The sequence below is a fragment of the Subtercola lobariae genome (assembly GCF_014640255.1).
GTDB classification, from domain to species: domain Bacteria; phylum Actinomycetota; class Actinomycetes; order Actinomycetales; family Microbacteriaceae; genus Subtercola; species Subtercola lobariae.
The window spans coordinates 114,416-226,973 of record NZ_BMGP01000007.1 but is presented as its reverse complement, the minus strand read 5'-3'; the positions used below and the strand labels follow the sequence as shown (position 1 = coordinate 226,973).

Here is a 112,558-nt window from a genome sequence, read left to right as displayed (position 1 = left end):
GAAGAGCGAGATACACACCGGTGACGTACCCGGCATCGTTGCCACCGCCGTCGTCGTAGTACTCCTGTGAGGCGTAGTACGTCATCTCGACTTCGTCGGTCGTCGTGAGGCCGCGCTGCATCCGGTCGAGCCAGAACAGGCGCCCCTGCGGGTCGCTCTGCCGGTGCAGTACCGACTCGTAGGCGGCGTCGATTCGAATCAGTCGGTACTCGTCGCTGTTGGCGAAGCCGGTGGAGATCGAGCTGCGCGGCCATCCTGCCTTTAGTTTGCCTGCCCAGAAGGCGATCTCGCTGGCCCCGGGAGTGCGCCCCAGAAAATCCTTGTAGAGCGACGTGATGTACGAGTTTATCGCCGCGGGCACGCCGGGTTGCGTCGATGCCGTTGACGCCAGCGCGAGATTCTCGGTCGTCACCGCTCCCTCTGAAATCGAGAACGTCTGGGTCGACATCCTCTGGAAAGCGTCATCCGGGTACGACAGTGAGATGCGATAGTCACCCGGGTAGGTTGCGGGTGTTCGGTAGGTGAGACCGGCACCGTCTCGCTGCACATAACCCGGAGAACTGCTCACCCACGTGCCGGCCGACGCGTTGTACCCCTCAATGGAGATCACAAACTTGCTCGGGTCGAGCTGCGACAGGTCACAGGATGCACAGCTCACGCTGCCCTGCACCGATCCCCCTTGCACCAAGGTCATGTCGGCGCCAGATCGCACCTGGCCGGTAGCCACTGTGTACGGTATGCCCCTGGGGGCACCGGATGCCATGCCGAGAAATCCCTCGAGGTAGGTTGTCGGCTCAGCAGCTCCGCTGTAGAACTCGACCTGGTAGGCCCCCGTGGCGTCGAGATTCTTGAAATCGTACGTTCCGGTCTCGTCGGTGTTCGGCACGGTGATCTTGGTGCTGGGCTGACCGTCCCCGAGAGTGACGCAGCGGTGCTGGTCGTAGGCCCAGACCTCGACACCGGATACCGGCGACCCCTGAAGATTCCTGACGGTACCGCTCAGTTCACCACCGACGGGCAACGCGATATCCCACCCGGCGATGTCTGCACTCGCACTGGTGTAGTCCTGGCTGTCGACAGTGCAGCTCGATGACGCGAATGGGGCAGACAGGTACGGTGCATAGTTGCCCGGACCCACGTTGTCGACCTCGAGCAGGAAGTACGAGCCTTTGGCAACCTGCACAGAGTAGTCACCTGCGGCATCGACAGTTCCGACGACAACACTCGGAGCGTTGAACCCTCTGATGAGGGAGATGTCGACCGTGCCGGCGCCCGCGGACGCGGTGCCCAGCGACACGTGACCGCTGATCGTGATGGTGTCTGGCGCGGCAAACGCCGGTGTCGAGACCAGCACGGAACCGAGAACAACAGCCGAGGCCGCAGCGACGGCCAGGGCGCGCTTCATTGCGAACATGGATTCCCCTCTTGCTGAGACGAACGAAGGCCCACCCGAGGGTGAGCCTTCGTTCGATCTGGTGGAGCTGAGGGGATTCGAACCCCTGACCCCCTGCATGCCATGCAGGTGCGCTACCAACTGCGCCACAGCCCCGTAAGCGGGTATTGAGTTGTGTTGAGTGAATCCTTTCGGCTCCAAACAACTTGCCTAGACTACTACACGCCGAGCCCATCCGAGAAACCGAAGAAGCGGCGGGAGCGGCGCGCGGTGCTCAGACCGAAACGGTGAGCGGAACGACCGGGCAGTCTTTCCAGAGCCGCTCGAGCGAGTAGTACATTCGGTCTTCTTCGTGAAAGACGTGCACCACGAGGTCGCCGAAGTCGAGCAGCACCCAGCGCGCCTCAGCAAGGCCTTCGCGGCGCAGCAGAGGGGCACCAGCGGCGCTGAGCTTCTCGATGATCTCTTCAGCGATAGCACGCACGTTGGGCTCGTTACGGCCCGACGCGAGCAAGAAGACGTCGGTCAGCGGCAGCGGACCTGACACGTCGAGAGCCACGAGGTTCTCGGCCTGCTTGGAGTCGGCCGCAGCGGCGGCGAGGTGGGTGAGTTCGAGCGAACGCGGTGTTGCAGTCAAAAAGTGGTTACCAGACGTGGGTTAGAAGATTCGAAAAACGAAGGCAGCGAGCAGGAGGCCGACGACCCCGACTGCGAGCACGCCAGCCGTCACCGCGAGAATGACGGGCGCGTTGGCACCACGACGTTTCGGCGGGGCGACCAGCCCTGAACTCGGGCCGTGCGTACTGATTGCCCGGGTGGCACTGACGGGAGCGACGTCTGAACCGACTTCGCTCTCTGGGTCGAGAAAAGCGTCGAGGTCGGCTGACTCCAGGCCGTCGGCCGGGGCCGCACCTGTGGAGCCGAGACTCATCGGCAGGTCGATCGAACCGGTGATGATGACCTCACCGGTTTCGTCGAGCGCCGTTCCCACATCACCATGGTTCGGCACCGAGGGCAGCACGAGAGCGCTGGTCGAGGCGACGCTGTTCGACGATCCGACGCCGCGCGAGGCGATGAGGTCGTCGAAGCTGGCCTGGGTGAGATCGACTTTCGTGATCTCGCGGTCGGGCTCTGCGGCGCGAGCCTGAAAGAGCGGCGCGAGAATCGGCGCGCTCGGCGTCTCGTCGATCGTCACGATCTGCACAGGCTCGGGAGCCGGAGTGTCGTCGATCTCAGCGAGTTCGTCTTCTTCTTCGGCCGAGAGCTCGGGGGCGACGGCCTCGTCGACCACCATCAGCTCTTCGACCATGGGCTGCGCGTCGGCGCCATCACCTTCGGGCACGAACGAATCAGGCGAGGTCTCGGCCGTCAGAGCGTCGTCGTCGGTCTCGACGAAGATCTCTTCTTCGACCACGATCTCGGCGATGATGGGGCCGGTCGCCCCAGCTGCTGGCGCGGCCTCGGGTTCTGCGGGCGCCTCAGCTGGCTCTGCTTCGGCTTGCGGCTCGGCGTTCTGTTCGGCGAGTGGATGATCGGCAGAAAGCGCTCGTCTCGCGCGCCTGCTCAGAATAGGGGTAGCAGCGGCCACGGCGGCGGGAGCGATGAGGGCGTCGAACGAATCGGGTTCACCAGGGGCTGCCGGAGCTACCTCTACGGAATCGGCTTCGGCATCCGCAGTCTCGGCGGCGGTCGTTTCGCCAGCGGTGGCGTCGGACTCTGTCGTTTCGGCGGAGCGAGCATCCGGAGCCGCCGTCTCGGCCGCGGGAACAGCAGGAGCATCTGCGGCAGGCGCGGCGAAGGGCGTACTCGGCAGCACCGCACGAGCGGCCTCGGCCTCGAATGCGGCGCGCTCGGCAGCGGCGCGTGCCTCTTCTTCGGCACGACGCTTGGCTTCGGCCTCTTCGGCCGCCTTAGCTTCTTCTTTTTGCTGCTTACGCGGCTTCTGACGCTCTAGGTCACGGAGCTGCCGCCTGGTCAGCGGCTGCTCGTCGTGAGGCACAGTCATTCAACACTCCGATATAGGTGATGCTTGGTGATGTACTGAACTACACCGTCGGGTACCAAGTACCACACTGGGAATCCCCGGCCTACCCGCCCGCGACAGTCGGTTGACGAGATCGCGAGAGCCGGAACTTCCAAATAGCTTACGTCTTGTCGCGGCAAAGCGGAAATGGCGAGGGTGTGGCCGGGCCTCGAGACGGCCACGAAATGGGCGAGCGACCAGAGTTCGGGTGAGTCTTTCCAGCCGAGAATCTGGGCGATGGCGTCGGCACCCGAGATGAAGAAGAGGTCGGCGTCGGGGTTGGCTGCCCGAATGTCGCGCAGGGTGTCGACGGTGTAGGTGGGGCCGCCGCGGTCGATGTCGACGCGGCTGACGGTAAAGCGTGGGTTCGACGCGGTGGCGATGACCGTCATGAGGTAGCGGTGCTCGGCCTCGGTGACGTCGGTCTTCTGCCAGGGCTGGCCGGTGGGAACGAACAGCACGGTGTCGAGCTCGAAGAACTGCGCCACTTCGCTCGCGGCCACGAGGTGCCCATGGTGAATGGGGTCGAACGTGCCGCCCATGATGCCGATGCGCGGGCGGCGAGGCTGCCCTTCGATCGGCGGCGAGACGGCGGTCACCGTGCGTACCGCTTAGTGGTCTGCGCCCGTTCGGTCGCCGTGCCCGTGCAAGTCGTGGCTCTGCGCGAACTCGGCCGACTTCTTGGGGTGGCGGTTCGCGACGTCACGGTAGCTCCACATGACGAGGCCCATGCTCATGAAGATCACGAACGCGATGAGGCCGAAGAAGAAAGCCGGAATCGGCAGCTGGTTGACGACGTCGTCGGCCAGTACTGGTGCACTCAACAAACCCAAGCTCGCCACCGTGATCATTGCTACTCTCCTACTTCGTGACGCGTGTTTTTTCGAATCTCAGCCGGCATAATCTCAAACCACCCGCTGGCGACAAGCCTACAGTCACCCGAAGAGCGCCGGTAACGGCAGCTGCAGCCGCTGCACCGTGGCGCCGCTTGCGCAGAGCGAAGCGCCCAGCACCGCGTCCGTCCCCAACGAGCTACGACGATGTAAGCGCGGCAGAAATCTTGGCACCGACGATCGATGCGAGAGTGCGCGAGAAGGTGAGCGTCATGTGGTTGCTGCCGAAATAAACGATCAACCCGCCAATGAGAACGTGGCACGTGGTGTCGTCGCAGAAGTCGTCGGTCAGATCTACGAAAGAAACGCCCGGAGTCTGAGCCGCGGCAATCGCGAGTGGATCTTGAGCAAGGTCGAGTGTCGCCGTCTCCCGCGGCAGCGAACAAGGGTCGTATTCGGTGAGATGCGCCGCGACACAGGTCGGAACGTCTTCCTTCTGCTGGTCGGCGTTAGGCAGATCTCGCATGGCGATGATGCGTTTGCCGGAGGCGAGCAGCGGCTGCCACGCCTGCTCGAAGTCCTGCGGCGTTATGGCCCGGCCGTTGAGCGCGGGCGGGGGCTCGAGGTAGCTGCGAGTGTAGTCAGTGAAGATGACGGCGCCGATGGCCGAGTTCTGCTTCACACTGTCGAGCACGGTCGTGCCCCAGTTCGCGCACGATACGACGCGTTCCGGCGTGTCATAACCGGGGTTCGCTACTCCGACCGCTCCCGTTCCGCTGCACCAAGACTTGAGGTAGGTGATGAAGTGGATGTGGTTGGCCTGACCGTACTCGTCTAGCGGGGTGAGGTACTGCCCTGCGTGCGAATCACCGATCAGTGCAACAGTCGACGTCGGCGTCTTGACGTCACCGATATCGCAGGTCATAACCGCATCCGACATAATCGTCTGCTTGCAATCGTCGACGGACTGCACGCCACGGCCGATGTCGGTTTCAGCATAGCTGGGGTTCGTGAGGGCGGAGACCGCATATGGCATCGGGCAGTTGTTCTGGGCAAGCGCGGCCGGCGCCCCCGTGCATTTCGGGTCATTCTGAATCGCTGAATTGGCGCTCGCCGAGGCCTGGCCGCTGGCGATCAGAGGTTGAGCGTAGGCGACGGATGCCCCGAGCGCCACGATCACCGTACCGCTGAGCGTGATGGCAAGCGACCGCCAGGCCAACTTCTTCGTCAAGAGTCCTCGCACCCGCAGCGGATCTTCGACGAAACGTTTGGTCAGGTACGCCAGAGCGATCGACACGAACAGAATTGCGACGCTCGTGCGCCACCCGTTCGGCCTGGTGAGTGCGATAGGAACTAGCACGATCAGCGGCCAGTGCCACAGGTAGAGCGAGTAAGAGATGCCGCCCATCCACTGAACCGGTCTCAGCCGTAGCAGTGCGCTGGGCGCCCAGACGACGTTCGGCGAGCCCGCCCAAATCACAAGCAGAGTCCCGAAGACGGGTGGCACGGCCCCGAGACCGGGAAACGGCGTAGCCGCCGAATACAGGGCGAGCGTGCCTGCAATGACGATGAGCCCGAGCCAGCTCGCGGCCGCCCGCACGAAGGGGCGCGCACCAGGCGAAGCATTCATGAACAGTGCGAGAATGCCCCCGGCGCCGAACTCCCAGGCACGTGCTGGAGTGACGAAATAGGCAGCGGCCGGGGTCGTCGCGACCGCATAGATCGAATAAGCCAGACTGGCCGAGGTCAGTACGACAAGGCCGCCGGCGATCCACGAACGTGGCGATGCCTTTCTCAAAGGGCCGGTAAAGGCGATCAGTGCGACGATGACGAGCGGCCACACAAGGTAGAACTGCTCCTCGACCGATAGTGACCAGAAGTGCTCTACGGGCGACGGGGCATTCGTAGCAGCAAGGTAGTCGACAGCATTGTGAGCGAGCAGCCAGTTCTGCACATAGAGAGCAGAGGCGGCGATCTCAGAGAAGAACTGCTGCCACTGCACGGTCGGCACGAAGGCGAGGATGGCGAGTCCGGTGACGGCGAGCACGAGAAGGCTGGCCGGAAGCAAGCGGCGAGCGCGCCTGGCCCAGAACGGAAGCAAGCGCACCTTGCCCGTGCGATCGACCTCACGCATCAGGTGGCCGATGATGAGAAACCCCGAAATTGCGAAGAAAACGTCGACCCCGACGAATCCTCCCGGAAGCCGAAGTGGCCAGAGATGATAGAGAACCACCGACAGAACGGCGATCGCCCGAAGTGCCTGAATCTCGGGTCGAACGACCGACGCTTGAGCTGTAAGCTCGCGAACCTGGCGTCGTGTAGTGGTGGTCACCGCGACAACCTTAACAGGTGCCTTTCGATTACACGAATCAACTCACTGGACTTCTGCCTGTACCGCCGCGCTGCGTGAGACGGCTCTCATCGAAATGGCAGGGGATCGGCAGATAGGCGCGCTCAGCCTCGAATCTGGCCCGAACCCCGAACGAGCCACTTAGTGCTCGTCAGCTCTGGCAGGCCCATCGGCCCGCGCGCGTGCAGCTTCTGGGTGGAGATGCCCACCTCGGCGCCGAACCCGAACTCGCCCCCGTCGGTGAACCGCGTCGACGCGTTCACCATCACGGCGGCCGAGTCGACCTCATTCAAGAACCGTTCGGCGTTGCTGAGGTCGTTCGTGATGATCGACTCGGTGTGGTGGGTCGAGTAGATGCGAATGTGCTCCATGGCCTCGTCGATGTCTGCAACAACCTTCACGGCGAGGTCGAGGCTCATGTATTCGGTCTGCCAGTCTTCTTCGGTAGCGGGCACGGCGTCGGCGAAGATGGCGCGCGTCTCGTCATCGGCGTGGATGCTCACGCCCGAGCTTCGCAGCTGAGCAAGCACGGGCGGCAGAAGTCTGGCCGCAGCATCCCGGTGCACCAGCAGCGTCTCGAGCGCGTTGCAGACGCTCGGGCGCTGCACCTTCGCGTTGTGCACGATGTCGACCGCCCACTGCTCGTTGGCACTCTCGTCGAGAAACACGTGCACCACCCCGGCACCGGTTTCGATGACCGGAACCTTCGATTCGGCGACCACGGTGTTGATGAGGTTCGCGCTGCCGCGCGGAATGAGCACGTCGACCAGGCCGCGAGCCTGCATCAGGTCGCGAGCGCCGTCACGCCCGAACTCATCGATGGTCTGCACGGAGTCTGCGGGCAGGCCTACCGAGGTCAGGGCATCCTGAATCAACGACACGAGCACGGCGTTGGTGTTCTCTGCCGCCGAACCGCCACGAAGAACCACGGCGTTGCCGCTCTTGAGGGCGAGCGCGGCGATGTCGACGGTGACGTTGGGGCGGGCTTCGTAGATGACGCCGACGACGCCGAACGGAACCCGAACCTGATCGATGCGCACACCGTTCGGCAGCACGCGGCCGCGCACGCTTTCGCCCACGGGGTCGACGAGGCCGATGATCTCGCGCACGGCCTCGGCCAGGGCGGTGAGACGCGCTGCGCTCAGAGCAAGGCGGTCTTGCAGGGCGGTCGAGAGCCCGTTCTCGCGGCCGTTGGCCAGGTCGAGTTCGTTCGCGGGCAGAATTCGATCGGCGCCGCCTGCGACAGCAGCGGCGATGGCCTCGAGGGCGGCGTTCTTCTGGTCGGCGTTGGCCGTGGCGAGGGTGAGCGACGCGGTGCGCGCGGCGACGAGCTTGTCGTTCAGGCTGCGGGCGGTTGCCGTGGGTGCGTCGAGGGTAGTTTGCGACATGCTCAAAGTTTAGACGCGCCTGTGCACACCGCGGCGGTTTCTTCCCAGAATATCAGGGCTGGGCGGGCTCGAAGAAGGTGCCGATGGGATGCCCGGCGAGCGCCTCGGCCACGAGAGTCGCGCTCGTGACGAGCACCGCCGTGCCCGCGTCTGCCGCCAGGCGTGCGGCCGACACCTTCGTGGCGGCTCCCCCGGTGCCGACGCCTGCGGCGCCGATGTCGCCGAACGTCACGTCAGCGAGTTGATCGCCGACCGTGACGTCGACGATCTTCACGGCACCCGGCTCATGCGGGGGTTTCGTGTAGAGCGCATCGACGTCAGACAGCAGCACCAAGAGATCGGCCTTCACGAGCACAGACACGAGGGCCGCGAGGCGGTCGTTGTCACCGAACCGGATCTCTTGGGTGGCGACGGTGTCGTTCTCGTTCACGATGGGCAGGATGCGGAGGCCGAGAAGGCGATCCATGGCGCGTTGGGCGTTGCTGCGATGGCTGGGGTTCTCGAGGTCGCCGGCGGTGAGCAAGACCTGGCCCGCGACGATACCGTAGCGGTCGAGGCTGTCTTGGTATCGATAGATGAGCACGTTCTGGCCGACGGCCGCCGCGGCCTGTTGGGTCGCCAGGTCGGTCGGGCGGGCATCCAGCTGCAAATAGGGCATACCGGTGGCGATGGCACCCGATGAGACGAGGATGACCTCGGCGCCGCGGGCGTGCGCGTCGGCGAGGGCCGTGACGAGCGGGGCGATCTGGCCGACGTTCTCGCCGCTGATCGACGAGGAGCCGACCTTCACGACGATGCGGCCGGCGGTGGCGATCTGCTCGCGCGTGGCGGTGTGCTCGCGGGTGCGGCTTGCGGTCACGCCAGAACTCCTTGCGCGCGGCGAACGGTGGCGGAGGCCGCGCGCGCGAGCACCTGCAGGTGGCGTGCGGTCACGCGGGGTCTCCCTCGTCAGCGGGGGCGGAGGCAGGTGCAGGAGCAGGCGCAGCTGCGCGCTCGGAGTCAGCGATGGCGCCGTCGGCCGCGTCGTAGTCAGGCTCGGTGAGACCGTCGGCCTCGTCCATCCACAGGCCGGCCTCTTTTTCGCGCACGAGTTCGGCGCGGGCGGCGGCCTTTGCGTCCATCAGCTCGACGTAACGCTGGCGGCGGGTCTGGTTGGTGCGGCGCTCGTTCGGGTTCAGGCGCGGGTCGGTGCCGCGCGGCGCGGTGACCAGCTCGGCCGTCGAGGTGAGCGTGGGCTCCCAGTCGAAGATGATGCCGTTGGCGGCACCGATGACCACGGTCGACCCGGCCACCGCGCCCGAGCGAAACAGTTCGTCTTCGACGCCGAGCTTCGCGAGCCGGTCGGCCAGAAAGCCGATGGCCTCTTCGTTGGTGAAATCGGTCTGGGCAACCCAGCGCTCGGGCTTCGAGCCGAGAACCCGGTAGATGTTGCCGAACGAGCCGCCCTCGACCTTGACCCGAAAATCGGTCTCGTCGACAGCCTTGGGCCGAATGACGATGCGCGGGGCCGCGGCGACCTCGGCCGCTTCGGCGCGGGCCTTCTCCACGATTTCGGCCAGCGCGAACGACAGCCCCTGCAGACCCTCGTGGCTCGCCGTAGAGATCTCGAACACGTGATAGCCGCGAGCCTCGAGATCGGGTCGCACGAAGTCGGCCAGCTCGCGGGCCTCAGGAACATCGATCTTGTTCAGTGCGATGAGCTGAGGCCGGTCGAGCAGCGGAATCTGCCCCTCGGGCACTGGGTAAGCGGCCAGCTCACCGAGAATGATGTCGAGATCGCTGAGCGGGTCGCGACCGGGCTCGAGCGTTGCGCAGTCGAGCACGTGCAGCAGAGCACTGCAGCGCTCGACGTGCCGCAAGAATTCGAGACCGAGGCCCTTGCCCTCGCTGGCGCCTTCGATGAGGCCGGGCACATCGGCGATGGTGTATCGGGTTTCGCCGGCCTGCACAACGCCGAGGTTCGGGTGCAGCGTGGTGAACGGATAGTCGGCGATCTTCGGCTTGGCAGCAGACATCGCAGCGACAAGGCTCGACTTTCCGGCAGACGGGTACCCGACGAGCGCAACGTCGGCCACGGTCTTCAGCTCGAGGTAGACATCGCCTTCCCAGCCGGGCGTACCGAGCAACGCGAACCCTGGCGCCTTGCGCTTACTCGAAGCGAGAGCAGCATTACCGAGGCCACCCTGGCCGCCGGCAGCGACGACGACCCGGATGCCCGGCTCGACCATATCGGCCAGGACGTTACCCTCGTCGTCTTTCACGACGGTACCGACGGGAACGTTCAGCTCGAGCTCTTCACTCGAGAACCCATTGCGAAAGTCGCCCATGCCCGGGCCGCCGTTTTCGCTCGTGCGGTGCGGGCGGCGGTGAAAGTCGAGAATCGTGGTGGTGCTGGCGTCGCTGACGAGCACGATGTCGCCACCATTGCCACCGTTGCCACCATCGGGGCCGGCGAGTGGCTTGAACTTCTCGCGTTTGATCGAGACACAGCCGTTGCCGCCGTTGCCTGCGTTCACATGGAGGGTCACCTGGTCAACAAACGTTGCCATTTGCGCTCCTTACGAGAGTTGTACTGATTAAACAAGCTGTGCTGAAACAAAAAAACGGGCAGGAGCAGACCGAAGCCCACTCCTGCCCGAGAAAACCTGCGGAGCGGGCTAGGCCGGCTCCACGAGTGTCGTGAGGCTACGCAGAAACGGCGACGGCCTCAGCAGCCACCGGCACCACGATGTTCTGTGCTTCAGCCTTGGCTGAAGCAACGATGTTAATCACTTTGCGGCCGCCCTTGTTGCCGAACTCGACCGAGCCCGCAGCGAGTGCGAACAGCGTGTCGTCGCCGCCACGGCCGACGTTCACGCCGGGGTGGAAGTGGGTGCCGCGCTGGCGAACGATGATCTCGCCGGCTGAGACAACCTGACCGCCGAAGCGCTTCACGCCGAGGCGCTGCGCGTTGGAGTCACGACCGTTGCGAGTAGAACTCGCGCCCTTTTTGTGTGCCATGAGTTTCTACCTCGCCTTACTTGATTGTGGTGACCTTGACACGAGTAAGCTCCTGGCGGTGGCCCTGGCGCTTCTTGTATCCGGTCTTGTTCTTGAACTTCTGAATGACGATCTTCGGGCCGCGGAGGTCTTCGAGAACCTCAGCCGTGACCGTGATCTTGGCAAGCTTGGCCGAGTCTGACGTGATGTTCTCACCGTCGACCAGCAACACCGCTGCCAGCTGGATGTTGCCGTCTTTGTCGGCCTTGATTCGGTCGAGGGTCACGATGGTGCCGACCTCTACCTTTTCTTGCCGACCACCGGCGCGCACAACTGCGTAAACCACTTCACGTACCTATTCTCTGAGGATTGCATATGCCCAGCGGGCGAATGCCACAATGCCCCTGTGAACCAGGAGCAAAAAACTTTGCTGATTGCGCGGGCGTAGCCAAGCGCGCACCAACGGTCTACTTTACTTCAGGCTGGGCCTCGGGTCAAACGCGCATCCGTCGTTTTACCGCCAACACGCCGTGCACAACTGTACCCTTCGTAGACTGAGTGGATGACCGTGCTGATCGATGTGCCGCGGTGGCCCGCGCACGGAACCCTGTGGTCGCACCTGATCAGCGACAGTTCGCTCGACGAGCTTCATGCCTTCGCGTGGGGAATGGGCATCCCGAAGCGCGGTTTCGACCTCGACCACTACGACGTGCCGCGTGAGCGCTACGACGAAATCGTCGCGGCCGGCGCTCACCCTGCAACGATGCGCGAGATCGTGCTGGCGCTGCGCACCAGCGGCCTGCGCGTACCCGCCCGCGACCGCGCCGGCCATAACCGCCGCCGCTGACGCCCGCGCCGCGCTACGCACTGCCGCACTGCCGCACTGCCGCGCCGCCGCGCCGCGAGAGAAGCCGTTTCAGACGAGAGAAGCCCCCGGAACGGGTGCTTTCGTCTGAAACGGCTTCTCTCGCGGGGCCGAAGGGCGCGGGATGGGGTCAGTCGGCCGAAGGCGGGGTTGGCGGGGTGACGGGGGCGCTCAGGGCGGCCGTAGAGACTCGGCGGCTGCGCGAACGGCCCTGACCGGGCTGCTTGGGCTCGGGAAGGTGCTCGAGCACCGAATCGAGCAGCTTGTCGGCGTCGACGCGCTTCTGGCGCGGGGCGACCTCTGGCGCGGCCGGCAGATCGAAAATGGGCAGCTCGACATGCGTCACCGGCTCAGACGGCTGCTTCGTGAAACCGGCGGCGCCTCTCGCGGAGGCGGTTTGCGCGCCGGAGCGCTCAGCGGCGGCAGGCTCAGCGGCGGTGCGCTGTGCACCGGCGGGCTCAACGGCCGGAGCCGAAACAACCTCGGGCTGGCCGGCGTGAGCTCCCGTTCTCGGCGCGATTTCTGGGCTCGCAGCGAGAAGGGAATCTGCGTCTGCTGCTGCGGCCTCGGCGTTCGCTGCCGCGCGCTGGCTGCGTGAACGGCGGGAGTTTCGGCGCGAACGCCCCGAGGGCGCACCCTGGTCTGTGCCTCGCTGACCTGCTGCCTGGTCAGAAACCGACTCGCCGAACTGCGACTGTGCGGCGCCATTCTGGTCGCTGTCAGAGGCGTCACGACCAGTTGCGGAGCCGTGTGCACCCTTGTCGCCCTGCGTCGACTGATCAGCCTCGAGGCCACGGGCTGCGTGCTCATCGGCCGAGATCGTCGGCGTGACGCTTGTCTCAGCATTGCTGCCCGAGGCCGCTTCGGCTACTTCTGCGCCCGGGGCGCCGTCTGAAGCCGCGCCAGCCGCCGAAGCACCAGCCGCTACAGGCGCAACGCCGGCCGAAGCCGGACGTTGCCCGTTCGCTGCGGCGATAGTACTGGCTGCGATCTGAGCGAGGGCGTTCTGCGCAGCCGGGGTGATGCTGTGCGTCACACCGTTGGTGTGCGATGCACCATTGGCGCCGGCCCCGTTCGAACCCGAACCGTTGCCGCCATTCGAACCGCCGTTACCGCCGTTCGAACCGCCGTTGCCGTTGCCGTTTCCGACCCCGTTACCGCCGTTGCCGCCCTTGCCGCGCGAGCGGCGATCGGGCTGCGGCGTCTGCTGCTGCGTGCGGTGCTTCGAGACGGGGTCGTGGTGGATGACCACCCCACGCCCGGCGCACACCTCACACGGCTCACTGAACGACTCGAGCAACCCGAGACCGAGCTTCTTACGCGTCATCTGCACGAGCCCGAGCGAGGTGACTTCGGCCACCTGGTGCTTGGTGCGGTCGCGGCTGAGGCACTCCACGAGTCGGCGCAGCACGAGGTCGCGGTTCGACTCGAGCACCATGTCGATGAAGTCGACCACGATGATTCCGCCGATGTCGCGCAGGCGCATCTGACGAACGACCTCGTCGGCCGCCTCGAGGTTGTTCTTGGTGACGGTCTCTTCGAGGTTTCCGCCGGAGCCCACGAACTTGCCCGTGTTGACGTCGACTACCGTCATGGCCTCGGTACGGTCGATGACGAGCGAACCTCCAGAAGGCAGCCAGACCTTACGGTCAAGCGCCTTCTCGATCTGTTCGCTGATGCGGTACTGGTCGAAGATGTCTTTGTCACCCTCGTAGATCTCGATGCGGTCGACGAGGTCGGGCGCGACCTGAGCGAGATAGGCCTCGATGGTCTGTTGTGCATCCGACCCGCTGATGACGAGCTTGTGGAAGTCTTCGTTGAACACGTCGCGAATGATCTTCACGAGCAGGTCTGGTTCGCCGTGCAAAAGGGCCGGCGATTGCAGTGCCTTGACATTGTCGCTGATGGCAGACCACTGGCTGATCAGGCGGTTCACGTCGAGGGTGAGCTGTTCTTCGGTGGCGCCTTCTGCCGCCGTGCGCACGATGACGCCCACGTTCTCGGGCAGAACCTCTTTGAGGATCTTCTTCAGGCGCGAACGCTCGGTGTCGGGCAGCTTGCGCGAGATACCGTTCATGTTGCCGTTCGGCACGTACACGAGGTAGCGGCCGGGCAGCGAAACCTGGCTGGTGAGCCGGGCACCCTTGTGACCGACGGGGTCTTTGGTGACCTGAACGAGCACGGTGTCGCCGGGCTTCAGCGCGAGCTCGATGCGGCGTGGCTGGTTACCGGTGTCGGCGGCCTCCCAATCGACTTCGCCGGAGTAGAGCACGGCGTTACGGCCTCGGCCGATGTCGACAAAAGCGGCCTCCATGCTCGGCAACACATTCTGCACGCGGCCGAGGTACACATTGCCGATGAGTGAAGCCTCGGCGGCCTTCGCCACGTAGTGTTCCACCAGCACGCCGTCTTCGAGCACGCCGATCTGAATTCGGTCGTGACTCGAGCGCACGATCATGGCACGGTCGACCGACTCGCGCCGGGCGAGAAACTCAGCCTCGGTGATGACCGGGCGACGGCGGCCGGCGTCACGGCCATCGCGGCGACGCTGCTTCTTCGCTTCGAGACGGGTCGAGCCTTTGACGCGCTGCGGCTCAGTGATGAGTTCGGGCGCCTGGGCCTGGCGCGGCGGGCGCACTTTGACCACGGTGTTCGGCGGCAGCTCGTCAGGCAGACGGCTCTCTTCGCCGCTGCGGCGACGAGTGCGGCGGCGCAGCGTGTCTGAGCCGCGGTTGCCCCGGCCGTCGCGATCGTCTCGGTCGCGATCGTCTTGGTCGTCTCCTCGATCGAAATCGTCGAAGTCGTCGCGGCCATCTCGGCCTCGGTCGCCGCCGGCACGGGGCGGCAGCGGCTGGATGTCGGGGGCCTGAAAGAGCAGCGACGTGGTCGTGCGAGGTGCCGGAGTCTGCGGCGCGGCCGGGGCCTGGTTGATCTCGGGCTCGAGCCACGGTTCGCGGGGTTCGGAGGCGTGTGCGCCTGCGCCCAAAGTGTCGGCAACGGCGGAGTCTGTCGCGGTTGTGGCGGTGTTCTCGTCGCCAGCCGGGTTCACGGCAGGGGTCTCGTCGTTGGGCGAGTTGGAATCTTCAAAATCTGACACGGGGGCCTTCACATCTGTTGGGGCCGATGTAGTGGCGACCGAGTGCGCAGCGTCAGCACGGGCTGCGGTGTCGACCGCGCCTGCCTGAGTCACGGCATCCGGTCGCCCGTCGGCGAATGGTGCGAGCACGGCGGCGGAGTTCGCTGCCGATTCGTTCGGTTGCGCAGGTGCGTGACGGGGCTGGCCCTCGGTCGAAGCACTCACGGCAGGGTCACTCATAGCAGCGGCCGCAGAAGCAACGCTCTCTGCCGCCTTTCGCGCCGCTTTGCGCCCGCCGAACAGTCGAGACCGTCGTTTTACCGGTGGCTCTTGCTCACTATTGAAACTGTCTTCCACCATTGCTGGTGCACTCCTCACCCCGACTTGCTAGCCGCGCCGCCGGCCGGGGAACTCTCTCGTGCGAACGCCCGCCTGAGCGGAATTCGCAAATCTTTCACGATCTCAACCGGCCCTGGCTCATGTTCTGGCACTGCCTGTGTTTTGGCACTGCCTGTGTTTCTGGCACTGGCTCTGGTCGACTATTCGTGTATTCACTCGCGCCCCCCGGAACGTGCTAACGACTCCGGTGAGACCCGAAAAGCTTTTTCTGCTGTCAGTCTGGGCGCGGCCCAGGCGACATACAGCCATTATCGCATGCATTCCCAGATGGGGGGTCGAACGACTGTGCGAGAATGCCACAGTGATGTCAGCCGCCCCAACCGAATCTGTGCCGATTCGACGCCCGACCGGCCTCGCGGTTTTTCTGATCGTGGCCGGCGTTCTCGGCTTCGTCGCGTCATTCGCCCTCACTCTTGAGAAAATCGAGACGCTCATCAACCCGGCCTACGTGCCGTCGTGCAACATCTCGGTGCTGGTGAGCTGCGGGCCGAACATGGCGAGCTGGCAGGGGTCGCTGTTCGGGTTTCCGAACCCCATCATCGGTGTGGCGTCGTTCGCGATGGTCGTCGTCGTCGGCGTGTCGATACTCGCAGGGGCGCGGTTCGCCCGGTGGTACTGGATGCTCTTCAACCTCGGCATCGTGCTGGCACTGATCTTCGTGATCTGGCTGATGGGCCAGAGCATTTTCGTGCTGGGCACGCTCTGCCCCTACTGCATGGTCGTCTGGGTGGTGGTGATCGCCCTCTTCTGGTACGTGACGGTGTTCAACCTGAAAGAGGGCAACATTCCGGTGCCAGCCGGCGTGCGAAGCATCGCCGCGCTCTTCTACCCGTGGCTGTGGCTGCTCGTTCTGGTGTCGTACCTCGTGGTTTTCGTGATCGCGCAGTTGCGCCTCGACGTCATCCAGTCGCTTATCAACAGCTGACAAAGTATTACTCACGTTTTGTTACGATGAAGCGTGGCTGCGAACGAAGATCTGTCGTCGCGACACGGCGCCGCGCTGGCACGGCTTGTGGGCGAATTCGATCACCTAGGTGTTCTGACCCGCGATGGCCTGGTCTTGGAGTTCGGTGCACCCGATGACGAGAGACTGTTCTGGGACTCGCGCCTGCTAAGTTGGGGTGACTTCAGTGCAGTTACCGTCGACGGATCGATTAGGTCGATGACTTTGGGGTGGACCGAGCACCCCGTCGATCCGAGACTCGTGGCACCGATTCCGCTGTGCGTCGTCGAAGAGCTAGAGACGTGGAACCAACTAGTCAAAGCGGCAGTGGACTCGGGTTTGCCTTTCGAGGTTGTGGGCTGGCCCGAGAAAAATGCATCCGACGACGCTGACGCGAGAACGGAGAATTCCCGCCGTATCCGTTTCGCCACAAGACTCAGTCTGGTGCTCACCGACGGCACGGTGGACCACTACTGGCGACGGGTCAGCTGAGCATCCAGTACCTCGGGCAGGGTGCGCAAAAGCACCTCAAACCGGGGTCGGAGGTGCTTTTGCGCAACCTACGCGGCGACTTGGCGGGTTGCGCGAGGGTTGGAGGTGCGGGGTGCGGGAGGCGGGGTGCGGAAGGCGCGGGCGGCGGGGTGGCGGGTTAGGCGAACCAGAGGGCGAGCTCGCGGGCGGCGGATTCGGGGGAATCGCTGCCGTGCACGAGGTTCTGCTGCACCTTGAGGCCCCAGTCGCGGCCGAGGTCGCCGCGGATGGTTCCGGGAGCTGCGGAGGTGGGGTTGGTGGTGCCGGCGAGCGAGCGGAAGCCTTCGATGACTCCGTTGCCTGCGACGCGAACCGCGAGAACCGGGCCGCTCTCCATGAACTCGATAAGCGGCAGGTAGAAGGGCTTGCCTTCGTGCTCTTCGTAGTGCGCGGCGAGCAGAGTGCGTTCGGGCTCGAAGAGTTTGATGTCGACGAGCTGGTAACCCTTGGCCTCGATGCGGCGCAAGATCTCGCCGATCAGGTTGCGAGCGACGCCGTCAGGCTTGACGAGAACGAGGGTTTCTTCGGTCTGTGCGGTCACAGTTCACTGCTTTCTAGAGAGAGTCGGGGGTTGAAGGAGGGTCTTGGGCATCGCGGGCGGCGGCCAGGGCACGGTTTTCGCGGTCGATACGCGAGCCGCGAATCATGCAGTACGCCCACATTCCGCCGAACGGAATGGCGACGATGAGCATTTGCGGCACGAAAATCGATGACGCGAGAATGATCGCCTGCAACACCCAGCCAATCACAAAACCCGACGGCCGTTTCAGCAACGGGATGATCGCCAGCAACAACACCGTCAGCAACCCGCCCCCGCCGAGCGCAACGAGCGGCGGCAGTTTGTGCAGGCCGAACACCACGAGCGTGGCCAAGAACATGACGATGAACTCGAAGCCGAGCACGATGGAGCCGAGGCTCTCTTGCACCGAGCGTTGCCGCCGAACGCGCACGCGCGGCGCCCGCCTTGAGCCGCTCGCGCGATTGGGGTCGTGCGACGCAGCGCCCGACGCGTCGGCGAAAGCCGGGTCGGCCGCGGCGCGCCCACCCCGCTCTGCCGCAGCAGCGCTCGCATCACCGCGACCGGGTTCGGGCCGGGGTGAGCCGTCGGGCAGCTGGTCGCTCACGGCTTCCAGCCCTCGTCGGCGGCGAGCGTGATGATCTCACCGACCAGAGTGATCGAGCCCGTCACGAGAACGGCGCCGCGCTCCGATTCGGCCGCCGAATCGCGGGCGAGTGCAGCGGCCTCGCGCGGGTCGAGCTCCACGACGACGCGGTCGGCGCCGGCGATGCCCACAACGACGCTCGCCAGCTCGTCGGCGTTGGTCGCGCGGTCTGACGACGACTGCGTGATGACGAACTCCGAAACCACAGGCTCGAGCGCGCGGATGATGCCCTCGGCGTCTTTATCCGCCAGAATGCTCACCACCGCAACGACCTTGTCGAACGAGAAGTACTCCTTGACTGCTGCGGCGAGCGCGAGTGCTCCCCCGGGGTTGTGTGCGGCATCCACCAGCACGGTCGGTTCGGTGCCGATGAGCTGCAGCCGGCCCGGCGAGGTGACCGTGGCGAAAGCCTCGACGAGAACGTCTTCGACGATGGCGTTCGCTCCCCCGCCGAGAAACGACTCGACGGCAGCAACAGCGACGGCCGCATTCTGCGCTTGGTGGTCGCCGTACAGCGGCAAGAAGATGTCTGTGTACGTGCCGGCGATGCCCTTAATCGACACCACCTGGCCGCCCACAGCGACGCTGGTCGAGAGCACCTGAAAGCCCTCGTCTTCGACCGTGAACGTCGATTCGGTGAGCTCGGCCGCACGCCGCAATTCGACGAGCGCCTCGGGCTGCTGCCGAGACGTGACTACCTGCGCCGCGGGCTTGATGATGCCCGACTTGGTGCGCGCGATCTCTGCGACAGTGTTGCCGAGGCGGGCCGTGTGGTCGAGCGAGATGGGAGTGAAGACGGCGACCTGGCCATCGGCGACGTTCGTCGAATCCCACTCGCCGCCCATGCCGACCTCGATCACGGCGACATCGATGGGAGCGTCGGCGAACGACGCGAAAGCCAGCACGGTAAGGGCCTCGAAGAACGTGAGGCGGGGTTCGCCGCTGTCGATCAGCTGAGCATCCACTAGCCCTAAGTAGGGCTGAATGTCGGCCCAGTTCGCGGCGAGCGCCTCGTTGCTGATCGGTTTGCCGTCGACCACGATGCGCTCGTTGAGCCGTTCGAGGTGCGGGCTGGTGAAGAGGCCCGTTCGTAAGCCGTAGGCCCGCAGAATGCTTTCGACGATGCGGCTGGTGCTCGTTTTGCCGTTCGTTCCGGTGATGTGGATAATCGGATACGCCCGATGCGGATCACCCAGCAACTCCACCGCCTGCCGCGTGGCCGACAGCCGAGGCTGGGGTGCGGCCTCGCCGAGGCGATCGAGCAGCTCGCGGTAGACCTGGTCGCCGGCCTCGACGAAGTCGTCGGGCAGATCATCTTCATCGCTGTCGTCGTCGCGCCCGGGGTCTCGGCCGTCGCGCACGGCCAGCTGGTCGTCGTAGGCGTCGGCCAGCTCGAACTCGCTGGGGTCGTCGTCTTCGCCGAAGATGTCGCTGTCGTCATCATCGTCGTCGTCGTCACCGTCGGCCGCGCCTCGCTCGCTGCGATCTGCTGTGCTCGTGTCGCGGTGCACGCCGTCGCCTTGGTCGTCACCGTAGCCGGCGTTGTTGCTCACCTCGTCGTACAGGGTGTGCAGCTCGTCGTCGGGGTTTCGAACGGGTCGCCCGCCATCGAGCTCGCGGTTCGGGTCGAGCTCGTCGTCGTCACCGGGCTTGCCGCCTCCGCCGCCGTTCGCGCCTGAATCAGACATTGGTCACTCCTTCTGGGCGGCTGACGGCAACGATGAACAGATCGGCGTTCGCGTAGCGGCCCTTCTCCACGCGAGCGTAGTGTTCGGGCTGGCTCGCCACCATGTTTCCGATCCACTCCGAGACAAGTACTTCACGGTACTTCTCGAGGTTTCTGAAGTCTTTCGGCGAGACGATGGTGAACCGCGTCGCAAGGGTCTCGGCGGCCACGGCCACCGTGCCGGCATCCACTGCGCTGCGCACCGCATCGGCATCGTCGTCGGAGAAGAAGACCAGGTCGAGGGTGATGCGGTCGCTCACGTCGAAGTCGGCCGACTTGCGGGTGTCTTGAACCGCTCGAATCACGTCTCGGGCGAGCCCTTCGGCCTCGAGGTCGGGCGTGGTCGTGGTGTCGAGCAGCGCGAAACCGCCGCCGGGCAGCAGAGCGAGCGCATGCTCGTCGCCCTCACCGCTCGCCTCGAGCACGAGGTCGTACTCGGCCGGCTCGAGCTCGATGCCGCCCGCCGTCACCACGCCGTCTGCCTCGAACCATTCACCGGAGCGCGCCGCCTTGATGACCTGCTGCACGCTCTTGCCGAGCCGAGGGCCGGCTGCACGTGCGTTCACGGTGAGCTTCGACGTGATGCCGAAGTCGACCGCGCTCGTGGGCCCCTGCTCCACGAACGTCACACTCTTCACGTTGAGTTCTTCGCGCAAGATGTACTCGAACCGTCCAAGCGCCTCGACGTTCTCGGTCACGATCGTCAGGTTCGAGAGCGGCAGCCGCACGCGTTTGCCACTCGACTTGCGAAGCGAGAGCGCGGTCGAGCTGATCGCGCGAATCTGGTCCATCGTGTGCACGAGCCCGGCATCGGCCGGAAAGGCGTTCTCGTTCGGCCAGTCTTCGAGGTGCACGCTGCGCCCGCCGGTCAGCCCCTGCCAGATGTGCTCGCCGATCAACGGGATGAGCGGGGCCGCCACCCGCGTCACAGTCTCGAGCACGGTGTAGAGGGTGTCGAAGGCCGCGGTGGAGTGCTCATCTCCTACTCCAGCCCAGAAACGGTCGCGCGAGCGCCGCACGTACCAATTCGTGAGCACGTCACCGAAGTCGCGCAACTTCGCGGCTGCGAGGGTGGAGTCGAGGGCATCCAAATCGGCCGTGACGTCACGGATGAGTTCGCGCGTCTTCGCCAGCAGGTACCGGTCGAGCACGTCGCCCGAGTCTGTGCGCCACTCGGCCTCATAGCCAGAAGGGTGCTTGTCGCTCGTCGCCGCGTTGGCGTAGAGCGTGAAGAAGTAGTAGGTGTTCCAGAGCGGCAGGATGAACTGCCGAACGGCCTCGCGAATGCCTTCCTCGGTGACGATGAGGTTACCGCCACGCAGCACGGGCGAGGCCATTAAGAACCAGCGCATCGCGTCTGAGCCGTCGCGATCGAGCACCTCGTTCACGTCAGGATAATTGCGCAGGCTCTTCGACATCTTCTGCCCGTCGCTGCCGAGCACGATGCCGTGACTGATCACGTTCGTGAAGGCCGGGCGATCGAAGAGCGCGGTCGAGAGCACGTGCAGCAGGTAGAACCAGCCGCGGGTCTGACCGATGTACTCCACGATGAAGTCGGCCGGGTTATGCGCCTCGAACCACTCGCGGTTTTCGGACGGATAGTGCACCTGCGCGAACGGCATCGACCCGGAGTCGAACCAGACGTCGAGCACGTCTTCGATTCGCCGCATGGTCGATTGGCCGGTGGGGTCGTCGGGGTTCGGGCGCGTCAGCTCGTCGATGTACGGGCGGTGCAGATCAGTGGGGCGCACGCCGAAGTCTTGCTCGAGCTGGTCGAGCGAGCCGTACACGTCGATGCGCGGGTACTCGGGATTGTCACTCTTCCAGACCGGAATGGGCGAACCCCAGTACCGGTTGCGCGAGATCGACCAGTCGCGGGCGTTGCCGATCCACTTGCCGAACTGCCCCTCCTTGACGTTCTCGGGCACCCACTCGATCTCTTGGTTCAGCTCCTCCATGCGGTCGCGAAACTCGGTGACGCGAACGAACCAGCTGCCGACCGCCTTATAGATGAGCGGGTTGCGGCAGCGCCAGCAGTGCGGGTACGAGTGCTCGTAGCTAGCCTGGCGAATGAGCCGGCCGTTGGCCTTCAGCAGTTGGGTGAGAGGCTTGTTTGCCTCGAAGACTTGCAGACCGGCGACTTCGGTGATGTTCGGCAAGAAGCGCGCGCCGTCGTCGACCGAGATGATGACGGGGATGCCGGCCAGGGCGCAGACCTTCTGGTCTTCTTCGCCGTAGGCCGGGGCCTGGTGCACGATTCCGGTGCCCTCGGTCGTTGAAACGTAGTCGGCTACCAGAATCTGCCAGGCGTTCTGCGTGCCGTACTCTTCGGTGTCGGCGTAGTAGTCCCAGAGGCGATCGTAGGTAATGCCCTCGAGCTCGTGGCCCTTCACCGTGCGCGAAACAGCGGCGCGGGCATCCTCTGCCGAGTCGTAGCCCAGCTCTTTGGCGTAGTTGCCCACAAGGTCTTCGGCGATGAGGTAGTCGGCACTCAAGACTTCTGCTGCAGGATGCTCGGCGGCACGCTCGCCCTGAACCTCGGCATCAGCCGTGCCATTCGGGCCCGACGGCACCACCGCGTAGGTGATGTTCGGCCCCACGGCTAGCGCGAGGTTCGTCGGCAGCGTCCACGGCGTGGTGGTCCAGGCGAGCGCGCGCACAGCGGTCAGGCCGAGCGCCTCGGCCTTCGTTCCCGTCAGCGGAAGCGTCACCGTCACGGTCTGGTCTTGCCGCATCTTGTAGACGTCGTCGTCCATACGCAGCTCGTGATTGCTCAGCGGGGTCTCGTCGTGCCAGCAATACGGCAGCACTCGAAAGCCCTCATAGGCGAGCCCCTTGTCATAGAGCTGCTTGAACGCCCAGATCACGCTCTCCATGTACGTGATGTCGAGCGTTTTGTAGTCATTCTCGAAGTCGACCCAGCGGGCCTGTCGGGTGACGTACTCCTGCCACTCGCCCGCGTATTGCATGACAGATGCCCGGGCGGCATCGTTGAACGTGCCGATGCCCATCTCTTCGATCTCGCGCTTCTCGGTGATGCCGAGCTGGCGCATCGCTTCGAGTTCGGCCGGCAAGCCGTGGGTGTCCCAGCCGAAGCGGCGGTCGACCTTCTTGCCACGCATGGTCTGAAAGCGCGGAAAAAGGTCTTTGGCGTACCCGGTCAGCAGGTGCCCGTAGTGCGGTAAGCCATTGGCGAAGGGCGGCCCGTCGTAGAAGACCCACTCGTCAGCTCCTTCGCGGTTCGCGATGGATGCCCGAAAGGTGTCATCCCGCTTCCAGAACGCGAGCACCTGCTCTTCGAGCTCGGGGAAGCGCGGAGACGAGACGATGCCGAAGGCGGCGCCTGAGCCGCTGCCGGTGCCCGTACTGTCGTTCCCGCTGCTACCAGCGCGCGCCGTTTCGGCGGCAGCCGCGCCATCGAGCGAAGGGTTCTGCTTGGGGTAACTCATTGTGCTCCTGGAAGGCCGAATCGCTGTTGCCTCTTCCACGAGGACGCCGGCGAGACGTTCACTCGTCTCGTTCAGCGCGGTACCACCCCGCTTATTCACCCAAGCCCACATCGGGCCGTGGCGAATCGCTTGTTCTTTGGCTGTGACGGGCCAGACCCGGCCGGTTCTACTGAGTTTCGCTGTGAGACGAAACCGTTCTTCCGGCGACTCCCCGGTGATAACCGGCTCATAGTCTTCTGGTAGCAATCTTACACTGCACCACACGCACCTGCGGCGGGTGATCGCGTCGTTCTCTCGACTTCTCGCCCGCTTGACCACCGCGACTCAATATCGTAATGTGATGACATCTCAGTATGAGTTTTCATCATTTATGTGGAGTCTATCGATGGATTGTTTGGCAAGTACCGGGCTGTCTGTCGCGGGCTGGCTCGTTCTCGGCACCAGCGCCATCGGGTTAGGTCTCGTTGCATGGCTGGTCGTTCGACTTCAGGTTCGGCGCGGGGCCGCCGGAGCAGGCCTCGTCTGCATTCTCGTCGCGGCGGCGCTGCTGGCCGGCAGCATTGCTCCGCAACCCGCTCGCGCTTCGGCGCAGGCTACGTGCAACGGGCAGAGTGGCTCTGCTCACGGCGGCGGCGGTTCCGGCGCGGCCGGCCAGGGCTCGCCGTTGGTCACCGGTTCGCAGACGGCCACCCCGACCCCGCTGCCGAGCGCAACGACACCTCCAACGCCCGTCAGCACTCCGACAGCTACGCCCACGCCGACCGACCCAATCGATTTGGCGCTCTCGTCGAAGGTCAGCGTCGCGATCGTACGAGACACCATTCCCACACCAATCAACTACCAACTGACAGTGTCGAACACCTCGTCGACAGATAGCACGGCTCCCATCGTCGTGAAGATCGCGAAGAACACGGCAGCCGATGCCGGTGGAATGCTCTATGTCGGGCCAGACTGGCTGATGGACACCACGACTGACCCTCTCAACTATCTTGCCACCTACAGCAAGCCGATTGCAGCGGGTACCATTTCGCCCGAATTGACCGTGCTGTACGTCGCGGTTACGACGGCCGGCAGCGATCTCGAACTCAGCGCTTCAATCGAACCCGGCTCGGGTGGCGACACGAACGCCACGAACAATTCGGTGACTTCGACGATCAAACAGATCTCCGCCTTCATCGACCTTGTTCCCCTCGCAAGCGTCACCCCCACCACCGTGAAGCACGGCACTCCCACGGTCGTGGCCTACACCGTGACCGTCGCGAACATTCAAACCCACGCCAGCGAGCCGGGTACGGTGGTCAGGGTACGTAAGCACGCTGAAGACGGCGGGGGTGGTATCTCGGTCACCGGAGTCGGTTGGAGCGTCGACTTCGACAGCGACCCCGACAACTACGTGCTGACCTACTCGCTCGCAGTTGCGGCCAGCGGCTCGTCGAACCCTGTCACGATCACCTACCCAGAGTGGACCACCGCGACCCTGTTCCCGGTCATTCTGTCGAGCACGATCGACAGCGACTCCGGTGGCGACAACAACCCAGGCAACAACACCCGGGTCATCAACCTGCTCACCTCGTGACTACAACGCGACGAGACTCTGCGAATCGGTGCATCACCGTGCACAGATGACCTCACTAGCGCAGGGCAGTCACCGAGCGCCCGTGCGGTCACCGCCAGAAGACGAGCGGCGATCAGTAGGGTTGACTCATGGTCGAACAGGCTCAGAAACCCGGGCGAGGGCGCCCCCGATCATCCTCACGCGAACTTCTCGAAGACGCCGCCTTCGAGCTCTTTCTCGAGAACACCTACGCCAAGACCACCATCGAGCAGATCACCCAGCGCGCGGGGGTCGGTCGCTCGACCTTCTTCAACTACTTTCAGGGCAAGAGCGACGTGTTCTGGGTCGACGTCGACGGCGCCGTGCAGCAGCTCAGCGACGCCCTTGCCGATCAGGCTCCGGATGCCCGGCCACTGCCCGCGATGGGCGCCGCCCTGGCATCGGTCACCCGCGAGTTCGGCCCCTCGCGGGTGCCCTGGATACTGACGCAGTACGCCCTCATCGGGTCGGCCCCTGAGGTGCAGGCCTCAGCACTCGCACGCTTCTCGCAGTGGGCGGGCATCCTCGCCACCTTCGCCGGAGTGCGTCTCGGGCTCGACCCCGCCTCGACGCTACCGCGCACCATCGCCTACTCACTGACGGGCGCCCTCGTTGCCGCAGCGCAGGAATGGGCCGCTGCGGGCACGGCCCGCGGCTCTCTCGAGCCCTACGTCACCGCCGCCACAGCGCCGCTGCTCACCGCCTTCGCGCCGCGCTCCGCGCTGCACCCCGCGGCGCCCTCGCTGTAACGCACTCCGTTTGACCCAAAAGCGCCCTCAGCGGCGCCAGAAGGCGCCTTTGCGTCAATCGGCGCGCCGGCGCGCCAGCGCCCCGCGCCCCGCGCCCCGCGTCCGCGCGCGGGCTAGGAGGCGGCGTGCGCCTCGAGAAACTCGTACACCTCGCGGTCGTCGACCCCGGGGAACGTGCCCGAAGGCAGGGGCGACAAAACTTGCGCGTGCAGGCGGGCGCTCGGCCAGGCGCTCGACGACCAGCGGTCGACGAGGTCGTTCGGCGGGCGCTTGCAGCACGACTCGTCGGGGCAGCGCGACAGCGCGCGCTTCTCGGTGTCGCGCCCGCGAAACCACTTCGCGTCGGCGAACGACGTGCCGAAGCTGATGGAGAACTCGCCCGCGGCGGTCGTGCCCGTCTGCGTGGCGCACCAGAACGTGCCGCTTGGGGTGTCGGTGTACTGGTAGAACTCCGTCGACCGGTTCGTTCGGGTTAAAGCGATGCGCGCGGCCCAGTTGCGGCAGACGAACTGACCCTCCACGGCTCCCGTCACGTCGTGCGGCAGCGGCAGCCCATCGTTCTCGTAGGCCTTTTGAATGGCCCCGTCGTCGGTGAGGCGCAAGAAATGCACGTCGATGCCCAAGTGCGAGGTGGCGAGGTTGGTCATCCGCAGCGCCGCCGCCTCGTGCGTAACACCGAACGCATCTCGAAAGTCTTCAACCGAGAGATCTCGGCGCGCCTTGGCGGCCGCCAGAAACTTCACCGACGCGGTCTGCGGCATGAGCGACGCGGCCGCGAAGTAGTTGATCTCGAGCCGCTGACGCAAGAACTCGGCGTAGTTGCTCGGCGGCTGGTGGCCGAGTACCCGGTGCGCCATCGCCTGCAGAGCCATCGAACGCAGGCCGTGCCCGCCGGGAATGGATGCCGGCGGCAAGTAGATGCGCCCGCTCGCCAGGTCGGTGACCGAGCGCGCAGAGTGCGGCAGATCGTTCACGTGAATGAGACTGAACCCGAGGTCTTCGGCGAGCAGGCTCACCGTGCGGTGACTGAGCGCGCCGCCCTGGTGGCCGACTCGGGCGAGGGTCTGCTCGACGACCTTCTCGAGGTCGGGCAGGTAGTTGTCGCGCTCGCGCATGTTCTCGCGCAGTTCGGTGTTGGCGCGGCGGGCCTCTTCGGGGGTGGCGATGGATTCCGTGGCGCGGCGGATGAGTTCGCGGTGCAGGCCGACAAGAGACTCCAGGGTCTCTTGGGGCAAATTGCGACTGGCCGGCACTTTGGGCAGACCGAGCGAGGCATAGAGGTCGCCGGTCTGAGCGCGTGCGAGTTCGATCTCTAGCGCGGTACGGGCATCCGGAGCCTCTTCACTGAGCAACTCAGCGAGCGGCACATTCAGCTCAGTCGACAGAGACTGCAGCAAAGAGAACTTCGGCTCGCGGCGGCCGTTCTCGATGAGCGAGAGCTGGCTGCCGACCACGCCCACCTTGTCGCCCAGCTGGTCGAGGGTGAGATCGGCGATCTTTCGAAAGTGCCGGATGCGACGGCCTAGGGTGATGAGATCGGTGGAGGTAGACACTGGCATCTTTGCTTCCTGTAAAAAAGGGTGATTCTTTCGCGCGAACAATCAAGAATGTACCGCAAATTGGCCGCACAGTAGAAGAAGACCACGAAAATACTTACGAAATCGACGCCAAGGAGCCACGATGAGCATCCTCGAGAGTTCACTGCCAGACCCAGCCAACGACCCCGCCGTCATCAAACCGGCCAGCCTGCGCCTCGTCGAAGCCGACGAGACCGCCGCGGCCTCAGGTGGCCCTGCGCTGCGCATCGATGCCGGCATCGCCGCCTGGGTCTCAGACGTGGCCCGCCTCACTCAGCCCGACGAGATCGTCTGGTGCGACGGCTCCCGTGCCGAGTGGGATCAGCTGACGAAGCTGATGATCTCGCAAGGCACCCTCATTCGCCTCAACCCTGAGTGGCGTCCGAACAGCTTCTTGGCCCGCAGTGACCCTGCCGATGTGGCACGTGTCGAAGATCGCACCTTCATCTGCTCGGCCGAAGAGGTCGACGCCGGCCAGACCAACAACTGGCGCGAGCCTGCCGAGATGAAAGCCGAAATGCTGTCACTCTTCGAAGGCAGCATGCGCGGCCGCACCATGTACGTGGTGCCGTTCTCCATGGGCCCCGTCGGCGGCGCGCTCTCGCAGGTCGGCGTTCAGCTGACTGACTCGCCCTACGTCGTCATCAGCATGGCGTTGATGACACGCATCGGCACCCCTGTGCTGAACCTCATCACCGATGACACCGAGTGGGTTCCCGCACTGCACAGCGTCGGTGCACCGCTGGTGGATGCCGCGGGCAACGTCACCGAAGACGTCGCCTGGCCGCACAACCCCACCAAATACATCTCGCACTTTCCCGACACCCGCGAGATCTGGTCGTTCGGTTCGGGTTACGGCGGAAACGCCCTGCTCGGCAAGAAGTGCTTCGCCCTGCGCATCGCGTCGGTCATGGCCCGCGATGAGGGCTGGATGGCCGAGCACATGCTGCTCATCAAGGTCACGTCACCCGAGCAGCACGTCTACCACCTCGCAGCGGCGTTCCCCTCGGCGTGCGGCAAGACCAACCTCGCGATGCTGAAGCCGACCATCCCGGGCTGGAAGGTCGAGACCATCGGCGACGACATCGCCTGGATGCGCCCCGGCCCCAACGGCAAGCTGCGTGCGATCAACCCCGAGCGCGGCTTCTTCGGCGTCGCCCCCGGCACCGGAATCGTCACCAACCAGACCGCAGTCGACACCATGTGGGGCAACACCATCTTCACGAACGTCGCCCTTCGCGACGACGGAGACGTCTGGTGGGAGGGGCTCACCCCGAACCCGCCGACGCACCTCATCGACTGGCAGGGCAACGACTGGACCCCCGACTCGAAGACTCCGGCCGCTCACCCGAACGCCCGGTTCACTGTCACCGCCGACCAGTGCCCGTCGATCGCCCCCGAGTGGGACGACCCGGCAGGCGTCGAGATCGACGCGATCTTGTTCGGCGGCCGCCGCCCCTCGACCGTTCCGCTCGTCGCTCAGGCGAAGAGCTGGTCGCACGGCGTTTTTGTGGGCGCCACCATGGCGTCGGAGACCACGGCTGCCGCAACCGGCGCCGTCGGCCAACTACGCCACGACCCGTTCGCCATGCTGCCGTTCGTCGGCTACAACATGGCCGACTACTTTCAGCACTGGCTCGACATGGGCGAGACGTTGGGCGCGGACGCTCCTCCCATCTTCCAGGTCAACTGGTTTCGTAAAAACGACGAGGGCAAGTTCATGTGGCCCGGATTCGCCGAGAACTCGCGTGTGGTCGAGTGGATCATCCGCCGCCTCGAAGGCGAAGTAGCCGCCCGGCAGACCCCCATCGGCGGTCTGCCCCTGGTACACGAGTTCAACATCGAACGCACCGATGTCACCGAAGACGACCTGCAGACCCTGCTCGGCGTCGACAAGCAGGCCTGGGTCGCTGAGGCCGACGAGACCGAACGCTACTTCGGTTCACTCGGCGACGACCGGATGCCCGCGGCCCTCTACAGCGAACTGAACAAGTTGCGCGCGGGGCTCGCCAAGCTCCCCAGCTAGCGCATCTCGCACAGAAGGCCGACACTCGCGGGCGAGGGTGTCGGCCTTCTCGCGTGCGCGGGCAGCGCTGCGGGGGCGATGAGCCTCGCGGGATAGAATGGGGCTACCAACACAATCAGGCACCTTTGACTCGGTGCCGCCTATATGCCTGGAGGCTTCACCATGACCGCTATCGTTCCCGACAAACCAGCGCTCGAAGGCCTCGAAGGCAAATGGGATGAGTTGTGGAGCGAGCGCGGCACGTACCGCTTCGACCGTGCGCTCGCGAACGGGGAGCTGGCGGGGCGCGCCGATGTGTACTCGATCGATACACCTCCGCCCACGGCATCCGGTTCTCTGCACATCGGGCACGTGTTCTCGTTCACGCACACCGACCTCATCGCCCGATTTCAGCGCATGCGGGGCAAGAAGGTGTTCTACCCGATGGGGTGGGATGACAACGGCCTGCCGACCGAGCGTCGCGTACAGAACTACTACGCCGTGCGTTGCGACCCGACGCTGCCTTACGACGACACGTTCGAGCCGCCGTTCGAGGGCGGCGACAACAAGAGCTCAAAGGCGGCCGACCAGAAGCCGATCTCGAGGCGCAACTTCATCGAGCTCTGCGAGCGCCTGACCGTCGAAGACGAGAAGCAGTTCGAGACGCTCTTTCACCGGCTGGGCCTGAGCGTCGACTGGGGCCAGACCTACCGCACCATCGCCGACTCGTCGATTCGAGCATCCCAGCTCGCCTTCGTGCGTAACGTGAACCGCGGCGAGGCCTACCAGGCGCAGGCGCCGACGCTGTGGGATGTCACGTTCCGCACCGCCGTGGCGCAAGCCGAGCTTGAAGACAAAGACCAGCCCGGCGCCTATCACCGCCTTGCTTTTCACCGCCACGGATTCGGCGCGAGCGACGACGCGACAGCAAGCGCCGACATCTTTATCGAGACCACCCGCCCCGAGTTGCTCGCCGCGTGCGTCGCACTGGTCGCGCATCCCGATGACGAGCGCTACCAGCCGCTCTTCGGCACGACCGTCACCACTCCCCTGTTCGGCGTCGAGGTGCCCGTTGTGGCGCACCACCTCGCGCAGGCCGATAAGGGATCGGGCATCGCGATGATCTGCACATTCGGCGACCTCACCGATGTGATCTGGTGGCGCGACCTCGACCTGCCGAACCGCGCCATCATCGGTTTCGACGGCCGCATCATCAGCGAGGCGCCCGACGTCATCACCACCGAGACCGGCATCAACGCCTACTCGGCGATCGCCGGTAAGACGGTGTTCTCGGCCAAGCAGGCGATCGTCGAACTGCTGCGCGATTCGGGTGAACTGATCGGTGACCCGAAACCGATCATCCACCCGGTCAAGTTCTTCGAAAAGGGCGACAAGCCGCTCGAGATCGTGTCGACGAGGCAGTGGTACATCCGTAATGGCGCGCGCGATGAAGTGCTGCGAGCGCGACTGCTCGAGATGGGCGCCGAACTCGACTGGCACCCGAGCTTCATGAAGGTGAGGTACGACAACTGGGTGAACGGCCTCACCGGCGACTGGCTCATTTCGCGCCAGCGCTTCTTCGGTGTACCGATTCCCGTGTGGTACCCGCTCGATGCCGACGGCAACCCGCGCTTCGACGAGCTGATCGTCGCGTCTGAGGCGTCACTGCCTGTCGACCCGTCGACCGATGCCGCGCCAGGGTTCGACGAGACCGAGCGCAACACGCCCGGCGGTTTCATCGGCGAGCTCGACGTGATGGACACCTGGGCGACCTCGTCGCTCACCCCGCAGCTCGCCGGCGGCTGGGAGCGCGACGACGAGCTCTGGCAGCTCGTCGCTCCCTACGACCTGCGCCCGCAGGGCCAAGACATCATTCGCACCTGGCTCTTCTCCACCTTGCTGCGCTCAGCCCTCGAAGACGGCCGCACGCCCTGGCAGAACACGGCGCTCTCGGGCTTCATCGTCGACCCCGACCGCAAAAAGATGTCGAAGTCGAAGGGCAACGTCGTCACGCCGTCAGACGTGCTCGAGACCCATGGCTCCGACGCCGTGCGGTACTGGGCGGCTTCGAGCCGGCTCGGCACAGACGCCGCCTTCGACCCGCAGAACCCCACCCAGATCAAGATCGGCCGGCGCCTGGCCATCAAGGTGCTGAACGCGGCGAAGTTCGTGTACTCGTTCACGCTGCCCGAAGCGCCGGCCGGCGGCGCCTTCGCCGTGACGCACCCGCTCGACCTCAGCATGCTGAGCAAACTCGAAGAGGTCATCACCACGGCAACGACCGCCCTCGAGGCCTACGACCATGCGCGAGCGCTCGAAGCCATCGAGAGCTTCTTCTGGACGTTCTGCGACGACTACCTCGAGCTCGTCAAAGAGCGCGCCTACAGCGCCTCGTCAGATGCGGCGGCCAAAGCCTCTGCGGTGATCGCACTGCAGGCCGCCATCGACGTGCTGTTGCGCCTGCTCGCCCCGTTCATTCCGTTCGCCACCGAAGAGGTGTGGTCGTGGAGCCACGGCGATAGCGAGTCCATTCACACCGCGGCCTGGCCCACGGGGGTCATCGACGGCAGTGGTGCGGCTTTTGCTCCGGATGCCCGGCCAGCCCTCCCGGCACACGAGACCCTGCTCGGGCTCGCCGGTCAGGCTCTCGTGGGCATCCGTCGCGCGAAGACAGACGCGAAGGTGTCTCAGAAGGCGCCCGTATCGTCTGCGACCATCGAAGGCCCGACAGCCGCTATCGCCGAGCTCGAGTTGGCGGCTGACGACCTGCGCGAGGTCGGCAAGATCGCCGCGTTGTATTTCGTTGAAGCAGACGAATTGGCCGTGCGTGAAATCGTGCTCGAAACGGGTAGTGTCGAGTGAAACTTCTGCAGAGACTGACGAAGTGACAACCGGCACCACCAGTACTACTCACGAAGCGGCGACACAAGAAAGGCACACAACGATGGCGTTGACAGTCAGGCCTATCACCGACCACGACTTTTTTCCGTGGTACGACCTTTACGTTGCCTACGGCAAGTTCTACGAAACCGAACTCGAGGGCGACCGAGCAGTGCTCGTGTGGAGCTGGCTCATCGACCCGAACCACGAGACTGAGGCACTCGTTGCCGAAGACGACGGCAAGCTCGTGGGCGTGGCGCACATTCGCGAATTCGCACGGCCCCTCGCCGGTGAGCGTGGGCTGTACCTCGATGATCTGTTCGTCGATCCGGATGCCCGTAACTCGGGTGTCGGCGCGGCGTTGATCACCGAGGTGAAGAACATTGCTGCCGAACGTCACCTCGGGGTCGTGCGCTGGATCACCGACGAGAACAACGAGACGGCACAGCACCTCTATAACAAGCTCGCGAACCGTACGGCATGGGTCACCTACGACCTCGTGGTGTAGCGTTTCTCTTTTCCCTTCACCCGAGTGACCCTGGAGTAGCAGAATGATTTCCGTCGGAACCCGCTGGTCAAGCGGCGACGAACCCCCCACCCGACTACCTCAGGTCGTCATCGACGCCGTTCTCGACGTCGAAGGCGAACTCGCCGAGCAGAACGTCGACACCTCGATGTGGTACTGGACTCTGACCTGGCTCGAAAACCGCCCCGTGGTCGAGTTCGACGACGGAACCCGCATCGACTACAACCCCGACCTCGACGAGGCCACCGTCTCCCAGTCAGACGACTTCACCGACGACTAACGCGGCTGCGGCGCAGCGCCCGGCGGCGCGCTAAAACAGCGGAAATTCGACACCTGCAGCCGCTATGCAGCGGAGCCCCGCACAAATTGCCGCTGTTTTCGCGATGGGCATCGTCGGCCGAGTCGGCTAGGTGCGGCGACGAGGCCACGGTGAGGCCGACCAGAGCATGATGAGGGCCCCGACGAGCAGGCCCCAGAAGGCGCTGCCGATGCCGATGATGGCGATGCCTGAGGCGGTGACGAGAAAGGTTGCTGCCGCCGGAATGCGGTGTGCGACCTCTTCGATGGCGTTCGAGAGGGCGCCCACGAGAGCCCCGAGCAGCGCCAAGCCGGCGACCGCAGTGATGAGGATGGGCGGAGACGCTGAGATGAGCGCGACCGCCACGCCCGCTCCGAGCCCGAACACGATGTACACGAAGCCCGACGTGAAGGTGGCGACCCAGCGCTTCGATTTGTCGGGGTGCGAATCGGGGCCGGCCATGATGGCGGCCGTGATGGCGGCGAGGTTCAGCGCGTGGGCACCGAAGAACGCCCCGACGACCGTCGCCGCTCCCGACGCCACGAGAACCGGCCGCGGGGGCACCGTGTAGCCGAACGTCGACATCACCACGAAGCCAGGCACGTTCTGGCCGGCCATGGTGACGATGAACAGCGGCAGGCCGAGGCTCACGATGACCAGCGGGTCGAACGTGGGCAGCACGAAGGTCAGCTCTGGCACGAGCGACGTCGAGGCCGCCGTCAGCCAGCCGGTACCCGCAGAGATGCCGATCGCTATCGCCGCGACCGCCATGGCCGCCGGCACGGCCCAGCGCGGAGCAATGCGAAACAAGATCAGCCAGACCAGAACGACGGGAATGGCCAGTGCCGGAATCTGCACGACGGCCAGCACCGGCGCCAAACAGATGGGAAAGAGGATGCCCGCCAACATCGCCGACGCAATGGACTTCGGTATGCGGGTGATCGACCGCCCCAACGCCGGCCAGAGACCGCACAGCACGATCAAGACGCCGCACACGATGAACGCCCCCGCCGCCGCCGAGAAGTTCTTCGTCGTCGCCGACGCCGCGATGAGCAGCGCGGCCCCGGGCGTCGACCACGCGAACGAGATGGGCATGCGGTAGACCCGGGCCAGCACAATGCAGAGCACGGCGACCCCGAAACACAGTGCCAGGAGCCCGGAGGAGGCCTGAGCATCCGTCGCCCCGACAGCGTGCAGGCCCGCGATGACTAGCGCGAACGAGCTGGCGAACCCCGTGATTCCGGCAACGATTCCCGCCGAAATGGGTTGCGCCAGAGATCCTCCGAAGGCGGGCTCAGGCCGCGACACGGCCGAAGCCGGGCGCTCGCGCGCGGCCGGATTCGGCCGCTGCGCCGGGCGGGAACCGGCGCAGCCAGAAAATCAACACAGCGTTACGCCGACTTCTCTACGCGTCGAGCGGAGACCGACTCGCGCGGAACGATGGTGGGCGCGGCGTTGCTCACCACGGCCTCGCGCGTGATAATGACCTTGGCTACCTCGTCTGTCGAGGGCACCTCGAACATGACCGGGCCGAGCACCTCTTCCATGATGGCTCGCAGGCCCCGAGCGCCCGTCTCGCGCAGCACGGCGAGGTCGGCGATGGCTTCGAGGGCGTCTTTTTCGAAGTCGAGCTCAACGCCGTCGAGTTCGAACATGCGCTGATACTGACGAACGAGCGCGTTACGCGGAACGGTCAGAATCTGCATGAGCGCGATCTGGTCGAGCGGCGTGACGGTGGTGACCACGGGCAGACGGCCGATGAACTCGGGAATCAGCCCGAACTTGTGCAGGTCTTCGGGCAGCACCTCGCTGAAGAGGTTGATGTCGTCGCGCTTGGAGTGCAGCGGGGCGTTGAAGCCGATGCCGCGCTTACCCGACCGCTCAGCGACGATCTCTTCGAGCCCGGCGAACGCGCCGGCCACGATGAAGAGAACGTTCGTGGTGTCGATCTGAATGAACTCTTGGTGCGGGTGCTTACGGCCGCCCTGCGGGGGTACGGATGCAACGGTGCCTTCGAGAATCTTCAGCAGCGCTTGTTGCACACCTTCGCCCGACACATCGCGGGTGATCGACGGGTTCTCGGCCTTGCGCGCGATCTTGTCGATCTCGTCGATGTAGATGATGCCGGTTTCGGCCTTCTTCACGTCGAAGTCGGCGGCCTGCAGCAGCTTCAGCAGAATGTTCTCGACGTCTTCGCCGACGTAACCGGCTTCGGTCAGCGCGGTGGCGTCAGCGACGGCGAACGGCACGTTCAGCTGCTTCGCGAGCGTCTGCGCGAGGTACGTTTTGCCGCAGCCCGTGGGGCCGATCAGCAGAATGTTGCTCTTGGCGATTTCGACCTCATTGGCGACGGCGTCGGCCGAGGTGAGCGTGTTGCGGGCGCGAACCCGCTTGTAGTGGTTGTACACCGCGACCGAGAGTGAGCGCTTCGCCTGCTCCTGGCCGATGACGTACTCTTCGAGAAACGCGAAGATCTCTTTGGGCTTCGGCAGTTCGAACTCGCTCGACACCTCTTCACCCGTCTCAGACAGGCGCTCTTCGATGATCTCGTTGCACAGTTCGACACACTCGTCGCAGATGTAGACCCCCGGGCCCGCGATGAGCTGCTGCACTTGCTTCTGGCTTTTACCGCAGAACGAACACTTGAGCAGGTCAGCGCTCTCCCCGATGCGTGCCATGTTCATCCTCCTCGTAAAAACCTGTGACGTCAGCCTAACCCGTGCCGCCGACACTCGCCGCCATTGGGCAAGGGATCGTCATATTCGGCCCTCAGTGTTCACCACGAGCGAAGAAGTTCGCCTTAAACAACGAAGTGGATGCCCGGGGGACGGACATCCACGGTTCGCTGTTTCGGGCTTATTTGACGAGTGCCGGCAGGTTCTTACGCGAGGTGAGAACCTGGTCGATGATGCCGTACTCCACGGCGTCGGCAGCGCTCAAGATGTTGTCGCGGTCGATGTCTTTGTTGACCTGCTCAGGCGTGCGGTTCGAGTGTGCCGAGAGCGTCTCTTCGAGCCAGGTGCGCATGCGCAGAATCTCGCGCGCCTGAATCTCGATGTCTGACGCCTGGCCGCCACCCTGGCCACCGCTGGAGGGCTGGTGGATGAGGATGCGCGCGTTGGGCAGAGCAAGACGCTTGCCCGGCGTGCCGGCCGCGAGAATCACGGCTGCGGCTGACGCCGCCTGGCCGAGGCACACGGTCTGGATGTTCGGCTTGACGTACTGCATCGTGTCGTAGATGGCCGTCATCGCGGTGAACGAGCCACCGGGTGAGTTGATGTACATCTCGATGTCGCGATCGGGGTCTTGGCTCTCGAGAACGAGCAGCTGGGCCATGACGTCGTCAGCCGAAGCGTCGTCGATCTGCACACCCAAGAAGATGATGCGGTCTTCGAAGAGCTTCGCATACGGATCTTGGCGCTTGTAACCGTAAGCCGTGCGCTCTTCGAACGTGGGCAGAATGTAGCGGTTGGAAGGCGTGGTGCCGTTGCCGTAAGGCGAGGCAATCGGCATTCCGCCGAAAGTGGGGGTTTCCATCTAATTGTCTCTGTTCTTTATGGTGTCGTCAGTGGCGACTAGTTGGCTTCGGAAGGAACGCTGTCAGCGACCTCAGTGCCGCCACCACCGGCGACGTCGGAGGAGTACTCCCGCACGTAGTCGACGAAACCGTACTCGAGCGCCTCTTGCGCGCTGAACCAGTTGTCGCGGTCACCGTCGATGATGACCTGCTCGGGGGTCTTGCCCGTTTGCTCGGCCGTGAGCTCGGCCATGCGCTTCTTCATGTCGAGAATGAGGTTGGCCTGGGTCTGAATGTCGGCAGAGGTTCCGCCGAATCCACCCGACGGCTGGTGCAGCAGAACGCGGGCGTTGGGCGTGATGTAACGCTTGCCCTTCGTGCCCGAGCTCAGCAGAAACTGGCCCATCGAGGCGGCCATGCCGATGCCCACGGTGACGATGTCGTTCGTCACGAACTTCATGGTGTCGTAAATGGCCATGCCCGCGGTGATCGAGCCGCCGGGAGAGTTGATGTAGAGGTAAATGTCGCGCTTGGGGTCTTCTGCTGCAAGAAGCAGAATCTTGGCGCAGATCTCGTTCGCCATATCGTCACGAACCTCTGAGCCGAGCCAGATGATCCGGTCTTTCAGAAGACGTTCGAAAACGCTGTTCGGCATCGCCATATCGGCCATGTGTGTCGCTCCAATTCACTTGCGGTAATTCGAATGTAGTGGAGCGCCAGAGCGCTTATCGCCCTGTTCGCTTGCGGCAGAGCGCAGCGTCGCCTGCGTTCGCGGCATGGGCGGCAGTTTCGTCGGAGCTAACGCGATATGCCAACGTAGTGCGCCCATGTGCGACGTGCTCCGACGAAAGTCCCGTCGGGTGAGCGGATGCCCGTGGGAGCCGTCCGGGCGCGAAAAAGGGCCCCACGGTCATCCGCGAGGCCCTCGTTCGTGGCGCGTGGCTAGTGGGAGTGGCCCTCGTGGTCGTGGCCCTCGTGCTCGTCGGCCGAGTCGACGACGTCGACGAAGGGGGCGTCTGCGTCGCGAGTCACGGTGGTGAACTCGGAGACGTCGACGGCCTTGCCGTTGGTGTCGGTGACGACGGCTTTGTCGAGAACGATGGCGAGCGCCTTGTTGCGGGCGACCTCGCCGACCATGGCGGGAATCTGGCCGTTCTGGTCGAGAACCTGAACGAACTCCTGCGGCTCCATGCCGTACTGGGCGGCGCTCTGGATGAGGTACTGGCTCAGTTCGTCTTGCGAAACCTTCACGCCCTCTTTCTCAGCGACGATGTCGAGGAGAATCTGGGTCTTGAACGTGTTGGTGCTCGACTCGGTGACCTCGGCGCGGTGCACGTCGTCTTCGAGGCGGCTCTCGTTCTCGAGGTGACGGTGCACCTCGTCTTCGATGAGCTTCGGGGGCACGGGAACGTCGACCAGCGCGAGGAGTGCATCGAGGGTCTTCTGCCGAGCATCCGACACCTGACCGAACTCTTTCTGCTTGCCGACCTGAACCTTGAGGTCTGCCTTCAGCTCGTCGATGGTGTCGAATTCGCTCGAGATCTGGGCGAAGTCGTCGTCAGCCTCGGGCAGCTCGCGCTCTTTCACCGAGTTGATGGTGACGGTGATGAGGGCGTCTTTGCCGGCAAAGTCGCCGCCGAGCAGGGGCGCCTCGAACGAGGTGGTCTCGCCCGCCGTCAGCGAGTCGATGACGCCATCGAGACCCTCGAGCAGCTCGCCAGAGCCGACCTCGTAGGAGATGCCGGTGGCGTTGTCGACCTCGGCGTCGTCGATGGTGGCGATGAGGTCGAGCTGAGCGAAGTCGCCCGTCTTGATGGGGCGTTCGACGGTGACGAGGGTGCCGAAGCGGGTGCGGAGGCGCTCGAGCTCTGCGTCAACCTCTTCGTCGGTGACGTCGATGGGGTCGACGGTGACGGGCAGGCCCACGTAGTCGGGCAGGTCGAGGTCGGGACGAACATCCACTTCGATAGCCAGCTCGAGGTCACCCGAGAAGTCTTTCTTGCTCGGCCACTCGACGATGTCGGCCTCGGGGCGGCCCAGGGGGCGCAGCTCTTGCTCTTCGATGGCGGCGCGGTAGAAGCTGTCGAGACCGTCGTTGACGGCGTGCTCGAGCACGGCCTCTTTACCGACGCGCTGATCGATCAGGGGCGGCGGAACCTTGCCCTTACGAAAACCGGGAATGTTCACCTGGTCGGCGATGTGCGTGTAGGCGTGATCAATGCTGGGCTTCAGCTCTTCGGGGGTAACCGAGATGGCGAGCTTCACGCGCGTGGGGCTGAGCTTTTCGACCGTGGTCTTCAAAACAATCTCCTGAAATGCTGTTGAATCTGGGTGTGTCTGAATCTGGGGTTGTGTGCGTCGAACGAAGCAGACTGACGACCGGATACGCCGGTCAGGCCTGCATGTCGGGGCGACAGGATTCGAACCTGCGACCTCTCGGTCCCAAACCGAGCGCTCTACCAAGCTGAGCTACGCCCCGGGAAATAAACCTCGGCAAGCCTAGCGCACAAGCATGGGGTGAACCTGCGCCGCCTGAAACCTGTACTACGATGTTCGGGTGCCTGTTAGGGCGCGCGGGGATGTAGCTCAATGGTAGAGCCTCAGTCTTCCAAACTGATCACGCGAGTTCGATTCTCGTCATCCCCTCTCCGCTGTTCGTCTTCTGCGTTCTCGCCGCAGAAGACGCCATTACCTTTTCGAGCTCGACCTCATGGCGGCCACCTTCCGATTGTGCGGCGGCCCTGATGGCGGCTGCTGTTTTGTCAGTTTGGGTTGACAAGGCGATGGCGTCAGTTCAGACTGACGGTATGGAAATGTGGAACCCGGAGCACTTGAGCACCGCTGACCCGGCGACAGGGCTGCGCGCGGTTGGCGCACTGCATCGGCTCGCCGAGCAGATCGAGGCGCTCTATGTCGATGAAGCACGGCGCGCGGGATGGTCGTGGGAGCAGATCGGCGACGCGCTCGGCGTCAGACGGCAATCGGTTCACGCCAAACACGGAAAGCGAGAAAGTGATGTTTGAGAAATTCGCCCACTCGGCACGCGTGGCGGTAGAGGATGCCCGTTTCGAGGCTGAGCGCCGAGGAGACCGCCGTATCGGAACCGACCACCTGCTCATCGCGCTACTCGAAGATGACGAGGTCGCGCAGATTGTGGGCGTCGATGCCCGCGAGGCGCATGAGACGGTCGATCTCCTCGACCGAAACGCCTTGGCGGCGATCGGCGTCGACCTCGGCGAGTTTCGTTCCACGTCGCGCACGTCGTTGAGCAGGCGCTCACCACTCATGACGTCGGGGGCGAAGACGGTCATCCAGCAGTCACTGGCGAATGCTGCAGCCGCGCACGCGCGCACGATCACCTCGCAACACATTCTGCTGGCGTTGCTCGACCGCCACGAGCCCGACCCCGCTGCGGCACTTCTTGCGGCGCTCCCCGTCGACCAATCGGCGCTTCGCGAGCGGCTGAGTGCGGCGACGTAGGAGCCATTGGACGAGAACGTCACACTGACAGCGGAGTGGTTTAGGATTAGATGAGCAGGACGCCGAAGGGCCTCCCGCACCCAGCCAGAATCCCGCGTCGCGTGCGCGGGTTCTGTGTTTAACGCCTCGGTGTCAGGCTCCTTCGCGCACACACGATGGTCAGTTCGGCGACCACACGTAGTAGAAGCGACACGCCAGCATTACATTGGCCCATATGTGGTCGACCGCCGCTTGCGAGCGCGGGTCGGTTTCGATCTGCGTCTCGTGTCGGTTCACGAAGTAGGTTGCAACGTCTGAAAGCTGCAAGAGCCGACTCGAATGCGAAGGGCCGAAGTAAATCGTGTCGGCGATTCGCTCACACTGCCTGCTCGTGTAACCGAAGACGCTGGACGCTTTGAAATTGCGGAGGTTTCTGCGACTGTCTGGCGCAGAATGATGTTCATCGGCGACGACGAGAGCCATCGACTCAGCATGATTGTCTTTTGCGAGAATCATTTCGATTGTCTCGAAAGTGTGGGCTGTGCACACATTGTGAGGCGCAAATGGATTTCGGTATCGTGCCTTCTGGGCATTCACGTCGATGCCGCGGAGAAGGTAGCGCGCGCCCGAGTTCACAAGAGTTTTGCTGAGAAGTTTGCACGCCTTCACTCGCCAACCCAAGGGCACGTTCTTCCAGGCTCCTTCGCCGTGAAACATCTCGTACCCGTGAAACTCCGTCGACGCGTCGAATCCCGGAACATCGGCCGAAATCATTTCGCCGATGTGATCGAGACTGGTCTCGATCGCGACGATGGCCTCATCATCTACGACGACGGTTCCCATGAAATAGAAGTCGTCGTTTCGAGCGGACTCGTCGAGGTACGCGATGAACATTCACAACTCCTTGCAGATCTGATGTGAGCATATGTCATATCATTGAACACGATGACCACAAGCAGGTTCTCGGCGGTTCGCGAGCGGCTGAGTGCGGCGGAAAAGAGGTAACGCTTACCTTCGTTAGCCGAGCCTTTGCTTGCTTGCGCGAGATTTCAGGGTGAGTAGCGTGGGGGTATTACTTCACGAAGGGAGACGTCATGTCTGACGTTGTCACCACCATCAAGAGTTCTTCGAACCCCGATGTGGCCGCAGCCGCAGCCCAGTTTTTGAGCCAAGTCGTCATCGATTCGCAGGCGCTCGTCATCAACGGCAAGCAGGCCCACTGGCACGTTCGCGGCGCGAACTTCATCGCCGTGCACGAGCTGTTCGATGAGGTCGTCGAGCGCGCAGAGGGATACTCCGACGACGCCGCCGAGCGAGTTGTCGCCCTTGGCCTGCCGATCGATGCCCGAATCGGCACTGTCGCGGCGAAGACCACGCTGCCCGAACTGCCCGCCGGTTTTCAGCCCGCCGACGTGATGATCGCGTCGCTCGTCGCATCGATCGATGCCGTGCTGGTCAGCGTGAACAAGGCCATCAAGGAGCTCGGCGAGATCGACGCGGCAAGCCAAGACGTCGTGATTCAGATCGCGCGCAGCCTGGAGAAAGACCGTTGGTTCTTGTTCGCGCACGTCGCTGCTGTGTGAGCTGACTCAAACGGTGCCGCACAGCGCCGAGCCGTACGGCTTGGCTCCGTGCTGGTGAATGGGGATTCCTTCGGGGATCCCCATTTTTTCATTAACTGCTTTGATGCGACCTCAGCATAAGTGATAAAGTCTCATCATGATTCCTATTCCGCAACCTCGATCGGGCGACCAAAGCGCGTCTCCCCCGCCGATGCCGCCCGGGCCGCCGACACCGCCAGCGCGCGGCGGCCGCCGCTTCGGGCTGATGGCGCTTCGGTTCTTGCCTCAGAGCCTTTCCGGCATACGGCTTGGCCGTGGTCTGAGCGGTTTTGTGGCCCTCGCGGCCATCAACCGCGGTGGCCCGAACGGATGAGACACATCACACCTCGCGCGATCAGAGGGCTAGGTGGGTGGCGCGACCGGCTAGGAAGGTTGCGGCGACCGGCATGGCTCGAAGGTCGTCGGCCGGGCTGGTGAGCGGATCGCGCTCGACGACCGCGAGGTCGGCGGCCATGCCGACGCCGATCGAGGCGAGTCGGTTCGTCGAAGCGGTAAGGGCGGCCTGCGCCGAAATGCGCTGCTCCGCATGCCAGGCGGGGCGGCCGTCGCGCGAACGCCCGACTGCCGCCGCCATGGTCTGCCACGGGTCGAGCGGGGCTACGGGTGCGTCAGATCCGAGCAAGAGTGCGGCTCCGGATGCACGGAGGCTCTCAAAGGCAAAGGCTCGGTCGGTGCGGCCGTTCCAATACCGATCGGCCACGTCACGATCATCCATCGCGTGCTCAGGTTGCACACTCGCCGTGACACCGAGTTCGGCGAACCGAGAAAAGTCGGAATCCGAGACGAGTTGGGCGTGTTCGATGCGTCCGCCAGAACCTAGTCGGGCGAAGACGTCGAGCGCGAGGGCGTTCGCGTGGTCGCCGATTGCGTGCACGGCGGGGGTCAGGCCCGAGGTGGATGCGCGTTCGAGTGCGATCAGCAGGGCATCCGGAGCCACCGTCAGAAGCCCGTGCGAGTGAGCCTGACCTTCGAGGCCCTCGTATTCGTCGAAGCAGTAGGCAGTGCGGGTGTTGAGCGAGCCGTCGGTGATGATCTTGAAGGGGCCCACGGTGAGCAGCCCTGCCGTGTCGGGTATCACCTCGCCGGTTCGGAGGCCCGCCTCGATGCTCGACTCGAGATGCTCGGAGTAGATTCCGAACGCGACCCGCAGCGAGTCGATGCCGCTGGCGATTCGGCGACGCCAATCGGTGAGGTTGTCGCGCATTTCGAGGTCGACGACTCCCACCACGCCGAGCCGCGCCGCTGCGCGCGCTGCGTCGGCGACCAAGGCATCGGCCTCGAGATCGGGTACGTCGTCGAGTCGGCGCAGCAGGGCGAAGCAGTCGTCTTCGCGCAGTCGGCCGGTGGGACGCCCGCGCAGACCATAGAACGCGAGCGCCGCCGAATTGAGCCAGCACCCGTGCAGGTCAGCGCTGCTCAGCACCACGGGGCGTTCGCCCGAAACCGTGTCGAGCAGGGTCGCCGTGAGTGCGTTGGTGTCGGGCCAGAGGCTGTCGCGCACTCCGTAGCCGATCAGCGGGGTGATCGCGGCAGGAGTAGCCGAGCTCGATGACGCCTGTAGCGGGTCGATCGACCCGACCCCGCCAGCCTGCGGTGCCCCGTCGAGGGCGTTCAGCGTCGACCGCAGTCGGGCGAGTAGATCGGTAGCCGAGGTAGCGAGACCGAGATCGATTCGGCGTCTGAGGAGCGACCACTGGGTGAAGTGCACGTGGTTGTCCCAGAGGCCCGGAATGACGAACCGACCGTCGAGGTCGATTGTCGCGGCTCCCGCAGGTGCGCGAACGAGGCCCGACGGCACGATTGCTCGAACGCGCGAGTCGGCGAGAAGCACGTCGCACTCGCCGTCGTGGCCCGGAATGCGCCCGCGACGGAGAAAAACGTCGTCAGTCACCTGTCGCGCCCATTCCGTCGCTGGCCGCAGCCACGTCGTGCTCAGCCGCATTCGCGGGGTCGGCCGCATTCGCGGGGTCGGCGGATTTCTCGGGCTCGGCCATCGGCGGGGTGGCCGCAGGGCGCGGGTGCACGCGGCGCATCTCCGCGGCGAGGTCGGGGTTGCGGTAGTTGTCACCCTCGGTGAGTTCGTGGATGATGCGCTCGACCGTTTCGGCCGGCCGGTTCTGGCTCAGCTTCGACTTCGCCTCGATGCGGGTCGCCGTGAGGCGAAAACCGACGGTGCCCGAGCTGATGCGCGCGGCGTAGGCGGCGTTCTGCAGCGTTCCGTTCATGCGGCGTGGTTCGGGCATCCGGTCTTCGAAATGGTCGACGAGGCCGGCGAGCACCTCGAGGTTTTCGGCGTCAGAGAGAATCTCGGGGGTTCCGTGCAGGTGCGCCACCACGAAATTCCAGGTGGGCACGGCCGGGTTCGCGTCGTACCAGCCCGGCGAGATGTACCCGTGGGGGCCCTGGATGATGGCCAGAACCTCGTGCTGCCCGAGTTCGTGCAGCCGTTCATCCGGTCGCCCCACGTGACTGAGAATGGCGACTTCACCCTCGGGCACGTTCTCGTCGAGCATGATCGGGTAGTGCGAGGCGACGAGGCCGTTCGAAGTCTGGCTGACGATAGTGGCGAAGCCATACTCGCGAACGAGTCGGCGGATCTCTTCGAGGTCGTCGAGCCTGAAGGCAGGGGTGTCTCTCACGAGGCGCTCGATTCGACGTGGCAGGCGGGAGCCCCAACGCACTGAGCGGCGCGCCGAAGACCACGCCTACGAGCCATGCGCTCACGCCTGGTCAACGGGGCACCAGTACAGCTTGCGGGCGGCCATCATTTCCATGAGGATGTTCGTTCCGCACACGCGGCACGGCAAACCCTCGCGTTTGTAAACCCAGTGACGGTCTTCGCGGTTCGCCAGTGCGAGTTCTTGGGCGGCGGGGTCGAGGCCGTCCATCGTGAGCATCTGCCCGGTACGAATGCCAAGGTCGAGCAGGTAGACCCAGTCGCGCCACAGCCCACGCGCTTGCTCTTCAGTGACCTGTTTTCCGGGAGTATGCGGGTTCAGCCGTGCGCGAAAGAGCATTTCGGCGCGGTAGACGTTGCCGATTCCGCTGACAACCGACTGATCCATAAGCAGCTGGCCGACGGCAGTGGGCTTCTTGCGCAGGCGCGTGACGAAGCGCTCTTCGGCTTCTGGGCTGTCGTCGGTGGCGGGGTCTGGGCCGAGGCGATCGACCACCTCGGCGAGTTGCTGCGGGTTGATGACCTCGCACATGGTGGGCCCGCGCAGGTCGGCGACGCTGTCGTCGGTCGCGAGCCGCACCCGCACCGCGCCGACGGGTTCGGGCGGAAAAGTCTCGAGGTCGACGTCTTTCGCCTGCTCGGTTTCAGACATGCGCACAGCGCGGCGTAACCGGGGTGCGCCGATGCTGCCGAGCGCCTCAGACTCGGCGGTGATGGGCGAGATGATGCCGAAAAAGTCCCAGGCGCCATAGATGCCGAGGTGGATGCGCAGCCAACGGTCGTGCTCGAAACGCAGAAACATCTGCTTGCCCACGGCGCGGGCCTCGAGCATCCGTGTGCCGTCGAGTTCTGCAGCCCCTGCGGCGAATCGGCCCTGCGGTGAGCTCACGGCGATGGGATGCCCGACGAAGTCGCGCTCGAACTGCAACGCAATTCGGTGTACTGAATGGCCTTCAGGCATGAGGTGCTTAGCCCGCGTCAGCCGCGGAGTCGCCCGTCGCCGATGCTCCCGCCGGAGCAGCCGGGTCAGGGTCGGCGCCCACGTAGATGCCGGCGATGGCGCCCGTGGCCTCGTATTCGGCGAGTTGGGCGATGCGGCGAACGTGACGTTCTTCGAGCGAGAACGGCTCGTTGATGAACGTGTCGATGAAGGCCACGGCCTCGTCGACGGTGTGCTGGCGGGCGCCGATGGCGATGAGGTTGGCGTCGTTGTGCTGGCGGGCGAGCAGTGCGGTCGACTCGCTCCACACAAGGGCGGCGCGTGCGCCTGTGACCTTGTTGGCGGCGATCTGCTCGCCGTTGCCTGACCCGCCGAATACGATGCCGAGCGCTTCGACGCCGGCCTGCTGGTCGCGCACCACGCCGAGGGCGGCGTTGATGCAGAACGAGGGATAGTCGTCGATCGGGTCATACGAACTGGGCCCGTGGTCGATGACCTCGTGGCCGGCCGCCGTGAGGTGTTCGAACAGATGGCGGCTGAAGTCGAGCCCCGCGTGGTCGGTGCCGAGGTGAATGCGCATGCCCCAAGTTTAGGGCTGAGCGCCGATTATCGACTGACGAGCTGGTGCGCGCGTTGGTGAGATACGCCGAGCACGGTTCCGATGTCTCGCAAGGGCACATTTTGCTGCACAAGGCGCTTTGCCAGATCTGAAGCGGCATTGGTCGCGTCGCGCTCGAGTGCCTCTGCTCTGAGACGCTCCGCTCGGATGGCGTCGAGAGTTTTCACGATGCCGTGTACCTCACCAACCGCATCCACCTCGACGTGAACGCCCACTTCATCGACCGAGATCTCGAGAGTTGAAGCGATGAATTCTCGAGCCATAACCCCCGCCTCCGACAAGCGTCTCGCCTGCGTCAACCCGTCCAGCGCCGGTATGGTCACCATCCACCATTTGCCCTCTCTGGTAGCGACCACGTCAAATGTCATCATCTGCGTTCTCCTCGATTGCCTTCACGATCTTTCTCACCACTCCGGGAGAAATCATTCTGTGTCCCTCCGGAATCGACATCATTCGGCCCTGCGGCGAAACCCACTTTCGGTGGCTGCCGACAAAATCCGCCGCGGGCACCCATCCCGCCTCTCGCAGCAATTTTGCCACCTTGCGAGAGGATTGCTCACTTACCATTCAAATAGTCTATGTGTGCTCGACTATTCTACCTCCGGATTCTAGAAGAATTATTGACTATTTCTCTGCACTCTGCTCTGCGAGTGACGGAAACCGCGGAGGTAGGCTGGTCGGCGAGAATAAACGGGCGGCCAGCCCACGAAGCGCGCCGCTGCGAGACCCATCACACTACGTACGGAGAACATCAGTTGCCTGGAGAAAACCTCACCCGCGTCGAAGCCCAAGCGCGTGCCGGGCTGGTGAACGTGCAGAGTTACGACGTCGCCCTCGACCTGACCCAGGGCCCCGAAACGTTTCTCAGCACGACAACGGTGCGGTTCACGGCTACGGCCGGCGCTTCGACGTTCATCGACGCCATCACCAAGAACGTGCACTCGGTGCTGCTGAACGGCACAGACCTAGACCCGGCCGCAGTGAGCGACGGTGTGCGCATTCAGCTCGACGACCTGGCAGACGACAACATTCTGACCGTGGTCGCCGACGCTCTGTACACGAACACCGGCGAAGGCCTGCACCGCTTCGTCGACCCGGTAGACGACGAGGTCTACCTCTACAGCCAGTTCGAAGTGCCAGACTCCCGCCGCGTTTTCGCCGTGTTCGAACAGCCCGACCTCAAGGCGACCTTCACTTTCACGGTGACCGCGCCCGACTACTGGCAAGTGGTGTCGAACTCCCCCACCCCCGAGCCCGTCTCCATCGGCGAGAGCAAGGCAACGTGGAGCTTCGAGACGACCCCGATTCTCTCGTCGTACGTCACCGCCATCGTGGCTGGCCCATATGTGGTGGAGCGCAGTGAGCTGACGTCGAGTGACGGCAGGGTGATTCCGTTGGGAGTGTTCTCACGGGCATCCTTATCGCAATACATGGATGCCGAGTACGTGTTCGAGAAGACCCGACAGGGTTTCGAGTTCTATGAGAAGCGCTTCAACTACCCGTACCCGTTCGCCAAGTACGACCAGCTTTTTGTGCCCGAATTCAACGCTGGAGCCATGGAGAATGCTGGCGCCGTGACCTTCACCGAAGCCTACGTCTTTCGATCGAAGGTGACGGATGCCCAGCGCGAGCGTCGCGTCGTGACCATCTTGCACGAACTCGCCCACATGTGGTTCGGCGACCTGGTGACCATGAAGTGGTGGAACGACCTCTGGCTGAACGAGTCGTTTGCCGAATACATCTCTACCCTGGCCACGGCCGAAGCGACCGAATGGCACGGCGCCTGGGCGACTTTCGCCTCGACTGAAAAGAGTTGGGCCTACCGGCAAGACCAGCTGCCGAGCACGCACCCGATTTTCGCCAACATCAGCGATCTCGACGACGTGCAGGTCAACTTCGACGGCATCACCTACGCCAAGGGCGCCTCAGTACTGAAGCAGCTCGTCGCCTGGGTCGGCCAAGACCAGTTTCTCGCGGGCGTGGGGCAGTACTTTCAGAAGCACGCCTACTCGAACACTGAGCTGAAAGACCTGCTCGCAGAGCTCGAAGACACGAGCGGCCGTGACCTCGGCGAATGGTCGCAGCTGTGGCTCGAGACGGCCGGCGTGAACACCTTGCGGCCCGAGATCGAGACCGACGCAGACGGCGTGATCACCTCGTTCGCCATCAGCCAGACGGCCGTCGAAGAGTGGCCGACCATCCGCCCGCACCGCTTGGCGATCGGCTTCTACAACATGCACGAGGGTGCATTGATTCGCAATCACCGGGTCGAGTTGGATGTTGCGGGCGAACGCACCACGGTCGATGAACTCATCGGGCTGACCCGCCCCGACCTCGTGCTGCTGAACGACGACGACCTCGCCTACGCGAAGATTCGCCTCGACGACCAGTCACTATCGACCGCCATCGCCCACCTGGGCGCCATCGAAGACGGGCTCGCTCGCTCGATCGTCTGGGGCTCGGCGTGGGATGCGACGCGCGACGCCGAAAGCCGGCCGCGCGACTTCATTCGGCTGGTTCTCGGCAACATCGCGACCGAAGACGAGAGCACGACACTGCGCACGGCGCTCAACCAGGTGGTGCTCACGGCCGGGCTGTACGTGGCACCGGGGTATCGCGAAGAGGTGCAGACCGAGGTGGCCGAGCAGCTGTGGGCGCTTGCGCGCAACGCTGCTCCCGGGTCTGATGAGCAGTTTCAGTTCGTCAAGTTCTTCGCGGCCGCCGCGAAATCGGCGAGCAGCCTGGCCATCGTCGAGTCGCTGCTGGAGGGCGAGACGAAGCTCGAGGGTCTCGAGATCGATACCGACCTCACCTGGGATCTGCTGACCTCACTGGTCGCGGGCGGTCAGGCTGGTGAAGCTCAGATCGAGGCGGCCCTGGCCGCCGACAACACGGCATCGGGGGCGCAGAGCGCGGCGAGTGCACGGGCATCCATACCCACCGCCGAGGCGAAGGCGGCCGCGTGGGCATCGCTCGTCGACACCGACGATGCGTCGAACCTCATCGTGCGCGCCACCACGGTGGGCTTTCAGCGCGCGAACGACGACGCCCTGCTCTCGCCATACATCGCGAAGTACTTCGAGGTCGTTTCTGAGCTGTGGGAGAACCGCACCTACCAGATCGCTGCGACGCTGATCACGGGGCTGTACCCGTCAGGGCTTGCGAGCCAGGAGTTGCGCGACGCGACGCAGGCGTGGCTCGACACCGACCCGCAGCCGGCCGCGCTTCGCCGCCTGGTGGTCGAGAACCTCGCGGGCGTCGACCGTGCGCTGGCGGCGCAGGCGAAAGACGCGGAGTAGCGGGCAGGGCGCGCCGGAACTCCGGGGCCGCCGAACCTCCGGGCCCGCCACTCCTCTGAGGCCGCCGAACCTCCGGCCCCGCCCCGCGAACGCTCGCGTGGCGGGCTCGGGAGACAGTCGCGCCGCTATGAGGGCGGCGTAGTGACCTCACAACGGCGTGGCGGCCTCGCCCCGGGCCAGTAGCCCCGCCACGAGCGCAGGGTCAGGAGTTGCCAAGCGTCGCTCGGTACGATTGAGCGCATATGAACGACTTTTTGAAGAACCTGAGCGACTTCTACACGAGCTATCAGCACCTGATCAATATCGTCGTCATCATCGTGGGCGCCATTGTCGTGCGGTTGATTCTGCTGCACTCGGTCGACCGTGTGGTGAAGCGCATCGTGTCGGGCGTGAAGAACAAACACGACGTCGAAGACACTCAAGCCCTGATGGCGTCGCCGCTGGCCGCCGTTCGTGTGGTGCAGCGCACCCGAACCATGGGTAGTGTGCTGTCGAACTTCATCACCTGGGCGATCGTGATCTTCGCGTTCATCATGATTCTCGGCGAGCTGCAATTTCAGGTGACCGCGCTGGTGGCTTCGGCCGGAGTCATTGGCGCCGCGCTCGGTTTCGGGGCGCAGAACATCATCAAAGACATGCTGAACGGCCTCTTCATGGTGGTCGAAGACCAGCTCGGCGTGGGCGATGTCGTCGATCTGGGGCCAGCGACGGGGGTCGTCGAGGCGGTAGGAATTCGCGTCACGACGGTTCGCGACGTCAACGGCACCCTCTGGTTCGTGCGCAACGGCGAGATTCTGCGGGTGGGCAACATGTCGCAGGGCTGGGCGCGGGTCATCATTGACCTCGCCATTCCGTACGACACTGACGTCGATGCCGTGCAGGCGCGGATGCTCGCGACCGCCAATGAACTCGCCTCGAACCCCAAATGGCGTTCACGCGTCATCGAGAAGCCCGAGATCTGGGGCCTTGAGAGCATTTCGGCCGAGGCTCTTGTCATTCGGCTGGTGGTGAAGACTCGAACCAATGCAAAAGACGACGTGGCACGCGAGCTGCGGATGCAACTGAAGCGCGCCCTCGACGAAATGGGCGTGAAGCTGCCGTCGTTGAACAGTATTGTGCTGACCGGGTTCGAAGGCGCGGCCTCGGTGACGGGCGCGAGACCCCCGAAGACCAAGCCGGTGCAGGTGGCGCCTGGTGCCGCCTCGAAAGACAAGGCGTGACGATGACGAACGACGAAGCGGGAGCGGGCGGCGCCCCGAGCGCGGAAGCGGGAGCGGGCCGCGCGGTGGGTGGCGGCCCGGGAGCGGGCGGCGCGCCGGGCGCGGGTACGGGAATGCCACTCATTCCGATCATCCCGACCGCCACGAAACCCCTCAACGAGGGCAGCGGCGACACGTTCTACGAACAGGTCGGCGGCCGCGCCACGTTCGAGCGCCTCGTGCGTGCCTTCTACGCCGGAGTCGCGTCAGACCCGGTGCTCGTGGCGATGTACCCCGAAGACGACCTCGAAGGCGCCATTCAGCGCCTCACCGGCTTTCTCGAGCAGTACTGGGGCGGCCCCACCACCTACAGCCAAGAGCGCGGTCACCCGCGGCTTCGTATGCGGCACAACCCCTTCAAGGTGAACCCGGATGCCCGTGACCGCTGGCTCTCGCACATGCACTCTGCGGTGCTCTCGCTCGACCTGCCGCCGCTGCAGGAGGCGACGCTGTGGGACTACCTCGAGCGCGCCGCCCACGCTATGGTCAACACGTTCGACGAGTAGCTTGGGGCGCTCCCCGAGCCACCTCTCCTTCTCTCACCTCCACCTTCACCTTCACCTTCACCTTCACCGAAACAAGGAAGTTTCAGATGACCTCAACGCCTCAGACCGATGTGATCGTCGTGGGCGCCGGGCTCGCCGGACTCGTCGCGACCGCTGAACTCGTGAAGGCCGGCAAACACGTCACCATTGTCGAGCAAGAGCCCGCGGCCTCGTTCGGCGGCCAAGCGTGGTGGTCGTTCGGGGGTCTCTTTCTGATCGACAGCCCCGAACAGCGCCGCCTCGGAGTGCACGATTCGCTTGAACTCGCCCGCCAAGACTGGTTCGGCAGCGCGGGTTTCGACAGCGCCGACGACTATTGGCCGCGGCTCTGGGCCGAGGCGTACCTGCAGTTCGCCGCCGGTGAGAAGCGCGCTTGGCTGCACGAGCAGGGCGTGCGCTTCTTTCCCATCGTGGGCTGGGCTGAGCGCGGCGGCTACACCGCAACCGAGCACGGAAACTCGGTGCCGCGCTTTCACATCACCTGGGGAACGGGCCCCGGAGTGCTCGCTCCGTTCGTCGCGCGAGTGAAGCAGGGCGTGCGCGACGGGCTGGTGACGGTGAAGCATCGGCACCAGGTCGACGAGCTGATCGTCGAGGCGGCTGAGGGCGGCACCGGCGGCGCTGCAGGCTCCGGCTCGGGAAGCGGCGGAGGCGCGGCCAGCCGCACACGCGTGGTGGGCGTGCGCGGCAGCCTGCTCGAGCCGTCGAGAGTGGCGCGCGGAGTTACGAGCTCACGCACCGTGGTCGGTGAGTTCGAGTTGCGGGCGTCAGCAGTCATCGTGACGAGCGGCGGCATCGGTGGTAACCACGACCTGGTGCGCCAGAACTGGCCGAAACGGTTGGGGGCGGCACCGGCATCCATGCTCTCTGGCGTGCCTTCACACGTCGACGGCCGGATGCTCGGCATCAGCCAGACGGCCGGGGCACGTTTGATCAACTCCGACCGCATGTGGCACTACACCGAGGGCATCACGAACTTCGACCCGGTGTGGCCGCAGCACGGAATTCGCATTCTGCCGGGCCCGTCATCGCTCTGGCTCGATGCGACCGGAAGGCGTCTGCCGGTACCGCTCTTTCCCGGCTTCGACACCCTCGGAACCCTCGAGCACATCGTGTCGACCGGCTACGACTACAGCTGGTTCGTGCTCACTCAAAAGATCATCGAAAAGGAGTTCGCGCTCTCGGGCAGCGAGCAGAACCCCGACCTGACCGGTAAGAATCTGCGGTTGCTTGCGAAGCGAGTAGGCCCTGGCGCGCCTGGGCCCATCGAGGCGTTCAAGGCAAAAGGCGTCGACTTCGTGGTGGCGGATGACCTGCCGACGTTGCTCGCAGGAATGCAGCGGCTCTCGGGCGAGGTGCCGCTCGACACGGCCCGCGTCGAACAAGAGATTCGGGCGCGTGACCGTGAGATCGGGCATCCATTCACCAAAGATCTGCAGATCACCGCCGTGCGCGGAGCCCGCAACTACCTCGGCGACAAGCTGATTCGCGTGGCTTCGCCGCACGAGTTGCTCGACCCGGCTGCCGGCCCGCTGATCGCCGTGAAATTGCACATCGTGACGCGCAAGACGCTCGGCGGAATCGAAACCGATCTCGCGGGGCGCGTGCTCGCTTCGGGCGGCGCGCCTATCGAAGGGCTGTACGCGGCGGGCGAGGCGAGCGGGTTCGGGGGCGGCGGGATGCACGGCTACCGTTCGCTGGAAGGAACGTTCTTGGGCGGGTGCATCTTCTCCGGCCGTCAAGCCGGGCGGGCGGTGGCGGCTGCGCTCTAGCGGGTCAGCACGTGGCCGCGGCGGGTCGACAGCCTCGTCCAGGGGCCCGAGGCGTAGACCGCGACGGGGTCGTCGCTTCGCAAGAAGCCGAGACTGACCGCTGCGAATGCCGCACCAGCGGCGGTAGGTCGTTCGATGGCGGGAATCGTGCGCCCCCACACCTGCGACCGCACCTTGTGCACGATCTGTTCGCCCGTGTCGGGTGGCAGGGCTGCGGCGACCTCAGAGATTCCTTCGCCGGCAGACTTTTCGAGCACCGCGGCATCGACGGAGCCGACGTTCTGCCAGCCACCGCGTGGCGGTGAGATTCCCGCCCAGGCAACGAGACCCTCTGAGGGTGGCAACGACACCTCGACCGGCCCGGTATCTCCATTCACGACGACCGACAGCAGTGCTAGACGGTCGAGCAGCGCCCTGATCGCGACGGTGTCGTCGAAAGTCGCCGTTTTGTCGGTCATGGCAAAGGTTCGAAGCCCGAGAACCGTCGGTGCATCATCCAGCAGCCCTTTCGGTGCGAGCACCGACGCATATACCGCGAGCACACCCTGACCGCCGATCAAGCGCACCGATCCGGTGCCAACTCGCGCCGCACGACCGAGGAAGACTTTGAGGTCGCCTAACGAGAGCGCGTCGACGAGCGAAAACGATTGAACCATCAGCTTCTAAACTACAGAAGGTGACGGCAGCATGTGTGATCTGCTTCAGCCGGTTGCGGCAATAAAGAGGGAGACGTAATGACAGACGATGTGACGACCAGCGCGCCCGACCCGGTGACAGGCATGCCTGCCCGTTCGAGTGCACGGCGCGGCGACCCCGTTGCTGAACTGCTCGCGGCCCTCGATCTCACCGACACGGGAGCACGAACCAGCGAAGACATCTTCACCGGCCCCTCGCAGTGGACCGCCCACGGGCGCGTTTTCGGCGGCCAAGTTCTGGCGCAATCCATTGTCGCCGCCGATCGCACCGTCGATGCCGACCGCGCCGCCCACTCGCTGCACGGCTACTTTCTGCGCCCGGGTGACACCTCGCTGCCGATCACATTCTCGGTCGACCGCATTCACGACGGCCGATCGTTCTCGACCAGGCGCACTCAGGCTTACCAGAAGGGCATGCCGATCTTCTCGATGATCTCGTCGTTTCAGACCGACGGGCCGGGAATCGACCATCAGATCGATATGCCCGCCGACGTTCCCGACCCCGAAACGCTGCCGTCGATCGCCGATCAACTCGGGCACATCGATCATCCCATCGCCCAGAATTGGGCTTATGCCAGGCCGTTCGACATTCGGCACATCGGTACGCCCATCTATCTGCGTGCCGACGAGAACAGGGTCGAGCACCAGGCCATTTGGATGAGGGCCATCGCGCCGCTACCCGACAACCCCAACTTGCACCGGGCCGCCCTCGCATACGCCAGCGACTATGCGCTGCTCGAGCCGGTGTTTCGGCGCCACGGAATCGCCTGGATGACCCCGGGCCTCAGCTCGGCGAGCCTCGACCATGCCATGTGGTGGCACCGGCCAGGGCGTGCCGACGAGTGGTTCTTGTACCTGCAAGAATCGCCGAGTGCGCAGGGCGGCCGCGGGCTCGCGACGGGCCGCATGTACTCACAGAGCGGAGTGCTGATGGCCACCATCGCCCAGGAGGGAATGGTTCGCGTTCCGCGCTAGCGGCGCGCGCTTTGAGCGGCGTTTGTCTAGCGGCGTCTGTCTGTCTGTCTGTCGGCGTCTGTCTGTCTAGCGGCGTTTGTTGAAGACCACCGGGTCGTCGATGAAGGGCTGCCACGCCTCGCGTTCGTGCGCAGTGATGCGCCGAGGGCGCTGCGTTTCGGCATCGATAAGCACAATCGTCGTCGCTGCACGGGTGTACAGGATGCCCGGGGGCACGCCCTCGGGGCTCCAGATCTCGTAGCAGAGTTCGAGGCTTGCGCCACCGAGGCTGCTGATCCACAGATGTAGGTCGAGGGGCTGACGCAAGAACGGAATCTGCGCCAAGTAGTCGACCTCCTGGTGAGCCACCACCGTGAGGGTGGCCGAGCCCAGCTCACCGTCGATCACGGCCATACTGGCCGCCGTGACCCTGATTCGCTCGGTCGTCGAACCAGACTCTGAGGTCGAAAGCTCGAGCCCGGGCTCATCCGTTGCCCAGAACGCTTGAACCCGAGCCTCTTCGAGCAGGCGCAGAATCTGCACGTTGTTCACGTGCCCGTAGGCATCGAGATCTGACCAGCGCAGGCGCGTGGGAATGTGAAGCCGCATGCCGTGCGCGGCCTAGTCGCGCGTCAGTTTGCGGTACGCAGAACGGTGCGGTTTCGCCGCATCTGGCCCGAGGCGTTCGATTTTGTTCTGCTCGTATGCTTCGAAGTTGCCCTCGAACCAGTACCACTTCGCTGGGTTCTCTTCGGTGCCTTCGTAGGCCAAGATGTGCGTGGCAATACGGTCGAGAAACCACCGATCGTGAGTGATGACCACGGCGCAACCCGGGTACTCGAGCAACGCATTCTCAAGGCTGCCGAGCGTTTCGACGTCGAGGTCGTTTGTCGGTTCGTCGAGCAGCAAGAGGTTGCCACCCTGCTTCAGCGTGAGCGCCAGATTGAGCCGGTTTCGCTCGCCACCCGAGAGCACGCCAGCGGCTTTTTGCTGGTCGGGGCCCTTGAAGCCGAACGTCGAAACGTAGGCGCGCGAAGGAATCTCGGTCTTGCCGACCTGAATGTAGTCTTGGCCGTCAGACACGACCTCCCACAGCGTCTTCTTCGGGTCGATGCCGCCACGGTCTTGGTCGACATAGGAGATGTCGACGGTCTCGCCGATGGTCAGTTTGCCGCTGTCGAGCGGCTCGAAACCCACGATCGTCTTGAAGAGCGTCGACTTTCCCACACCGTTCGGGCCGATGACGCCCACGATTCCGTTGCGCGGTAGCGTGAAACTGAGATCGTCAATGAGCACACGCTCGCCGAAGCCCTTGTGCAGCTTGTTCGCGTCGATGACCTGCGAGCCGAGACGCGGGCCTACCGGAATGACGATCTCTTCGAAGTCGAGCTTTCTGGTGCGCTCGGCTTCAGTCGCCATTTCTTCGTAGCGCGCCAGACGAGCCTTGGATTTGGCCTGGCGCCCCTTGGCGTTCGATCTCACCCACTCGAGTTCTTCGGCCAGACGCTTCGAGAGCTTTGCGTCTTTCTTGCCCTGCACCATCAGGCGCTCTTGCTTCTTCTCGAGGTAGGTCGAGTAGTTGCCCTCGTAGGGGTAGAGGTGACCGCGGTCGACCTCGGCAATCCACTCGGCCACGTGGTCGAGAAAGTACCGGTCGTGTGTCACGGCGAGAACAGCACCGTGATACTTGGCCAGATGTTGCTCGAGCCACAGCACGCTCTCCGCGTCGAGGTGGTTTGTTGGTTCGTCGAGTAGCAACAGGTCGGGCTTCTGCAGCAAGAGTTTGGTGAGCGCCACGCGGCGCTTCTCGCCACCAGAGAGGTTCGCTACCGAAGCGTCTCCGGGTGGGGTTCGCAGTGCATCCATCGCCTGCTCGAGTTGCGAGTCGAGATCCCACGCGTCTTCGGCATCGATCTGCTCTTGCAGCGTGCCCATCTCCTCGAGCAGCTTGTCGAAATCTGCATCGGGGTCGGCCAGCTCGGCCGAGATCTCGTTGAACCGGTCGACCTTCGCCTTAATGGGGCCAACGCCCTCTTGAACGTTCTCGAGAACTGTCTTCGACTCGTCGAGCTCGGGCTCCTGCATGAGAATGCCCACGGTGTAACCGGCGCTCAGTTTGGCCTCACCGTTGCTCGGGGTGTCTAACCCCGCCATGATCTTCAGAATGGTCGACTTGCCGGCGCCATTCGGGCCCACGACACCGATCTTCGCTCCGGGGAGAAACGACATCGTAACGTCGTCGAGAATCAGTTTGTCGCCCACGGCCTTGCGGGCGCGCACCATGGAATAAATGTATTCGGCCATGGCTACCAGTCTATGGCGCGGGTATCGCCGATCAGACACTTGCCGGTGCCCAGCAGCGGCGCCACGAGGCTGTGGTACTGGCCGAAGCCGTACTGCCCGACGAGGCACTGACCCTTCATCGCCACAGAGAACTGAATCGAGTCTGCCTTCACGCCCACGGTCGTGATATCGGGCGTCACTTGCATGTCTGCAATCGCGAAGCCGCCCGTGCGCAACGCCGAGGTGAAGGCCACCCCACCGGCCGTTTGATTCTGCGCGGCTGCGGTGCTGATGGTCTGCGAATTGACGTAGTCGAAGTAGGCAAGGTTCTCGGCGGCGGTGCCGCCCGGCACCAATACCGGCGTCGCGGTAGGCGTGGGTGTTCCGCTCACCGACGTCGACGTCGCCGAAGTGCTGGACGCGGGCGCTGGCCCGGGTGTCGAGGTGCACGCGGCCAGCGCGCCCGCGAGCGCGGCGCAGGCCAATGCAGCAGCGAGCATTCGTGAGGTGTGCTGCCACGAGGCATGCATTGACGTTCTCCGCTCTGGGCGCGTGACCCTCGTAGTACCGCGTCGATTCTAGGCGAGGGCCACGTGAACACACCTCACGACGTCAACACCGACTCGTCGTCAGGGAGATACGCATCGCTCGCACCCGATGCTCCCCCGGTCGGCAGAACTCCGAAGGCTCCTGCCCCCCAGTCGGCAGCGCCGCCGCCGTCTGTCGACGCGCCGCTCGGCGGTGGCACCCGCCAGCTGTCTTCGCCCGACGCATTCGAACCGGCCGCCGCCCCGCCGGCCGCCGCGCTTCCGCTCGCGGCACCGCCCGTCGACGGGGCGAGCGTTCGGGTGAAGGCCGCACTCCCCCACGACAGATCATGACCCACCGCTTCGGCTTCGACCTCGATGTTGAGCCCGTTCTTATCGCCATTGACCCACTCGCGAATGCGCAACCGGCCTGACGCCACGACTCGATCGCCTTTGTTCAGCGACGTCGCCATATTCGCTGCGAGCTGGCGGAATGCCGTGATCGTGTACCAGTTGGTTCCCACATCGGCCCACGAATTGTGCACCTTGTCGAATCGTCGCTGGCTCGAGGCGAGCCGAAAGCTCGTGATGTCGAGCCCCTCGGCGGTTGTGATGTGACGGGGCGTCGTTGCAACGACGCCGGTAAGCGAAATGGTGTCTGGCACGGTGTTCTCCTGATCAAGTGGGGCCACGAGAGGCCCATCGTCGCGGGTTGGTCTGCCCGGTCAAACGAGTGTGCACCGACGCCTCGGCATGGGAGCGCACCTGCCAGGAGATTGTGGAGAGCATCCACTCGCCGTGAATTGTGAAGGATAGGCGCGCTCGACCGCCAAAGGCCACTGTCAGAGGCTGCTTCTACTGTGTGAGATACCAACCACCCGGGCCGGCGCACTGAACAGGAGGCATCATGACCACTCTCACGACTCGCTCGCACACGCACACTCCGACGTTGCGGCAGGTGCGACCCGCCCTGTGGCGCGTTCTGCGGTCTGATGGTTCGCTAGCCGGCTATATCGAAGGCGCCGAACCGGCGCGGTTCGAGGCTCGGCGGCTGGTCGCGTCAACTCGTCAGGTCGTGGGTCTCGGGCACTTCGCATCGATCGACGACGCTATGTCGTGCTTTCGCTGAACGGCGCTGCGCCACACCCGCCGCGTTAGCCCGATAATCTCCAACCCGGGGTTACTCTTCTCGCATGGAATGGTGGAGCAACTTTCTCAACTGGGCAAACACCGATGGCGGCGCGTACGTCATCGTCAGCATCGCCGTGCCGGCCGCGTCGATAATCGTCGCCGGCCTGCTCGCCGCGTGGATAGCGAGCGGCTCGATCAAGCGCCTCCTCGCCGGCCGCGACCGCGAACTGAAGGTCGCTGCCATCGGGGCGCTCGTCGATGCTGCTGAGCAAGCATCCGTGTGGAACTCGCTCACGCCGCAAGAACAGATTCTCTCCGACCGCGCTACGGGCCAGGCCGACATTCAGGTGCGCCTGCTGCCTATCAAGGGCGCCACGCTCGCGGCGAACTGGGCTGCCTACTCGCTGGCCGAAATGAAGCGCAACTCGGCCACCTTCGGCTACCAGATCGAGCCGGCCGTCGTTCAATTTCGCGACCAGCTCGTTGAATGGCAGCACAAGCCCAGTCGTTCGCGCCGCTCATTCCAAGCCGACCTCGACCGCTGGAAGGCGAAGTCGGCCGACAGCGAGTCGACCCTGCGCGACCAACAAGAAGCATGGGTAGCGCAGCAGCACCACGAGCAGCATGCTGCCCCTGCATCGGCTGCGTCGCAGACGGCTCCGGATGCTGTAGCCACCCACACCCCGGCGCCCGCCGTCACCCCGACTGTCGTGACCGCCCCGCACTACGACTCACCCACCTACTCAGCACCCGGAGCGCTCGACACGCAGCGCGTGCTGAACGACGTCGACGCGGTCGAGCGGCAGATCGAGGCCGGCGCAACCCGCTAGCACTTGAGACGGGCGGCTCGTAGTAGCATCGTCTGGTTGCCTCTGTAACCCAGTGGCCTCTGTAGCTCAGTGGATAGAGCAGCGGCCTTCTAATCCGCTTGTCGTAGGTTCGATTCCTACCAGGGGCACTCCCTTATTACCCTCCGATCCCTTTATCTACGCGGATCTTTATCGTTTTGGCATAGGTTCGACGGCGACTTGCCCACACTTTGCCCACACCTCTGAGCAGCGACGCTGCGTCTCTTCAAATCGACGTCTCGAACCTTGAGCCCGGTGGCTTTGCCCCAGCGCAATCCGGTGTAGGCGAGCAACGCCGACACTCGTTTTCTCGACGCCCGCCCGGATCTCGATTACAGCCACGGTGATTCGGTCGGCGCAGATTCAGGTTGTGGCGCAGATTCGGGCTACGACAGATTCGGTGCCGCGAACGAGCGAAAGCCTGTTCGCAACTCGTTGCGGAGAAAGCAACTCAGGTGCGAGAGTACTCCCCGAGAACTTCTACGCTGCCCCCGAATGCGAGATTCGGGCTTCTCCTCGCTACCGCAACGGCTGCGTCCATCGATTCGAACTCCACCATCGAAGCGCCTCGAACCGTTCCGTCAGAGTCGGTGACACCAGAGGCAGTCACGACTTTTCCGCCGGCTGTGCGGATTCCGTAGTCCTCGTTCAGCTCCGTGTTCCAGATGCCCCACGCCTGCCGGTTCTCAGCAACGCGATCGATGGGCACCGGGTCGGGGCCCGCGCGGTAGATAAAGATGAAAGACGCCATTCGGCAATAATCCCACCCCGCTACCCAGTTCAGCCCGGAACACCGAACTTTCACGCCCCCGTTTCCCGTCGATACGCAATATGTGGCGGATGCACTCACGGGCCGATACGTGACAACTGTGTCTCTGTGTTAGAGCGAGGCAGGGCCAGACTGATACTCGAACGTTGGATCGCCGACCACAGTTCGTGCAGCGCCCAGAGTCTCGCTAAGGGTGTACCGGATGGCTTGCTGGATAGAGTGATCGCGTGCAAATGCCCGAAGAAACACCCCAATCTTTAGGCGTGGCTCCATATAGCTCCGAGTCGTACACCGTGCCCGCTTCCATACGGTGGGGTTTGCCGGAAGCCACGTTCACTGTCGTGTTGACCGCAACGGCCGGTCTCGTGCCCCTCGTGCTTCAAGCCATGAACCTCACCGCATACTCGAACCCGCTCGACTTCGTTATCGATCTCGTGGCCTATGGCAGCATGCTCGTCATAGTGCTCTTTGCGTCGCACCGGCGCGGCCTCCACCGGCTATCGAGAGATTTCGGGTTCAGTTTTCACAGAATCGATCTCGCAATCGGTGCGGGCTTGGCTCTAGGAAACGTGCTTTATATCTCCATCGTGACTGGAGTGCTCCACAACTCCGGCGCGATGCCCCCACCGATCCCAGCCGACCAGCGACCACTGATCTACGTCGTCCTGTTGCAGGGAGTGGTTGCGGTGGCAATCGCCCCTCTAATCGAAGAACTAGTTACTCGAGGTCTTCTGATGCGATCGATACGCCACTCGATCCTCCGCAGGCACGCCAAATCTGCACGAAGTGCGCGGATTGCCATCAACGCGAGCATCATATCCTCGGCAGCCATATTCGCGGCGCTGCACCTGCACGAAGCCGACAATCCCCTAGCGGCGGTCTCCATCGGCGTCCAGACATTCATCTTTGGACTCGTAGCAGGCTGGATCGCCACCCGCACGGGCCGTCTAGGACCAACGATCGTCGCGCACACGCTGTACAACGCATTTGTCTTTGCCATCGCATTCAGCGCGCGAACCTAGACGCACCACTCGCCTCGCCCACGCCGCGACCAGGATGAGCAGTCCCAGCAAGGTTCCCGTTATCGCGTCCAACGATCTCGGCAAGCCCACCCAACCAGGATGCATACGAGCGCAATCGCAAGACACACGACATTGACCCATACCCAGAACCGGCGTTGACGCATTGTCAAATCGCCAGAGTATCTCCACAGGAAGCTGGTCCACCGGCGATTGCGTGCTCTGCCATATTCGTGGTCCCGGCATCGGCAGGCCCCCTCTTGCGAGTTCGGCGTGTTTGTCAGACCTGTAACCGACTCGGTTAGCGAAGCTCAATAAGGTTGTTTCCGGCATCGATCATTTCGGCGATCTTCTCTATCAGCGGCTCGAACCACTCGATCAGCGCGCGACGTCGTGTGTTACCAACTCGTATCCAAACGATCGCGGGCGCCTCTCCACCGAACGCGGCCATGCCTGAAAAATCCTCGTCCTTCGTTACGAGCGCTGCATGGTGCTCTAATGCGTAGCTCCACAATTCTTGGTCTGGTGCGTCCGCCGGGCCGGTATCGGTCACGTGCTCCGCGACGTGTCCGTGGGCAGAAAGCATGCGAGCAAGCGCCGGGGGCAGTTGGGCGTCAACGAGGAAGCGCACTGATTATGAAGCAAGCAGGATGGCGTGATCGGCCTGCGCGGCGGCGTACTCGAGGCACGCCCTCACGTCGTCGGCGGTGAGGTATGGGTAATCCTCGAGGATCTCGGCTTCCGACGCTCCCGCAGCCAAAAGAGAGAGCACATCGGTCACACGAACCCTGGTGCCGCGGATGGCCGGCCGGCCGTGGACGATCTCAGGGCTAACCACGATCCGATCCAAAAGCGACATGCTCATAGGGTAGTGGCGCAACGCCTCCTGCGGTACTGAGCGCCACATTTTCATTGGGACATCAGCGGACTTGGTCATCAGACCTCAGTGCCAAATTCTTCCGTTAGATGCGTCGACCGACACCTCAGACCATTTGTCTCGTCTCGACCATTCGACATTCGCCAACTCAACTTCATTCCCGCCCGCATTTATCTTCCCCTACGGCGAAGTTCGGCTGCGACCGCTTCCTTGTCAGGTGCTCCGCCCACATTCCAGCGCAGGATGTTGCTCATTCGCGCTGGATAGAATTCGGTAATGAGTGCGCCTCCATTGCCCGAAGTGCCCCGCGAGCGTCGCAGTTATCCGAAAGGTGTCGCCAGGCGCCAGGAGATCCTCGACCGAGCGATCGAGGTGTTCGCCAAGCGGGGAGCGCAACGCACGAGCCTGCGGGCCATCGCGCAAGAAGTCGGGGTTACGCACGGCGCACTCACGCACTACTTCGGTTCGCTGGAGGAACTACTGGTCGCCGTGTACCACGAATCCGAGCTGCGGCTAGACGGCGATGCCCCCGCGGGGTCGGAAGTGACCCCCGCCGAGATGATGCGCGTGTCAGCGGAGGAGAATCGCGAGATTCCCGGAATGATCCAGCTCTACTCGACGCTGGTCGCGACGGCGCTGGAAGACGGCCACTCCGCCGCACAAGAATTCGCCACCCAGCGGTTCGCACGGCTGCGCGAGGAATTGGCTCGGCGAGTGCGGCATCTGCAATCTGTGGGGCGGATACGCACCGACGTCGACCCCGGTCTTGTCGCGGCACTGACCATTGCCGCGTCTGACGGATTGCAGTCCCAGTGGCTCCTTGACGAGACGGTCGATCATGAGGGAGCACTCGCAATGCTCGATCGATTGTTCGCGAACCCGTCTAACTAACCTTTGACCAGCGAGGTGCCCCTCACATAAACTTCCATGTGGAGGTTTTTGATCTACCTCCCGGGCATGCGATCGCTGCTCGCGTTCAATGAGGAGAAGATCATCATGGCTCGGCCTGAAGAATCACAGCCCCAAGCATCCGTTCAGCTGTACTCGCTAGCCAAGGAGTTCTCTGCCGATATGGCAGGTTCGCTCGACAAGCTCGCGGCGATCGGTCTGAAGAATGTCGAAGCGTTCGATTTCGTGCGTCGCCCGCAGGACATCCGCGATGCTCTGGATGCTGCCGGACTCTCGTCTCCCACCGGGCACGCGCCGCTTCTCTCTGACGAGCTGTGGACCCCAGACGGCGCGATTCCCACGCCGGCACCCGAGATCGTCTTCGAGGCTGCCGCCGCAATCGGAATGACCACGGTCATCGACCCTTTCGTCGCCCCGGAACGTTGGCTGAGCGTCGAAGGCGTCACCGACATCGCCGAGCGCCTGAACCGTCTCGCCGACCTCGCCGCCGGCTTCGGGCTGAGCGTCGGATACCACAACCATGCGCAGGAATTCCTCAGGAACTTCGACGGTCAGACCGCGTATGAGCGGTTCGTCGAACTCACCGACGAGCGCGTCGCCATCGAGCTCGACCTGTACTGGGCGTTGGTCGGCGCACAGGATGTCGTCGGCCTCGTCTCGCGACTGGGCGACCGGCTCGTCGCGGTGCACGTGAAAGACGGCATCGCTCCTGCGGTCAACCCCTTCGATCCGGATGCCGGCGAGTTCGGGTCTGCGAGCCCTGATCAGCGCCGTCCGGGTGAGGGCGACGTGCCACTCGCGGCCGCGCTGCGCGCAGGCACGGCCGTCGAGTACGCGGTCATCGAGTACGACAACGCTCCGGGAGATGTGTTCGAAGACATCGCCGCGAGCTACGCTTTTCTGACCGATGGTGGGTTCGTTCGATGAGCGCGGTCGGTATTGGAATCGTCGGCGTGGGGGTCATCAGCGACACCTATCTGCAGAACCTCTCTTCGTTCCCCGACGTCGAGGTTCTCATCCTTGGCGACCTCTTCGTCGAGCGCGCCCGCGAGCAGGCCGAGAAGTATGGTGTGCCGGCCTATGGATCCGCTGACGATGTCTTCGGGCATCCGGGTGTCGATCTCGTCATCAACCTGACCATCCCAGCCGCGCACGTCGAGGTGTCGCGCGCCGCGATTGCGGCAGGCAAGCACGTCTGGACAGAAAAGCCACTCGGCCTCGATCGCGACGGCGCGGCTCTCTTGTTGCGCGAGGCGGATGCTGCGGGGCTACGTGTCGGGTCTGCACCCGACACTCTTCTCGGGCCAGGGTTCCAGGCCGCGCGTCGAGCGATCGAAGAGGGCCGGATCGGCCGCCCGCTGTTCGCGCAGACCGTGTTTCAGACGCAGGGGCCCGATCTCTGGCATCCCAACCCCGCCTTTCTGTTCGCTCACGGGGCCGGGCCACTGCTCGACATGGGCCCGTACTATTTCTCCGCTCTGGTGAGCCTCTTCGGAGCGGTCGACCGTGTGTCGGCTTTCGGTACGAAGGCCAGCGAAGAGCGGCAGATCCACACCGGCGACAGAGCCGGCGAGACTTTCCCCGTGGAGGTGCCATCGACGATGCAGATCATCGCGGCGTTCGACTCGGGTGTGCAGTCGCAGAGCCTGCTCAGCTTCGACTCGGCGCTCGAGCGGCACGGCATCGTCGAAATCCACGGTACCGAAGGTTCGATCGTCATCCCCGACCCGAATCAGTTCGCGGGCCGGATCGCTGTCGTCGCACCGCTCGGCGTTCTTCGAGACGGCATGTCGGTCGAACAGTCGTGGATCGAGATCGAGCACGACCAGATCGAGGTCGGGCGCGGGCTCGGCGCTCTCGACATGGTGCGTGCGATCGCCGATGGGCGCCCGCACGTGGCCTCCGGGCGACTCGGGCTGCACGTGCTCGACGTGTTGCTGTCTGCCGCCGAATCAGCCTCCACCGGGGAGACGGTCAAGGTCCAGAGCACGGTCGAGCCCGTTCCCCTCCTTCCCGCCGGGTTCGACCCCTTCGCCTCAACACTCTGACGCGTTTTATAAACCTCCGGTTTTGTTTGAGCATATATCGACGCTTTCGCCCTAGAGTTGCGCCGCAATCGTAAGTCTTTGGACATTCTGTTGCCCGCGCAGCCTCTCATCGATGGAAAGTAAGCTCCACGCGCTCGCTTCCGCGTCGGAAAGCCGGCTAGCGATTCTGCGTAGCCGCCTTCGGTCGTTAACACTGAGACTTGTGACGTCGAGACTCCCGACTGCATCAATAGTGGCGAGCAATACGGCCGCATCCTCCAGATGCCTGCCTGGGTCGCGCTGATCGACGATATTCGCCGCACCTTTCGCAATCAGCGCTCCGAGTACATCCGGAGCATTGAGCTCGATGATTCCACTAGTCGATCTGACGACAAATGTATCTCGACGCCGAATCGCCTGCTCCCCAGCCTCCGCTGCGAAGGCTGGATGCATCATGAAGCGCGGCTTCATGTGCGAAGGCAAATGATCAGCCACCATGAGGTCGACCTGCTCGCTACTACGTTGAAAGCGATAGATAGGAGAATTCCTTTGATCGGGTATTCGCGGTTCGAACCCAATACTTCGGAGGGATGCGCCGATCCCCGAAAAACTCGTCGCAGGCGATGCCACGTTTACAATGACATCGACGTCTTTCGTAGCCCTCGGGGGCGCAACACCGGCGCGATAGGCATGAAGCTGAACCATCAGACCGCCGACCAAAACCCAATCGGCAATATCAGTAGCGCGAACAATCTCGAAAACCGTGCTCCACGGGGGCAGGAGTTCGTCGTCGCTGATATCTACGAAGTGTGATTGGCCAGCCACTGCTTCCTCACGTCTTCCAGAACTCTCAGGCCGGCGGAACGTTCCCGCGTAGCCAAACTTCTGGTGAGGTCAGCTGCGACGACCGCAACGGGAGCGAAGCGATCATCAAATTTCACATCGTCGGGATGCTCGTAGATGGTCACGTCTCCCCTGGCATCGGGAACAAGCAGATGTTTAAGTGCGAAGTCGTTGAGCGTACCCTGGCGAAGGTAGCCTTCTAGAGCACGCCGCTGCGGAGCCAAATTTCCATCGATCGTCTCGGCGGCACTTCGACCGGTCAAGACAAGATCTGACCATGTCGTTTCGAGCGAATCCGCAGCGAACCGATGCACCTTCATTCGCGATGCGACTTTCATTGCAAGCTGCTCCATCGATCCTGTTCGTAGTCGGTTTCGCAGGCGTGATCTTGTTCGCGACGAGACCGCGGGCCCGGGGAAGCCGGAAAGCTCTGCCAAGATCGCCCACGAGGTTGCATGCGACCATTGCCTACCCAAGCCGGCATCAAGATGTGAATATGCGGCCAGGGAGCTGTCGTCGATGAGCCACGTGCCGTCAATCAGCTGATGGCCGCCAAGTTTTCCGGCGCGAAGCATCTGTGTGACACGCTGCTGAGAAACACCCAGCCGCACGGCCACTTCAGAAGTCATCAAGTCGTTCATGCCTTATAACTTTCTACCTCGAAAGTATTATGGCACGGATGATGTAGGGCGTGAAAAACTACGAGTCGCGAGCATCCCCTCGTGTCGCGACGTGGATGATCGCGGCGGAGGCTTCGACCGGGTCACCGAGTTGGGTTCCCGGCATCAACGATCACCCTCGCGTCAGGCGATGAACCTCCTAACCCCGCTCAAGAGCGGCCTCACAGGGGCTCTTCCACCCTGTATTTGAATCCGACGTGAGATGCCGCGAACCCGAGTCGTTCGTAGAACCGATGTGCGTCGGTTCGAGCGGCGTCAGATGTCAGCTGCACCAATCCAGCGCCCAGCTCGGGGGCTGCGGACTCAGTGACCCAACGCATCATTGATGCGCCGACACCGCGTGACCGTTGGGAACTGAGCACCCGAACCGCCTCGACGAGGAGCCGGGTCGAACCGCGGCGAGCCATGCCAGGAATCACTGTGAGTTGCATCGTTCCGACCACCGTGTCTGCCTGATCGACGACAACGAGCAGGGCGTTAGCGGGGTCTGAGACAATTCGTTGCAGAGCGGTGGCGTAAAGAGGCCGATCATCCGCTGAGGCTATGTCACCCCGGCCAGCGCTGATGGGGTCGTCTGACAACAGGCTGATGAGAGCTTCAAGGTCGGTCGTGGTCGCATCTCGCAGCAGAAATGAGCCCGAGCGTGCGGCGAGCGCAGTTGGCAGGTCGAGTTGTCGAATCATCCCTCCAGTCTGACGCAACACGGTTCTTCGTCATTCCTAGCCAACAGAGCGAAAGCTAGGGTTTACTTATTGAACGCAAGCGGTCTACACAAGGGTGACCATGATGCATGAGATCAACGAAGGCTACAGCGCCCGGCGAGTGCTTTACGGTCTCATCGCGCTAGGCCTGTTAGTATCCGCGCTCTCGATTGTTGCCGTTGTCTGGCAGTCAGCAGCGGCGCAAACCGTGACGTTCACGTGCGGCGACCTTGGCTGCCAGGCATCAGATCCGGCACTCTATTTTCTGACTACTGCAGCCTTGCTCTTCGCCCCGACACTGCTTGCTGCCGGTGCAGCATCGGCGGTGATCTCCTTCGCCATGACACGCCTGTTAATCAGCACACGGCTCGATCTGAAACCCACAAACTCCAAACGAATGCGACGCCGATGGCGCTCTCTGCCCGAGTTGGTCGTGTGGGCTCCCGGGATCATTCTCACGGCGATATCCGCGATCTCGATGCTCTACATCTCCCAGGCTTCGATGTCACCGGGCTCGCTCTGTGAGGGAGCCAGTTGTTCAGGCGAATATGCTCTCACTCAATTCCTGCACAGCTTCGCGCCGGCTGGCCTGCTGATCGGCATCGTCTGCCTCCTGGTCGCAGCCCTGAGGCGAGCGCTTCCCCATCCTGACGCTGCTCTCGGCGCGCCCCAGGTCGAACTCACCCTCGTCAAAGCGACTGACCCGAAAGCGTTCATGCGCCCGACTGACAACGCCAATTCGGGGCAGGATGATCGGAGCTAGCGACTACCGCATGTTTCCGGCTCGAAGCCAGGCGATGTAGTCGGCCGCGGCGCGTTGGGTGTCGTACTCGGGCTGGTAGCCGGTGTCGTCGTGGATGCGGGTGATGTCGAGGTAGTTGTGCGGCCGTCGGCTGCCTGCGGGCAGTTCGATCTCGGAGTCGGGGTTGATGGTCTTGATCGCTGCGATGATGTCGGCGTTCGTGGTGGCACGGCCCGAGGCGACGTTGTAGGTGCGGTGGTTGAGGCGTTCGGTGAGTTGTATCAGTGCAATCGCGCGCCCAGTGTCTTTGACGTAGGTGAGGTCGAGGGCGTCGTCTGAGTTCACGGGCACGAGGATGCCGGAGAAGTCAGGGGCGGTGCGTGCCGCGGCGGCGTGAATCAATGCCGGGGCGGCGAAGAAGGGGTCTTCGTGGCCGAGTGGCCCCCACGTGCCCGAGATGCGCAGATTGATGATGTCTACGCCGCTCGTCTCGGCGAGCTGTTCGCCGAGCAGTTCGTTGATTTTCTTATAGCGCGGGATGGGGTGCGGAGCCGAGAGCATCACGGGGGTGTCTTCGCGCAGAGCCCCTTCGATGCGCAAGCCGCCGTAGACGCCGATCGTGCTCGCGATTCCGACTCGTTTCACCTCCCATTCCTGGGCGACCTGCACGATGTTGAAAAGACCCGCGAGAGCTTTTTGGGCGCTTTCGACGGCAGGCCCGGGTGACGCCGCCAGGTCGTAGCCAGCGAGGTGCACGATGCCGGTGATGGTGTGGCGTGAGCCGATCTCGCGCAGGGAATCGAGGTTGGAGACGTCGCCACGCTCTGCAACGACGGGCAGATCGGCCAGGTGCGGCGGCACCTCGCCAGAGCGGCGTTGCACGATGAGCGCCTGTTCGCCGAGATTGTGGAGGGCGCGCACGGTGTGCGAGCCGATGAATCCAGATCCGCCTGTGACGAGAATCATGAAAAGCCCTTTCTGTGTGTGCTGATGATCAGCATCACTGACGATCAGCGTACAGCTAGACTAGGCGAATGTCGAACAGTTTGGGTCTGGGCCGCGAGGTCACCGGGTCTTTGGGCTATCTGCTCAAACATGCCCACCTAGAACTCGACGCCCTGATGACTCGGGCGCTCGAACCGTTGGGAGTCGACCCCCGATCTCTGGGCGTGTTGCGGGTGCTCGCGAGCCGCGAGCCGACCTCGCAGCAGGAGGTCGCACAGCTCTTGAGCGTCGACCGAACAACCATGGTCGCTCTCATCGATTCCCTCGAGAGACAAGGCATCGTATCTCGCACCCCCCTGCCTGGCGATCGTCGCCGAAACGTCGTAGAGCTGACCACCGCTGGGTTAGACGTCTTCGCCCGCGCAGAAGCCGCATCCCACGCCGTCGAGCACGAGTTCGTCGCCCCCCTTGCCGGGCGTGACGCCACCGTTCTCCGCGAAGCACTCCACACCATCGTCACCACAGACCACCCCGACGCATAGCTCGAGTCCACCCCGACGCGTGGGTCGCGAAGGGGCTTCTGGGCAGGTCAGGCCTCAGCCGGGGTAGTTGCCGGCCCTGAGATCGTCGATCAGCGCGGGGTGGGTGGGCTCCCAGCCGTAGGTTTCACGGGTCCACTCGCTTGTCGCGGGCTGATCGATGGCGAAGATGATGCCCAGTGGGCCGAACACTTCTGCAGGCACTTGCTGCACGGGCACATCGAGTTGCTCGCCGATGATCGTGGCGAGCTCGAGCATGGTGTCGCCCTCGCTGCCGACGGCGTTCACCGAGGTACCAGGTTCGCCCTTCTCGATCATCAACCGAAACAGCGACGCGGCATCGCGACGGTGAACGGCAGGCCAGCGCTGGCTGCCATCGCCCACGTACGCCGAGACACCCGACTGACGGGCGGCGTTGATCAGGATGCCCGCGAAGCCGTAAGCGACGTATCGCTCGTGTACTGACCGGGGCATCCGCACAGCAGTCGTGCGCACACCCTGCGAGGAGAGATTGAGAATGCGCTGGGCGTTGATGCCGCGGCCGCCGACGGGGCCTTCGGTCGATTGTGGGTCATGCTCCGTAGCGGGTCGACCCTGGGCGAAGGTCGTACCCGACACGATGGAGAACGGCTTGTTCGTGCCGATGAGAGCGGCACCGATGGTGTCCATCGCGAGACCTTCTTCTGCGATGCTGCGTTCGAGGTCGGTGAAGTCGTTGCTGAACGCGAGATGAATCGTGCCATCCGTTTCTTTCGCTGCCGACGTCAGAACATCGAGGTCGCCGAGGCCACCCCGCACGGCCGTGCCGCCCGCGGCTTCGACCTTGCCCGCAGATGAGTCAGATCGCGCGAGGCCGAGTACCTCATGCCCGTGGGCGACGAGATCTTCGACGACGACCGATCCGATTCCGCCAGATGCTCCAGTGATGAAGACGCGCATGAGAGACTCCTTAGTGATGCGACTGTTATCCCATCATGCTATCACGGTGATGAGACTATGGTCGCATCGATATGATTGACTCATGTCTCGATGGGAACCCGACGCGCGCGAGCGCTTCGTTGCCGCTGCCCTCGAACTCTTCACCGATCAGGGCTACGACGACACCACGGTCGCCCAAATCGCAGAGCGGGCCGGGCTCACAAAGAGCACCTTCTTTCGGCACTTCAGCGACAAGCGTGAAGTGCTCGCGGCCGGCCAAGAGACCCTCTCACGGCTTTTTGCCGAGGGAATCTCCAGCGCGCCGGCAGACGCAAGCCCGCTGGCGGCGGTGGCAGCGGGCCTGGCGAACGCGGCATCCGCTATGACACCGTTCAACCGCGAACTAGCCCCTCGCCTCGAGGCCGTCATCGCCACGAGCAGCGAACTGCAAGAGCGGGCCGCCCTCAAGCAGGTGGGAATGGCGCTCGCCATGGCCGACGCCCTCCGCAGTCGCGGAGTCACCGACCAGGTCGCCTCGACCGCTGCCGAGCTCGGCGTGCTGGCCTTCAAGGGCGCGTTCGCCGAATGGATCGCCGACGGCCCCGACGGTACGGCCGATCTCGCAGCTCTCCTCCGAGACGCGCTCGATCGCCTGCGTTCGGCGGTCGCCCAGCTGGGCTGACCACTCCCCCGACTCCGAGCGACGTCGAGCATCCCGACCCCCGGCGGTTCTGAGATCAAGCGATTCCGAGCCGACGCTGACGAACCCGCGCATGAGTTTTCGAGAAAAAGTGCGCCGCATGTCGATTCGGCCTCGCGCTGTTCGACCTCAGGGTGAGAAGGTCGAACAGCGACCTTTCTGAACCTGGGAGTAACGATGGCTAAGTACATGCTGATCATGCGAGCGACCGACGAGTCGTTCGCAAATTTCGCGAAAGTCGACTTCAGCGAGATTCTCGACGCGATGGGCGCATTCAACGACGAACTGATTCAAGCCGGGGTTCTTTTGGCCGCCGAAGGTCTCGACGACGCCAACAACGGAGTCGTCGTCGACTTCACGGGCGAGACGCCCGTCGTCACCGACGGGCCGTACGGTGAGACGAAAGAGCTGTTCAACGGCTATTACATTCTCGACGTCTCCTCCATACAGGAGGCCGTCGAGTGGGCGAAGCGCGCACCGATGACGGCGGGGAGCAAGACCGAGATTCGCCGAGTGCCGTCGATCGACGAATTTCCGCAAGACAACGAGTGGATCAAGAAAGAGCGCGTCTGGCGCGAACAGACCGGGCAGCTCTGAGCACATCAGAGGCCCGGCGAGCGGTCGAAGCGGTCTGGCGCATCGACTCCGCCCGCATCGTCGGCGCCCTGACGCGCTACACCGGTGACTTCTCGCTGGCCGAAGACCTCGCCCAGGAGGCGCTCGCTGAGGCTCTCGTCTCGTGGTCGGTCAACGGTCTGCCGGCCGAACCCACGGGCTGGCTGCTCACGGCGGGTCGCCGCCGTGCCATCGACGCATTCCGGCGGCGAGCCGCCCGCGATGAGCGGTACAGCCTGCTCGCTCGTGATCTCGACGACGCGCTACCGGGGGTGGATGCCCTGTTCAACCCCGATGCCATCGACGACGACGTGCTGGCGCTGATGTTCATCTCGTGCCACCCCGTTCTCTCTAGAGAGTCACGAATCGCCCTCACGCTGAAGGTCGTCGGCGGACTCACCACTGACCAGATCGCCAAGGCCTTCTTCGTACCGGTGCCCACGATTCAGGCCCGAATCACGCGCGCGAAAAAGGCTCTCGCCGCCGCCGAAGTGCGGTTCGCGGTGCCAGAAGGGCAGGAGCTCGCCGAACGACTCGGCTCTGTGCTGCAGGTCGTCTACCTCATCTTCACCGAAGGCTCCTACGCATCGACCGGCGACGAGTGGATGCGCCGAGACCTGGCGAGCGAAGCCCTCAGACTGGCCCGCATACTCTCGAGGCTCGAGCCAGAACCCGAGGTCTTCGGGCTAGTAGCGCTCATGGAGCTCACCGCGGCCCGTTTCCCGGCCAGACTCGATGCGCACAACGTGCCCGTACTGCTCGAGCACCAAGACCGGCGCCTCTGGGATCAGTCGGCGATTCGCCGTGGGCGCGCGGCGCTCGCCCACGCAACAGCGGCCGGCGCCCAACGTGGCCTCGGCGCGTACTCGCTGCAAGCGTCGATAGCCGAGTGCCATGCCGTCGCCCGCTCGGTGGCCGAAACGGATTGGCCGCGCATTGTCGTGCTCTACGAGGCCCTGTGCACGCTGACCCCGTCTCCCGTCGTCGAACTCGCCCGCGCAGTGGCTGTCGCAATGGCAAGCGGCCCGGCAGACGGCCTCGTACTGGTCGAAGCGATCGCCGCGAGCGGCGCGTTGGCCGGCTCGCAAATGCTGCCCGCGATTCGCGGCGAACTGCTGAGCAGACTGGGGCGACGCGATGAGGCTCGCGCCGCGTTTCGGAACGCGATCGACCTGTGCGGCAATGACGTCGAACGGGCAGACCTCGAACGCAAGCTCGAGGTGGTCAGCCGGCCCGAGTAGCGCCTGCCGGGCATCCGGCAGCGGAGTTCAAGTGCCGGGGATGCGCGCGGTGGTCGGCCGGCCGAAAAGCTCGCACCGAGCCATGCAGCCCTCAGCGACCGCGGCGACCCGCGAGCAGCGCCTGCAGCAGCGGAAGAACCGAGGCGACCATCAGCACCGTGCCGAAGACCACGTCGTTCGCGTGAACGATTGCTCCGGCGATGATCAGCGCGCCGAACAACAGCGCCGAGATGAGCCGGCGCGCCGTGCGCTCGAGCCGCGCCAGCCTGCGCTCGAGGGTCGGCGCCGCAACCGCCACCGTGCCGTTCTCCACCCGAGTGATGAGCGAGTCGAGCCGATTCGGCAGCCGCACCATGACTCCGGCCGTCGCGAGGGCCTGCCGGGCGAGGTCTTGCACCACGTTGCCGCCCTCGTCACGCACGAGTTGCGCGGCGTAGGGCTCCACCGAATCCCACAGGTTGAACGCCGGGTCGAGTGCGGTGCACACGCCCGAGGTGAGCGACATCGCCCGGATGATCAGCAAGAAGTTCTCGGGCAGCTGAACCGGCAACGACCTCACCACATCGCCGAACTGCTGACCGAACTCGCGAAACTCGCGCGGGTCGACATCGCGAAGCTCGGCGAAACCCATGCCGCCGAAACGAGCGAACAGCTGCGTCATGGCTTGCTCGAGCTGGGTGGTATCGGCCGAAGGCAGCAGCACGCCCACGTCGCGAATGGCATCGACGAGGCCCTTGCCATCACGCGAGGCGGCCGCGATCAGCAGTTTACGAAGGCCCGTTCGCGTGTTCGCCGGAACCTGGCCCATCATGCCGAAGTCGATGAACGTGAGCTTCCACGCACGCCCATCGACCGGCTCGGCGAGCGGGGTGACGAAAATGTTGCCCGGGTGCGGGTCAGCGTGAAAGAAGCCGTTCGTGAAGAGCTGGTCGAACATGACCGCCGCGAACACCGGGGCGACCTCTGCCGGGTTGATGCCGGCCGCCAGCAGGCCTTCGCGGTCGCTGATCTTGATGGCGGTCACATCTTCGAGCGTGAGCACGCGGCGGGTCGTTCGCTCCCAGACCACGGCCGGCACGTTCACCCGCGCGTCGTCAGCAAAATCGGCGGCGAACCGTTCTGAACTCGCGGCCTCATGCAGGTAGTCGACCTCTTCGAGGCTCGTCTGAGCGAACTCTTCGACGAGGGCGGGCATGTCGACGCGGTCAGAGACCAGCCGCACGTGGCTGAGCCACCCGCCGACCCGGCGCAGGGCTGCGAGGTCGACCTCGATGATGGCCTCGATTCCGGGCCGCTGCACCTTCAGCACAACGCCGTCGAGCCCGGTGTCAGCCGCATCGAGCGGTGCGAGCTTGGCCCGGTGGGCTTGGCCAAGGGATGCTGCGGCCACCGGCACCTCGTCGACGAACGCGAATGCGCGCTCGAGTTGCACACCGAGTTCGTGCTCGGCCAGGGCACGAATCGCCTCGAAGGCAACGGGCGGAACCTCGTCTTGCAGCCCTTCGAGTTCGCTGGTGATCTCGGGCGGCAGCACGTCGAGCCGCGACGACATGAACTGCCCGACTTTGATCATCAGCCCACCGAGGTCGACGGCGAGCACGTGAAAACGCTTCGCAAAGCGTGTCATGCGCTTCGCACGCGACCGTTCGGCGAGCCTCGCCAAGCCGATTCGCGGCAGCAAGAGCTCGTACCACCACGTAACGGCGAGGTTCCAGCCGGCGAACCGCAGAATGCGGCGGCGCCGGGCGCGAACTGCTCGCGTACTCGGCGCCGACCCCGACTGACCTTTCACCTGACCCTGTTCGGGCGACGGCACCCCCGTCAGTCCTGGGCGAGAATCAAGTAGATTCGGCGACGAGCGTCGTCGAGCACCGTGATGGCTTCTTGAACCTGCTCCGGTGAGCCAGAGCGACCCACACGAGCGGTCGCTTGGGCGAGTTCAATGCCGGCCTTCGGCAGCCCGCTGAATCGCGAACCTTCCGGCGATTCGGCAGAGTCCCACGGCGCAGCGCCCTCAGTCTCGGCCACGCGCTCGCGACCGGCTTCGGTCAGCGCGTAGGTCTTACGTCCGTTCGACTCCGAGGCCTCGATGAGCCCTTCGTCGGCAAGCAGTTGCAGGGTCGGGTAGACCGATCCGGCGCTCGGCTTCCAGGTGCCGCCGCTTCGCTCTTCGATCTCGCGGATGATCTGGTAGCCGTGCATCGGCTGCTCCGCGAGCAGTGCAAGCACGGCGGCGGGTACGTCACCCTTACCGACGCGAGTGCCTTCTCGTTTGCCGAAATTGGCGCCGAAGTTCGAGCCGAAATTCGCTCCCAGCGTCGAGCGCAATTGCTCCACCGCCTGCCAAATTCCGTCGGTGTGGTTGCCTCTGCCGAATCCGCCTGAGGAATATGAATCGCTCATGATGACCTCCCATTTGCGTGTGTTGTACCTCGTGAACGATAGTCAACGACACCCGCGAACGATAGTCAACGATATACAGCGAACGCAAAGAATTTGGGCCCGGGCGACGGATGCCTCGGCAGAAGCACCCCGCGCGAGGCCGCCGCTGAACCGAGCACCCGTCGACGCGCCTAGGCTCGAGGCATGGCCACAGTAATTCTGGTGCGGCATGGCCGCACCACCGCGAACGCGAGTGGAGTTCTCGCCGGCCGCACGGCCGGCATCAGGCTCGACGAGACAGGGCGCAAGCAGGCTCAACGCACGGCCGAACGCCTTGCTGTTGTGCCGCTGGTCGCCGTGGTGTCGAGCCCGCTCGAGCGGTGCAGGCAGACCTCGCGTTTCATTCTCGATCTGCAGAGCGGTGCGCCCGCGACGCCCATCGAGAAGGGCATCACCGAGTGCGACTACGGCGAATGGCAGGGCAGAAAGCTCAGCGAACTCTCGAAAGAGAAGCTGTGGTCAGTGGTTCAGGGCCAGCCTTCGGCCGCCGTCTTCCCTGGCGGGGAGTCGCTGGCCGCGATGCAAGCCCGCGCGGTGTCAGCCATTCGACGGTTCGACGCTCAGGTCGAGGCCGAGCATGGGCCGACGGCGGTGTGGGCTGCGGTGAGTCACGGCGACATCATCAAGTCGATTGTGGCCGATGCGCTGGGAATGCACCTCGACCTGTTTCAGCGCATCAACGTCGGCCCGGCATCCATCTCGATCGTGCGTTACGGAGCCAGTCGCCCCGAGGTCATCGCCACGAACACCGATTCGGGCGACCTCTCGTGGCTGCGAGCACCGAGCGCAGAGACGGCTGCGGATGTCGGGGGCGGAGCCGGGCATCCGGAGCCTGACGACAGTGGGCCCGCCGACAGTGGGGCCGACGACCATGGGCCCACCGACCATGGGCCCGCCGACCATGGGCCTGCCGACCATGCGCCTGCCGAGACGGAGCCCACCGACGTCGCATCTGCCGACACAGCGCCGACCGACTCGGCACGCGCCTAAAATATTCTTATGCCCACCATCGTTCATGAGTTCGCGTGGCCCGACCGCGTTGTTGTCGGCACCATTGGCGAGCCTGGTTCCCGCACGTTCTACTTGCAGGTTCGAAACGGTGCTCAGCTCGTGAGCGTGGCCCTCGAAAAAGAGCAGTCGGCGTTGCTCGCCGAGAAGATCGATGAGATTCTCGACGAACTGATGGCCGCCGAGGGCAACCCCTTCAGCATTCCGGAGTTGACGCCGGTTGAGCTGGTCGACAACGATCCCCTCGAGCCGGTCGACGAGCAGTTTCGAACGGGCACCATGAGTTTGGGGTGGGATCCGTCGACCCTCCAGATCGTCATCGAGGCGTTTCCGTTCGTCGACACCGACGAGGAGCCCGGGTTCGATGGCGCCGCCGAGTACGAGCCCGAAGAGATGCTGCTCGTGCGTGCTCCCGTCGGCACGGCTCGTGCGTTCGCAAAGCGCACCCGCGAGATCGTGGGTGCCGGCCGGCCCCTCTGCCCGCTGTGCGGAGCACCCATCGATCTCGAGGGGCATGTCTGCGCCGTGCCCGACGACATCCGGTGACAACCCCGGCCGGCGCGGGCCGTGACGCTGGCGACTCTTCTGCGGCGAGCACAGCCGGCGCAGGCGGTGACGCTGGTGACTCTTCTGCGGCGAGCGCAGCCGGCACCGGCACCGGCACCGGCGGCGGGGCGAACGGCGAGCGCGGCAGCTACCACCGTGCCGCTGGGCGCACCGACATCGAGCTGATCGGCCAGATCGACACCGCATCGAACGCGGCCTACGTGGGCACCATCGACGGCACCGCCGTCATCTACAAGCCCATCGCCGGCGAGCGCCCGCTCTGGGATTTTCCCGACGGCACCCTCGCCGAGCGCGAAGTGGCGGCGTATCTGGTCTCGCAATCGTTCGGCTGGAACATCGTGCCCCGCACCTGGCTCGGCGAGGGCCCGGCCGGCCTCGGCATGCTTCAGCTCTGGCAAGAGGTCGACACCGAGCAGCAACCGGTCGACCTGGTGGCGGCCGACGAGGTGCCGAGTGAGGGGTGGCGACACGTGTTCGACGGTACCGACGAGCACGATCATCCGGTCGCCCTCATTCACGAAGACTCAGGTCAGCTGCGCAGAATGACCGTGTACGACATCGTGGTCAACAATGCCGATCGCAAGGGGGGCCACATTCTGCCGCTGCCCGACGGTCACCGGCACGGCATCGACCACGGCCTCACCTTTCACAGCGAACACAAACTGCGAACCGTTCTTTGGGGTTTCGTGGGCGACGAACTCACCACAGACGAGCTCGAGGGCGTCGAGCGCGTTCGAACCGATCTCGATGGCAGGCTTGGGGCGACCCTTGCCGACCTGATCACGACCGACGAGATCGTGGCGCTGACCAAGCGATGCGAACGTCTGCTCAGCCGTGCGAGGTTTCCCGCGCCGCGCGGCCAGATGCCGGCGGTGCCGTGGCCGATCTTCTAACCGGCCGCACCCTGCAGGTGCTCGCCTGCCCGCTCTGCGGCAAACCGTTCGACCGGGTCGGCAGTTCGCTTCGGTGCGCGGATGCTCACTCCTTCGACATCTCGCGTCACGGCTATGCGTCGCTCACCACCGGCGGCGGGCCGCATTTTCGGGGTGACAGTGCCGAGATGGTGGCCGCGCGCGGCGCCCATCTCGCAGCCGCACACTACGCACCCATCGCCGACGCCATCGCGGGCCTGGCTCCGGCCGCCGGCTGGCTCGTCGAACTCGCGGGCGGTACGGGGTATTACGCGGCGAGCGTGCTCGACGCCGCGCCAAGCCTCCACGGGGTGAGCATCGACGTGTCGAAAGCCGCAGCGCGGGTCGCTGCCCGCGCGCACGACCGGCTGGCCTCGGTCACGGCAGATGTGCGGGCGACGTTACCCATCGCATCCGGCAGCACGAGCATGGTGCTGAGCGTTTTCGGCCCCCGGGGCGCCGCCGAAATCGTTCGAATTCTCGAGCCGGGCGGTTCGCTCGTGGTGGTCACACCGCTCGAATCACACCTGGTGGAGCTTCGCGAACGCTTTTCGCTGCTGAACATCGGCTCCGACAAAGAGGCACGGTTGCGCGAGTCGCTGGCCCCGCTCGAACTGGCCGGCAGCACAGAACTCGAGTACATGATCGATCTCGATCGCCGCGACGTGGCAGATGTCATCATGATGGGCCCGAACGCTTTTCACAACGACCGCAGCAGCATCGAGGCACGCGCTGCGACGGCGATGCCCGAGGTGCTGCCCGTCACGGTCGCCGTCACCGTGAGCCGGTTTCACTCCCCGCGCTGAGGCCCGGCGGCGCATAATCGAGTCATGGCGAACGAGGTGACCGACTACATCAATGAGCAACCCGAGCCCGAGCGAAGCCGCATTGCCGCGCTCTACGCGCACGCTCGTGACGTGGTTGCCGAAGCGACTGAAGGCGTGAGCTACGGGATGCCCGCACTGCTCTACAAGGGCAAAGGGCTCGTTGCGGTAATGAACACCAAGAAGCACATCGGAATCTACCCCTTCGGCGGCCTCGCCGAATTGGCAGACGACGTCACCGCGGCCGGCCTCGAGAGCACCACGGGATCGATTCATCTGGGCGACGGGCAAAGCCTGCCACCCGAGTTGTTCGACCGCTTTCTGCTGCGTCGCAAAGCCCGCCTCGACGAGCGGTAGTGCTAGCCGCACCTCAGCCGTCGCGGTCAGCGCGGCCGTCGCGGTCAACGTGGGCCTCGTCGCCGGCGCGATCGTCGTGGCCGGCGCGATCGTTTCGATCAGCGCGGTCGTTGCGGTCAGCGCGCCGCAGGGTCGAGTGGCCGCTTGGCACGCGGCAGTAGCGACACGACGATGTCGTACGAGTTGCCGATGAGGTCTTCGACGAGCGTCTGCGTCACGTCGTCTCCGGCCACGATCGAGATCCAGTGCTGCTTGTTCATGTGGTAGCCGGGTATCACGCTCGGCTGGGCGCCCACGAGTGAGAGGGCGTGGGGCGGCGCGCACTTCAGCGTCACCCGCGCGCCACCAGCCCTGGTGTTCTCGGCCGCCGCGTCGACCGGCGAGGTGTTGACGATGGCGAACACCTTGCCCACCACCTTGAACACCTCGGTGTCGTCGCCGAAGGGCTGACTCTGAACCACAGCAGGAAACGCGGCCGCAGTGCGCAGGGCGAGGCTCGACAGCGCAGCGGCATCCATCACTCAAGCATGCACCGCCAGCGGCCGTATGCCCAGCCGTGTCGGCGTCAGACGGCCTGCCAGGCAAAACCGTCGGGGTCGACGAAGGGGCCGGCGGCGCTGTTGACGGCGAGACGGTGCGAACCGCTGCCGTCGGCAGTCACTCCCGCGTCTTTCGCGAGCGCGCGATGCCCGTACAGCCCGAAGCCGATGGGGCTCGACGGAGTCGCGAACTGCACGTAGGTGCGGCCGTAGCTCTTCGCCACCTCGACTCCATGCTCCACGTAGAACTTCTTGCTCGCGCCCACGTCGTTCGCGCCGATCAGCAGCACGATTTCGTCGATCTCACGGGTGGCGGGGCCGGAGTCTTTCTTCTTCGACGTCGCCACCTTCCAGATGGTTCCGTCTGGCGCCTGAACGACTCCCCCGAACCCCCAGAGCGATTTCGCGGCCGGCTTCAGTGTGGTGGCGCCGGCGGCGAGCGCCGAGTCGATGAAGGCGCTGGCGGTCGCCGGCTGAGCGACGGTGATCGAGAGCGTGAAGCCGCGAAAACCGGTCGATGGCTCGGCCGACCCCCGCAGAACGAGCTGGGAGGTCAGCCCGAAGGCCTGGTCGTAGAACTGTTCGGCAGCGGCCGGGTCGGCCACGTCGATGGTTACTGATTCGATTGTTGTTGTCATGTCGCCCAGGCTAAGTTGCGCCCTGTCGGTGCTGCTTCTTCATTTCTGCTCGGGTTTCTCCGGGCATCCGCACCCCGACCGGGCCAGGCCCCACCAGACCTGACTCCCTGACCTGACCTGACCTGACCTGACCTGAATCGGCCCGGCCTGGCCCGCAGCAAACTGGTCAGCGGCGGCGCAGCGCCGAATCGATCAAGGCCGGCGGGGTGTCGAACTTCTCGTTCGGCGCCAAGTCGATTCCCGGAGCCACGATCTCGTCGATGGCGTCGAGCACCTCGGCCGAGAGCACGGTGTCGGCTGCCGCTAGCTGCGAGTTCAGGTGGTCGAGCGTGCGCGGGCCGATGATGGCGCTCGTCACGGCCGGGTGCGCCGTCACGAAACCGAGGGCGAGTTGAATCAGTGTCAGGCCAGCCTCGTCTGCGACCGTCACCAGCTTCTCCACCGCGTCGAGTCGCGCACGGTTCGACGGGATGCTCGGGTCGAAGCGCTCAGGCAGCATCTTCGAGCGGTTCGTGGTCAACTCCTGACCCTCACGCACCACGCCCGAGAGCCAGCCACTGGCCAGCGGACTCCACACCAAGACGCCGAGGCCGTACTGCTCGACGACCGGCAGCACGTCGGCTTCGATTGCGCGCTGCAGAATCGAGTAGCCGGGCTGCTCGGTGACGAACCGACCGAGGTGGTTCTCTTTCGCGGCCCACTGCGCCTGCACCACTCGGTAGGCCGGGTAGGTCGAGGAGCCGAAATAGCGGATCTTGCCGGCGCGCTGCAGGTCGGTGAGCGCAGAGAGCGTCTCTTCGTCGCTGGTCGCCGCATCCCACCGGTGAATCTGGTAGAGGTCGACGTGATCGACGTTCAGTCGGCGCAGGCTGCTTTCGAGCTCAGTAACGATCCAGCGCCTCGATGAGCCCTGATGGTTCGGCTCGTCGCTCATCGGGCTGAAGACCTTCGTCGCGAGAATGATGTCGTCGCGGCGGCCAGCGATAGCTTTGCCCACCATCTCTTCTGACTCACCGAAGCCGTAACGGTCTGCGGTGTCGATGAGGTTGACGCCGCCTTCGAGGGCGGCGTCAACGATGGCCGTCGCATCTTCTTGGGTGGTGCGGCCGAGCTGGCCGAAGTTCATGGCGCCGAGAGCGAGTGAGCTGACCGTGACGCCGGTGCGGCCGAGTGTGCGGTACTGCATGAGTGAGATTCCTCCACGATGAATATTCTTCGGCCACCGCGGGGTGGCTGGCAGTGCCCTGATCTGTCATAATAAGAAAGCGGAACACTGCTCCGTAAACCATACGGAACATTGTTCCGAATATCAAGTGACGCCGAACCCGACGCCAGAATCATCACCGAATCACCTCGAAAGCAGACACCGTGACAGCGACCCCGACCGACGAGCGAGCGCAGCAGGCGCGCCCGAAGCGGGCGGATGCTCGCCGAAACGAGCAGACTCTGCTCGACGCGGCCGCAGCACTTTTCGTCACCTCGGGGGTCAACGCCCCCGTGCGTGACATCGCCGCCCGCGCGGGTGTGGGCGTCGGCACCATCTACCGCCACTTTCCCACCCGATCAGACCTCATCGTGGCGGTCTTTCGTCACCAGGTGGAAGCATGTGTCGCGGCGGCACCCCGGCTACTCGCGGCCCGGGAATCTGCGCATCAGGCTCTCGCGGAGTGGGTCGATCTCTTCGTCGACTTTCTCGTCACGAAGCACGGCCTCGCGTCGGCCCTGCATGGCGATAACGACGGGGTCGATACGCTGCACACCTACTTCGTCGGTCACCTCGTGCCTGCCTGCGGCCTGTTGGTCGCGGCGGCCATAGCGACCGGCGAGATTCGCGGCGACATCGGCCCCTACGAGCTTTTGCGGGCCGTCGGCAGCCTGGCCGCCGGCGAGGGCCAAGCCGACGACACGGCAGCAGAGAGCCCGGCAGAAAGGGCCTACGACGCCCGCCGAATGGCAGCAGTGCTCATTGCCGGGCTGCGTCTGAGCTGAGCCACGCACTTAGCCCGAATAGAGCACGCACGAAGCTGAGCCGGGCGCAAAGCCCGAGTCGAGCGCGCACAAAGAAGGGCCGGGCGCGAAGAAGGGCCCCGATCATCCCGACCGGAGCCCTTCTCCTTCGCTGACGACGAGGCTTACGCCTCGCTCATCACAACACTCTCGGCTTGGCCACGAGCGGCCAGCGCGGCCGCACGCGCGGCAAGGCGGCGCGTCTGCTCGGCCTGGCCGGCGTCGAGTTCGTCTTGCGGCACCTCGAAGTTCGGAACATGGGCCTCACCGTGGTACTTCTCGATGTACGCATCGAGCTCAGGGCCCGAGGTCCACGACGTGATGAGGCAGTAGCGGGGTTCTGCGCCCGGGTGGGTCGCCGCGTGCCAGAGACGCTGGGTATCGACGATGAGCTGCGCTCCGGCCGGCAGAGCGATGCGGTACTCAACGCTCGGGTCGGTGCGGTTGTCGCGCAACACGAAGAAGCTGTTCACGTCGTCGGTGAGGTTGAAGAACCCGCGAACGACCCAGCCGGTGCCGTCGGGGTTCAGCCGATTGTTGTCGTCTTGGTGCAGGTTGTAGAGGCAGTCGGCGTAGGTGTTCGGCTGCAGCTCGATGACGCGGCAGCGGCCGATGTTGGCGCCCGGCTCTTGCGCGCGACGGGTGAGGTTCGGCGCCTTGGCGACCTGCGAGTCGATGAACACACCGTCTTTGTCGGTGCGCGGCGGCTTGTGATTCCAGAAGCCATTGCACTCGATCTCACCGAAGGCACTGGCGAGCGGAGCGAACCGGGTGTCGCCCGAGCTCTTCCAGTCGTTGTACTCGATGTCGAGCCATTCTTTGGGGTCGAGCTCTTGGTTGTAGCGGTCGAGAACCACATAGCCGGTCTCTTCGAGAGCAGCAGATTTGATGTAACCCATGAAGTGAATCATGCCCTTTCGTAGTGGGCCAGCACGTTTTAACAAGCCCAGGTTAGGTAAGCCTACATTGGTGGCCCGAATTGCCGTCTAGCCGCGCGAGTGTCGGCACGTGCATCCACTAGACTCGACCGCTGCACAGCACCGCACGGCGAAAGGCGAAGCGAATCTATGGTCACTGCCACGAATATCGATGCGACCGCGGTCAACACCATCGCGTGGCTCTCTGAAGCCTCGACCGCCATCGTGGTGCCGGTCTATCAGCGGCAATACCGGTGGGACATCGGCGGCTGCGAACAGCTTCTGGCCGACGTGCGAGCGGTAGCCGATTCGAACGCCCGGCACACCCACTTCATCGGCTCGATTCTCGCGGGTGAGGCCGCCGAATCAGACGACGAACTCATTCTCATCGACGGCCAACAGCGCATCACCACCCTCATGCTTCTCGTTGCGGCCCTGCACCACACGGTGCTGGCCCAGCCTCAGGATGCCCGCGACTACGCCCTCGCCGAGGCCCTCTCGAGGGTACTCAGGCGCGCTACCGACCACACCCAGACGAAACTGCGGCCGCACCGCGCCTGGGCGCAGGTCTTCGAGAGTGTCGTACTCGAGACGCGCGGCCCCGGCGACGCCCTTCGCGACTCCCGTTTCGACGACAACTACGCCTTCTTTCGCAGCCAGATTCGCGCCGACGAGGTCACCCGCATCTGGCGCGGGCTGCAGAAGCTCGAACACGTCGCCATCACCCTGCGTGCCGACGCGAACGCGCAACAGATCTTCGAAAGCCTCAACTCAACGGGCGAACCGTTGCGCGATCACGAGCTCATTCACAACTATGTGCTGATGGGTCTCACGCACGCCGAGCAGAGCGAGATCGAAGACGAGTACTGGGCGCCCATCGAGCAGAACACCGGCGAGCAGATCGCAGGGTTCTGGCGGCACTACTTGGTGATGACTTCCGGGCGCGAGGTCGCTGCGGCCGGTGGTCGAGGCGTGTACGACGCCTTTCGCCAGCGTTTTCCGCGGCTCGATCTGGCGACTCTGCGGCAGCACGCGGCCGAGTGGCGCGAGTATTCGGTGGCCTACCGCACGTTGCTCGAGCCGGAGCGCGCCGAAGACGCCACGGTCTCACGGCACCTCGGTTACGTCAATACGTTCGGGCGCGGAACGTACCCGCTCGTCATGCGGGCCTATCGCGATTACGCGGCAGGCGTCATCGACAAAGGCGCGCTGGTCGAGACTCTCGAGCAGGTGCAGTCGCTGCTGCTGCGCCGAACGGTCGTGGGCGTCAGTACCGATCGGCTCGTGGCGCGGCTGTGCCGTGCGAGGGCGGAGGGCCGGGCATCCCTCGCCCGCGCCATCGCACGAATCACCCCGTCTGACGAGCGGGTTCGCGTGGCCCTGAAGTACAGCGAGCTGCCGCATGCGGCCTATGTGCTGGGGCGGCTGGCCGGCCTCGAGCACCGGGGCGGCCTCGATGTTGAACACGTCTTTCCGTCGGCCCCGGCCGACTCGTGGAGCGGCGACGGCACCCGTGCATGGGCCGACCTCACCGACGACGAGCAGAACAGTTTCCGCGCTCTCGGCGGCACGCTCGGCAATCTCACCCTGCTCGAGCAGCCGCTCGCCGATCGTGCGGCCGATGCATCTTTCGCCGACAAGCGGGTGCTCTACGCACAGAGTGAGGTCAGCACGACCCGCGAACTCGCCCACACCGAGGCCTGGAGCACTGCCGCCATTGCCGCGCGAACGGTTCGACTCACCGAGGCGTTCGTTCGGGTCTGGGCCCGGGCGGCCACCGGCGGCATCGACGACGACGGCCTCACCCCCGTGCTCGATGCCGTGCGCCGCCGCGGCTGGCCGCGCAACTGGGAGCGCGAGTTCGAGTACGTGGAATACCGCGGCGAACACTGGGAGGTCTACGACGTCAAGTACCTCTTCAACCGCATCTTCAAGCGGCTGTGGGCGGATGCCCGGCCGAGCGTCATCGCCTTCAGCGCCGAACGCGGTGGGCCCATCTACGAGTCTCAGGCGTGGAACGGTCACTGGGACGCGCTCGACGAAACCCACTTTCTCTACATGGGCTGGGACTCGAAGTACATGCTCACCGCGGTGCAAGGCGTGCTCGACGAGGCGGGAATCGCGCCAGAGGTCTTCGTGAAGTACAGCTACATCGGCGCCGTCATGTAGTTTCGGGTACGCCCCTATTCGTCGGGCACGTAGGTCAAGATGTCGCCCGGCTGGCAGCCCAGCACCGAGCAGATGGCGTCGAGGGTCGAGAAGCGCACCGCTTTGGCCCGCCCGTTCTTCAGAATCGAGACGTTCGCCACGGCAAGGTCGATGGCCGAGGCCAGGTCGGTCACCGACATCTTCTTTTTGGCCAGCTCCACATCGAGGTTGATGACGATCGGCATCAGATGACCTCGGCGAGTTCGCTCTGCAGCTGGATGGCCGTGTGCAGCAATCTGCGCATGACCACCACGAGCAGGGCGAGCGCCGCGGCCGCTCCCGCCGCTGCCGCCGCCGCCAGGCAGAGCGTCAGTGAGATCGAGGCGGGCGCGAGTGTCGAGGTGCTCAGGGCCGCGGTAGTACCGGCGGCACGAATGGCGGCGGCTGCGCCGAAATAGGCGAATCCGACGACCGCGATGACGGCGGCCGCCAGAAGCGCACCGATGGCCGCGTTGACCCAGCGGTCTGAGTGAGCTCGTTCGTCGAAGAGTTTGCCACCTTCGACCATGGCCACGAGCATCCACACACTCACAAGCACCACCTCGACGCAGAGAGCACCCGCCGCGATCAGGCCGACCAGCACCATAGCGGGCGAGCCTTCGAGAATCGTCGAGGCGAGCATGCCCGAGAAGGCCTGGGCCGCGAGCGCCGCCGCGAACAGCACGATCAGCAGCACGCGCAGAGTGGCGAGAAGCGAGCGAGACATGATTCTCCATATCGAAAAACGTGCAATTCATATCGATATTCGATACGTTAACGATCGCAAGACTACCGCAAGCGTAGTGATTCGGCCATAAACCGAAGCGGTACGCCGACACTGAGGAGCCGAAATGACGACCGACAATCACTCTGAATCGCACACCTTCGACGCGTGGGCGACGTATTTCGAAGCCAATCTTGAGCGGCACGAACGGCTCGACGCAGGTATTCCGTGGGCTTCGACGCCGGTGCTCTCTGGCGCCGATACGGTTGCCCTCGTTCACTCGCTGCAGAAGTTCGAACTCGGCGAGAGCGGCGAAGGCAAGGGGCTGTTGGCGAAGGCGCGCGGGCGAAACGACGCCTCGTACGACGCTGCCCTCGTTCTGTTCATCGCCGAAGAGCAGAAGCATTCGGCACTGTTCGCCGGCGCGCTGACCCGGTTCGGGGCCGAACGACTCACGTCTGACTGGACTGACGGGGTTTTCGTCGTGCTGCGCCGCCTGATGGGCCTTCGAACCGAAGTAACGCTGTTTCTGATTGCCGAAACCGTGGCCATGGAATATTTCGAGGCGCTCGGGCGCAGTTCTGACCCGGTGCTTCGCGGTGTGGCGCGTCGTGTGCTCACCGACGAAGTGGAGCACATTCGTTTTCAGATCGACCAGCTCAGGGCCGGGTTCGAGCGATCATCGATGGTGACACGGTGGGTCGCAGCGGCGGCGGCATGGGTCGTCGCGCTGGGAGCGGCCACCGTCGTGGCCATCGACCACGGTCCGGCGCTGCACGCTCTCGGCCTTCGCCGCCTCACGTTCTGGCGGCGGACACTGCGGCACGCCGCCCGCGCCCTGCCGCAAGCGTTTCGCCTGAGCGGCACATCGGCGCCCTTCGGCCCGAGCGCGCCCCCCAGCGTCTTCTTCACGGCCGCCCAGCGCGCGAACGCGACTGCTGACTAGCGCGCATCGTGCGGGCCGTAAGTGCGGCTTCGCGGGTGCGAAGTGACACTTACGGCCCACACGGTGCGGCGCACGTGACGCGTGACGCCCAGCGCTCGGCGCGTCAGGCGCGAGAGCGAATGTAACGCAGCAACGCGACGATGAGGCCGATCACGATGACCGCGATGCCGATGTAGATGAGAATCTTCGCTGCCTCTACGGCGACACCGAGCACGAGCAGAATGATTCCGAGAATGATGATGCCGATGAAAATACCCATGTGATCATTCTCGGTCGGCCACATCTCGAGCGTCAGTGCTTGCCCCGCGAGGCTGGGGTCGATAAAGTGCCGGTCAACATAACCGCCAGCAACTTCTGCAGGCGCACCTGATCTGCGGCGCCCAATTCGCTCGTCAGCGGTCGCAGCGAATCGGCGGCCTGCGCGAACATCGGCTCGGCGAGTTCGACACCAGCCGGCGTGAGCAGCACATCGACGGCACGCTTGTCGGTGGGGCTGACCGCGCGTGCGAGCAGTCCGCGCTTCTCGGCACGATCGACCAGGCCCGAGAGCGTGGATTTCTCGAGCCCCAGAAAGTATGGAGGATTTCATGTTCGCAGGCGTTGTCACATCGTTCGACTCGGCTCCGCGCTACAGCCGTTTCACTGCTCCGGAGGCGTCGAGTGAGCATGACCTGGTGGTGAACGTGCTCGCCGCAGGCCTGCACCCCCGGGTGCGTTCGCAAGCGAGCGGGTCGCACTACACCAGCACCGACGAGCTCCCTCTGATTCCGGGAGTCGACGGGGTGGGCCGGGGCGCCGACGGACTGCTGCGCTATTTCGTACTGTCCGACACCACGTTCGGTTCGATGGCCGAACAGACCGTGATCGACACACGGCGAAGCGTGGTTCTGCCCGACGACTCAGACCCCGTCGCCGTCGCGGCTGCCATGAACCCCGCCATGTCATCGTGGGTCGCCTTGCGGCAGCGCATATCGTTCTCGGCGGGTCAGAACGTTCTGGTACTCGCGGCAACAGGCAGCGCCGGCCGAATCGCGGTGCAGGTGGCTAAGCATTTCGGCGCAGGGCAGATCGTCGCCGTGGGCCGCGATGCCGAGCGACTGGATGCTCTGACCCACCTCGGCGCGACCGACACCGTTCTGCTCGAGGGCACTCCCGACGACATCGCCGAGCGCATCGGCCGCGCGTCGACGGAGACCGACGTGGTGCTCGACTACCTCTGGGGCGAGCCGATGGCGGCGGCACTGACCGCCGTGGTCTCGAACCGCGCCGACGAGTCGAGGCTCCTCAGCTGGATCGAAATCGGCTCAGTCGCGGGGCCTGTGGCACCGATTCCGTCGGCCGCACTGCGCTCCTGCCGACTTCAGATCGTCGGCAGTGGGCAAGGCTCGGTGAGTCCTCGCGAAATAGTTGCCGAGCTGCCAGCACTCGCCGCCGCCATCACCGACGGCACCTTTGACCTCACCACGAGAACATACGCTCTGAGCGACATCGAAACCGCCTGGGCCGACTTCGAGCACACCTCAGAGCGAATCGTCATCACTCCGAACAGTTAGGCCCGTGACATCCGGCTCCAGCCCGCGGAGCTTTTGCAGAGCACTCTTCTCGCATGCCATGATGTGCACGACGAGTTCTGCTTGCGTTACTGTTATATCTTATCAATGGTGATTGCGCCGTTGACTTGACCGTGGAGCGTGCCGGTCGGCGCGCTTGGGCTGGAGGCCACAATGATTCTTGACACCGTGATTCGCACCAAGGCACGACTTCTCACCGGTTCGACCTACGCCATTCTCGGCTTTCAGGCGGCCAAAACGCCCGGCGGTCGGGTGGGCGCGGCCGGCCCGACCATTGCGGTGATGCGCAAAGCGGTGCCCGTGCTGCCCGCAGACGACGAGCTGATCGTGCGCGTCAACGGCGCCATTCAGTCGGCCGCCGGAGTCACACTTGCTCTGGGGCTATTCCCCCGCATCTCCGCCCTTGTCATCACCGGCTCGATGATTCCGACCACCATCGCCGGTCACGGCTTCTGGACCATCGAAGACCCCGCCGCCCGGGCCATGCAGCGCGTGCAGTTTCAGAAGAACCTCGCCATGATCGGTGGCTTGCTGTTCGCCGCCATCGACACCCCTCACAAGCGCCGTGGCCCGAGCCGCGCCGCCCTCAAGGCAAAGGCCGCCAAGGCGCGCGCGAAGCGCTGACCCAAGTCATCTGGGCAGGGTCGGTGCTTTACGCGCCGACCCTAGCCGAAATATCACCAGCTGCAGGCTCAGGATGCGCCGAGCCAGCCACCGCGCGAGCGGCCAGAGCGACCGCAACGCGGCGAGGCACCAGACGCACCAACGTCGAGCTGATCATGTTCACGCGGCCAGAGATCACGACCGCGGGCGTGCGCCGAGCATCCAGTGCCCGCATCGCTGTAGCGATGACTTGTTCGGGTGTCTGTAGAGCGCCCACGGCAGCATCTTTTGTGCCGACGACGTCGAAGAACTCGGTCTCGGTGGCACCCGGGCAGAGCGCGATGACTTTCAGCCCTGACGCCCTCGTCTCGTGGGCGATCGCTTCGGTGAAGCTCAGCACGAAGGCCTTGCTCGCGCCGTAAACCGCCATGCCGGGCAGCGGTTGAAAGCCCGCCGTGCTGGCGACATTGACCAGCGCCCCGGTGCCGGCCGCGAGCAGGTCGGGCAGAAACGTTCTCGCGAGGTCGACCACGGCCGCAACGTCGAGCTGAATTTCGTTGGCGATACGCGCGGAATCTTCGTCGACGAACGAGCCATGGGTGCCGAAGCCGGCGTTGTTGATGAGCGTCTGAATGGTGATGTTTCGCTCGGCGAGAGCCTGGTGAAGCTCTGCACCCACGCCCGATCGAGTGAGATCGAGCGAGTACGGCGTCACCGCCCTGCCGAACTCGGTTCGCAGCTCGGCAGCGAGTGCCTCGAGCCGGTCGCTCCGGCGAGCCACGAGAACCAGGTTGGCGCCGCGGGCGGCGAGCACCCGAGCGAATTCGACGCCGAGGCCCGAACTCGCCCCGGTGATGAGGGCCGTTTGGCCCGTGAAATTGAGTGACATGAAGACAATGTAGACAATGACAGCAATGTTGTCAATGCCCACTTCGTCGCTAAGATGGCTACATGACCACCGCCGACCCTCCCGCTGAGCAGGCCTATCACCACGGAAGCCTGCGCCAGGCCCTGCTCGCCCGCGCCGAAACATCGCTCGCCGAAGTGGGCGCTGACAACCTCTCGCTGAGGCAGCTGGCGCGAGACATCGGTGTGAGTCACGGCGCCCCGGCACGGCACTTTCGCGACAAGCAAGCCCTGCTCGACGCCCTCGCGGTCGACGGGTTCACCACCATGAACGCCGCCCTCTCGGCGGCCGCAGCGAGCACGGGAACGTACCGCGAACGCTTCGACCGAGTTGCAGTGGTGTACGTGGGCTTTGCGCGCGAGCATCCAGACCTCTTGCAGCTCATGTACGCCACAAAACACCGAGAAACCGCGAGCGCCGAACTCAGCGAAGTCGGCGAGGCGGGCATGCTGGCCTGCCGAGATCTGCTGCGCGAGGCTCAGGATGCCCGGGTGCTCGCGCCCGGCGACACCGACCTTCTCTCGCTCGTAGCTTTCGCGCAGCTGCACGGAATCGCCTTGCTCGCATCGGGAAACATGCTCGGCGATGTCAGCCCTGAGGCCGCAGTCGCCGCCACCACCGATCTGCTCTGGGCAGGCCTGACGAACGTCGGGTAACGAACGGGGGTAGCGAACGGCAGCCGACCCGTCACGACCGGCGACCATCGCGACACCGCCGCAGCTCTCGGCGAAACTCGCCCGACGCGGCTAACTGACCCGTTCAGCACTGAACCCGGCAACGTCACCGAATCCGTCGGGCAACACTTTCGACTCCGCGTCGAATTGCCGAACGCTGCGCTCTCCTGCTTCGTATCGCGGCCAGCCAGGGTCTGCCGCTGCAATGAATCGCACGGCCGCCCCGTGCACGTCACTGGCAAGCGAGCGCGGAGGGTTCGCCCCGACCAGGGCATCAACCCGCTCGCTGTCGAGGCAGTCGAAGAAGAACGGCACATCGATGCAGTGAGCCGCACTGCCCATGGTGGGTGTCGGCCACGAGAATCGGTAGAGCCAGCCCGGGGTTCCTGCTGCGGCCAGCGCTTCGCCCAGTTGACGGGTGTGGCTTCGAAAGATGGTATCGGTGACGAACTGGCCGAACATATTCGCCGTGTCGAGGCCGGAATGGGCGTCGACGTAGGCCTCGGCTCGACCGTCGGGTAGGCCGAACGCACTCAGCGCGACAACGGGCGCAATAGCCGCCAACGCCTGCGCCTGAGCCGTCAGAATCATGTTGAACTCGTTGTCAGTACAGCCGAGCATCACGCTTTTGCCCGCCATAGAGCCATTCGCGAAGGCCTGCTCGACCGTCGTCGGCACCAGCTCGCCGTCGATGATGGGCACCCAGCGGAGTCCGGTGGTAGCAAAGCGGGCGATTGCATCGAGTGGATTCGGCTCGGGCGAATTCGGTTCGAGCGAATTCGGTTCGAGCGAGCGCTGCGGTGGGGCGCCGTCAGAAGCACGCGCGTCAGCGGCCACAACCGCGCCCAGGTCGGCGTCGAAGTCGGCGCGGGCGGCCCGATCATCCGCACCGCCCGTATCTGGCTCGGCGAACAAAGCAGCTACGCGATTCTGCAACTCGAGCAGCGTCGACTCGTCGAGGGTCGAAAGGCCGGCTCGCGTGGGCAGCACCCCGCCGAGTTCGGCGACGCGATAGCCGAGCGCCTGGGCCTCGCCGAGTGCGATGCTCGACTCAGGCCCCGAGAGCGAAATGGCTCCCGCGAACAGGTGTGCAGCGCTGGGCACCGCAAGCAGCGTGAGCACAGCTCCGCCGCCGGCCGACTGCCCGGCGATGGTCACGCGCGCGGGGTCGCCGCCGAACGCGCGAATATTGTCACGCACCCACTCGAGCGCGAGAATCCAGTCGAGCACACCACGGTTCAGCGGGGCGTCTTCGATGAAACCGAAGCCGTCGAAGCCGAGCCGGTACGAGACATTCACGGTCACCACGCCGTCGCGGTTGAACGCGGCTCCGTCATACCATGGGCTGGCGGGCGAGCCTGCAACGAAGCCACCGCCGTGAATCCACACCACTACCGGCAGGCCAGCGCTCTCATCACCGGGGCGCGGCGTGAACACATTCAGATTCAGCGTCGACGCACCGGCAATCGATGGCTCGGGGATGATCGTGACCTCTTGCAACGCCCGCCGCTGTGGTGTGGCACCGAACTCGACGGCATCACGAATGCCCGGCCAGGGCGCGTGCGGCACTGGCGCGCCGAACCGACGCTCACCCACCGGAGCCTCTGCGAACGGAATGCCGAGAAAGGCGGCCGAACCAGGGCGCCATACGCCCCGAACCGCACCTGCTGTCGTGTGAACGACGGGCGCCTCTGCATGCTCGCCGTGGCCTGGCTCGGCCTGGCCGTGCTCGGTGTGGTCTGACGGTGAACTGGTGGTAGTGATTGACGTCATCGAACGCTCCTGATGGGAATGATGACCAGCGCCGCCACGGCGACGCAGATCATGGCGAATACGAACAGTGCTGGGTAGCCGAAGCTGGTGCCGATGAGCACGGCGGCCAGAATCGGGCTCAGCGCCTGAGGCACATTGGTTGCGACATTGAGAATGCCGAGATCTTTACCGGCCCCGACTCCCCCGCCCGGCAGAACCTCGGTCATCAGTGCGGTATCGCACGACTGATAGAGCCCGTAGCCGAAACCGAGAACGAGTGACATCAGAATCATGCCGGTGAGGCTGGGCAGCAGCAGCGGCATGAGCAACCCGACAATCATGAACAACGACGCGAGGTAGATGAAGATCTTGCGGCGGCCGAGCTTGTCGCTCAGCAATCCGCCCAGAGGTACAGAGACGACCGTCGTGACCAACGAGGCCACGGCGAGCAGACCGATGTCTGCATTGGCCTCGCTGAGGCTGAGGTGAATGTAGTCGGTCAGAATGAACAACTGGTAGGTGAACGCCGCCCAGTAGCCCAGAATGAACAGGAATCGTGCCGAGAACGCCCAGGCGAAGTCGGGGTGCTTTCGCGGGTCGATCCAGAATCCGGCGAAAAAGACCTTCCAGCGGAACGGTGCCAGTTCGAGGTTCTTCGACGAGAAGTCGCGGTTGAACACCACGAACAACAGGGTGACCACGAGAACGGCGATGCCGAAGCCTGCGTAGGCAATGCCGAACTGGGCGGCCAGAGCACCGGCGGCAATGACTCCTGCGGTGGCGCCGACAGTCGTTCCGACGCCCACCATCGCCGACGCCGCACCCCGCTTGCTGCGGGCGAAACGGTCAGGCACGATGGCTGAGAACGGGCCCTGCATCGCATTCAGCGACACCTGGATGATCGCCCAGAACACCGTGATCCAGATGATGGAGGTGAGCGACCCCAGCCCGATCAACAGGGCCGCTGCGATGGCGGTGCCGATGACCATCCATGGCGCCCGACGGCCCATGCGAGACCGCGTGCGATCGCTGAACGCGCCCACGATCGGCTGCGCGAACAGTGTGCAGATGAACGAGACCGACGTGACGATGGCCAGGTTGCTGACCTTGTTGACAGGATCGATGCCCGCAACCTGGTTCGGCAACAGCACGGCGACCAAACCGGCGTAGGTGGCGATCAGCACCAGCGAGGTGATCGCAAGCGAGGGCAATAGCGGGCGACGGCCGCGCGGGCTCTGCGTGCCGCTCTGGTCGGCATCATCGGCGATTCCGGCTTCGGCGGGGTCGATCAGCGGATCGATCTGTTCGTCTCTGGCGGCCACGACGGGTGGGTCGAAGGTGGCTTCGGCCGGTACCACGGCTGGGCGTTCGGGTAGGTGGGTAGACACGACACTCCTCATCGTTGAGATTCAGTGACGTGATGCAACGATTTCGGTCGGTTTCGTGCAGATACGCGCATCACTCGATTCAGATGATGCCTCATTCGAGCAATTAATTCAAGCGTTGAATTAATTCAATCTATTGTGGCCTGTGAATGCCCGGGCGCGAGCGGATCGGCAAGCAGCCGATCGCGCGCGCTGCGAATGGCACCGAGCAGAGCAGCATCGGCACCCAGAACGCCCGCCAGAACGGGTGGGTGCCGAAACTGCGACTCAGAGAACACGGTCGGGCCGCCGAGGGCGAACTGCGCCGCAATCTCGTCACGCAGTTCAGCCCAGAAACCGCCCAAGACGATGACTTCGGGGTCGGTCGCGTTCACGAGAATGTGCAGCGCCAGCGAGATCCAGTTCACCGCATTGGCCCAGGCAGCGGATGCCCGGGGCTCCCCCCTGCGCACCCGTGTCACGAACTCAGCAAGCGCCACCGAGAGCCCCTCGCTGCTCTGCACATCGTTCAGGCCGGCCGCGGCAAGCACCACGTCGGGGCCGGCCAGCGTGACCAGGCAGCCGCGTTGACCGCAAGCGCACACGCTGCCTTGCGGGTAGAGAGCGAGATGCCCGAACGCCCCGGCCATACCCTGCCAGCCCAGCATCAACTCACCAGCGATGATGCTGGCGCCGCCGATGCCCGAGTTGCTTTTCAGGTAGAGCAGATCGGTCACGTCATCGAGCTGCTCGAACTCAGCGAGCGCCGCAAGGCCACCGTCGGAGACGAGCCGGATGGTCGCGGCCACAGTGTCGAGATCTGGAATGCGGGCTCGAAGAGCACCGATCACGTCGACCGCCAGCCAGTCGAGATCGCTGTCTCCCCGCACCATAGGCGGGTCGCCCGCTACCGGAGCAAACACGACCACGGTCAGATCGGCAATGGCTCGGTGAATGAGTTCGCTCTCGGTGAGCGCCCGCACCAGCACTGCGGCCAACACCTCGAGTACACGCTCGGGGTCACCCATCGGGCGCCCGTGATTCTCGACGATACGAAGCAGAGGCACGCCCGAGACCGTTGTCAGCAGGGCGGTCACACTCTCGGCGTCGAGTTGCAGCGCGAGAATCGCGAGGTGGTCACCCGAAAGCTCGAGCAGCGTGTTGGGGCGACCCTTGGCGGGGGCCGTGTCGTTCGGTGGCTCGAGAGTTTCAGTCGATTCGGTGACCAGCCGGGCATCCATCAGCGCACCGACAAGGGCGGTGACCGAGCCGCGGGTGAGGCCGGTGGCGGCAGCGAGTTGGCTGCGCGAGTGCGGGCCGTTGGCGGCGAGAAAGCTGGCCACGATCGAGAGGTTGTGCCGCCGCACGTCGCTCGAGACGGCGGTGGTCTGGTCGGTCAGCCGCGCCGTTCCGGCACCTCGTTGCATGCCTTCGATGCTAAGGCATCTGCTGAGATACCCAGGCGGCGAGCGGAGCGAGTGCTACTCTCGTGCCATGACACCGCAGGAGATCAGCAATCTGGCGCATCTGCGCCGGGCGCGCGACCTCATCGATCGCGAATACGCCAAGGCGCTCGACGTACCAACCATGGCTCAGCGTGCGCTGATGTCACCCGCCCACTTCTCGCGGCAGTTTCGGGCCGCATACGGCGAGACTCCCTACGGCTACCTGATGACCCGGCGAATCGAACGCGCCATGGCGCTGCTGCGCAACGGAATGAGCGTGACCGATGCGTGCATGACGGTCGGCTGTACGTCGCTCGGCTCGTTCAGTTCGCGATTCACCGAGCTCACCGGTGAAACTCCGAGCTCGTACCGGCTGCGCGAACACGACGCTGTTCGTGCCATGCCGACGCGCGAAGCCATGCTGCGCACCCGGCCGGTCAAAGCGGCGCGGCCCTCGGCGGCTGCATCGACACAGGCACCGAAACCGGCATCGAAACCGGCATCGAGCAGAAATGAAGAAGTGCTGGCGGTTACCGCGATCTAGCGTTGGGGTCATGACAATCCAACTCCAGTACAGCCAAGTAACCGTCAACGACGTCGACGAATCGCTGCCGTTCTACTGCGACGCCCTCGGCCTCACAGTGGTGAACGACGTTTCGAACGGCGGGTTCCGATGGGTGACCATCGGCAGCGACGACCAGCCCGACCTTCAGATCGTGCTGTCTGAACCGCACGCCGGCCGCTCGCAGGCCGACGGTGATGCCATGCAAGAGCTGCTCACCAAGGGTTCGTTGCCGATTCTCATCTTCGCCACCGATAACGTCGACGCCACCTTCGAGAAGGTACGAGCATCCGGAGCCGAAGTCTTGCAAGAGCCCATCGAGCAGGCCTGGGGGCCCAAAGACTGCGCTTTTCGCGACCCCTCGGGCAACACCGTGCGTATCTCGCAGCTCGTCGCCGCCTGAGCCCGCCACCCGGGGCCTCGCCTCGAGCGAAACGGAGGCGATTCCTGCACAGCGACGGCCATAGCGGCCCGCCTGGTCAGATTCGCCGCCGTTTTCGGGAGCACCGCCGCCGACAGGGGCGCCGGATAGACTCGAGGCATGAGTGCATCAACAGACCGTCTGGTCTGGATCGACTGTGAAATGACCGGCCTCGACCTCGCTGTCGACGAACTCGTCGAGGTGGCGGTGGTCATCACCGACTTCGACCTGAACCTGCTCGACCCCGGCTTCACCATCGTCATCAAGCCCGACGACTCGGCTCTGGCGAACATGAACGACTTCGTGCGCAACATGCACGCAACCTCGGGGCTCGACAAGCTGATTCCCGAGGGCGTGAGCCTCGCCGAGGCCGAGTTCGAGGTGCTCGAATACATTCTGAAGTTCGTGCCCAACGAGCTGAAAGCGCCCATCGCGGGCAACACCATCGGCACAGACCGTATGTTTCTCGCCAAATACATGCCCCGAGTGGATGCCCACCTGCACTATCGCAGCGTCGACGTCTCATCGATCAAAGAGCTGGCGCGCCGCTGGTTTCCACCCATCTACTTTCACGCGCCCGCGAAAGACGGCGGGCACCGCGCCCTCGCCGACATTCTCGAGTCGATTCGAGAGCTCGAGTATTACCGCAAAGCCATCTTCGTGGCGCCGCCCGGGCCCGCTTCGGCAGACCTCAAAGTGATCGCCGCTGACGTTGTGAACGAATTCGCTGCAAAGCTGTAATAGACTTTCTGAGTTGCCTGGCTTGCGCTTGGTCACGGTGCCTTGCTCACGCGAGGCTCGCATGGTGGGTATAGCTCAGTTGGCAGAGCGCCTGGTTGTGGTCTAGGAGGCCGCGGGTTCGAGCCCCGTTACTCACCCCACCGAATGAAATGAGTGGCCCGGCTTCGGGTCACTCATTTTTTGTCGAGTCGGGAGGCTCCGGATGCTCGATCTCGACTCATCGGCGTTCGAAGCCCTTGTGGTGGCCGAACTCGACCTGCTGCCCGACGACATGGTCGACGGGCTCGAGAACGTCGTCTTCGTCACCGAAGACCGCCCCGAGAACGGCACGCTCGACACCCTGGGACTCTACGAGGGAGTCGCGCTCACCCAGCGCGCCGACTACGGTTTCGGCGAACTGCCCGACCGCATCGTGCTGTACCGCGAGCCGCTGCTCTCGATCTCGGCCGATCTCGCCGAACTGCGCAAGCAGGTTCACATCACCCTCGTGCACGAGATCGGCCACTTCTACGGAATCGACGACGAGCGCCTGCACGAGCTCGGCTGGGCCTGAGCTCGAGCCTTGGGCGGCGCGGTGGGTGGTCAGCCCGGTGCGGTGGGGGCGGCGCGGTGGTCAGCCCGGTGCGGTGGGGGCGGCGCCGTCGGGGCGGCACCGTCGGGGCGGTACCGTCACGAAGTCGAGGGTGGAATGGCGGCCACCGCGTCGATCTCGACGAGGGCACCCGGGCGAGCCGGCGTGACCGTGAGCACGGTCACCGTCGTGCGATGGTCGCCCCAGACCGACCGCGTGGCCGCGAAGGCCTCGCTTGGGTCGACTCCCGTTGCCAGGTAGATGGTGAGCTTGGCCACGTGCTCGGGCCCGCTGCCTGCCTCGGCGAGCACGGCGAGCAGATTGCGCATCGCCTGCTCGGTCTGCGGCCCGAGCCCGTCGAGTAAGGCGCCGGTGTTGTCGGTTCCGTTCTGGCCGCCGACGTAGAGCGTGGGGCCAGCGGCAACGATCATGCCCTGCGCGAAAGCCGGGCTGCGGTACAACTGCGGCGGGTCAACCGGGGTGAGAAGACTGTTCACGGCATGTCCTTCCGTCGTGCGGCGCGGCGCTTATGCGACCCTTCCAGTGTGCACTTCACCGGCCACATCTACCAGGCTCGGGCGAGGCGGGCGGGCGCTGACGTGGGGCCGGGTTAGCCTGGAGCATGGCCTCTGGTGTTGCGCGACGAATACGGCGCGGCATTTTCATCGGGGTGGGGGCGCTGATCATCCTCGCCGTCGGCGTATATGGGCCGATCACCCTCGTAGGGCCGTTGCCGGCAGCCACAGCCGCCGTTCTCGGCGCCGACAACACACTCACTCCCCCGGCGCCGCCCACCCTGCCGCAGACTGGCGCGAGCGGCATCATCGCTGACGGCAGCACGGCCGTGCTCGCGTCGTCAGGCATCAGCGACCCCGTTCCGCTCGGCGGCACGGCCAAGGTCATCACTGCCCTCGTCGTGCTCGACGCAAAGCCCATGGATTCGGGCACGCAAGGCGCGAACATCATCATTTCGCCCGAAGACTACGCCGGTTACATCTCCTACATCGCCCAGAGCGCCCGCGCGGTTTCGTTCATCGCCGGCGAAACGTGGACGCAGCGCGACATGCTGCAGGCGATGCTCATGGGCTCGAGCAACAACCACAGCGATGCCCTGGCGCGGTGGGCATTCGGCTCCGTCGACGGCTACGTGACCGCCGCGAACGCGTGGCTGGCGAAGAACGGATTCACCGGCACGAGCGTGGTCGACGCGACAGGGCTTTCGAGCAATTCGGTGGGCACAGCATCCGATCTCACCCGCATCGCCCAACTCGCGTTCGCTAACCCCGTCATCGCCGAGATCATGGGGCAGACAGGCGTCACGGTGAACGGCGGGAGGTACGTGAGTAACCTGGCCGTCTATCTGCCGACCGACGGCGTTACCGGGCTCTCGCTCAGCTACACCGACCAAGCCGGGCTGTGCTTTCTCTACCAAGCTGTGGTGAGCGTGCCGGGTGCAGATGCCGCGAGCGGCGCGAGTGGCGCGGCGGGCGGCGCCAGCGGTACGGCAAGCGGCGGGTCATCGGCCTCTAACGGCGCGGCTGCCACCACCGTCACGCTCTACGGAGCAATGCTGCGCGAGCCCGACTACGACACGCTGAACGGCGACATGACCGCGTTGCTCGCCAGTGCATCCGCCAACCTCAAACCGACAACGGTGGTCACCGCCGGCGACTCGTTCGTTCACTACAGCACGGCCTGGGGTCAATCAGCCGACGGCGTCGCCATCGCTGGTGACTCGCGGATGATCTGGGCGAACACCCCCGTCACCCACACGGTGACAGCAGTGCCTCTGACCACCGCGCTCGGCAGCACCTCGGCCGGTACCGTCACCTTCGCGCTACCAGATGGGCCGCTGAGTGTAGGCCTGAAACTCAGCCAGCCGCTCACCGACCCGGGGCCGTTGTGGCGGCTGACTCACCCCATTCCGGTCATTCAGGCGTTTCTCGACGCGCGCAAATAGCGCCCTCGACGCAAGGGTTAGACGAGAGCCTCGCCGAGGTCGGTGTCGTCTTCGTCGCTGGCGAACGGGTCGCTTTCTTTCGGCTCGAACGAGTAGCTCACGTGCAGTTCGCCGTTGAGTTCGCGGGTGCTGACGACGGTGTATTCGAAGTTCGACTCGATACCGTCGACGAGTGCGATGACGCCGAACGTCTTGTCGTAGTCGCCGCCGATGAGAATCCGCTGGTCGATCTGGCCTTTCAGGGGGCCGTCAACGTATTCGACGGTGTAGTTCGAGGGGGTCGGAGCTGTGTCTGTCATGCTTCCACCGTAGCGCCAGACGGCGCAGCGCACGCGCTCAGCCGGTGCTGCCGATGAAATTCCAGTGCCCCGTTGACACCGAGACGCTCACCGCTGTCACTGCAACAGCGGCCGCAATCACCATGAGAAGCACCTCGCGCCAGCCGAAGGTCGACTCCCTCGCATAGGTTCGTTTGATGCGCGATCCGAAGCCCCGCGCTTCCATCGCCGTGGCGAGTTTGCTGCCGCGCCTGATCGAGAGCACCAGCAACGCGAAACCCAGACTGGCGAACCTGCGGATGCGCCCCGAATCTCCGACGCCCCGCGCGCGGCGAGCGAGTTTCAGCGATCGCCAATCGTCGAGAAACAGACCCATCAGCCGTAACCCTGCCAAACCGCCGAGCACGAACCGGTTCGGCAGGTGCAGCACCTGGGCGAGCCCATCGGCGAGGTCGGTGGGGTCGACGGTGACGAACAACACCACGGCCGGCAGCCCGATGGCGAGCACGCGCAACATCGTTGCGATGCCGAGTTCGATCGAGCCGTCGGTGATATGAATCAGCGAGAACTGAAAGTACGTCTCGCCCGAGGGCCGGCCGTACAGAATCGTGGTGAGCGCGGCCGCCGGGGCGGCGATCCAGACGGGCAGCGTGCGCCAGAAGAATACTTTCGGGGTGAGCCCTGCCCACAGAAACAGGATGCCCTCCAGCACCAGCGCGACGGCCGCCGAAACCCAGTCGATCGACAAGATCAGCGTCAGGCTCAGAACGAACGCGGCGCCGATCTTCGCCACGGGGTTGATGGCGTAGACGGCCTGCGTTCCGCGGTGCGGGGTGAGGATGCTCATGGGCGGCGCTCTGTGGCCGCGGGCGCGGGTGCGGCGGGCGCCTGCGCGGCGGCACGAATGGCGGCGGGTGCGGGTGCGGCGGGCGCTGGATCGGTGAGGATGGGCGCGGGCGCGGCGGCGGTTCGCGTGGGGGCCGACGACGGTGGCGCGGTGGGCGAAGGGGTGGGGTTGCCGAGCATCCGGAACTCGTCGTCGGCTAGTGCGTCGACGAACGCGGCGTCGTGGGTGACGGCGACGAGTGCCGTGCCGGAGTCGAGCAGTTCGGCGAGAAGAGCCACGAGTTCGGCCCACGTTCGCGAGTCTTGGCCGAAGGTGGGTTCGTCGAGCACCAGCAGCGCGGGGCGGGTTGCCAGCACCGTCGCCACCGAGAGCCTCCGCTTTTCGCCGCCTGAGAGGGTGAACGGGTTCGCTGCGGCCAGTCGGGTCAGGCGGAGTCGTTCGAGCAACTCGTCGACGCGTTCGTCGATCTCGGTGCGGGCCAGCTTGAGGGCCCGCGGGCCGACCGCCAGCTCATCGCGAACGGTTTGCGCCAGAAATTGGTGTTCGGGGTCTTGAAAGACTGTTCCGACGCGGGTGAGGAGTTGCTTCGACTTCCATCGGATGGGTTCGGCCGCCGCACCGCTCGCGAACGCCTCGCTGGCTTCGAGGGTGCCTCCGGCCGGCGCCAGTAGCCCGGCGAGCGTGAGCGCGAGCGTCGACTTTCCGGCTCCGTTCGCGCCGGTGATGGCGAGGGCGCGGCCCGCCTCGACGTCGAGCGTCAGCCCTGCGGCCACGGCATGCCCCTTCGCCCGCGCCACCGCGAGCTGCCGCGCGCGCAGCAGCGACGCGGTCGGCGCGCTCGCGACCGAGCCCCCCAAGACACCTGGCGACGCTCCCGCCCCTGCCGCCGCCGCGCTCGCCGCAAACGACGCTCCCGCCCCTGCCGCCGCCGCGCTCGCCGCAAACGACGCTGCCGCCCCACGTGCTGCCGCCTCGGCGCGATCTGAGCCCGGCGCCTCGCACGCGGCTGCTGCGGCCGGGCCCGCTTGCGAGAAGTGAGACTGCTGCGGCGAGTTGAGGCCGGTATAGCGGCCTCTATTCGACGTAACGGCCTCACTCAGCGCCACGCCGCCGTCGGGTCGGGTGAGCGCCTCGGCTGCCACAGGCGAATTGTGTCGGGTACCGCGAGCACGAGCGCGGGCCGGCAGGGGCGGCGGGTACTCGGGTACCCAGACTCCGGATGCCGCGAGCTCGGCCCCGCGCGCACCGAGTACGGCGTCGGGCGAGCCGTCGGCCAGCACTCCCCCGCCCGGCGCCAACACGATGACCCGTTGCACGAGGTGCCGCCAGATCTCCACGCGGTGCTCGATCACCACGAAAGTCGCCTCGGAATGCTCCAAGACGCGCGCCACCGAGTCACGCACCTCGACCGCGCCCTGCGGGTCGAGGTTCGCGGTCGGCTCGTCGAGCAGCAACAGCTGCGGCTGCATCGCGAGCACGCCCGCGAGCGCGAGCCGCTGCTTCTGCCCGCCCGACAATTCGGACGTCGGGTGAGACAGTGGCAGATAAAGCCCGACCGCATCCAGAGCCGAACCGACTCGCCGCCAAATCTCGTCACGCGGCACGCCGAGGTTCTCGCAGCCGAAGGCGACATCGTCGCCGACCCGCGCGAGCATCACCTGAGAATCGGGGTCTTGCAGCAGCAGACCGACCCTGCCCCGGGCATCCTCTGGCCGGCTGTCGCCCACCAGCAGCGAGCCGGCCTGCTCGCCTTCGTCGGCGCCACCGAGCACCCCGGCGAGCGCAGAGATGAGCGTCGACTTGCCCGCCCCAGACGCCCCGAGCAGCAACACGCGATCGCCCGCCTCGATCTCGAGGTCGAGCTCGCTCACGGCCCACGCCGCGCGGCCCGCGTGCCGCCACCCCCAGCCTCGCGCGCTGACGCCGACCCCGCCGACCACGCGGCCAGAGAGTTGCACGGGTTAGACCCGCACCGACGCCTCACGGCCGGCCGCGAAGCGCGAGAGTGCGCCCGTTCGCGCGAGCCCTCGCATCGCGAGCCACGAGAGCACCCCGGCGAGCACGATGCCTGAGAGAATCGACGACCCCGTGTAGATCACGATGAACGGCGTGTCTGACCCGGGGTACGACACGATCAGGTCGTTGATGGCGAGCGCGAGTCCCGCGCCAGCGCCGGCCAGCATGGCCACGTACAGCTTGTAGTTCGCGTACAAGAACAGCGCGAACACAATCTCGGCGCCAAGACCCTGCACCACGCCCGACAGCAAGGTCAGAATGCCCCACTGGGTGCCGACGATCGCCGACACCACGGCTGCAAGCACCTCGGTATACAGCGCCGCACCCGGCTTGCGGATGATCAGCCCACCCAGCACGCCGGCGAACAGCCAGCCGCCGCCGAGCAGCGCGCCGAGCCCCGGCGCCAGGGCTTCGAGCGGAGCGCTCAGCGGGGTCCACGCCTGATCCCACCCCCAGAAGACAAGCCCCGACGCCACGCCGATGACGCTGGCCACGATGATGTCGACCACCCGCCAGCGGTACCTTCCGGTAGCGGCGGCCGATGCGACTTTCAGTGATGCAGTTGTCGTTTGCACTGTTCGTGCCCTTTCGTTGAAACGAATTGTGAGGGCACGGGTTGTGAGACGCCGGGTTCAGGATGCCCGTCAGCGATGTACTCGCGTGAAACGGCGGTCAACTCGAACTTCGACGGCTCGGAGAGTGTTTGTCCTCCCTGCGCTGGCATGATCCAGATCAGGTTCGACGGTCGAAGGTTGAGAACCTTCCTCTCAGCCCGGCTCACCGGACTCCCGTGTTGCGCCCAGTATCCCATATTCTGTAGGTCTCATGCCGCTGATTATTTTCGCCATCGCTGTTTTTGTGGCCGTGCTGTTTTTGGCGGTTTACGCGCATCGACGCATGACCGAGAGCTGGCTGAACCACAACGGCACCCGAACGCGCGGTCAGGCCATCACCGTCGCGCCGCCCTTGTCTGCGGGTCTCATCTCGAGAATCACCAAGACCGTGACCATTATTTCGTTCACGGCGACCGACGGGGTCTCGCGCAGCCTGACTCCCCGCTCGGGCGCCATGACGTTCACCTTGGCGCAAGCGAATGGCGCAGTGACCGTGCTCTACGACGCGGCAAAACCGTCGAACCACGACCGGATGCGCGTGGGGTTCGGCCCCGCGCCGACCACGTGGCACCGGGTGAGACTCCGCTCTGCCTGACTCCGCGACATCGGTGGCCGCGCGTTCCGAGACAATTGGCGAGACCTGCACCCCCCGTCGACAGGCTCTTCTCCTCCACAACCGCGTGGCCTTGTCACATCTGTACAGTGGGATTCAAGCCCACTCGGCCGCCGTCAGAAGTGTGTCAGGCTGAAGGCATGCAGTTGCGTATCTTCACCGAACCCCAGATGGGCGCGAGTTACGACGATCTTCTTGCTGTCGCACAGGCGACCGAGCGGCTCGGCTTCGACGCCTTTTTTCGCTCAGACCACTACCTCACCATGGGCGGCGACGGCCTGCCCGGGCCCACCGACGCTTGGACCAGCCTGGCAGGCCTCGCCCGAGAGACCAGCCGCATCAAGCTCGGCACGCTCGTCTCGAGTGTGACTTACCGGTACCCGGGCATCCTCGCCATTCAAGTAGCGCAGGTCGATCAGATGTCGGGCGGCAGGGCCGAACTCGGCCTCGGCACCGGCTGGTTCAAGGCCGAACACGAGGCCTACGGCATCCCGTTTCCTGAAAAACGTTTCGACCTGCTCGAAGAGCAACTCGCCATCGTCACCGGCCTCTGGTCGACGCCGGTCGGCGAGACCTACTCGTTCGACGGCACGCACTATCAGCTGACCGACTCCCCTGCTCTGCCGAAACCGGTTCAGTCGCCGTTGCCTGTCATCGTGGGCGGTAATGGGCCGAGCCGAACACCGAAACTCGCGGCGCGCTTCGCTGCCGAATACAACCAGGCCTTTCCTGAGCTGGCGAACATCGCTCGGCAGTTCGGTCGGGTTCGAGCAGCCTGCGAGGCGGTCGGGCGTGAGCCAGATAGCCTGGTGTACTCCGCCGCGCTCGTGATCGCGACAGGCAGCACCGAGGCCAAATTCGGCAGGCGCGCAGCGGCGATCGGGCGCGAGCCGGCAGAGCTGCGCGAGCACGGCATCTCGGGCACCGCAGCCGAGGTCATCGACCGTATCGGCTGGCTGCGCGAGCAGGGCGTCGAACGGCTCTATCTTCAGGTGCTCGACCTCACCGATCTCGAGCATCTCGACTTCATCGCGAGCGAGATCGCTCCGCACCTCGACGCGGCACTTCCAGCCGCTCACGCTTCAGGCACGGCGCACATCGTCGCCGCCCCTCTTCAGTAGTACCGACAACTCAACAGGAGTCATTTGTGGACAGCTGGCCCGGATCTGCCTACCCGCTCGGAGCAACCTTCGACGGTAGCGGCACCAACTTCGCCATTTTCAGTGAAGGAGCCGAAAAAGTAGAGCTCTGCCTCTTCGGCGAGAAAGGCGCCGAAACGCGCATTCTGCTGAACGAAGTCGACGCTTTCGTCTGGCACTGCTACCTGCCTCAGGTGCAGCCCGGCCAACGCTACGGCTATCGAGTCTACGGGGCGTACGACCCCAAGAACGGCCTGCGCTTCAACCCAAACAAGCTGCTTCTCGACCCCTACGCCAAGGCCACCAGCGGTTCCATCGACTGGGATCAGTCGTTGTTCGCCTACAACTTCGGCGACCCCGACAGCGAGAACGACCTCGACTCGGCCAAGCACATGATGTACGGGGTCGTCATCAACCCCTTCTTCGACTGGTCGGGCGACCGTGAGCTGCGGGTACCGTACAACGAAACGATCATCTACGAAGCTCACGTGAAGGGTCTCACCGAGCTCAATCACGAGATTCCGAAAGACCAGCGCGGCACCTACGCGGGTATCGCGCATCCGGCGACCATCGAGCACCTGCAGCGCCTCGGCATCACCGCCATCGAGCTCATGCCGGTACACCAATTCGTGCAAGACTCCACTCTGCTCGACAAGGGGCTGCATAACTACTGGGGCTACAACACGATCGGGTTCTTCGCCCCGCACAGCGCATACTCGTCTGCCGGCGAACGCGGCCAGCAGGTGCAAGAGTTCAAGGGAATGGTCAAGGCCTTACATGCGGCCAATATCGAAGTCATTCTCGATGTTGTGTACAACCACACCGCTGAAGGCAACCACCTCGGCCCCACCATCTCGTTTCGCGGCATCGACAACGAGGCGTACTACCGCTTGATGGATGATGACAAGCGCTACTACATGGACTACACCGGCACAGGCAACACCCTGAACGTGCGGCACCCGCACTCGCTGCAGCTCATCATGGATTCCCTTCGCTACTGGGTCATCGAGATGCACGTCGACGGTTTTCGATTCGATCTCGCATCAACACTCGCGCGCGAGTTCTACGATGTCGATCGCCTCTCCACTTTCTTCGAGCTCGTGCAGCAAGACCCGGTGGTGTCGCAGGTCAAACTCATCGCCGAGCCATGGGACGTCGGGCCTGGTGGCTACCAAGTGGGTAACTTCCCTCCACAGTGGTCGGAGTGGAACGGAAAGTACCGCGACACCGTGCGCGACTTCTGGCGCGGAGAGCCGTCGACCCTCGGCGAGTTCGCTTCTCGTTTCACCGGGTCGAGCGACCTCTACGAGCACTCGGGGCGGCGCCCCGTGGCATCCATCAACTTCGTCACGGCGCACGACGGGTTCACGCTGGCCGACCTCGTTTCTTATAACGAAAAGCACAACGACGCCAATGGCGAGAACGGCAACGACGGTGAGTCGAGCAACCGCAGTTGGAACGGTGGAGCCGAAGGCCCCACCGATGACCCGGCCATTCGCGGCCTGCGAGCACGCCAGCAGCGCAACTTTCTCGCGACGCTGCTGCTTTCGCAGGGTGTACCGATGCTGCTGCATGGCGATGAACTCGGCCGAACTCAGAACGGCAACAACAACACCTACGCACAAGACAACGAGATTTCGTGGGTGCACTGGAAGCGGGCCGACGAACCGCTCATCGAGTTCACCTCAGCCGTGATGCGTCTGCGAAAAGAGCATCCGACCTTCCGCCGCAGCCGATTCTTCGATGGCAGGCCTGTGCGGCGAGGCCGCGGCGAGCCGCTGCCCGACATCGTGTGGCTGAACCCCGAGGCCCGCGAGATGGAGCCCGAAGAATGGGACACCCCGCTCAGCCGCTCGGTGGGCGTCTACCTCAACGGGCAGGGCATTCGCGGGCGTGACTACCGCGGCGAGCGGGTGACTGACGTCAACTTCTTGCTCTACTTCAACGCCGACGACGTGGAGGTGCCGTTCACGCTGCCGAGCGCCGAGTACGGCACCGCGTGGGATGTGGTGATCGACACCGCAGGTCAGGCCACAGACGAAGCTCCGAGCACGCCCGGCGACGTCGTCACCGTCTTTCCCAAGTCGATCATGGTGCTGCGAGCGCATCGCCACGACGTTCCCGACCCCGATCACTCGGTCGCCGCCTCGCTCAGCAGCATGACGGGCGCCGTGCCCGTGATTCCCGCCAACCGACCGTCGGCGGGCTGATGCCGCACGCCGAGAAAGGCGTACCCTCGCCCGCCGCCCGGTGAACCTCACAACAGCACCCCGTTACCCCCTGTCGACACCCTCCTGATGAAAGAAGAGCCCTCGATGCGTGTACCCCGCTCGACCTACCGGTTGCAGATCACCTCGGCGTTCACGCTGACTGATGCGGCCGACGCTGCGGCGTACATCCACGACCTCGGCGCAGACTGGGTCTACTTCTCGCCGTTGCTCGAGGCAGAGGCTGGCTCAGACCACGGCTACGACGTCATCGACCACCGCCGTATCGACCCCGCGCGTGGCGGCGAAGCAGGCCTCTCCGCGGCCGTCGCCGCCGCTCGCGCACAGGGTCTGGGCGTGCTGATCGACATCGTTCCGAATCACGTGGGCGTCGCGACTCCAGCCGTCAATCCGTGGTGGTGGGATGTACTGGAGCACGGCCAATCGTCTCGCTATGCGGCCGCCTTCGACATCGACTGGCAGTTCGGTAGCGGCAAGGTGCGCATTCCGGTGCTCGGCGACGACTCTCTCGACGACCTCACCGTCGTCGACAACGAGCTGCACTACTTCGAGAACCGTTACCCACTCGCTCCCGGCACGTTTTCAGACGGGGCGGATGCCGTGACAGTGCATTCCCGCCAGCACTACGAACTCGTGAACTGGCACCGGGCCGACTACGACTTGAACTATCGGCGATTCTTCGCGGTGAACTCGCTGGCGGGCATCCGCGTCGAAGAGCCCTGGGTGTTCGACGAGTCACACGTCGAGATCGCGCGATGGTTCAGCGAGGGTCTGGCCGATGGGCTGCGAGTCGATCATCCCGACGGCCTTCGTGACCCCGGCGCTTACCTCGACCGGCTGGGCGAACTCACCGGTCATCGCTATGTGCTCGTGGAGAAGATTCTCGAGGGCCGCGAGCAGTTGCCGCCCGAGTGGGCGACCGCGGGAACGACCGGGTATGACGCGCTTGCCGACTTCGACCGCGTTCTCGTCGATGGCGCGGGCGAGACGCCGCTGAACCAGCTCGACCAGGCCCTCGCAGACGGCGAGCGAGTAGTGCCCACCTCATTCACCGAACTCATTCACGAAACCAAACGCGGCATCGCCGACGGCATTCTGCGCTCAGAGGTGCTGCGAATCGTGCGCGACCTCAAGCGCAGCGACGCAGTCGACATCACGGGCACCGCCCAACCTGGTTCAGAGCCCTACCAGACCGGACTGCCGACGCTCGACGCGACGACCGTTGCCGACGCGGTTGCCGAACTGCTCACCTGCTTCGCCGTCTACCGGTCGTACGTGCCGCTCGGCATCGAGCAGGTGCGTGAGGCGGCCGATCTCGCCGAAACACACCGCCCAGACCTATCGGCCACCATCGACGCGATACTCCCCGCGCTCAGCGACCCGTCGAACATTGCCGCGAAGCGCTTTCAGCAGACCTCGGGAATGGTGATGGCAAAGGGCGTCGAAGACACGGCGTTCTACCGCTACAACCGGCTCACCTCGCTCAACGAAGTCGGGGCAGACCCGGGCGAGTTCGCGATCTCGGTGTCCGAGTTTCACAAACGTCAGGTGACTCGGCTGCGCTCGTACCCGAACGCCATGACCACTCTGTCGACGCACGACACCAAGCGCGGCGAAGATACCCGCGCGCGAATCAGCGTTATTTCTGAGCTGCCTGAGGCCTGGGCATCCACTCTCTCGCAGCTGCGCACGCTCGCCCCGCTCGGTGACGGCCAGCTCGAGAATCTGCTCTGGCAGGCCATTGTGGGGTCATGGCCCGCGTCGCGCGAACGCCTGCACGCCTATGCCGAGAAGGCGGCACGAGAGGCCGGCGATTCCACGGGCTGGCTCGCCGTGAACGAGCAGTTCGAGGCGCGAATGCACCGACTCGTCGACAGCGCCTTCGACTCGCCCGATGTGCGGCGTGTGCTCGCGGGCTTTCTGAAGCTCGTCGAGCAGCCGGGCTGGTCGAACTCCCTTTCGCTCAAGCTGCTGCAGCTCACGGCGCCAGGGTCGCCCGATGTGTATCAGGGCAGCGAACTCTGGGAGACGTCGCTCGTCGACCCCGACAACCGACGCCCGGTCGACTACGAGCAGCGCCGGTCGATGCTGGCGCGACTGGATGCCGGTGACCTTCCGCCCATCGATGAAAGCGGCGCCGCGAAACTGCTGGTCACCTCGCGCGCTCTGCGGCTGCGGCGCGACAAGTCAGGGCAGTTCGAAGGGTACCGGCCGCTCACGGCAGAAGGGTCTGCCGCTTCGCACGTGGTCGCCTTCGATCGTGACGAGGCCATCACTGTCGCCACACGCCTGCCCGTGGGGCTCGCCGCTCGCGGGGGCTGGGGCGACACCAGCCTCTCGACCGACTACGGCAGGGTGCGCGATGTGATCACCGGACGGAGCTACGACGGCTCGCGTATTCTGCTCGCCGAGCTGCTTGCGACCTACCCGGTCGCCCTGCTGACACCGACCACGGAGGCGTGAACCATGGCCCTGAAACAGTTCGATGTGTGGGCACCGCGCGCACGATCGGTGACGTTGCGTCTGCATGAGCTCGCGGCGAAAGAAGCAGACGCACGCGACTTGGCCGCGGCCGACGAAGCCGCTTCGACCGACCCCGACGCGAGCGAATCGAGGGTACCCGGCACCAAGTCGGTGCCCATGACCGCACGCGGCGATGGCTGGTTCACCGCCTCAGAACTCGACGGCTACGTCGATGCCGACTACGGGTACGTGCTCGACGACAACGAGGAGCTGGTGCTGCCCGACCCGCGATCGCGACGACAGCCGAACGGGGTGCACGAGCTCTCGCGCACCTTCGACCCTCGGCGCTTCGAGTGGAGTGACTCATCGTGGAAGGGCCGTCAGCTGGCCGGCGGCGAGATCTACGAGCTGCACATCGGCACGTTCACGCCCGAAGGCACGCTCGACGCGGCCATCGGCAAACTCGACCATCTGGTGTCGATCGGGGTCGACTTCGTCGAGCTGCTGCCCGTGAACGCCTTCAACGGAACCCACAACTGGGGTTACGACGGTGTGCTCTGGTTCGCGGTGCACGAGCTCTACGGCGGGCCGGAGGGGTACCAGCGCTTCGTCGATGCCTGTCACGCGAAAGGTCTGGCGGTCATCCAAGACGTCGTGTACAACCACTTCGGCCCGAGCGGTAATTACCTGCCGTTGTTCGGGCCGTACCTCAACGATGCCAAGGCAAACACCTGGGGCGCGTCGATCAACCTCGACGGGCCAGACTCGGCCGAGGTGCGGCGCTTCATCATCGACAACGCACTGATGTGGCTGAACGACTATCACGTCGACGGCCTGCGCCTCGATGCGGTGCACGCCCTGCACGACGAATCTCACCCGCACCTGCTTGCCCAGTTGTCGACCGAGGTCGACGCCCTCTCGTCGTTCTTGGGGCGCCCGCTCACGCTCATCGCGGAGTCTGACCTCAACGACCCCGTGATGTTCACGCCTCGGGAGAGCGAAGGGTACGGGCTCAGTGGGCAGTGGAGCGACGACTTCCATCACGCGGTTCATGTGGCGCTGACCGGAGAGACCACGGGGTACTACGCCGACTTCGAGCCGATCTCGGCGCTTGCGAAGGTGCTCACTGAGGGCTTCTTTCACAACGGAACCTGGTCGAGCTTTCGCGAGAAACCGCACGGCAAGCCCATCGACACCGAGAACACTTCGTCATGGCGACTTGTGGTGGCGAACCAGAACCACGACCAGATCGGCAACCGTGCGACGGGTGATCGGCTGAGCGCTTCGCTCAGCGACGGCCAACTCGCCATCGCGGCCGTGCTCACGCTGCTCGGGCCGTTCACGCCGATGCTATTCATGGGCGAGGAATGGGCTGCCTCGACACCGTGGCAGTTCTTCACGTCGCATCCCGAACCAGAGCTCGGCGAGGCCACCGCGAAGGGCCGCATCGCCGAGTTCGCCAAGATGGGCTGGGATGAGTCGGCTGTACCCGACCCGCAAGACCCGAAAACCTTCGAGAACTCCAAACTCGACTGGTCAGAAGCCGAGTCGGGGCGGCACGCCGCACTTTTGCGGCTCTATCGCGAACTCGCCCGACTGCGCCGCAGTGCGCCCGAGTTCACCGACCCGCGGTTCGACGAGACGTCGGTTCGTTTCGACGAAGCAGCGCACTGGTTCGAGCTACGCCGCGGCCCGGTGAGCATTCTCATCAACTTCGGCTCCGACCCCATCGATTCGTCGATCATCGACGCCGAGGTCGGCGAGGTCATACTCTCAACCCAAGACGTTCTGGCAGATGCGGTTGCGACAACTCCCGACACCCTCACAACTCTTCCCCCACACTCGGCTACCGTCTACCGACGACGAGCCTGAATCGAGGCGGGCGGCGGGTCAGCGGTCGTTGCCGAGGGGCGGGGTTTGCGGATGCTCGCGGGCCGGCCGCACGAGCGAGGCCCGTTTGACCGCGCCGTGCCCGAACTTCTCGGCCACCCTGTCGACGGTCACCTCCGCATCGCGCCAGCCGTCTGCCGGCGCCGACTCGTCGGCCCACAGCGACGGCTGATGCACGACAGCCGACGCATCGACCAGGTTCTCGACGCGCACGCCGATCAGCCGCACCCGCTGAACCATCGGGCCGAGCGCGTCGAACAGATCGCGGGCCGCATCTGAGATCGTCTGCGCGAGATCGGTGGGCTCGCTGAGCGTTCGCGACCTCGAAATGGTGGAGAAGTCGGTGAAGCGCAGCTTCAGTGCCACGGTTTTGCCGGCCAGGCCCGCACGGCGCAACCGCACGGCCACCTGGTCAGATTGACGCAGCAGTTCGAGGCGCACCTGCCGAGCATCCGCCACGTCGTGTTCGAACGTCATTTCGTGGCCGATGCTCTTCTCGGTGCGTGAGGTGACCACCGAACGGGTGTCTATGCCGAGCGAGAGGTCGTGCAGCTTCTGGCCGCCGGCTTCGCCGACGCGGTTCTTCAGCGTTGCGAGCGGGGTCGCCGCAAGATCGCCGACGGTACGGATGCCCAACCGCGCCAACGCGTCGGCCGTGGTCGCGCCCACTCCCCACAGCGCCGATATGGGCAGCGGGTGCAGAAAGTCGAGCGTGGCGGCGGCCGGTATGACGAGCATTCCGTCGGGTTTTGCCCGCCCCGACGCCATTTTGGCGATGAACTTGGTCGAGGCGGCGCCCACCGAACAGGTGAGGCCGGTTTCGGCGAGAACACGGGCGCGCACCGCAGCACCGATGGTCGACGGCGAGCCGAGCAGACGCCTCGCTCCCGCCACGTCGAGAAAAGCCTCGTCGATGCTCAGCGGCTCCACCAGCGGCGTCACATCTCGGAAGATGCGCATGACTTCACCCGAGTAGTGGGTGTATTTCTCGCGATGCCCGGGCAGAACGATGGCATGCGGGCAGAGTTGCAGCGCCCGAGCCACGGGCATGGCCGAGTGCACCCCGAACCGCCGCGCCTCGTAGGTCGCCGAGGTGACGACTCCGCGGCCGCCGGCGTGACCGATGATGANTGACCGATGATGACCGCTTTTCCGATGAGCTCCGGGTGCTCGAGCAGCTCCACCGAGGCGAAGAACGCATCCATATCGATGTGCAGCATGGTCGCGGTGCCGTCATCGTCACCACCCCCGAACACCGTGGGGCGCACCGGGGCTGCAACGGGCACCCGCTTCGGCGCCCAGTCGGCCACCCGCTTCGCCCCGAGTGGCGCGCCAGCCTCATTCGCACCACTCGCCATAATGCCAAGCCTACGTCGATCCCCCGACACCGCCGAAGGCCGCGGTCAGAGGCCC

Annotated in this window: 111 protein-coding genes, 5 tRNA genes and 1 pseudogene (1 of these 117 only partly in view); 53 read left to right on the top strand and 64 right to left on the bottom strand. The window is 64.7% G+C overall.

All coding sequences use genetic code 11. From position 1 onward, the window contains the following. From IEX24_RS18130 to rplU, 12 genes are all read right to left on the bottom strand, one after another. Positions 1-1,414, bottom strand: partial view of a DUF4214 domain-containing protein gene (locus tag IEX24_RS18130; protein WP_188680873.1) — the 5' portion only. 281 nt of this gene lie to the left of the window's left edge; only the first 1,414 of its 1,695 coding nucleotides appear in the window; the start codon lies at positions 1,412-1,414; the stop codon falls past the left edge of the window. Between the two features lie 59 nt (positions 1,415-1,473). Beyond that, a tRNA-Ala gene (locus tag IEX24_RS18125) sits at positions 1,474-1,549 on the bottom strand. A 118-nt stretch (positions 1,550-1,667) separates the two neighbouring features. After that, the gene (rsfS, locus tag IEX24_RS18120) at positions 1,668-2,030 is read right to left on the bottom strand and encodes a ribosome silencing factor (RefSeq protein ID WP_188680871.1); all 363 of its coding nucleotides are present in this window, start codon (positions 2,028-2,030) and stop codon (positions 1,668-1,670) included. A 21-nt stretch (positions 2,031-2,051) separates the two neighbouring features. Next, positions 2,052-3,398: a hypothetical protein gene (locus IEX24_RS18115; protein ID WP_188680863.1), complete on the bottom strand. Its 1,347-nt coding sequence runs from the start codon at positions 3,396-3,398 to the stop codon at positions 2,052-2,054. After that, on the bottom strand, positions 3,395-3,994 hold the full coding sequence (gene nadD / locus IEX24_RS18110) for a nicotinate-nucleotide adenylyltransferase (protein ID WP_268236295.1): 600 nt from the start codon (positions 3,992-3,994) through the stop codon (positions 3,395-3,397). The genes IEX24_RS18115 and nadD overlap by 4 nt, the downstream gene beginning before the upstream one ends. A 33-nt stretch (positions 3,995-4,027) precedes the next feature. After that, positions 4,028-4,267: a hypothetical protein gene (locus IEX24_RS18105; protein WP_188680861.1), complete on the bottom strand. Its 240-nt coding sequence runs from the start codon at positions 4,265-4,267 to the stop codon at positions 4,028-4,030. 181 nt (positions 4,268-4,448) lie between these two features. After that, positions 4,449-6,581, bottom strand: coding sequence for an acyltransferase family protein (locus tag IEX24_RS18100; protein WP_188680859.1), 2,133 nt, complete (start codon positions 6,579-6,581; stop codon positions 4,449-4,451). Positions 6,582-6,703: 122 nt separating this feature from the next. After that, positions 6,704-7,987, bottom strand: a complete 1,284-nt coding sequence (locus IEX24_RS18095; protein WP_188680857.1) for a glutamate-5-semialdehyde dehydrogenase — start codon at positions 7,985-7,987, stop codon at positions 6,704-6,706. Between the two features lie 52 nt (positions 7,988-8,039). Further along, positions 8,040-8,846: a glutamate 5-kinase gene (gene proB / locus IEX24_RS18090; protein WP_188680855.1), complete on the bottom strand. Its 807-nt coding sequence runs from the start codon at positions 8,844-8,846 to the stop codon at positions 8,040-8,042. A 70-nt stretch (positions 8,847-8,916) separates the two neighbouring features. Then, a complete protein-coding gene (gene obgE / locus IEX24_RS18085) occupies positions 8,917-10,536 on the bottom strand; it encodes a GTPase ObgE (RefSeq protein ID WP_188680853.1) in 1,620 nt (539 codons plus the stop codon). 136 nt (positions 10,537-10,672) lie between these two features. Continuing rightward, the gene (gene rpmA, locus IEX24_RS18080; RefSeq protein WP_188680851.1) at positions 10,673-10,987 is read right to left on the bottom strand and encodes a 50S ribosomal protein L27; all 315 of its coding nucleotides are present in this window, start codon (positions 10,985-10,987) and stop codon (positions 10,673-10,675) included. A gap of 16 nt (positions 10,988-11,003) precedes the next feature. Then, positions 11,004-11,312, bottom strand: coding sequence for a 50S ribosomal protein L21 (gene rplU, locus IEX24_RS18075; protein WP_188680849.1), 309 nt, complete (start codon positions 11,310-11,312; stop codon positions 11,004-11,006). A 216-nt stretch (positions 11,313-11,528) separates the two neighbouring features. On the opposite strand from rplU, the gene IEX24_RS18070 reads away from it, so the two are divergent. Beyond that, entirely contained in the window at positions 11,529-11,813 is a 285-nt protein-coding gene (locus IEX24_RS18070) for a DUF4031 domain-containing protein (protein WP_188680847.1), read from the top strand. 148 nt (positions 11,814-11,961) lie between these two features. Here IEX24_RS18070 and IEX24_RS19720 read toward each other — a convergent pair whose 3' ends face one another. Continuing rightward, complete coding sequence (locus IEX24_RS19720) at positions 11,962-15,147, bottom strand: Rne/Rng family ribonuclease (protein WP_229715513.1); 3,186 nt, start codon at positions 15,145-15,147, stop codon at positions 11,962-11,964. 463 nt (positions 15,148-15,610) lie between these two features. Between IEX24_RS19720 and IEX24_RS18060 the strand changes: the two genes are divergently transcribed. Both IEX24_RS18060 and IEX24_RS18055 read left to right on the top strand, forming a co-directional pair. Then, the gene (locus IEX24_RS18060) at positions 15,611-16,231 is read left to right on the top strand and encodes a vitamin K epoxide reductase family protein (protein ID WP_188680845.1); all 621 of its coding nucleotides are present in this window, start codon (positions 15,611-15,613) and stop codon (positions 16,229-16,231) included. 33 nt (positions 16,232-16,264) lie between these two features. Then, a complete protein-coding gene (locus IEX24_RS18055; protein ID WP_188680843.1) occupies positions 16,265-16,741 on the top strand; it encodes a hypothetical protein in 477 nt (158 codons plus the stop codon). Between the two features lie 157 nt (positions 16,742-16,898). Here IEX24_RS18055 and ndk read toward each other — a convergent pair whose 3' ends face one another. The 4 genes from ndk to ileS form a co-directional block, all read right to left on the bottom strand. Then, positions 16,899-17,321, bottom strand: coding sequence for a nucleoside-diphosphate kinase (ndk, locus tag IEX24_RS18050; RefSeq protein ID WP_188680841.1), 423 nt, complete (start codon positions 17,319-17,321; stop codon positions 16,899-16,901). 13 nt (positions 17,322-17,334) lie between these two features. Continuing rightward, a complete protein-coding gene (locus IEX24_RS18045) occupies positions 17,335-17,904 on the bottom strand; it encodes a DUF4233 domain-containing protein (protein WP_188680839.1) in 570 nt (189 codons plus the stop codon). After that, on the bottom strand, positions 17,901-19,253 hold the full coding sequence (locus tag IEX24_RS18040; RefSeq protein ID WP_229715542.1) for a bifunctional folylpolyglutamate synthase/dihydrofolate synthase: 1,353 nt from the start codon (positions 19,251-19,253) through the stop codon (positions 17,901-17,903). Before IEX24_RS18040 ends, IEX24_RS18045 begins: the two co-directional genes overlap by 4 nt. A 370-nt stretch (positions 19,254-19,623) precedes the next feature. Beyond that, on the bottom strand, positions 19,624-23,118 hold the full coding sequence (ileS, locus tag IEX24_RS18035) for an isoleucine--tRNA ligase (protein ID WP_188680836.1): 3,495 nt from the start codon (positions 23,116-23,118) through the stop codon (positions 19,624-19,626). A gap of 385 nt (positions 23,119-23,503) precedes the next feature. On the opposite strand from ileS, the gene IEX24_RS18030 reads away from it, so the two are divergent. Together IEX24_RS18030 and IEX24_RS18025 are read left to right on the top strand one after the other, a co-directional pair. After that, positions 23,504-24,694 carry a hypothetical protein gene (locus tag IEX24_RS18030; protein WP_188680834.1) on the top strand — a complete coding sequence of 397 codons (1,191 nt, stop codon included), beginning with the start codon at positions 23,504-23,506 and terminating at the stop codon, positions 24,692-24,694. Between the two features lie 128 nt (positions 24,695-24,822). Then, positions 24,823-25,461 (top strand): TetR/AcrR family transcriptional regulator, encoded by a 639-nt coding sequence (locus tag IEX24_RS18025; protein WP_188680832.1) that lies wholly within the window; start codon positions 24,823-24,825, stop codon positions 25,459-25,461. Positions 25,462-25,574: 113 nt separating this feature from the next. Here IEX24_RS18025 and IEX24_RS18020 read toward each other — a convergent pair whose 3' ends face one another. Beyond that, positions 25,575-27,020: a helix-turn-helix transcriptional regulator gene (locus IEX24_RS18020; protein WP_188680830.1), complete on the bottom strand. Its 1,446-nt coding sequence runs from the start codon at positions 27,018-27,020 to the stop codon at positions 25,575-25,577. Between the two features lie 121 nt (positions 27,021-27,141). Here IEX24_RS18020 and IEX24_RS18015 point away from each other — a divergent pair, with 121 nt between their 5' ends. From IEX24_RS18015 to IEX24_RS18000, 4 genes are all read left to right on the top strand, one after another. Further along, positions 27,142-29,064, top strand: coding sequence for a phosphoenolpyruvate carboxykinase (GTP) (locus tag IEX24_RS18015; protein ID WP_188680828.1), 1,923 nt, complete (start codon positions 27,142-27,144; stop codon positions 29,062-29,064). Between the two features lie 162 nt (positions 29,065-29,226). Next, entirely contained in the window at positions 29,227-31,905 is a 2,679-nt protein-coding gene (valS, locus tag IEX24_RS18010) for a valine--tRNA ligase (protein ID WP_188680826.1), read from the top strand. Between the two features lie 82 nt (positions 31,906-31,987). Then, on the top strand, positions 31,988-32,431 hold the full coding sequence (locus IEX24_RS18005; protein WP_188680824.1) for a GNAT family N-acetyltransferase: 444 nt from the start codon (positions 31,988-31,990) through the stop codon (positions 32,429-32,431). Positions 32,432-32,474: 43 nt separating this feature from the next. Continuing rightward, a complete protein-coding gene (locus tag IEX24_RS18000) occupies positions 32,475-32,729 on the top strand; it encodes a hypothetical protein (RefSeq protein WP_229715512.1) in 255 nt (84 codons plus the stop codon). Between the two features lie 126 nt (positions 32,730-32,855). Here IEX24_RS18000 and IEX24_RS17995 read toward each other — a convergent pair whose 3' ends face one another. The 6 genes from IEX24_RS17995 to IEX24_RS17970 all read right to left on the bottom strand — a co-directional run bounded on the left by IEX24_RS17995 (position 32,856) and on the right by IEX24_RS17970 (position 38,743). Beyond that, positions 32,856-34,055, bottom strand: coding sequence for a benzoate/H(+) symporter BenE family transporter (locus tag IEX24_RS17995; RefSeq protein WP_188680822.1), 1,200 nt, complete (start codon positions 34,053-34,055; stop codon positions 32,856-32,858). A gap of 83 nt (positions 34,056-34,138) precedes the next feature. Continuing rightward, positions 34,139-35,425 carry an ATP-dependent Clp protease ATP-binding subunit ClpX gene (gene clpX / locus IEX24_RS17990; RefSeq protein ID WP_275411960.1) on the bottom strand — a complete coding sequence of 429 codons (1,287 nt, stop codon included), beginning with the start codon at positions 35,423-35,425 and terminating at the stop codon, positions 34,139-34,141. A 178-nt stretch (positions 35,426-35,603) separates the two neighbouring features. After that, positions 35,604-36,284, bottom strand: coding sequence for an ATP-dependent Clp protease proteolytic subunit (locus IEX24_RS17985; RefSeq protein ID WP_188680818.1), 681 nt, complete (start codon positions 36,282-36,284; stop codon positions 35,604-35,606). Between the two features lie 38 nt (positions 36,285-36,322). Continuing rightward, positions 36,323-36,934: an ATP-dependent Clp protease proteolytic subunit gene (locus IEX24_RS17980; protein ID WP_188680816.1), complete on the bottom strand. Its 612-nt coding sequence runs from the start codon at positions 36,932-36,934 to the stop codon at positions 36,323-36,325. A gap of 272 nt (positions 36,935-37,206) precedes the next feature. After that, the gene (gene tig / locus IEX24_RS17975) at positions 37,207-38,565 is read right to left on the bottom strand and encodes a trigger factor (protein WP_188680814.1); all 1,359 of its coding nucleotides are present in this window, start codon (positions 38,563-38,565) and stop codon (positions 37,207-37,209) included. A gap of 104 nt (positions 38,566-38,669) precedes the next feature. Continuing rightward, positions 38,670-38,743 (bottom strand) — tRNA-Pro (locus IEX24_RS17970). Between the two features lie 96 nt (positions 38,744-38,839). Between IEX24_RS17970 and IEX24_RS17965 the strand changes: the two genes are divergently transcribed. The 3 genes from IEX24_RS17965 to IEX24_RS17955 all read left to right on the top strand — a co-directional run bounded on the left by IEX24_RS17965 (position 38,840) and on the right by IEX24_RS17955 (position 39,744). Further along, positions 38,840-38,910: transfer RNA gene (locus IEX24_RS17965), tRNA-Gly, on the top strand. Positions 38,911-39,008: 98 nt separating this feature from the next. Further along, positions 39,009-39,287, top strand: a complete 279-nt coding sequence (locus tag IEX24_RS17960; RefSeq protein ID WP_307821499.1) for a helix-turn-helix domain-containing protein — start codon at positions 39,009-39,011, stop codon at positions 39,285-39,287. Beyond that, complete coding sequence (locus IEX24_RS17955; RefSeq protein WP_188680812.1) at positions 39,280-39,744, top strand: Clp protease N-terminal domain-containing protein; 465 nt, start codon at positions 39,280-39,282, stop codon at positions 39,742-39,744. Before IEX24_RS17960 ends, IEX24_RS17955 begins: the two co-directional genes overlap by 8 nt. Before the next feature lie 159 nt (positions 39,745-39,903). Here the strand turns inward: IEX24_RS17955 and IEX24_RS17950 are convergent, their stop codons facing one another. Next, positions 39,904-40,617: a DUF3800 domain-containing protein gene (locus IEX24_RS17950; protein WP_188680810.1), complete on the bottom strand. Its 714-nt coding sequence runs from the start codon at positions 40,615-40,617 to the stop codon at positions 39,904-39,906. A gap of 200 nt (positions 40,618-40,817) precedes the next feature. Here IEX24_RS17950 and IEX24_RS17945 point away from each other — a divergent pair, with 200 nt between their 5' ends. Together IEX24_RS17945 and IEX24_RS17940 are read left to right on the top strand one after the other, a co-directional pair. Beyond that, a complete protein-coding gene (locus IEX24_RS17945; RefSeq protein WP_188680809.1) occupies positions 40,818-41,306 on the top strand; it encodes a Dps family protein in 489 nt (162 codons plus the stop codon). A 136-nt stretch (positions 41,307-41,442) separates the two neighbouring features. Further along, positions 41,443-41,658: a hypothetical protein gene (locus tag IEX24_RS17940; RefSeq protein ID WP_188680807.1), complete on the top strand. Its 216-nt coding sequence runs from the start codon at positions 41,443-41,445 to the stop codon at positions 41,656-41,658. A 21-nt stretch (positions 41,659-41,679) separates the two neighbouring features. Here IEX24_RS17940 and IEX24_RS17935 read toward each other — a convergent pair whose 3' ends face one another. The 6 genes from IEX24_RS17935 to IEX24_RS17910 form a co-directional block, all read right to left on the bottom strand. Next, on the bottom strand, positions 41,680-43,236 hold the full coding sequence (locus tag IEX24_RS17935; protein ID WP_229715510.1) for an amidohydrolase: 1,557 nt from the start codon (positions 43,234-43,236) through the stop codon (positions 41,680-41,682). Continuing rightward, positions 43,229-43,984: an FMN-binding negative transcriptional regulator gene (locus IEX24_RS17930; protein ID WP_188680803.1), complete on the bottom strand. Its 756-nt coding sequence runs from the start codon at positions 43,982-43,984 to the stop codon at positions 43,229-43,231. Before IEX24_RS17930 ends, IEX24_RS17935 begins: the two co-directional genes overlap by 8 nt. An 81-nt stretch (positions 43,985-44,065) precedes the next feature. Beyond that, positions 44,066-44,983 (bottom strand): Fpg/Nei family DNA glycosylase, encoded by a 918-nt coding sequence (locus tag IEX24_RS17925; RefSeq protein WP_188680801.1) that lies wholly within the window; start codon positions 44,981-44,983, stop codon positions 44,066-44,068. Between the two features lie 7 nt (positions 44,984-44,990). Then, positions 44,991-45,542 (bottom strand): ribose-5-phosphate isomerase, encoded by a 552-nt coding sequence (locus tag IEX24_RS17920; protein WP_188680799.1) that lies wholly within the window; start codon positions 45,540-45,542, stop codon positions 44,991-44,993. Positions 45,543-45,568: 26 nt separating this feature from the next. Next, on the bottom strand, positions 45,569-45,844 hold the full coding sequence (locus tag IEX24_RS17915) for a hypothetical protein (RefSeq protein WP_203586061.1): 276 nt from the start codon (positions 45,842-45,844) through the stop codon (positions 45,569-45,571). Between the two features lie 94 nt (positions 45,845-45,938). Beyond that, positions 45,939-46,148 carry a type II toxin-antitoxin system HicA family toxin gene (locus IEX24_RS17910; RefSeq protein WP_188680795.1) on the bottom strand — a complete coding sequence of 70 codons (210 nt, stop codon included), beginning with the start codon at positions 46,146-46,148 and terminating at the stop codon, positions 45,939-45,941. A 188-nt stretch (positions 46,149-46,336) separates the two neighbouring features. Here IEX24_RS17910 and pepN point away from each other — a divergent pair, with 188 nt between their 5' ends. The 4 genes from pepN (at position 46,337) to IEX24_RS17890 (ending at position 52,456) form a co-directional block, all read left to right on the top strand. Next, positions 46,337-48,880, top strand: a complete 2,544-nt coding sequence (gene pepN, locus IEX24_RS17905) for an aminopeptidase N (RefSeq protein ID WP_188680793.1) — start codon at positions 46,337-46,339, stop codon at positions 48,878-48,880. A gap of 242 nt (positions 48,881-49,122) precedes the next feature. Further along, positions 49,123-50,100 carry a mechanosensitive ion channel family protein gene (locus IEX24_RS17900; RefSeq protein ID WP_188680791.1) on the top strand — a complete coding sequence of 326 codons (978 nt, stop codon included), beginning with the start codon at positions 49,123-49,125 and terminating at the stop codon, positions 50,098-50,100. Positions 50,101-50,213: 113 nt separating this feature from the next. Continuing rightward, entirely contained in the window at positions 50,214-50,645 is a 432-nt protein-coding gene (locus IEX24_RS17895; protein ID WP_188681000.1) for a globin, read from the top strand. 86 nt (positions 50,646-50,731) lie between these two features. Further along, positions 50,732-52,456, top strand: coding sequence for an FAD-binding dehydrogenase (locus IEX24_RS17890; protein ID WP_188680789.1), 1,725 nt, complete (start codon positions 50,732-50,734; stop codon positions 52,454-52,456). Here the strand turns inward: IEX24_RS17890 and IEX24_RS17885 are convergent. Further along, positions 52,453-53,112, bottom strand: a complete 660-nt coding sequence (locus tag IEX24_RS17885; protein WP_188680787.1) for a DUF8185 domain-containing protein — start codon at positions 53,110-53,112, stop codon at positions 52,453-52,455. The two genes, IEX24_RS17890 and IEX24_RS17885, sit on opposite strands and share 4 nt — an antisense overlap. 123 nt (positions 53,113-53,235) lie before the next feature. Between IEX24_RS17885 and IEX24_RS17880 the strand changes: the two genes are divergently transcribed. Next, positions 53,236-54,126, top strand: coding sequence for an acyl-CoA thioesterase (locus IEX24_RS17880; protein ID WP_188680999.1), 891 nt, complete (start codon positions 53,236-53,238; stop codon positions 54,124-54,126). Between the two features lie 66 nt (positions 54,127-54,192). On the opposite strand, the gene IEX24_RS17875 is transcribed toward IEX24_RS17880, so the two are convergent. From IEX24_RS17875 to IEX24_RS17860, 4 genes are all read right to left on the bottom strand, one after another. Beyond that, on the bottom strand, positions 54,193-54,714 hold the full coding sequence (locus tag IEX24_RS17875; protein ID WP_188680786.1) for an acyl-CoA thioesterase: 522 nt from the start codon (positions 54,712-54,714) through the stop codon (positions 54,193-54,195). A gap of 12 nt (positions 54,715-54,726) precedes the next feature. Continuing rightward, on the bottom strand, positions 54,727-56,409 hold the full coding sequence (gene ettA / locus IEX24_RS17870; protein ID WP_188680784.1) for an energy-dependent translational throttle protein EttA: 1,683 nt from the start codon (positions 56,407-56,409) through the stop codon (positions 54,727-54,729). Between the two features lie 2 nt (positions 56,410-56,411). Beyond that, complete coding sequence (locus IEX24_RS17865; RefSeq protein ID WP_229715509.1) at positions 56,412-56,888, bottom strand: DUF6993 domain-containing protein; 477 nt, start codon at positions 56,886-56,888, stop codon at positions 56,412-56,414. 104 nt (positions 56,889-56,992) lie between these two features. Next, positions 56,993-57,580 (bottom strand): single-stranded DNA-binding protein, encoded by a 588-nt coding sequence (locus tag IEX24_RS17860; RefSeq protein ID WP_188680780.1) that lies wholly within the window; start codon positions 57,578-57,580, stop codon positions 56,993-56,995. 242 nt (positions 57,581-57,822) lie between these two features. Here IEX24_RS17860 and IEX24_RS17855 point away from each other — a divergent pair, with 242 nt between their 5' ends. The 3 genes from IEX24_RS17855 (at position 57,823) to IEX24_RS17845 (ending at position 59,004) form a co-directional block, all read left to right on the top strand. Then, positions 57,823-58,044 (top strand): hypothetical protein, encoded by a 222-nt coding sequence (locus tag IEX24_RS17855; RefSeq protein ID WP_188680778.1) that lies wholly within the window; start codon positions 57,823-57,825, stop codon positions 58,042-58,044. A 64-nt stretch (positions 58,045-58,108) separates the two neighbouring features. Further along, complete coding sequence (locus IEX24_RS17850; RefSeq protein WP_188680776.1) at positions 58,109-58,876, top strand: hypothetical protein; 768 nt, start codon at positions 58,109-58,111, stop codon at positions 58,874-58,876. A 55-nt stretch (positions 58,877-58,931) separates the two neighbouring features. After that, a tRNA-Arg gene (locus IEX24_RS17845) sits at positions 58,932-59,004 on the top strand. A gap of 341 nt (positions 59,005-59,345) precedes the next feature. On the opposite strand, the gene IEX24_RS17840 is transcribed toward IEX24_RS17845, so the two are convergent. Beyond that, positions 59,346-59,645, bottom strand: coding sequence for a YciI family protein (locus IEX24_RS17840; RefSeq protein WP_188680774.1), 300 nt, complete (start codon positions 59,643-59,645; stop codon positions 59,346-59,348). A gap of 362 nt (positions 59,646-60,007) precedes the next feature. Here IEX24_RS17840 and IEX24_RS17835 point away from each other — a divergent pair, with 362 nt between their 5' ends. Continuing rightward, on the top strand, positions 60,008-60,685 hold the full coding sequence (locus IEX24_RS17835) for a CPBP family intramembrane glutamic endopeptidase (protein WP_188680772.1): 678 nt from the start codon (positions 60,008-60,010) through the stop codon (positions 60,683-60,685). A 298-nt stretch (positions 60,686-60,983) separates the two neighbouring features. Here the strand turns inward: IEX24_RS17835 and IEX24_RS17830 are convergent, their stop codons facing one another. After that, on the bottom strand, positions 60,984-61,313 hold the full coding sequence (locus IEX24_RS17830; RefSeq protein WP_188680770.1) for a DUF5615 family PIN-like protein: 330 nt from the start codon (positions 61,311-61,313) through the stop codon (positions 60,984-60,986). Positions 61,314-61,316: 3 nt separating this feature from the next. Next, positions 61,317-61,541, bottom strand: coding sequence for a DUF433 domain-containing protein (locus tag IEX24_RS17825; protein ID WP_188680768.1), 225 nt, complete (start codon positions 61,539-61,541; stop codon positions 61,317-61,319). 294 nt (positions 61,542-61,835) lie between these two features. On the opposite strand from IEX24_RS17825, the gene IEX24_RS17820 reads away from it, so the two are divergent. The 3 genes from IEX24_RS17820 to IEX24_RS17810 all read left to right on the top strand — a co-directional run bounded on the left by IEX24_RS17820 (position 61,836) and on the right by IEX24_RS17810 (position 64,516). Then, positions 61,836-62,450, top strand: coding sequence for a TetR/AcrR family transcriptional regulator (locus tag IEX24_RS17820; protein ID WP_188680766.1), 615 nt, complete (start codon positions 61,836-61,838; stop codon positions 62,448-62,450). A gap of 105 nt (positions 62,451-62,555) precedes the next feature. Beyond that, complete coding sequence (locus IEX24_RS17815; protein ID WP_372435818.1) at positions 62,556-63,395, top strand: sugar phosphate isomerase/epimerase family protein; 840 nt, start codon at positions 62,556-62,558, stop codon at positions 63,393-63,395. After that, a complete protein-coding gene (locus IEX24_RS17810; RefSeq protein WP_188680765.1) occupies positions 63,392-64,516 on the top strand; it encodes a Gfo/Idh/MocA family protein in 1,125 nt (374 codons plus the stop codon). Before IEX24_RS17815 ends, IEX24_RS17810 begins: the two co-directional genes overlap by 4 nt. A gap of 51 nt (positions 64,517-64,567) precedes the next feature. Here IEX24_RS17810 and IEX24_RS17805 read toward each other — a convergent pair whose 3' ends face one another. The 3 genes from IEX24_RS17805 to IEX24_RS17795 all read right to left on the bottom strand — a co-directional run bounded on the left by IEX24_RS17805 (position 64,568) and on the right by IEX24_RS17795 (position 66,701). Then, on the bottom strand, positions 64,568-65,320 hold the full coding sequence (locus IEX24_RS17805) for a hypothetical protein (protein WP_188680762.1): 753 nt from the start codon (positions 65,318-65,320) through the stop codon (positions 64,568-64,570). After that, entirely contained in the window at positions 65,296-65,979 is a 684-nt protein-coding gene (locus tag IEX24_RS17800) for a helix-turn-helix domain-containing protein (protein WP_188680760.1), read from the bottom strand. Before IEX24_RS17800 ends, IEX24_RS17805 begins: the two co-directional genes overlap by 25 nt. Positions 65,980-66,179: 200 nt before the next feature. Then, on the bottom strand, positions 66,180-66,701 hold the full coding sequence (locus IEX24_RS17795; RefSeq protein WP_188680759.1) for a GNAT family N-acetyltransferase: 522 nt from the start codon (positions 66,699-66,701) through the stop codon (positions 66,180-66,182). 100 nt (positions 66,702-66,801) lie between these two features. Between IEX24_RS17795 and IEX24_RS17790 the strand changes: the two genes are divergently transcribed. Beyond that, a complete protein-coding gene (locus tag IEX24_RS17790; RefSeq protein ID WP_188680757.1) occupies positions 66,802-67,482 on the top strand; it encodes a hypothetical protein in 681 nt (226 codons plus the stop codon). Positions 67,483-67,485: 3 nt separating this feature from the next. On the opposite strand, the gene IEX24_RS17785 is transcribed toward IEX24_RS17790, so the two are convergent. Further along, the gene (locus IEX24_RS17785; protein WP_188680755.1) at positions 67,486-68,427 is read right to left on the bottom strand and encodes an NAD-dependent epimerase/dehydratase family protein; all 942 of its coding nucleotides are present in this window, start codon (positions 68,425-68,427) and stop codon (positions 67,486-67,488) included. Between the two features lie 68 nt (positions 68,428-68,495). On the opposite strand from IEX24_RS17785, the gene IEX24_RS17780 reads away from it, so the two are divergent. Next, complete coding sequence (locus tag IEX24_RS17780) at positions 68,496-68,948, top strand: MarR family winged helix-turn-helix transcriptional regulator (RefSeq protein WP_188680753.1); 453 nt, start codon at positions 68,496-68,498, stop codon at positions 68,946-68,948. A gap of 54 nt (positions 68,949-69,002) precedes the next feature. Here the strand turns inward: IEX24_RS17780 and IEX24_RS17775 are convergent, their stop codons facing one another. Further along, the gene (locus tag IEX24_RS17775) at positions 69,003-69,884 is read right to left on the bottom strand and encodes an SDR family oxidoreductase (protein WP_188680751.1); all 882 of its coding nucleotides are present in this window, start codon (positions 69,882-69,884) and stop codon (positions 69,003-69,005) included. Between the two features lie 82 nt (positions 69,885-69,966). On the opposite strand from IEX24_RS17775, the gene IEX24_RS17770 reads away from it, so the two are divergent. From IEX24_RS17770 to IEX24_RS17760, 3 genes are all read left to right on the top strand, one after another. Next, on the top strand, positions 69,967-70,545 hold the full coding sequence (locus tag IEX24_RS17770) for a TetR/AcrR family transcriptional regulator (RefSeq protein ID WP_188680749.1): 579 nt from the start codon (positions 69,967-69,969) through the stop codon (positions 70,543-70,545). Between the two features lie 195 nt (positions 70,546-70,740). Continuing rightward, complete coding sequence (locus IEX24_RS17765; protein ID WP_188680747.1) at positions 70,741-71,160, top strand: YciI family protein; 420 nt, start codon at positions 70,741-70,743, stop codon at positions 71,158-71,160. Continuing rightward, positions 71,157-72,419 (top strand): RNA polymerase sigma factor, encoded by a 1,263-nt coding sequence (locus tag IEX24_RS17760; protein ID WP_203586067.1) that lies wholly within the window; start codon positions 71,157-71,159, stop codon positions 72,417-72,419. The genes IEX24_RS17765 and IEX24_RS17760 overlap by 4 nt, the downstream gene beginning before the upstream one ends. A 91-nt stretch (positions 72,420-72,510) precedes the next feature. On the opposite strand, the gene IEX24_RS17755 is transcribed toward IEX24_RS17760, so the two are convergent. Together IEX24_RS17755 and IEX24_RS17750 are read right to left on the bottom strand one after the other, a co-directional pair. Beyond that, positions 72,511-74,211, bottom strand: a complete 1,701-nt coding sequence (locus tag IEX24_RS17755) for an ABC1 kinase family protein (protein ID WP_188680993.1) — start codon at positions 74,209-74,211, stop codon at positions 72,511-72,513. 29 nt (positions 74,212-74,240) lie between these two features. Then, a complete protein-coding gene (locus tag IEX24_RS17750) occupies positions 74,241-74,822 on the bottom strand; it encodes a PadR family transcriptional regulator (RefSeq protein ID WP_188680745.1) in 582 nt (193 codons plus the stop codon). Between the two features lie 183 nt (positions 74,823-75,005). Here IEX24_RS17750 and IEX24_RS17745 point away from each other — a divergent pair. From IEX24_RS17745 to IEX24_RS17725, 5 genes and pseudogenes are all read left to right on the top strand, one after another. Then, a pseudogene (locus IEX24_RS17745) lies at positions 75,006-75,695 on the top strand (MSMEG_4193 family putative phosphomutase); the annotation flags it as partial. Positions 75,696-75,860: 165 nt separating this feature from the next. After that, positions 75,861-76,415 carry a DUF3090 domain-containing protein gene (locus IEX24_RS17740; protein WP_188680741.1) on the top strand — a complete coding sequence of 185 codons (555 nt, stop codon included), beginning with the start codon at positions 75,861-75,863 and terminating at the stop codon, positions 76,413-76,415. A 176-nt stretch (positions 76,416-76,591) separates the two neighbouring features. Beyond that, complete coding sequence (locus tag IEX24_RS17735; RefSeq protein ID WP_188680991.1) at positions 76,592-77,329, top strand: SCO1664 family protein; 738 nt, start codon at positions 76,592-76,594, stop codon at positions 77,327-77,329. Then, positions 77,314-78,153 (top strand): putative RNA methyltransferase, encoded by an 840-nt coding sequence (locus tag IEX24_RS17730; protein WP_203586060.1) that lies wholly within the window; start codon positions 77,314-77,316, stop codon positions 78,151-78,153. Before IEX24_RS17735 ends, IEX24_RS17730 begins: the two co-directional genes overlap by 16 nt. Positions 78,154-78,177: 24 nt before the next feature. Then, on the top strand, positions 78,178-78,528 hold the full coding sequence (locus IEX24_RS17725; RefSeq protein ID WP_188680739.1) for an iron chaperone: 351 nt from the start codon (positions 78,178-78,180) through the stop codon (positions 78,526-78,528). A gap of 116 nt (positions 78,529-78,644) precedes the next feature. Here IEX24_RS17725 and IEX24_RS17720 read toward each other — a convergent pair whose 3' ends face one another. The 3 genes from IEX24_RS17720 to IEX24_RS17710 all read right to left on the bottom strand — a co-directional run bounded on the left by IEX24_RS17720 (position 78,645) and on the right by IEX24_RS17710 (position 80,891). Continuing rightward, complete coding sequence (locus IEX24_RS17720) at positions 78,645-79,046, bottom strand: MmcQ/YjbR family DNA-binding protein (RefSeq protein ID WP_188680736.1); 402 nt, start codon at positions 79,044-79,046, stop codon at positions 78,645-78,647. 47 nt (positions 79,047-79,093) lie between these two features. Beyond that, entirely contained in the window at positions 79,094-79,705 is a 612-nt protein-coding gene (locus IEX24_RS17715) for a VOC family protein (protein ID WP_188680734.1), read from the bottom strand. A 166-nt stretch (positions 79,706-79,871) separates the two neighbouring features. Further along, positions 79,872-80,891 (bottom strand): aldo/keto reductase, encoded by a 1,020-nt coding sequence (locus IEX24_RS17710; protein ID WP_188680732.1) that lies wholly within the window; start codon positions 80,889-80,891, stop codon positions 79,872-79,874. 182 nt (positions 80,892-81,073) lie between these two features. On the opposite strand from IEX24_RS17710, the gene IEX24_RS17705 reads away from it, so the two are divergent. Continuing rightward, a complete protein-coding gene (locus tag IEX24_RS17705; RefSeq protein ID WP_188680730.1) occupies positions 81,074-81,694 on the top strand; it encodes a TetR/AcrR family transcriptional regulator in 621 nt (206 codons plus the stop codon). A gap of 143 nt (positions 81,695-81,837) precedes the next feature. Here the strand turns inward: IEX24_RS17705 and IEX24_RS17700 are convergent, their stop codons facing one another. Further along, on the bottom strand, positions 81,838-82,611 hold the full coding sequence (locus tag IEX24_RS17700) for a hypothetical protein (protein WP_188680727.1): 774 nt from the start codon (positions 82,609-82,611) through the stop codon (positions 81,838-81,840). Between the two features lie 168 nt (positions 82,612-82,779). Between IEX24_RS17700 and IEX24_RS17695 the strand changes: the two genes are divergently transcribed. Next, positions 82,780-84,798, top strand: a complete 2,019-nt coding sequence (locus tag IEX24_RS17695) for a DUF262 domain-containing protein (RefSeq protein WP_188680725.1) — start codon at positions 82,780-82,782, stop codon at positions 84,796-84,798. 14 nt (positions 84,799-84,812) lie between these two features. Here the strand turns inward: IEX24_RS17695 and IEX24_RS17690 are convergent, their stop codons facing one another. Together IEX24_RS17690 and IEX24_RS17685 are read right to left on the bottom strand one after the other, a co-directional pair. Further along, a complete protein-coding gene (locus IEX24_RS17690) occupies positions 84,813-85,022 on the bottom strand; it encodes a helix-turn-helix domain-containing protein (RefSeq protein WP_188680723.1) in 210 nt (69 codons plus the stop codon). After that, positions 85,022-85,543, bottom strand: a complete 522-nt coding sequence (locus tag IEX24_RS17685; protein WP_188680721.1) for a DUF2975 domain-containing protein — start codon at positions 85,541-85,543, stop codon at positions 85,022-85,024. Before IEX24_RS17685 ends, IEX24_RS17690 begins: the two co-directional genes overlap by 1 nt. Before the next feature lie 124 nt (positions 85,544-85,667). On the opposite strand from IEX24_RS17685, the gene IEX24_RS17680 reads away from it, so the two are divergent. Next, positions 85,668-86,486 carry a ferritin-like domain-containing protein gene (locus IEX24_RS17680; protein WP_188680719.1) on the top strand — a complete coding sequence of 273 codons (819 nt, stop codon included), beginning with the start codon at positions 85,668-85,670 and terminating at the stop codon, positions 86,484-86,486. Between the two features lie 103 nt (positions 86,487-86,589). Here the strand turns inward: IEX24_RS17680 and IEX24_RS17675 are convergent, their stop codons facing one another. Then, on the bottom strand, positions 86,590-86,745 hold the full coding sequence (locus IEX24_RS17675) for a hypothetical protein (protein WP_188680717.1): 156 nt from the start codon (positions 86,743-86,745) through the stop codon (positions 86,590-86,592). Positions 86,746-86,777: 32 nt separating this feature from the next. Beyond that, the gene (locus IEX24_RS20145) at positions 86,778-87,056 is read right to left on the bottom strand and encodes a MarR family transcriptional regulator (RefSeq protein WP_188680988.1); all 279 of its coding nucleotides are present in this window, start codon (positions 87,054-87,056) and stop codon (positions 86,778-86,780) included. A 17-nt stretch (positions 87,057-87,073) separates the two neighbouring features. Between IEX24_RS20145 and IEX24_RS17665 the strand changes: the two genes are divergently transcribed. Next, positions 87,074-88,039 (top strand): quinone oxidoreductase family protein, encoded by a 966-nt coding sequence (locus IEX24_RS17665; RefSeq protein WP_188680715.1) that lies wholly within the window; start codon positions 87,074-87,076, stop codon positions 88,037-88,039. Positions 88,040-88,210: 171 nt separating this feature from the next. Beyond that, entirely contained in the window at positions 88,211-88,681 is a 471-nt protein-coding gene (locus IEX24_RS17660; RefSeq protein WP_188680713.1) for a DoxX family protein, read from the top strand. A 28-nt stretch (positions 88,682-88,709) separates the two neighbouring features. On the opposite strand, the gene IEX24_RS17655 is transcribed toward IEX24_RS17660, so the two are convergent. Beyond that, a complete protein-coding gene (locus IEX24_RS17655) occupies positions 88,710-89,549 on the bottom strand; it encodes an SDR family NAD(P)-dependent oxidoreductase (protein ID WP_188680711.1) in 840 nt (279 codons plus the stop codon). A gap of 62 nt (positions 89,550-89,611) precedes the next feature. Here IEX24_RS17655 and IEX24_RS17650 point away from each other — a divergent pair, with 62 nt between their 5' ends. After that, positions 89,612-90,223 (top strand): TetR/AcrR family transcriptional regulator, encoded by a 612-nt coding sequence (locus tag IEX24_RS17650; RefSeq protein WP_188680709.1) that lies wholly within the window; start codon positions 89,612-89,614, stop codon positions 90,221-90,223. A 90-nt stretch (positions 90,224-90,313) separates the two neighbouring features. Here the strand turns inward: IEX24_RS17650 and IEX24_RS17645 are convergent, their stop codons facing one another. From IEX24_RS17645 to IEX24_RS17635, 3 genes are all read right to left on the bottom strand, one after another. Next, positions 90,314-92,014 (bottom strand): carboxylesterase/lipase family protein, encoded by a 1,701-nt coding sequence (locus IEX24_RS17645; protein WP_188680707.1) that lies wholly within the window; start codon positions 92,012-92,014, stop codon positions 90,314-90,316. After that, positions 92,011-93,381, bottom strand: coding sequence for an MFS transporter (locus IEX24_RS17640; RefSeq protein WP_188680705.1), 1,371 nt, complete (start codon positions 93,379-93,381; stop codon positions 92,011-92,013). Before IEX24_RS17640 ends, IEX24_RS17645 begins: the two co-directional genes overlap by 4 nt. Positions 93,382-93,506: 125 nt before the next feature. Beyond that, a complete protein-coding gene (locus IEX24_RS17635) occupies positions 93,507-94,784 on the bottom strand; it encodes an ROK family transcriptional regulator (protein ID WP_188680703.1) in 1,278 nt (425 codons plus the stop codon). A gap of 67 nt (positions 94,785-94,851) precedes the next feature. On the opposite strand from IEX24_RS17635, the gene IEX24_RS17630 reads away from it, so the two are divergent. The 5 genes from IEX24_RS17630 to IEX24_RS17610 all read left to right on the top strand — a co-directional run bounded on the left by IEX24_RS17630 (position 94,852) and on the right by IEX24_RS17610 (position 97,079). Continuing rightward, the gene (locus tag IEX24_RS17630; RefSeq protein ID WP_188680701.1) at positions 94,852-95,346 is read left to right on the top strand and encodes a helix-turn-helix transcriptional regulator; all 495 of its coding nucleotides are present in this window, start codon (positions 94,852-94,854) and stop codon (positions 95,344-95,346) included. Between the two features lie 10 nt (positions 95,347-95,356). After that, on the top strand, positions 95,357-95,767 hold the full coding sequence (locus tag IEX24_RS17625; protein ID WP_188680699.1) for a VOC family protein: 411 nt from the start codon (positions 95,357-95,359) through the stop codon (positions 95,765-95,767). Between the two features lie 138 nt (positions 95,768-95,905). Next, positions 95,906-96,526 (top strand): oligoribonuclease, encoded by a 621-nt coding sequence (gene orn / locus IEX24_RS17620; protein ID WP_188680697.1) that lies wholly within the window; start codon positions 95,906-95,908, stop codon positions 96,524-96,526. Between the two features lie 64 nt (positions 96,527-96,590). Next, positions 96,591-96,666 (top strand) — tRNA-His (locus IEX24_RS17615). A gap of 62 nt (positions 96,667-96,728) precedes the next feature. Continuing rightward, positions 96,729-97,079, top strand: coding sequence for a metallopeptidase family protein (locus tag IEX24_RS17610; protein WP_188680695.1), 351 nt, complete (start codon positions 96,729-96,731; stop codon positions 97,077-97,079). Between the two features lie 116 nt (positions 97,080-97,195). Here the strand turns inward: IEX24_RS17610 and IEX24_RS17605 are convergent, their stop codons facing one another. Next, entirely contained in the window at positions 97,196-97,594 is a 399-nt protein-coding gene (locus IEX24_RS17605; RefSeq protein WP_188680693.1) for a RidA family protein, read from the bottom strand. Positions 97,595-97,719: 125 nt separating this feature from the next. Between IEX24_RS17605 and IEX24_RS17600 the strand changes: the two genes are divergently transcribed. Continuing rightward, positions 97,720-99,057, top strand: coding sequence for a D-alanyl-D-alanine carboxypeptidase family protein (locus IEX24_RS17600; protein ID WP_188680691.1), 1,338 nt, complete (start codon positions 97,720-97,722; stop codon positions 99,055-99,057). Positions 99,058-99,074: 17 nt separating this feature from the next. Here IEX24_RS17600 and IEX24_RS17595 read toward each other — a convergent pair whose 3' ends face one another. From IEX24_RS17595 to IEX24_RS17580, 4 genes are read right to left on the bottom strand one after another with little or no spacing between them, the layout of a single operon-like run. After that, a complete protein-coding gene (locus IEX24_RS17595; RefSeq protein WP_188680689.1) occupies positions 99,075-99,356 on the bottom strand; it encodes a hypothetical protein in 282 nt (93 codons plus the stop codon). Positions 99,357-99,393: 37 nt separating this feature from the next. Continuing rightward, on the bottom strand, positions 99,394-100,182 hold the full coding sequence (locus tag IEX24_RS17590) for an energy-coupling factor transporter transmembrane component T family protein (protein WP_188680687.1): 789 nt from the start codon (positions 100,180-100,182) through the stop codon (positions 99,394-99,396). After that, positions 100,179-102,140 (bottom strand): ATP-binding cassette domain-containing protein, encoded by a 1,962-nt coding sequence (locus IEX24_RS17585; protein WP_188680685.1) that lies wholly within the window; start codon positions 102,138-102,140, stop codon positions 100,179-100,181. Before IEX24_RS17585 ends, IEX24_RS17590 begins: the two co-directional genes overlap by 4 nt. 3 nt (positions 102,141-102,143) lie before the next feature. After that, positions 102,144-102,773: an ECF transporter S component gene (locus tag IEX24_RS17580; RefSeq protein WP_203586059.1), complete on the bottom strand. Its 630-nt coding sequence runs from the start codon at positions 102,771-102,773 to the stop codon at positions 102,144-102,146. Positions 102,774-103,023: 250 nt separating this feature from the next. Here IEX24_RS17580 and IEX24_RS17575 point away from each other — a divergent pair, with 250 nt between their 5' ends. From IEX24_RS17575 to treZ, 5 genes are all read left to right on the top strand, one after another. Further along, on the top strand, positions 103,024-103,407 hold the full coding sequence (locus tag IEX24_RS17575) for a hypothetical protein (RefSeq protein ID WP_188680683.1): 384 nt from the start codon (positions 103,024-103,026) through the stop codon (positions 103,405-103,407). 158 nt (positions 103,408-103,565) lie between these two features. Further along, on the top strand, positions 103,566-104,546 hold the full coding sequence (locus tag IEX24_RS17570) for an LLM class F420-dependent oxidoreductase (RefSeq protein ID WP_188680681.1): 981 nt from the start codon (positions 103,566-103,568) through the stop codon (positions 104,544-104,546). A 26-nt stretch (positions 104,547-104,572) separates the two neighbouring features. Continuing rightward, positions 104,573-106,774: a glycogen debranching protein GlgX gene (gene glgX, locus IEX24_RS17565; protein WP_188680679.1), complete on the top strand. Its 2,202-nt coding sequence runs from the start codon at positions 104,573-104,575 to the stop codon at positions 106,772-106,774. A 105-nt stretch (positions 106,775-106,879) separates the two neighbouring features. Further along, complete coding sequence (gene treY / locus IEX24_RS17560; RefSeq protein ID WP_188680677.1) at positions 106,880-109,255, top strand: malto-oligosyltrehalose synthase; 2,376 nt, start codon at positions 106,880-106,882, stop codon at positions 109,253-109,255. Between the two features lie 3 nt (positions 109,256-109,258). After that, entirely contained in the window at positions 109,259-111,127 is a 1,869-nt protein-coding gene (gene treZ, locus IEX24_RS17555; protein ID WP_188680675.1) for a malto-oligosyltrehalose trehalohydrolase, read from the top strand. A gap of 18 nt (positions 111,128-111,145) precedes the next feature. On the opposite strand, the gene dinB is transcribed toward treZ, so the two are convergent. Continuing rightward, entirely contained in the window at positions 111,146-112,270 is a 1,125-nt protein-coding gene (gene dinB / locus IEX24_RS17550) for a DNA polymerase IV (protein WP_268236293.1), read from the bottom strand. Between the last annotated feature and the right edge of the window lie 288 nt (positions 112,271-112,558).

Excerpts from the sequence above, each read along its gene's own strand:
- IEX24_RS18115 (WP_188680863.1), bottom strand. The coding sequence starts at position 3,398 with ATGACTGTGCCTCACGACGAGCAGCCGCTGACCAGGCGGCAGCTCCGT.
- IEX24_RS18105 (WP_188680861.1), bottom strand. The coding sequence starts at position 4,267 with ATGATCACGGTGGCGAGCTTGGGTTTGTTGAGTGCACCAGTACTGGCC.
- IEX24_RS18095 (WP_188680857.1), bottom strand. The coding sequence starts at position 7,987 with ATGTCGCAAACTACCCTCGACGCACCCACGGCAACCGCCCGCAGCCTG.
- obgE (WP_188680853.1), bottom strand. The coding sequence starts at position 10,536 with ATGGCAACGTTTGTTGACCAGGTGACCCTCCATGTGAACGCAGGCAAC.
- rpmA (WP_188680851.1), bottom strand. The coding sequence starts at position 10,987 with ATGGCACACAAAAAGGGCGCGAGTTCTACTCGCAACGGTCGTGACTCC.
- IEX24_RS18070 (WP_188680847.1), top strand. The coding sequence starts at position 11,529 with ATGACCGTGCTGATCGATGTGCCGCGGTGGCCCGCGCACGGAACCCTG.
- IEX24_RS19720 (WP_229715513.1), bottom strand. The coding sequence starts at position 15,147 with ATGAGTGACCCTGCCGTGAGTGCTTCGACCGAGGGCCAGCCCCGTCAC.
- IEX24_RS18060 (WP_188680845.1), top strand. The coding sequence starts at position 15,611 with ATGTCAGCCGCCCCAACCGAATCTGTGCCGATTCGACGCCCGACCGGC.
- ileS (WP_188680836.1), bottom strand. The coding sequence starts at position 23,118 with ATGAGTTACCCCAAGCAGAACCCTTCGCTCGATGGCGCGGCTGCCGCC.
- IEX24_RS18030 (WP_188680834.1), top strand. The coding sequence starts at position 23,504 with ATGGATTGTTTGGCAAGTACCGGGCTGTCTGTCGCGGGCTGGCTCGTT.
- IEX24_RS18025 (WP_188680832.1), top strand. The coding sequence starts at position 24,823 with ATGGTCGAACAGGCTCAGAAACCCGGGCGAGGGCGCCCCCGATCATCC.
- IEX24_RS18020 (WP_188680830.1), bottom strand. The coding sequence starts at position 27,020 with ATGCCAGTGTCTACCTCCACCGATCTCATCACCCTAGGCCGTCGCATC.
- IEX24_RS18015 (WP_188680828.1), top strand. The coding sequence starts at position 27,142 with ATGAGCATCCTCGAGAGTTCACTGCCAGACCCAGCCAACGACCCCGCC.
- valS (WP_188680826.1), top strand. The coding sequence starts at position 29,227 with ATGACCGCTATCGTTCCCGACAAACCAGCGCTCGAAGGCCTCGAAGGC.
- IEX24_RS18005 (WP_188680824.1), top strand. The coding sequence starts at position 31,988 with ATGGCGTTGACAGTCAGGCCTATCACCGACCACGACTTTTTTCCGTGG.
- IEX24_RS18000 (WP_229715512.1), top strand. The coding sequence starts at position 32,475 with ATGATTTCCGTCGGAACCCGCTGGTCAAGCGGCGACGAACCCCCCACC.
- clpX (WP_275411960.1), bottom strand. The coding sequence starts at position 35,425 with ATGGCACGCATCGGGGAGAGCGCTGACCTGCTCAAGTGTTCGTTCTGC.
- IEX24_RS17985 (WP_188680818.1), bottom strand. The coding sequence starts at position 36,284 with ATGGAAACCCCCACTTTCGGCGGAATGCCGATTGCCTCGCCTTACGGC.
- IEX24_RS17980 (WP_188680816.1), bottom strand. The coding sequence starts at position 36,934 with ATGGCCGATATGGCGATGCCGAACAGCGTTTTCGAACGTCTTCTGAAA.
- IEX24_RS17960 (WP_307821499.1), top strand. The coding sequence starts at position 39,009 with ATGGCGGCTGCTGTTTTGTCAGTTTGGGTTGACAAGGCGATGGCGTCA.
- IEX24_RS17955 (WP_188680812.1), top strand. The coding sequence starts at position 39,280 with ATGTTTGAGAAATTCGCCCACTCGGCACGCGTGGCGGTAGAGGATGCC.
- IEX24_RS17950 (WP_188680810.1), bottom strand. The coding sequence starts at position 40,617 with ATGTTCATCGCGTACCTCGACGAGTCCGCTCGAAACGACGACTTCTAT.
- IEX24_RS17945 (WP_188680809.1), top strand. The coding sequence starts at position 40,818 with ATGTCTGACGTTGTCACCACCATCAAGAGTTCTTCGAACCCCGATGTG.
- IEX24_RS17940 (WP_188680807.1), top strand. The coding sequence starts at position 41,443 with ATGATTCCTATTCCGCAACCTCGATCGGGCGACCAAAGCGCGTCTCCC.
- IEX24_RS17925 (WP_188680801.1), bottom strand. The coding sequence starts at position 44,983 with ATGCCTGAAGGCCATTCAGTACACCGAATTGCGTTGCAGTTCGAGCGC.
- IEX24_RS17920 (WP_188680799.1), bottom strand. The coding sequence starts at position 45,542 with ATGCGCATTCACCTCGGCACCGACCACGCGGGGCTCGACTTCAGCCGC.
- IEX24_RS17915 (WP_203586061.1), bottom strand. The coding sequence starts at position 45,844 with ATGGCTCGAGAATTCATCGCTTCAACTCTCGAGATCTCGGTCGATGAA.
- IEX24_RS17910 (WP_188680795.1), bottom strand. The coding sequence starts at position 46,148 with ATGGTAAGTGAGCAATCCTCTCGCAAGGTGGCAAAATTGCTGCGAGAG.
- IEX24_RS17900 (WP_188680791.1), top strand. The coding sequence starts at position 49,123 with ATGAACGACTTTTTGAAGAACCTGAGCGACTTCTACACGAGCTATCAG.
- IEX24_RS17895 (WP_188681000.1), top strand. The coding sequence starts at position 50,214 with ATGCCACTCATTCCGATCATCCCGACCGCCACGAAACCCCTCAACGAG.
- IEX24_RS17890 (WP_188680789.1), top strand. The coding sequence starts at position 50,732 with ATGACCTCAACGCCTCAGACCGATGTGATCGTCGTGGGCGCCGGGCTC.
- IEX24_RS17885 (WP_188680787.1), bottom strand. The coding sequence starts at position 53,112 with ATGGTTCAATCGTTTTCGCTCGTCGACGCGCTCTCGTTAGGCGACCTC.
- IEX24_RS17880 (WP_188680999.1), top strand. The coding sequence starts at position 53,236 with ATGCCTGCCCGTTCGAGTGCACGGCGCGGCGACCCCGTTGCTGAACTG.
- IEX24_RS17875 (WP_188680786.1), bottom strand. The coding sequence starts at position 54,714 with ATGCGGCTTCACATTCCCACGCGCCTGCGCTGGTCAGATCTCGATGCC.
- ettA (WP_188680784.1), bottom strand. The coding sequence starts at position 56,409 with ATGGCCGAATACATTTATTCCATGGTGCGCGCCCGCAAGGCCGTGGGC.
- IEX24_RS17865 (WP_229715509.1), bottom strand. The coding sequence starts at position 56,888 with ATGCTCGCTGCTGCATTGGCCTGCGCCGCGCTCGCGGGCGCGCTGGCC.
- IEX24_RS17855 (WP_188680778.1), top strand. The coding sequence starts at position 57,823 with ATGACCACTCTCACGACTCGCTCGCACACGCACACTCCGACGTTGCGG.
- IEX24_RS17850 (WP_188680776.1), top strand. The coding sequence starts at position 58,109 with ATGGAATGGTGGAGCAACTTTCTCAACTGGGCAAACACCGATGGCGGC.
- IEX24_RS17840 (WP_188680774.1), bottom strand. The coding sequence starts at position 59,645 with ATGGCGTCTTTCATCTTTATCTACCGCGCGGGCCCCGACCCGGTGCCC.
- IEX24_RS17825 (WP_188680768.1), bottom strand. The coding sequence starts at position 61,541 with ATGTCGCTTTTGGATCGGATCGTGGTTAGCCCTGAGATCGTCCACGGC.
- IEX24_RS17820 (WP_188680766.1), top strand. The coding sequence starts at position 61,836 with ATGAGTGCGCCTCCATTGCCCGAAGTGCCCCGCGAGCGTCGCAGTTAT.
- IEX24_RS17815 (WP_372435818.1), top strand. The coding sequence starts at position 62,556 with ATGGCTCGGCCTGAAGAATCACAGCCCCAAGCATCCGTTCAGCTGTAC.
- IEX24_RS17810 (WP_188680765.1), top strand. The coding sequence starts at position 63,392 with ATGAGCGCGGTCGGTATTGGAATCGTCGGCGTGGGGGTCATCAGCGAC.
- IEX24_RS17800 (WP_188680760.1), bottom strand. The coding sequence starts at position 65,979 with ATGAACGACTTGATGACTTCTGAAGTGGCCGTGCGGCTGGGTGTTTCT.
- IEX24_RS17795 (WP_188680759.1), bottom strand. The coding sequence starts at position 66,701 with ATGATTCGACAACTCGACCTGCCAACTGCGCTCGCCGCACGCTCGGGC.
- IEX24_RS17790 (WP_188680757.1), top strand. The coding sequence starts at position 66,802 with ATGATGCATGAGATCAACGAAGGCTACAGCGCCCGGCGAGTGCTTTAC.
- IEX24_RS17785 (WP_188680755.1), bottom strand. The coding sequence starts at position 68,427 with ATGATTCTCGTCACAGGCGGATCTGGATTCATCGGCTCGCACACCGTG.
- IEX24_RS17780 (WP_188680753.1), top strand. The coding sequence starts at position 68,496 with ATGTCGAACAGTTTGGGTCTGGGCCGCGAGGTCACCGGGTCTTTGGGC.
- IEX24_RS17775 (WP_188680751.1), bottom strand. The coding sequence starts at position 69,884 with ATGCGCGTCTTCATCACTGGAGCATCTGGCGGAATCGGATCGGTCGTC.
- IEX24_RS17770 (WP_188680749.1), top strand. The coding sequence starts at position 69,967 with ATGTCTCGATGGGAACCCGACGCGCGCGAGCGCTTCGTTGCCGCTGCC.
- IEX24_RS17765 (WP_188680747.1), top strand. The coding sequence starts at position 70,741 with ATGGCTAAGTACATGCTGATCATGCGAGCGACCGACGAGTCGTTCGCA.
- IEX24_RS17750 (WP_188680745.1), bottom strand. The coding sequence starts at position 74,822 with ATGAGCGATTCATATTCCTCAGGCGGATTCGGCAGAGGCAACCACACC.
- IEX24_RS17740 (WP_188680741.1), top strand. The coding sequence starts at position 75,861 with ATGCCCACCATCGTTCATGAGTTCGCGTGGCCCGACCGCGTTGTTGTC.
- IEX24_RS17725 (WP_188680739.1), top strand. The coding sequence starts at position 78,178 with ATGGCGAACGAGGTGACCGACTACATCAATGAGCAACCCGAGCCCGAG.
- IEX24_RS17720 (WP_188680736.1), bottom strand. The coding sequence starts at position 79,046 with ATGGATGCCGCTGCGCTGTCGAGCCTCGCCCTGCGCACTGCGGCCGCG.
- IEX24_RS17715 (WP_188680734.1), bottom strand. The coding sequence starts at position 79,705 with ATGACAACAACAATCGAATCAGTAACCATCGACGTGGCCGACCCGGCC.
- IEX24_RS17710 (WP_188680732.1), bottom strand. The coding sequence starts at position 80,891 with ATGCAGTACCGCACACTCGGCCGCACCGGCGTCACGGTCAGCTCACTC.
- IEX24_RS17700 (WP_188680727.1), bottom strand. The coding sequence starts at position 82,611 with ATGGGTTACATCAAATCTGCTGCTCTCGAAGAGACCGGCTATGTGGTT.
- IEX24_RS17695 (WP_188680725.1), top strand. The coding sequence starts at position 82,780 with ATGGTCACTGCCACGAATATCGATGCGACCGCGGTCAACACCATCGCG.
- IEX24_RS17690 (WP_188680723.1), bottom strand. The coding sequence starts at position 85,022 with ATGCCGATCGTCATCAACCTCGATGTGGAGCTGGCCAAAAAGAAGATG.
- IEX24_RS17685 (WP_188680721.1), bottom strand. The coding sequence starts at position 85,543 with ATGTCTCGCTCGCTTCTCGCCACTCTGCGCGTGCTGCTGATCGTGCTG.
- IEX24_RS17680 (WP_188680719.1), top strand. The coding sequence starts at position 85,668 with ATGACGACCGACAATCACTCTGAATCGCACACCTTCGACGCGTGGGCG.
- IEX24_RS17675 (WP_188680717.1), bottom strand. The coding sequence starts at position 86,745 with ATGGGTATTTTCATCGGCATCATCATTCTCGGAATCATTCTGCTCGTG.
- IEX24_RS17665 (WP_188680715.1), top strand. The coding sequence starts at position 87,074 with ATGTTCGCAGGCGTTGTCACATCGTTCGACTCGGCTCCGCGCTACAGC.
- IEX24_RS17660 (WP_188680713.1), top strand. The coding sequence starts at position 88,211 with ATGATTCTTGACACCGTGATTCGCACCAAGGCACGACTTCTCACCGGT.
- IEX24_RS17655 (WP_188680711.1), bottom strand. The coding sequence starts at position 89,549 with ATGTCACTCAATTTCACGGGCCAAACGGCCCTCATCACCGGGGCGAGT.
- IEX24_RS17650 (WP_188680709.1), top strand. The coding sequence starts at position 89,612 with ATGACCACCGCCGACCCTCCCGCTGAGCAGGCCTATCACCACGGAAGC.
- IEX24_RS17645 (WP_188680707.1), bottom strand. The coding sequence starts at position 92,014 with ATGACGTCAATCACTACCACCAGTTCACCGTCAGACCACACCGAGCAC.
- IEX24_RS17635 (WP_188680703.1), bottom strand. The coding sequence starts at position 94,784 with ATGCAACGAGGTGCCGGAACGGCGCGGCTGACCGACCAGACCACCGCC.
- IEX24_RS17630 (WP_188680701.1), top strand. The coding sequence starts at position 94,852 with ATGACACCGCAGGAGATCAGCAATCTGGCGCATCTGCGCCGGGCGCGC.
- IEX24_RS17625 (WP_188680699.1), top strand. The coding sequence starts at position 95,357 with ATGACAATCCAACTCCAGTACAGCCAAGTAACCGTCAACGACGTCGAC.
- orn (WP_188680697.1), top strand. The coding sequence starts at position 95,906 with ATGAGTGCATCAACAGACCGTCTGGTCTGGATCGACTGTGAAATGACC.
- IEX24_RS17610 (WP_188680695.1), top strand. The coding sequence starts at position 96,729 with ATGCTCGATCTCGACTCATCGGCGTTCGAAGCCCTTGTGGTGGCCGAA.
- IEX24_RS17600 (WP_188680691.1), top strand. The coding sequence starts at position 97,720 with ATGGCCTCTGGTGTTGCGCGACGAATACGGCGCGGCATTTTCATCGGG.
- IEX24_RS17595 (WP_188680689.1), bottom strand. The coding sequence starts at position 99,356 with ATGACAGACACAGCTCCGACCCCCTCGAACTACACCGTCGAATACGTT.
- IEX24_RS17590 (WP_188680687.1), bottom strand. The coding sequence starts at position 100,182 with ATGAGCATCCTCACCCCGCACCGCGGAACGCAGGCCGTCTACGCCATC.
- IEX24_RS17575 (WP_188680683.1), top strand. The coding sequence starts at position 103,024 with ATGCCGCTGATTATTTTCGCCATCGCTGTTTTTGTGGCCGTGCTGTTT.
- IEX24_RS17570 (WP_188680681.1), top strand. The coding sequence starts at position 103,566 with ATGCAGTTGCGTATCTTCACCGAACCCCAGATGGGCGCGAGTTACGAC.
- treY (WP_188680677.1), top strand. The coding sequence starts at position 106,880 with ATGCGTGTACCCCGCTCGACCTACCGGTTGCAGATCACCTCGGCGTTC.
- treZ (WP_188680675.1), top strand. The coding sequence starts at position 109,259 with ATGGCCCTGAAACAGTTCGATGTGTGGGCACCGCGCGCACGATCGGTG.